96 protein-coding genes and 1 pseudogene (1 of these 97 only partly in view) are annotated in these 114,817 nt (G+C 70.0%); 46 read left to right on the forward strand and 51 right to left on the reverse strand.

The genetic code is table 11. The features are described from left to right. Window positions 1-116 precede the first annotated feature (116 nt). From ABD156_RS26940 to ctaD, 4 genes are all read left to right on the forward strand, one after another. Window positions 117-881, forward strand: a complete 765-nt coding sequence (locus ABD156_RS26940) for an acetate uptake transporter family protein (protein WP_344279458.1) — start codon at window positions 117-119, stop codon at window positions 879-881. A 22-nt stretch (window positions 882-903) separates the two neighbouring features. Continuing rightward, window positions 904-1,329 (forward strand): SPW repeat domain-containing protein, encoded by a 426-nt coding sequence (locus ABD156_RS26945; RefSeq protein WP_344279461.1) that lies wholly within the window; start codon window positions 904-906, stop codon window positions 1,327-1,329. A gap of 4 nt (window positions 1,330-1,333) precedes the next feature. Next, the gene (locus ABD156_RS26950; RefSeq protein ID WP_344279463.1) at window positions 1,334-1,576 is read left to right on the forward strand and encodes a hypothetical protein; all 243 of its coding nucleotides are present in this window, start codon (window positions 1,334-1,336) and stop codon (window positions 1,574-1,576) included. A 98-nt stretch (window positions 1,577-1,674) separates the two neighbouring features. Then, complete coding sequence (gene ctaD / locus ABD156_RS26955; protein ID WP_344279466.1) at window positions 1,675-3,381, forward strand: aa3-type cytochrome oxidase subunit I; 1,707 nt, start codon at window positions 1,675-1,677, stop codon at window positions 3,379-3,381. On the opposite strand, the gene ABD156_RS26960 is transcribed toward ctaD, so the two are convergent. From ABD156_RS26960 to ABD156_RS26970, 3 genes are all read right to left on the reverse strand, one after another. Beyond that, a complete protein-coding gene (locus tag ABD156_RS26960) occupies window positions 3,382-3,759 on the reverse strand; it encodes an RNA-binding S4 domain-containing protein (RefSeq protein WP_344279469.1) in 378 nt (125 codons plus the stop codon). It lies immediately after the preceding gene. A 7-nt stretch (window positions 3,760-3,766) separates the two neighbouring features. Continuing rightward, window positions 3,767-4,696, reverse strand: a complete 930-nt coding sequence (locus tag ABD156_RS26965) for a hypothetical protein (RefSeq protein WP_344279472.1) — start codon at window positions 4,694-4,696, stop codon at window positions 3,767-3,769. An 82-nt stretch (window positions 4,697-4,778) separates the two neighbouring features. Continuing rightward, complete coding sequence (locus ABD156_RS26970; protein ID WP_344279475.1) at window positions 4,779-5,606, reverse strand: MerR family transcriptional regulator; 828 nt, start codon at window positions 5,604-5,606, stop codon at window positions 4,779-4,781. Window positions 5,607-5,876: 270 nt separating this feature from the next. On the opposite strand from ABD156_RS26970, the gene ABD156_RS26975 reads away from it, so the two are divergent. The 5 genes from ABD156_RS26975 (at window position 5,877) to ABD156_RS26995 (ending at window position 10,109) form a co-directional block, all read left to right on the forward strand. Beyond that, entirely contained in the window at window positions 5,877-6,569 is a 693-nt protein-coding gene (locus ABD156_RS26975; RefSeq protein WP_344279478.1) for a helix-turn-helix transcriptional regulator, read from the forward strand. Window positions 6,570-6,633: 64 nt separating this feature from the next. Continuing rightward, a complete protein-coding gene (locus ABD156_RS26980) occupies window positions 6,634-7,218 on the forward strand; it encodes a nuclear transport factor 2 family protein (protein WP_344279481.1) in 585 nt (194 codons plus the stop codon). 30 nt (window positions 7,219-7,248) lie between these two features. Beyond that, complete coding sequence (locus ABD156_RS26985) at window positions 7,249-7,935, forward strand: response regulator transcription factor (RefSeq protein WP_344279483.1); 687 nt, start codon at window positions 7,249-7,251, stop codon at window positions 7,933-7,935. Beyond that, window positions 7,932-9,248, forward strand: a complete 1,317-nt coding sequence (locus ABD156_RS26990; RefSeq protein ID WP_344279486.1) for a HAMP domain-containing sensor histidine kinase — start codon at window positions 7,932-7,934, stop codon at window positions 9,246-9,248. The genes ABD156_RS26985 and ABD156_RS26990 overlap by 4 nt, the downstream gene beginning before the upstream one ends. An 81-nt stretch (window positions 9,249-9,329) precedes the next feature. After that, on the forward strand, window positions 9,330-10,109 hold the full coding sequence (locus ABD156_RS26995) for a hypothetical protein (RefSeq protein WP_344279489.1): 780 nt from the start codon (window positions 9,330-9,332) through the stop codon (window positions 10,107-10,109). A 135-nt stretch (window positions 10,110-10,244) separates the two neighbouring features. Here ABD156_RS26995 and mftD read toward each other — a convergent pair whose 3' ends face one another. From mftD to mftA, 7 genes are read right to left on the reverse strand one after another with little or no spacing between them, the layout of a single operon-like run. Then, window positions 10,245-11,417 carry a pre-mycofactocin synthase MftD gene (mftD, locus tag ABD156_RS27000; RefSeq protein WP_344279492.1) on the reverse strand — a complete coding sequence of 391 codons (1,173 nt, stop codon included), beginning with the start codon at window positions 11,415-11,417 and terminating at the stop codon, window positions 10,245-10,247. After that, window positions 11,414-12,841 carry a mycofactocin biosynthesis glycosyltransferase MftF gene (gene mftF, locus ABD156_RS27005; protein WP_344279495.1) on the reverse strand — a complete coding sequence of 476 codons (1,428 nt, stop codon included), beginning with the start codon at window positions 12,839-12,841 and terminating at the stop codon, window positions 11,414-11,416. The genes mftD and mftF overlap by 4 nt, the downstream gene beginning before the upstream one ends. Next, a complete protein-coding gene (locus ABD156_RS27010; RefSeq protein WP_344279498.1) occupies window positions 12,838-13,626 on the reverse strand; it encodes a mycofactocin-coupled SDR family oxidoreductase in 789 nt (262 codons plus the stop codon). Before ABD156_RS27010 ends, mftF begins: the two co-directional genes overlap by 4 nt. Then, complete coding sequence (gene mftE, locus ABD156_RS27015) at window positions 13,623-14,312, reverse strand: mycofactocin biosynthesis peptidyl-dipeptidase MftE (RefSeq protein WP_344279501.1); 690 nt, start codon at window positions 14,310-14,312, stop codon at window positions 13,623-13,625. Before mftE ends, ABD156_RS27010 begins: the two co-directional genes overlap by 4 nt. 1 nt (window position 14,313) lies before the next feature. Further along, complete coding sequence (mftC, locus tag ABD156_RS27020) at window positions 14,314-15,507, reverse strand: mycofactocin radical SAM maturase (protein ID WP_344279504.1); 1,194 nt, start codon at window positions 15,505-15,507, stop codon at window positions 14,314-14,316. Then, window positions 15,507-15,800 carry a mycofactocin biosynthesis chaperone MftB gene (gene mftB / locus ABD156_RS27025; protein ID WP_344279507.1) on the reverse strand — a complete coding sequence of 98 codons (294 nt, stop codon included), beginning with the start codon at window positions 15,798-15,800 and terminating at the stop codon, window positions 15,507-15,509. Before mftB ends, mftC begins: the two co-directional genes overlap by 1 nt. Beyond that, the gene (gene mftA, locus ABD156_RS27030) at window positions 15,790-15,894 is read right to left on the reverse strand and encodes a mycofactocin precursor MftA (RefSeq protein WP_344279510.1); all 105 of its coding nucleotides are present in this window, start codon (window positions 15,892-15,894) and stop codon (window positions 15,790-15,792) included. Before mftA ends, mftB begins: the two co-directional genes overlap by 11 nt. Before the next feature lie 190 nt (window positions 15,895-16,084). Between mftA and ABD156_RS27035 the strand changes: the two genes are divergently transcribed. Beyond that, window positions 16,085-17,425 (forward strand): PepSY-associated TM helix domain-containing protein, encoded by a 1,341-nt coding sequence (locus ABD156_RS27035; RefSeq protein WP_344279513.1) that lies wholly within the window; start codon window positions 16,085-16,087, stop codon window positions 17,423-17,425. Further along, window positions 17,422-18,030, forward strand: a complete 609-nt coding sequence (locus ABD156_RS27040) for a DUF5134 domain-containing protein (protein WP_344279516.1) — start codon at window positions 17,422-17,424, stop codon at window positions 18,028-18,030. Before ABD156_RS27035 ends, ABD156_RS27040 begins: the two co-directional genes overlap by 4 nt. A gap of 119 nt (window positions 18,031-18,149) precedes the next feature. Here the strand turns inward: ABD156_RS27040 and ABD156_RS27045 are convergent, their stop codons facing one another. Then, on the reverse strand, window positions 18,150-18,887 hold the full coding sequence (locus ABD156_RS27045; protein ID WP_344279519.1) for a zf-HC2 domain-containing protein: 738 nt from the start codon (window positions 18,885-18,887) through the stop codon (window positions 18,150-18,152). 101 nt (window positions 18,888-18,988) lie between these two features. Between ABD156_RS27045 and ABD156_RS27050 the strand changes: the two genes are divergently transcribed. Together ABD156_RS27050 and ABD156_RS27055 are read left to right on the forward strand one after the other, a co-directional pair. Further along, window positions 18,989-19,558 carry a sigma-70 family RNA polymerase sigma factor gene (locus tag ABD156_RS27050; protein ID WP_344279521.1) on the forward strand — a complete coding sequence of 190 codons (570 nt, stop codon included), beginning with the start codon at window positions 18,989-18,991 and terminating at the stop codon, window positions 19,556-19,558. A gap of 51 nt (window positions 19,559-19,609) precedes the next feature. After that, window positions 19,610-20,233: a TetR/AcrR family transcriptional regulator gene (locus ABD156_RS27055; protein WP_344279524.1), complete on the forward strand. Its 624-nt coding sequence runs from the start codon at window positions 19,610-19,612 to the stop codon at window positions 20,231-20,233. Between the two features lie 17 nt (window positions 20,234-20,250). On the opposite strand, the gene ABD156_RS27060 is transcribed toward ABD156_RS27055, so the two are convergent. The 5 genes from ABD156_RS27060 to ABD156_RS27080 are packed head-to-tail and all read right to left on the reverse strand — an operon-like array spanning window position 20,251 to window position 25,017. Continuing rightward, window positions 20,251-21,516 (reverse strand): acyl-CoA dehydrogenase family protein, encoded by a 1,266-nt coding sequence (locus ABD156_RS27060; protein WP_344279527.1) that lies wholly within the window; start codon window positions 21,514-21,516, stop codon window positions 20,251-20,253. Between the two features lie 24 nt (window positions 21,517-21,540). Further along, the gene (locus tag ABD156_RS27065) at window positions 21,541-22,422 is read right to left on the reverse strand and encodes an SDR family oxidoreductase (RefSeq protein ID WP_344279530.1); all 882 of its coding nucleotides are present in this window, start codon (window positions 22,420-22,422) and stop codon (window positions 21,541-21,543) included. 52 nt (window positions 22,423-22,474) lie between these two features. After that, complete coding sequence (locus tag ABD156_RS27070; protein ID WP_344279533.1) at window positions 22,475-23,338, reverse strand: MaoC/PaaZ C-terminal domain-containing protein; 864 nt, start codon at window positions 23,336-23,338, stop codon at window positions 22,475-22,477. A gap of 1 nt (window position 23,339) precedes the next feature. Further along, window positions 23,340-23,771, reverse strand: a complete 432-nt coding sequence (locus ABD156_RS27075; protein WP_344279536.1) for a type II toxin-antitoxin system Rv0910 family toxin — start codon at window positions 23,769-23,771, stop codon at window positions 23,340-23,342. Window positions 23,772-23,811: 40 nt separating this feature from the next. Further along, the gene (locus ABD156_RS27080) at window positions 23,812-25,017 is read right to left on the reverse strand and encodes a lipid-transfer protein (RefSeq protein ID WP_344279539.1); all 1,206 of its coding nucleotides are present in this window, start codon (window positions 25,015-25,017) and stop codon (window positions 23,812-23,814) included. Between the two features lie 157 nt (window positions 25,018-25,174). On the opposite strand from ABD156_RS27080, the gene ABD156_RS27085 reads away from it, so the two are divergent. Continuing rightward, window positions 25,175-26,176 carry an AraC family transcriptional regulator gene (locus ABD156_RS27085; RefSeq protein ID WP_344279542.1) on the forward strand — a complete coding sequence of 334 codons (1,002 nt, stop codon included), beginning with the start codon at window positions 25,175-25,177 and terminating at the stop codon, window positions 26,174-26,176. A 12-nt stretch (window positions 26,177-26,188) separates the two neighbouring features. On the opposite strand, the gene ABD156_RS27090 is transcribed toward ABD156_RS27085, so the two are convergent. From ABD156_RS27090 to ABD156_RS27105, 4 genes are read right to left on the reverse strand one after another with little or no spacing between them, the layout of a single operon-like run. Then, a complete protein-coding gene (locus tag ABD156_RS27090; protein ID WP_344279545.1) occupies window positions 26,189-27,871 on the reverse strand; it encodes an FAD-dependent oxidoreductase in 1,683 nt (560 codons plus the stop codon). Between the two features lie 16 nt (window positions 27,872-27,887). Beyond that, window positions 27,888-28,709: an SDR family NAD(P)-dependent oxidoreductase gene (locus tag ABD156_RS27095; protein WP_344279548.1), complete on the reverse strand. Its 822-nt coding sequence runs from the start codon at window positions 28,707-28,709 to the stop codon at window positions 27,888-27,890. After that, window positions 28,702-30,537, reverse strand: a complete 1,836-nt coding sequence (locus ABD156_RS27100; protein ID WP_344279551.1) for an NAD(P)-binding domain-containing protein — start codon at window positions 30,535-30,537, stop codon at window positions 28,702-28,704. Before ABD156_RS27100 ends, ABD156_RS27095 begins: the two co-directional genes overlap by 8 nt. Next, window positions 30,534-31,433 carry an AurF N-oxygenase family protein gene (locus ABD156_RS27105; RefSeq protein ID WP_344279554.1) on the reverse strand — a complete coding sequence of 300 codons (900 nt, stop codon included), beginning with the start codon at window positions 31,431-31,433 and terminating at the stop codon, window positions 30,534-30,536. Before ABD156_RS27105 ends, ABD156_RS27100 begins: the two co-directional genes overlap by 4 nt. Window positions 31,434-31,646: 213 nt before the next feature. Between ABD156_RS27105 and ABD156_RS27110 the strand changes: the two genes are divergently transcribed. After that, a complete protein-coding gene (locus ABD156_RS27110; protein WP_344279557.1) occupies window positions 31,647-33,362 on the forward strand; it encodes a GMC family oxidoreductase N-terminal domain-containing protein in 1,716 nt (571 codons plus the stop codon). Window positions 33,363-34,071: 709 nt separating this feature from the next. After that, the gene (locus ABD156_RS27115) at window positions 34,072-36,012 is read left to right on the forward strand and encodes a bifunctional copper resistance protein CopD/cytochrome c oxidase assembly protein (RefSeq protein ID WP_344279560.1); all 1,941 of its coding nucleotides are present in this window, start codon (window positions 34,072-34,074) and stop codon (window positions 36,010-36,012) included. Window positions 36,013-36,167: 155 nt separating this feature from the next. Here ABD156_RS27115 and ABD156_RS27120 read toward each other — a convergent pair whose 3' ends face one another. Then, the gene (locus tag ABD156_RS27120) at window positions 36,168-36,401 is read right to left on the reverse strand and encodes a hypothetical protein (protein WP_116199915.1); all 234 of its coding nucleotides are present in this window, start codon (window positions 36,399-36,401) and stop codon (window positions 36,168-36,170) included. Window positions 36,402-36,590: 189 nt separating this feature from the next. On the opposite strand from ABD156_RS27120, the gene ABD156_RS27125 reads away from it, so the two are divergent. The 15 genes and pseudogenes from ABD156_RS27125 to ABD156_RS27195 all read left to right on the forward strand — a co-directional run bounded on the left by ABD156_RS27125 (window position 36,591) and on the right by ABD156_RS27195 (window position 61,210). Further along, a complete protein-coding gene (locus ABD156_RS27125; RefSeq protein WP_344279566.1) occupies window positions 36,591-38,828 on the forward strand; it encodes a heavy metal translocating P-type ATPase in 2,238 nt (745 codons plus the stop codon). A gap of 89 nt (window positions 38,829-38,917) precedes the next feature. Continuing rightward, window positions 38,918-39,064 (forward strand): annotated as a pseudogene (locus ABD156_RS27130) (SDR family NAD(P)-dependent oxidoreductase); the annotation flags it as partial. 234 nt (window positions 39,065-39,298) lie between these two features. Further along, on the forward strand, window positions 39,299-40,057 hold the full coding sequence (locus ABD156_RS27135; protein WP_344279829.1) for a 2,3-dihydro-2,3-dihydroxybenzoate dehydrogenase: 759 nt from the start codon (window positions 39,299-39,301) through the stop codon (window positions 40,055-40,057). 167 nt (window positions 40,058-40,224) lie between these two features. Next, window positions 40,225-41,718: an isochorismate synthase gene (locus ABD156_RS27140; RefSeq protein WP_344279569.1), complete on the forward strand. Its 1,494-nt coding sequence runs from the start codon at window positions 40,225-40,227 to the stop codon at window positions 41,716-41,718. Further along, window positions 41,715-43,310, forward strand: coding sequence for a (2,3-dihydroxybenzoyl)adenylate synthase (locus ABD156_RS27145; protein WP_344279572.1), 1,596 nt, complete (start codon window positions 41,715-41,717; stop codon window positions 43,308-43,310). The genes ABD156_RS27140 and ABD156_RS27145 overlap by 4 nt, the downstream gene beginning before the upstream one ends. 3 nt (window positions 43,311-43,313) lie before the next feature. Beyond that, the gene (locus ABD156_RS27150; protein ID WP_344279575.1) at window positions 43,314-43,976 is read left to right on the forward strand and encodes an isochorismatase family protein; all 663 of its coding nucleotides are present in this window, start codon (window positions 43,314-43,316) and stop codon (window positions 43,974-43,976) included. Continuing rightward, the gene (locus ABD156_RS27155) at window positions 43,973-44,215 is read left to right on the forward strand and encodes a phosphopantetheine-binding protein (RefSeq protein ID WP_116199911.1); all 243 of its coding nucleotides are present in this window, start codon (window positions 43,973-43,975) and stop codon (window positions 44,213-44,215) included. Before ABD156_RS27150 ends, ABD156_RS27155 begins: the two co-directional genes overlap by 4 nt. Continuing rightward, on the forward strand, window positions 44,212-45,069 hold the full coding sequence (locus tag ABD156_RS27160) for a siderophore-interacting protein (RefSeq protein WP_344279580.1): 858 nt from the start codon (window positions 44,212-44,214) through the stop codon (window positions 45,067-45,069). The genes ABD156_RS27155 and ABD156_RS27160 overlap by 4 nt, the downstream gene beginning before the upstream one ends. Before the next feature lie 82 nt (window positions 45,070-45,151). Beyond that, entirely contained in the window at window positions 45,152-46,150 is a 999-nt protein-coding gene (locus ABD156_RS27165) for an ABC transporter substrate-binding protein (protein WP_344279583.1), read from the forward strand. Continuing rightward, window positions 46,147-47,130, forward strand: coding sequence for a FecCD family ABC transporter permease (locus tag ABD156_RS27170; RefSeq protein WP_344279586.1), 984 nt, complete (start codon window positions 46,147-46,149; stop codon window positions 47,128-47,130). The genes ABD156_RS27165 and ABD156_RS27170 overlap by 4 nt, the downstream gene beginning before the upstream one ends. Then, the gene (locus tag ABD156_RS27175; RefSeq protein ID WP_116199907.1) at window positions 47,127-48,149 is read left to right on the forward strand and encodes a FecCD family ABC transporter permease; all 1,023 of its coding nucleotides are present in this window, start codon (window positions 47,127-47,129) and stop codon (window positions 48,147-48,149) included. The genes ABD156_RS27170 and ABD156_RS27175 overlap by 4 nt, the downstream gene beginning before the upstream one ends. After that, the gene (locus ABD156_RS27180) at window positions 48,146-48,922 is read left to right on the forward strand and encodes an ABC transporter ATP-binding protein (protein WP_344279590.1); all 777 of its coding nucleotides are present in this window, start codon (window positions 48,146-48,148) and stop codon (window positions 48,920-48,922) included. The genes ABD156_RS27175 and ABD156_RS27180 overlap by 4 nt, the downstream gene beginning before the upstream one ends. 16 nt (window positions 48,923-48,938) lie before the next feature. Further along, window positions 48,939-58,802: an amino acid adenylation domain-containing protein gene (locus tag ABD156_RS27185; protein WP_344279593.1), complete on the forward strand. Its 9,864-nt coding sequence runs from the start codon at window positions 48,939-48,941 to the stop codon at window positions 58,800-58,802. Window positions 58,803-58,843: 41 nt separating this feature from the next. After that, window positions 58,844-60,154: an MDR family MFS transporter gene (locus ABD156_RS27190; RefSeq protein WP_377926641.1), complete on the forward strand. Its 1,311-nt coding sequence runs from the start codon at window positions 58,844-58,846 to the stop codon at window positions 60,152-60,154. Then, window positions 60,155-61,210 carry a 3-deoxy-7-phosphoheptulonate synthase gene (locus ABD156_RS27195; protein WP_344279597.1) on the forward strand — a complete coding sequence of 352 codons (1,056 nt, stop codon included), beginning with the start codon at window positions 60,155-60,157 and terminating at the stop codon, window positions 61,208-61,210. It begins immediately after the preceding gene. Here the strand turns inward: ABD156_RS27195 and ABD156_RS27200 are convergent. After that, the gene (locus ABD156_RS27200) at window positions 61,207-62,052 is read right to left on the reverse strand and encodes a LuxR C-terminal-related transcriptional regulator (protein WP_344279600.1); all 846 of its coding nucleotides are present in this window, start codon (window positions 62,050-62,052) and stop codon (window positions 61,207-61,209) included. The genes ABD156_RS27195 and ABD156_RS27200 overlap by 4 nt on opposite strands. Window positions 62,053-62,143: 91 nt before the next feature. On the opposite strand from ABD156_RS27200, the gene ABD156_RS27205 reads away from it, so the two are divergent. Continuing rightward, on the forward strand, window positions 62,144-63,772 hold the full coding sequence (locus tag ABD156_RS27205; RefSeq protein WP_344279603.1) for an AMP-binding protein: 1,629 nt from the start codon (window positions 62,144-62,146) through the stop codon (window positions 63,770-63,772). A gap of 31 nt (window positions 63,773-63,803) precedes the next feature. Then, complete coding sequence (locus ABD156_RS27210; protein ID WP_344279605.1) at window positions 63,804-64,685, forward strand: SDR family oxidoreductase; 882 nt, start codon at window positions 63,804-63,806, stop codon at window positions 64,683-64,685. Between the two features lie 2 nt (window positions 64,686-64,687). On the opposite strand, the gene ABD156_RS27215 is transcribed toward ABD156_RS27210, so the two are convergent. Beyond that, complete coding sequence (locus ABD156_RS27215) at window positions 64,688-65,266, reverse strand: PadR family transcriptional regulator (protein ID WP_344279608.1); 579 nt, start codon at window positions 65,264-65,266, stop codon at window positions 64,688-64,690. Window positions 65,267-65,312: 46 nt separating this feature from the next. Between ABD156_RS27215 and ABD156_RS27220 the strand changes: the two genes are divergently transcribed. Continuing rightward, a complete protein-coding gene (locus ABD156_RS27220; protein ID WP_344279611.1) occupies window positions 65,313-65,957 on the forward strand; it encodes a VC0807 family protein in 645 nt (214 codons plus the stop codon). A 14-nt stretch (window positions 65,958-65,971) separates the two neighbouring features. Here the strand turns inward: ABD156_RS27220 and ABD156_RS27225 are convergent, their stop codons facing one another. From ABD156_RS27225 to ABD156_RS27260, 8 genes are all read right to left on the reverse strand, one after another. Continuing rightward, window positions 65,972-66,556 (reverse strand): SMI1/KNR4 family protein, encoded by a 585-nt coding sequence (locus tag ABD156_RS27225; RefSeq protein ID WP_344279614.1) that lies wholly within the window; start codon window positions 66,554-66,556, stop codon window positions 65,972-65,974. Window positions 66,557-66,609: 53 nt separating this feature from the next. Then, the gene (locus tag ABD156_RS27230; RefSeq protein WP_344279617.1) at window positions 66,610-67,572 is read right to left on the reverse strand and encodes an NAD(P)H-dependent flavin oxidoreductase; all 963 of its coding nucleotides are present in this window, start codon (window positions 67,570-67,572) and stop codon (window positions 66,610-66,612) included. Further along, window positions 67,569-69,140, reverse strand: coding sequence for an AMP-binding protein (locus ABD156_RS27235; protein WP_344279620.1), 1,572 nt, complete (start codon window positions 69,138-69,140; stop codon window positions 67,569-67,571). Before ABD156_RS27235 ends, ABD156_RS27230 begins: the two co-directional genes overlap by 4 nt. After that, on the reverse strand, window positions 69,137-69,877 hold the full coding sequence (locus ABD156_RS27240) for an enoyl-CoA hydratase/isomerase family protein (RefSeq protein ID WP_344279623.1): 741 nt from the start codon (window positions 69,875-69,877) through the stop codon (window positions 69,137-69,139). Before ABD156_RS27240 ends, ABD156_RS27235 begins: the two co-directional genes overlap by 4 nt. Beyond that, on the reverse strand, window positions 69,877-71,067 hold the full coding sequence (locus ABD156_RS27245) for a CaiB/BaiF CoA transferase family protein (RefSeq protein ID WP_344279626.1): 1,191 nt from the start codon (window positions 71,065-71,067) through the stop codon (window positions 69,877-69,879). The genes ABD156_RS27240 and ABD156_RS27245 overlap by 1 nt, the downstream gene beginning before the upstream one ends. After that, window positions 71,064-71,780 (reverse strand): enoyl-CoA hydratase/isomerase family protein, encoded by a 717-nt coding sequence (locus ABD156_RS27250; protein ID WP_344279630.1) that lies wholly within the window; start codon window positions 71,778-71,780, stop codon window positions 71,064-71,066. Before ABD156_RS27250 ends, ABD156_RS27245 begins: the two co-directional genes overlap by 4 nt. Before the next feature lie 22 nt (window positions 71,781-71,802). Further along, complete coding sequence (locus tag ABD156_RS27255; RefSeq protein ID WP_344279633.1) at window positions 71,803-72,723, reverse strand: hydroxymethylglutaryl-CoA lyase; 921 nt, start codon at window positions 72,721-72,723, stop codon at window positions 71,803-71,805. Window positions 72,724-72,784: 61 nt separating this feature from the next. Further along, window positions 72,785-73,270 (reverse strand): MarR family winged helix-turn-helix transcriptional regulator, encoded by a 486-nt coding sequence (locus tag ABD156_RS27260; protein WP_344279636.1) that lies wholly within the window; start codon window positions 73,268-73,270, stop codon window positions 72,785-72,787. A 97-nt stretch (window positions 73,271-73,367) separates the two neighbouring features. On the opposite strand from ABD156_RS27260, the gene ABD156_RS27265 reads away from it, so the two are divergent. From ABD156_RS27265 to ABD156_RS27275, 3 genes are all read left to right on the forward strand, one after another. Continuing rightward, the gene (locus tag ABD156_RS27265) at window positions 73,368-74,705 is read left to right on the forward strand and encodes an MFS transporter (RefSeq protein WP_344279639.1); all 1,338 of its coding nucleotides are present in this window, start codon (window positions 73,368-73,370) and stop codon (window positions 74,703-74,705) included. Window positions 74,706-74,839: 134 nt separating this feature from the next. Continuing rightward, window positions 74,840-76,273 (forward strand): LCP family protein, encoded by a 1,434-nt coding sequence (locus tag ABD156_RS27270; protein WP_344279642.1) that lies wholly within the window; start codon window positions 74,840-74,842, stop codon window positions 76,271-76,273. 271 nt (window positions 76,274-76,544) lie between these two features. Further along, window positions 76,545-80,429, forward strand: a complete 3,885-nt coding sequence (locus ABD156_RS27275) for a Pls/PosA family non-ribosomal peptide synthetase (protein ID WP_344279645.1) — start codon at window positions 76,545-76,547, stop codon at window positions 80,427-80,429. A gap of 157 nt (window positions 80,430-80,586) precedes the next feature. Here the strand turns inward: ABD156_RS27275 and ABD156_RS27280 are convergent, their stop codons facing one another. Next, on the reverse strand, window positions 80,587-81,789 hold the full coding sequence (locus tag ABD156_RS27280) for a CaiB/BaiF CoA transferase family protein (RefSeq protein WP_344279648.1): 1,203 nt from the start codon (window positions 81,787-81,789) through the stop codon (window positions 80,587-80,589). Further along, a complete protein-coding gene (locus tag ABD156_RS27285; RefSeq protein ID WP_344279651.1) occupies window positions 81,789-82,979 on the reverse strand; it encodes an acyl-CoA dehydrogenase family protein in 1,191 nt (396 codons plus the stop codon). The genes ABD156_RS27280 and ABD156_RS27285 overlap by 1 nt, the downstream gene beginning before the upstream one ends. 118 nt (window positions 82,980-83,097) lie before the next feature. On the opposite strand from ABD156_RS27285, the gene ABD156_RS27290 reads away from it, so the two are divergent. Next, window positions 83,098-83,838, forward strand: a complete 741-nt coding sequence (locus ABD156_RS27290) for an IclR family transcriptional regulator (protein ID WP_344279654.1) — start codon at window positions 83,098-83,100, stop codon at window positions 83,836-83,838. A gap of 145 nt (window positions 83,839-83,983) precedes the next feature. Then, a complete protein-coding gene (locus tag ABD156_RS27295; RefSeq protein ID WP_344279657.1) occupies window positions 83,984-85,300 on the forward strand; it encodes an MFS transporter in 1,317 nt (438 codons plus the stop codon). Here the strand turns inward: ABD156_RS27295 and ABD156_RS27300 are convergent. Together ABD156_RS27300 and ABD156_RS27305 are read right to left on the reverse strand one after the other, a co-directional pair. After that, on the reverse strand, window positions 85,293-86,465 hold the full coding sequence (locus ABD156_RS27300) for a polysaccharide pyruvyl transferase family protein (RefSeq protein WP_344279660.1): 1,173 nt from the start codon (window positions 86,463-86,465) through the stop codon (window positions 85,293-85,295). The genes ABD156_RS27295 and ABD156_RS27300 overlap by 8 nt on opposite strands. Further along, the gene (locus ABD156_RS27305; protein WP_344279663.1) at window positions 86,462-87,016 is read right to left on the reverse strand and encodes an OmpA family protein; all 555 of its coding nucleotides are present in this window, start codon (window positions 87,014-87,016) and stop codon (window positions 86,462-86,464) included. The genes ABD156_RS27300 and ABD156_RS27305 overlap by 4 nt, the downstream gene beginning before the upstream one ends. Window positions 87,017-87,422: 406 nt before the next feature. Between ABD156_RS27305 and ABD156_RS27310 the strand changes: the two genes are divergently transcribed. Both ABD156_RS27310 and ABD156_RS27315 read left to right on the forward strand, forming a co-directional pair. Next, a complete protein-coding gene (locus tag ABD156_RS27310; protein WP_344279666.1) occupies window positions 87,423-88,043 on the forward strand; it encodes a DUF998 domain-containing protein in 621 nt (206 codons plus the stop codon). Continuing rightward, window positions 88,040-90,055 carry a glycosyltransferase gene (locus ABD156_RS27315; protein ID WP_344279669.1) on the forward strand — a complete coding sequence of 672 codons (2,016 nt, stop codon included), beginning with the start codon at window positions 88,040-88,042 and terminating at the stop codon, window positions 90,053-90,055. Before ABD156_RS27310 ends, ABD156_RS27315 begins: the two co-directional genes overlap by 4 nt. Before the next feature lie 74 nt (window positions 90,056-90,129). Here ABD156_RS27315 and ABD156_RS27320 read toward each other — a convergent pair whose 3' ends face one another. The 4 genes from ABD156_RS27320 to ABD156_RS27335 all read right to left on the reverse strand — a co-directional run bounded on the left by ABD156_RS27320 (window position 90,130) and on the right by ABD156_RS27335 (window position 96,330). After that, entirely contained in the window at window positions 90,130-93,402 is a 3,273-nt protein-coding gene (locus ABD156_RS27320) for a GH92 family glycosyl hydrolase (protein WP_344279672.1), read from the reverse strand. Window positions 93,403-93,917: 515 nt separating this feature from the next. Further along, window positions 93,918-95,120: a sensor histidine kinase gene (locus ABD156_RS27325; protein ID WP_344279675.1), complete on the reverse strand. Its 1,203-nt coding sequence runs from the start codon at window positions 95,118-95,120 to the stop codon at window positions 93,918-93,920. Next, complete coding sequence (gene cseB / locus ABD156_RS27330) at window positions 95,117-95,788, reverse strand: two-component system response regulator CseB (protein WP_344279678.1); 672 nt, start codon at window positions 95,786-95,788, stop codon at window positions 95,117-95,119. Before cseB ends, ABD156_RS27325 begins: the two co-directional genes overlap by 4 nt. Window positions 95,789-95,796: 8 nt before the next feature. After that, the gene (locus ABD156_RS27335) at window positions 95,797-96,330 is read right to left on the reverse strand and encodes a hypothetical protein (protein ID WP_344279680.1); all 534 of its coding nucleotides are present in this window, start codon (window positions 96,328-96,330) and stop codon (window positions 95,797-95,799) included. Window positions 96,331-96,483: 153 nt separating this feature from the next. Here ABD156_RS27335 and ABD156_RS27340 point away from each other — a divergent pair, with 153 nt between their 5' ends. Continuing rightward, window positions 96,484-97,641: a DUF418 domain-containing protein gene (locus ABD156_RS27340; protein WP_344279683.1), complete on the forward strand. Its 1,158-nt coding sequence runs from the start codon at window positions 96,484-96,486 to the stop codon at window positions 97,639-97,641. Between the two features lie 3 nt (window positions 97,642-97,644). Here the strand turns inward: ABD156_RS27340 and ABD156_RS27345 are convergent, their stop codons facing one another. Genes ABD156_RS27345 through iolC form a run of 5 tightly spaced genes read right to left on the reverse strand, consistent with a single transcriptional unit; the run spans window position 97,645 to window position 103,501 of the window. Further along, entirely contained in the window at window positions 97,645-98,988 is a 1,344-nt protein-coding gene (locus ABD156_RS27345; protein ID WP_344279686.1) for an MFS transporter, read from the reverse strand. Window positions 98,989-99,031: 43 nt separating this feature from the next. Then, window positions 99,032-100,891: a 3D-(3,5/4)-trihydroxycyclohexane-1,2-dione acylhydrolase (decyclizing) gene (gene iolD / locus ABD156_RS27350; protein WP_344279689.1), complete on the reverse strand. Its 1,860-nt coding sequence runs from the start codon at window positions 100,889-100,891 to the stop codon at window positions 99,032-99,034. Further along, a complete protein-coding gene (gene iolB / locus ABD156_RS27355; RefSeq protein WP_344279692.1) occupies window positions 100,888-101,694 on the reverse strand; it encodes a 5-deoxy-glucuronate isomerase in 807 nt (268 codons plus the stop codon). The genes iolD and iolB overlap by 4 nt, the downstream gene beginning before the upstream one ends. After that, on the reverse strand, window positions 101,691-102,557 hold the full coding sequence (locus ABD156_RS27360; protein ID WP_344279695.1) for a Cgl0159 family (beta/alpha)8-fold protein: 867 nt from the start codon (window positions 102,555-102,557) through the stop codon (window positions 101,691-101,693). The genes iolB and ABD156_RS27360 overlap by 4 nt, the downstream gene beginning before the upstream one ends. Then, window positions 102,554-103,501, reverse strand: a complete 948-nt coding sequence (gene iolC / locus ABD156_RS27365; RefSeq protein WP_344279697.1) for a 5-dehydro-2-deoxygluconokinase — start codon at window positions 103,499-103,501, stop codon at window positions 102,554-102,556. Before iolC ends, ABD156_RS27360 begins: the two co-directional genes overlap by 4 nt. Window positions 103,502-103,591: 90 nt before the next feature. Here iolC and ABD156_RS27370 point away from each other — a divergent pair, with 90 nt between their 5' ends. Then, window positions 103,592-104,356, forward strand: coding sequence for a GntR family transcriptional regulator (locus tag ABD156_RS27370; RefSeq protein ID WP_344279700.1), 765 nt, complete (start codon window positions 103,592-103,594; stop codon window positions 104,354-104,356). 32 nt (window positions 104,357-104,388) lie between these two features. Here ABD156_RS27370 and ABD156_RS27375 read toward each other — a convergent pair whose 3' ends face one another. After that, entirely contained in the window at window positions 104,389-105,207 is an 819-nt protein-coding gene (locus tag ABD156_RS27375) for an enoyl-CoA hydratase/isomerase family protein (protein ID WP_344279703.1), read from the reverse strand. A gap of 66 nt (window positions 105,208-105,273) precedes the next feature. Beyond that, window positions 105,274-106,149 carry an HTD2 family dehydratase gene (locus tag ABD156_RS27380; RefSeq protein WP_344279705.1) on the reverse strand — a complete coding sequence of 292 codons (876 nt, stop codon included), beginning with the start codon at window positions 106,147-106,149 and terminating at the stop codon, window positions 105,274-105,276. Between the two features lie 231 nt (window positions 106,150-106,380). On the opposite strand from ABD156_RS27380, the gene ABD156_RS27385 reads away from it, so the two are divergent. Next, window positions 106,381-107,058 (forward strand): GntR family transcriptional regulator, encoded by a 678-nt coding sequence (locus ABD156_RS27385; RefSeq protein WP_344279708.1) that lies wholly within the window; start codon window positions 106,381-106,383, stop codon window positions 107,056-107,058. A gap of 9 nt (window positions 107,059-107,067) precedes the next feature. Here the strand turns inward: ABD156_RS27385 and ABD156_RS27390 are convergent, their stop codons facing one another. Beyond that, complete coding sequence (locus ABD156_RS27390) at window positions 107,068-109,851, reverse strand: FAD-binding and (Fe-S)-binding domain-containing protein (protein ID WP_344279711.1); 2,784 nt, start codon at window positions 109,849-109,851, stop codon at window positions 107,068-107,070. 54 nt (window positions 109,852-109,905) lie between these two features. Here ABD156_RS27390 and ABD156_RS27395 point away from each other — a divergent pair, with 54 nt between their 5' ends. Both ABD156_RS27395 and ABD156_RS27400 read left to right on the forward strand, forming a co-directional pair. Then, on the forward strand, window positions 109,906-110,694 hold the full coding sequence (locus ABD156_RS27395) for a FadR/GntR family transcriptional regulator (RefSeq protein WP_344279714.1): 789 nt from the start codon (window positions 109,906-109,908) through the stop codon (window positions 110,692-110,694). A 5-nt stretch (window positions 110,695-110,699) separates the two neighbouring features. Then, window positions 110,700-111,038, forward strand: a complete 339-nt coding sequence (locus ABD156_RS27400) for a DUF3140 domain-containing protein (RefSeq protein ID WP_377926579.1) — start codon at window positions 110,700-110,702, stop codon at window positions 111,036-111,038. A gap of 956 nt (window positions 111,039-111,994) precedes the next feature. Here ABD156_RS27400 and ABD156_RS27405 read toward each other — a convergent pair. From ABD156_RS27405 to ABD156_RS27420, 4 genes are all read right to left on the reverse strand, one after another. Further along, window positions 111,995-112,300: a MoaD/ThiS family protein gene (locus ABD156_RS27405; RefSeq protein WP_275291770.1), complete on the reverse strand. Its 306-nt coding sequence runs from the start codon at window positions 112,298-112,300 to the stop codon at window positions 111,995-111,997. Continuing rightward, entirely contained in the window at window positions 112,297-113,412 is a 1,116-nt protein-coding gene (locus ABD156_RS27410) for a WD40/YVTN/BNR-like repeat-containing protein (protein WP_344279721.1), read from the reverse strand. The genes ABD156_RS27405 and ABD156_RS27410 overlap by 4 nt, the downstream gene beginning before the upstream one ends. Before the next feature lie 32 nt (window positions 113,413-113,444). Beyond that, window positions 113,445-114,242 (reverse strand): helix-turn-helix domain-containing protein, encoded by a 798-nt coding sequence (locus ABD156_RS27415; protein ID WP_344279724.1) that lies wholly within the window; start codon window positions 114,240-114,242, stop codon window positions 113,445-113,447. A 127-nt stretch (window positions 114,243-114,369) separates the two neighbouring features. Then, on the reverse strand, window positions 114,370-114,817 hold the 3' portion of the coding sequence (locus tag ABD156_RS27420; protein WP_344279726.1) for a 2Fe-2S iron-sulfur cluster-binding protein. Its footprint extends 1,670 nt past the window's final position; only the last 448 of its 2,118 coding nucleotides appear in the window; the start codon falls outside the window, past its right edge — the gene reads right to left on this strand; it ends in the stop codon at window positions 114,370-114,372.

The raw sequence follows: 114,817 nt of genomic DNA on the forward strand, positions 1-114,817 counted from the left end.
GGTCGCGCGGCCCGGCGCGAAATTCACTCGTTCGGCGTAGCACCTGCAGGGTTCCGCAGGTCGGCGGCGGGGTACGCGCGGCGCACAGGGGTGGTCGGCGCGGAAAGGAGCCGGAGATGACCCGCGAAATGAAGATGGCCGACCGCGCGATGCCGGCAGGCGGCGACGGCGCGGAGTATTCGTTCTGGCGCGAGCACACGCACATCAACCTGAGTCCGGTGGCCGCACCGTCGATCCTGGGACTCGCCGGGTTCGCGGTGTCGACGTTCATGGTGGCGGCCAACCTGGCCGGCTGGTTCGGCGACAGCACGTCGACGCCTCTGCTGCTGGCCCCGTTCGCGTTCGCTTTCGGCGGCGTCGCGCAGTTCCTCGCCGGGATGTGGTCCTACCGGGCCCGCGACGCGCTCGCCACGGTCGTGCACGGCGCGTGGGGCGCGTTCTGGCTCGGCTACGGGGTCTACCAGCTGTTCGTCGGCCTCGGCGGACTGCCCTCGACGACGGCGAGCCCGGTCGCGGCGGCCGCGATCGGCTTCTGGTTCATCGGGCTCGCGGCGATCACCTGGACCGGCGCGCTCGCCGCGCTGGCGGAAAGCCTGGTGCTCTGCACGCTGCTCGCGGTCCTCGCCGCCGGGGCCACGCTGCTGGCGATCGGACTGGTCGGCGACGTCGGCGTGGTGCGCACGATCGCCGCGTACTTCCTGCTCGCGTCCGCGGTCCTGGCCTGGTACGCGTGCAGCGCGATGGTGCTCGAAGCGGCGCACCACCGGGTGATCCTGCCGATGGGCGTGCGCGCGCCCCGGCCTGCCCGGACCACGACGGTGCCGTTGCACCAGGCGATCCAGTTCGACCACGGAGAGCCGGGAATCAAGGCCGGGCAGTAGCCCGGCGAGGAGGTGACCACGGATGAAGATGAGCATGGCGCTCACCGCGTTGACGCCGCAGGACCGGAAGCTGCGGGAAAGCAGGCTTCCGCTCACCGCCGAGTTCCTGGCCGGGGCGTGGCTGGTGTTCGCGGCTTTCGCGTACAGCTACTCGTTCACGCTGTCCGCGACGGCCGGGTTCTGGAACAGCCTGGCGTGCGGGATCGCCGTGGCGGCGGTCGCGCTGGTCCGGTTCGGCCTGCCGGAACGGGCGCGCTGGCTGGGACTGGTCAACGTCGCGATCGGGTTCTGGCTCATCGCCGCGCCCTTCGCGTTCGGCTACCCGGTCGACGGGCATCGCGACGCGATCCGCACGAATTCGCTGATCGTCGGCGTGCTGCTGGCGATTTTCGCCGTCATCTCGGTGACTGTCGCCTACCGCAGGCACAGCGGCGAGTTCCGGGAGTGAGGAGATGTACTGGCCAGTGCTGACGGTGCTGGCGATCGGCGTGCTCGCCTTGGGCGGCGCGGGATTGCGCGTGCTCAAGGCGGCGCCGCCGGTCCGGAAGGAGGCACTCGTCGGCGCCTGGCTGGTGGCCGCTTCGGGCGTGGTGTGGTGGGCGTCCGCCCCCGCGGCCGGGGCGGTGTTCCTGGTGATCGGCGCGGCGGTCGTGTTCGGCGCGGCGCTGGCGAACGGGCAATTGCCGTCCCGCTGAAAAAAGGGGTTTGCCGCGGGCGGCGGCCGGTTACCCGGCCCGCGTGAGGCCGGGCTGCTTTCGGCTGCCCGGCGATCGCCGGGTGCGGGAGGTCGGTCATGACGCAGCTGAAGCCGCGGCCAGTGGTGATCGCCGAGGCGCGCCCGCGAGGCAAAAAGGGCTCGGTGCTGCTGGGCATCCTGCGCACCACCGACCACAAGCAGATCGGGCTGCTCTACCTCGGCACGTCGTTCGCCTTCTTCCTCGTCGGCGGCGCGATGGCGCTGCTGATGCGCGGCGAACTGGCCCAGCCGGGGCTGCAATTCCTGTCGCAGGAGCAGTACAACCAGCTGTTCACCATGCACGGCACGATCATGCTGCTGCTGTACGCGACGCCGAACGTGTTCGGATTCGCCAATTTCGTGCTTCCGCTGCAGATCGGTTCGCCGGACGTGGCGTTCCCCCGGTTGAACGCGTTTTCCTACTGGCTGTACCTTTTCGGCGGATTGATCGTGCTGAGCGCGTTCCTCACGCCGGCCGGCGCCCCGGATTTCGGCTGGACCGCCTACACGCCGCTGTCGGACGCCGTGCACAGTCCCGGCACCGGCGGGGACCTGTGGATCATGGGCCTCATCGTGTCCGGTCTCGGCACCATTCTCGGCGCGGTCAACATGACCACCACGATCCTGTGCCTGCGCGCGCCGGGAATGACCATGTTCCGGATGCCGCTTTTCACCTGGAACATCCTGTTCACCGGGATTCTCGTGCTGATCGCGTTCCCGATCCTCACCGCCGCGCTGTTCGCGCTGGAGGCCGACCGGAGGCTCGGCGCGCACGTTTTCGATCCCGCCAACGGCGGCGCGATCCTCTGGCAGCACCTGTTCTGGTTCTTCGGCCATCCCGAGGTGTACATCGTCGCGCTGCCGTATTTCGGGATCGTCACCGAGATCATTCCGGTGTTCAGCCGGAAACCGCTTTACGGCTACCGGCTGATGGTGTTCGCGACGATCGGCATCACCGGGCTGTCCGCGACGGTCTGGGCGCACCACATGTACGCGACCGGATCGGTGCTGCTGCCGTTCTTCTCGATCATGACGTTCCTGATCGCGGTGCCGACCGGGCTGAAGTTCTTCAACTGGATCGGCACGATGTGGAAAGGCACGCTGTCGTTCGAATCGCCGATGCTGTGGTCGGTCGGATTCCTGGTCACGTTCCTGCTCGGCGGGCTGACCGGCGTGCTGCTGGCCGCGCCCGCGCTGGACTTCCACATCACCGACACCTATTTCGTGGTCGCGCACTTCCACTACGTGCTGTTCGGCACGATCGTGTTCGCCACGTTCGCCGGGATCTACTTCTGGTTCCCGAAGATGACCGGGCGGATGCTCGACGAATCGCTCGCGAAATGGCACTTCTGGACCACGTTCATCGGCTTCCACACGACGTTCCTGGTGCAGCACTGGCTCGGCGCGGAAGGGATGCCGCGGCGGTACGCGGACTACCTGCGCAGTGACGGATTCACCTTGCTGAACACCATTTCCACGATCGGCGCGTTCATTCTCGGCGCCTCGGTGCTGCCGTTCATCTGGAATGTGGTGAAGAGCTACCGGTACGGCGAGCGGGTCGACGTGGACGATCCGTGGGGCTTCGGCAATTCCCTGGAATGGGCCACTTCATGCCCGCCGCCGCGGCACAATTTCACCGAACTGCCCCGGATCCGCTCCGAACGGCCTGCTTTCGAACTGCACTATCCGGAGGCAGTGGAGCGGATCCGGGACGAACAGCACATCCACTGGGGACGAGGGTCGCGGGAGAAATCCGACGCCTGATCAGGGCGCTTCCGAGCCCTGCTGACGGCGGAATTCGTCCAGCACCCGGCGTTCCCGCTTCGTCGGCCGTCCCGCGCCGCGCTCGCGCCGGGCGACCGGGATCGCGGCTTCCGGCGGCGGCTTCGGCGTGCGGTCGATCAGGCAGGTGGCCGCGACCGCGGCGCCGACGCGCTTCTGGATCACTTCCACGACCTCGACCACGCGGGTCGTCGTCCCGATCCGGGCGCGCACCTCGTCGCCGGGAACCACCGTCGTCGCGGGTTTCGCCGGGCGGTCGTTCACGCGCACGTGCCCGCCGCGGCAGGCAGCGGCGGCGTCGGCGCGCGTCTTGGTCAGCCGGACCGCCCAGAGCCAGCGGTCGATCCGCGTCGATTCCATGCGTCCATCATGGCGCGTCCCAGTGCCAGCGCAGGCCGAGGATCCCCGGAGTGACCGCGGCGGACACGACGTGCGCGGGAAGGCCCTGGGTGATCGGCAGTTCGGCGACCGTCGTCTCCGGCCCGGCGGGGGAGTCGAGCCGGTAGGCGTGGCAGGCCCGCGGTTCGAAACCGGGCGCGAAATGCAGTTCCAGCACGTGCTCGTGCACGGCGTTGCGGAACCGGCGCTCGTAGGAGAAGTCCGGGCGGTCGTCGGTGAACTCGAACTCGTACTCGGCGATCGCGGTCTCGCCCCGGTCCAGTCCGCGGCCGAGGACGAGTTCGGCCACCGTGAACCCCTCCTCGTCGAGGGTTTCCGTGCGCCCGGGCGAGCAGTAGCGGGTGCGCACCAGCTTCGGCGGGCTGCCGGGGCCGACGCCGTGCGCGGTGACCAGCCGGATGTGCGTGTCGTCCTCCGTCGCGCGCAGCACCTCGCGCACTTCCAGCCGGTGCAGCCGCCGGTCCGGGCCCACGTGCACGGCCTCGTGGAGGCTGACGACCACCAGCGACGTCCGGTATGCCGTCTCGAACGAGTTCAGCACCCGCAGCACCGCGTTCCGCCGTCCCCACAGCCGTTCCCAGCGTACGACGGGAACCGGCGGCGGCTCCGGATCGCGCTCGATCAGCCCGGTCAGCGAGCCCGGCGGCAGTTCGAGTACGCCCTCGAGGATCCGCACCGCGACGCGCGAGCGGGCGCGGGCGGGCACGGTGCGGCCGGTCCGCCAGTAGCTGAGCGTCGTGGTGCTGACCGCCGCGCCCGCCGCGGCGAGCCGGTCGCGCAGCCGGTCGAGACCGAGCCCGCTGCGGTCGATGGCCAGCGTCAGGGCGCGGCTGAACGGCCCGTCCGCCAGCGCGTCGGCGAGCCGGTCCGGCTGGGTGCCGGGACCTGTCGAGAACACCTGCGTCCTCCTCGGGTCGTCCCCACCCATTCGCCTCTTCAGCGGGCGGCGGCGCAACCGTCGAAGGTCGGGTCTTGGCCGGTCAGCGCGGTTGCTCGACGAAGGGCTCGCGCAGTTCGGTGACCCATTCGCGTTCGTCGCCGGAGGTGTGCAGGTAGACCTCGCACGGGAAGCCGTCCGCGCGGAAGCCGTGCTCGTCGGTCCACCGGGCGAGCTGCTGGTAACCGGAGAGGAATCCGCTCGCCGGGCCGCGGTGGACGAGCGTCGCGGCGCGGGCGGCGGGCAGTTCGGCCACCTCGAGGCCGTTCGGCGCGGCGACCGCACCGGAGATCGGCAGCGCGGCGTGGACGACGACCGGGTCGTCCTCGCTGGCGGGCTTTTCGTAGTAGCAGGTCAGCGGTCCGGCCGGGGCGGCGTCGGATCCTTCGAGCCGCTGGCCGAGTTCCGCGCACAGCGGGCGCAGGACCGGGCTGATGGCCTCGGGGGAGAAGCTTTCGACGGTCGCGGTGAGCCGCACGACGCGCGTCGCGGGGATGTCTTTGACGATGATCTCGGTGTCCGGCATGGTGTGCTCGCTTTCCAGCGCGCGGAGTCTCGCCTCGACCTCGGCCAGCCGGAGCCGGTCGGCGGCGACCCGTTCGGCCAGCTCGGCCCGGCGCAGCGTCAGCATTCCGAGGACCTGCTCGGGCGTGACCTGCTCGGCCAGCAGCGCGGCGACCTCGCCGAGCCCGAAACCGAGGTCTTTGAGCGCGACGATCCGGTTCAGCGCGGCGAGCTGCCCGGCGGTGTAGCGCCGGTAGCCGGTGTGCGGGTTTACCTCGGCGGGCCGGAGCAGGCCGAGCGTGTCGTAATGGCGCAGCATGCGGACCGAAACCCGGCCGTGGCGGGCGAATTCTCCGATGGTGAACATGACCTCCTCAGCACACGCTCTGACACGGTGTGAGAGTCAAGTGTCCCCGCCGGACCGGGAACGGGCCGGCCCCCTGCGCCGACCCGCTCCCGGTGGCCCCCTCGTCCCCCGACGAACGAGGGGACCGCGCCAGTCCGCCGCCCTCCACAGCACGGACCGGAGCCGGTTGCGGCTCCCGCGAACGGAACAGCGGAGGTGCTCCCTCGTGACGGCGGTCGCCCGCAAAGCCACCCGATCGGGTGAGGAAGCGCTGGTCCGTAGGCTGGCCGGGTGAATCGCACGGACCGGCTGTACGCGCTTGTCGAGGAGCTCCGGGCGGTCGCGCCGCGCACCCGGACCGCGGCGTGGCTCGCGGCCCGGTTCGAGGTCAGCGTGCGCACGATCGAGCGCGACCTCGGTGCGCTGCGCGAGACCGGCGTGCCGATCTGGACCGAGACCGGGCGGACCGGCGGTTACGGTCTCGACCGCGAGCGGACCCTGCCGCCGCTCACCCTCACCCCGGAGGAAGCCATCGCGATCACCGTCGCGCTGCGCTCCGCCGCTGGTTCGCCGTTCGCGGGCGCGGCGGAGTCGGCGGCCCGCAAGGTGCTCGCGCGGCTGCCCTCCGACGTCCGCGACGCCGAACAGCACCTCGCCGCGCGGCTGCACCGGGTCGGCGAGCCCGAACCGCCTGCCGTCCATAGCGGACTGATCCTCACCGCGCTCGCTGCCCGGCGCGTCCTTCGGCTGTCCTATGTGGACGCAAAAGGCCAGGAGACGGAACGCGACGTCGAGCCGCTGGGGCTGTTGTGGGGCCCGGCGGGCTGGTATGTGCTCGGCTGGTGCCGCCTGCGCGACGCGGTCCGCGGTTTCCTGCTGGACCGGATCCGTGCCATCGAGCTCACCGGCGACCGCGTCGTGCGCCGCGAGGTCGACCTCGACGCCGAACTCGCGCGGATCTCCGCCCGTCCGCTCGGCGAGTGACCTGCGCCACGCGGCGCGGAAACACCGACATGACGGTGTCGCCGTGGCCCGCGATCGTCGTCGCATGCCGAAAGAACTGAACCCCGAAGAAATCCCCGCCCTCTGGTGTCGCATGTGGAACGAGGACGCCTCGCTCGCGCACCGGCTGCTCACCGCCGACGGCCGCCAATGGTCCGGCACGAAACCCGGCCTCGACCCGCTGATCGGCCCCGCGGACGCCGAGGCGTTCATCGCGAAGTACCAGCGCGACGTCGGGAATGTGTTCGTCCCGCGCACTTTCGTGATCGACGGAACCGAACGGCTCGCCTTCACCTGGGACGTCACCCGCCGCGACGGCGTGGTCATCACCGGAGCCGACCTGTGTGTCCTCTCCGGCGGGAAAGTCGCGCGGAACTGGACAATTCCCTCGCCGGACGGCCGGTCGTCGCTGCCGGACGGACCGGGCAAAGGCGACCTGGACCGCGACGGATTGCGTGCCCTGGCAACGGATGCGCACCCGTGGCACGGCGAACTGGTGCTCGATCCGGTGCGGCAAACCGTCGCCGGCACCTGGTCGGACGGCGCGCGCGGCGGACTCGCGGTGCTGGTCGCGGTCGACGGGCGGGTGGACCGCGAATGGGTGGTGCCGGGGACGCGTCCGCTCCCGTGACCGCGGGCGCCCGGGAGGCATGATGGCGGCATGGCGAACCGCGTTCTGCTGGCCGACGACGACCGGGCGATCCGGGAATCGCTGGTCCGCGCGCTCGAATTGGAGGGCTACCGGGTCAGCGAGGTCGCCGACGGCGTCGAGGCGCTCGCGATCGCGCGGAGCGAGGAGTTCGACGTCCTGATCGTCGACGTGATGATGCCCGGCGTCGACGGCCTCGGCGTGTGCCGCGTGCTGCGCGCGGGCGGCGACCGCACCCCGGTGCTCATGCTGACCGCGCGGGTCGAGACCGCCGACCGGGTCGCCGGATTGGACGCGGGGGCTGACGACTACCTGCCGAAACCGTTCGAACTGGACGAACTGCTCGCCCGGTTGCGCGCACTGCTGCGGCGGAGCGCGGATCCGGGCGAGCAGGCCCAGCGCGTCGTGCGGCTGGGCGGGCTGGCGGTCGACGCCGGCGCGCGCCGGGTGTGGTGGCAGGACACCGAGGTGGCGTTGTCCAAGACCGAATTCGACCTGCTGGAGCTGCTGGTGCGCAATGCCGGGATCGTGCTCGGCCGCGACACGATCCACCAGCGGATCTGGGGGTACGAATTCGGTCCGGAGTCGAAGAATCTGGCGGTCTACATCGGATACCTGCGGCGGAAACTGGAGAGCGCCGGGGCGGACGAGCTGATCCACACCGTGCGCGGCGTCGGTTATGTGGTGCGGCCGGCATGAATCTGCGCGGGAAGCTGGCGATCGCGTTCGCCGCGGTCGGCGGCGGCGCGGCGATTCTCGTGGGCGTGCTGGGCTATCACACGGCTTCCCAGCGGATCAGCGCGGAACTCGACCGTTCGCTGTTGAGCACGGCGTCGCAGGTGTCGGCGGGCGCGGTGCAGCTGCTCGCGCCGAGCACTCTCACGCGCGGTCCGGGGGACGACGACCACGACGAAGCTCAGCCGATGGTCGCGCAGTCGATCGCGCCGGACGGGACTGTGCGTCGGGTCGGCGGACGGCCGGTCGCGCTGCCGGTCACTGCCGCTGATCGGGAGCTTGTTGTCGGCACTCGCTATGCGGACGCGACTGTAGGTCCGGACGACTACCGTGTGCTCACTGTCGCGCTCGGCTCCGGGCGCGGGTCGCTGCAGCTCGGCATCGACGTGGACGAAACCCGGCACGTCCTCGGCGACCTCGCCGAACGGATGACCTGGGTCAGCCTCGCGGTGCTGGCCGGGGCGGCGCTCGCGGGCTGGCTGCTGGCGCGGCAGATCACCCGGCGCCTCGTCCGGCTCACCCGGCTGACCGAGGAGGTGAGCGCGGGAAGCAGGCCAGGGCTCGGCGTCCCGGACGGCGGTCGCGACGAGGTCGGCCGGCTGTCCGCCTCGTTCGCCGGTATGCTCGGCCGGCTCGCCCGTGCCCGCGATGATCAGGAACGGCTGGTCCAGGACGCCGCGCACGAGCTGCGTACTCCGTTGACCAGCCTGCGCACCAACGCGAGCGTGTTGCGGCGGTTCGAGGAATTGTCGCCGGACGCGCGGAACCGGCTGCTCGCGGACGTCGACGGCGAGACGCGCGAGCTGACGCACCTGGTCACGGAGCTGGTGGAATTGGCGACCGGACAGTACGACGACGAGCCGCTGCAGACGGTCGAACTGCGCGAGCCGGCGGAGCGGGCTGCCGCACGAGTGCGTCGGCGGTCCGGTCGGGCGATTGCTGTGGACGCCGATGGCACGACGGTCCCCGGCCGGGCGAAGGCGTTGGAGCGGGCGATGGCGAACCTGCTGGAGAACGCGGTGAAATTCAGCTCCGGACCGGTGGAGCTGCGCGTGCGGGACGGACGGGTCGAGGTGCTGGACCGCGGGCCGGGGATCGAGGACGCCGACCGGGTTTTCGACCGGTTCTACCGAGCGGCGGGCGCGCGGTCCCTGCCCGGGTCGGGGCTGGGGCTGTCGATCGTGCGGGAAGTCGCGCTCTCGCACGGCGGCGAGGCGTTCGCCGGACCGCGCGACGGGGGCGGTGCGGTGGTCGGCTTCACGGTGGCTCTTACCTGATTCACACCTTGATCTTGCCCGGGGCTAACGGGACTCGGCCAGAGTTGTGGCCGATTGTGGTTCGGTGATGGGAAAGGCTGCATGACGACGGTCAACGGGTTGCCCGCTCATATTCTGCTCGTGCACGCGATTGTCGTGCTGCTGCCGTTGTCGGCGCTGGTGCTGGTGCTGACCGCTTGCCTGCCTTCGGTGCGGAGGCGGCTGGCCGGCGCGAACGCGATTTTGTCGGTGCTGGTGGTTATTCTGGTGCCGATAACGACGAATGCGGGCGAGTGGCTGGAACGGCGCGTGGCGCGGACGCCGCTGGTCCGGGCGCACACGGAAATCGGCGACACGGCGATCTGGGCGGCGATCCCGGTGGCGGTGCTGGCTTTGGCGCTGTGGTGGCGACAGCGAGAGGCTGGTGCTGCGGCGGCGGACGCGGGTGCTGCGGTGGCGGGCGGCGCCGCCGCTGCGGGCGCGCCCGGCGTGGGCGCTGCTGCTGCGGGAGCGGCCGGCGAGGGCGGCGCGACATCGGCGCGCGGTGATGTCGGTGTGCCTGGGAGTGCCGGGGCGGACGCTGATGCTGCAGTGTCTAGCGGTTCCGTGGTGGCGTCGCCCGAGGCCGCTGCGTCTGGCACGGCTGCGGCTGGTGCGCGTCAGGCGGCCCCCGCCGTGCGTGGCGGCAGCGCGAGCGCGGCTGCGGCGAACCGCCGAGTGTTTCTTGCGCCTGCCTCGAAGGCAGTCAGCGTGACGTTGATCGTGCTGTCGATCCTGGCTGCCGGGGCAGCGGTTTACGACATCGTGCGGATCGGCGACACCGGTGCCCAAGCCAGCTGGCAGGGGCAGTTCCAGCAGAACCCGGCACCGCGCGGCCGATAGCGAAAGTCTCTGCGGCGTAAGGGCTTCACGCCCAACGCCGCGCCGCGATGAAGGCGAGTTGCGCCCGAAGACTGTCCGTGAGGGGAACCCTGAGGGAATCAGAGTCCCTCAAGGTTCCCCTCACGGACAAACCGATCAACCGCCGATCCGGCGTTCGAAGCCCTCCGGGACGATCAGGTCGTCCCGGCTCAGGTCGTGCACGCTGCGATGCCCCAACGCGAGCAGTGTCGAGTCGATGCCGTTGCGCAGCACGTCCAGCACGTTCTCCACCCCGGCCTGCCCGCCCGCCGCGAGGCCCCACAGGTATGCCCGCCCGATCAGGACCGCGCGCGCCCCTAGGGCGAGCGCCTTTACGACATCGCTGCCGCGGCGGATTCCGCCGTCCAGCAGCACTTCCACTTCGCTTCCCACCGCTTCCGCGACCGCGGGCAGCGCGCGGATCGTGGCGGGAGTGCCGTCGAGGTTGTTGCCGCCGTGGTTGGACACCGAGATCGCGCTGACCCCGGCGTCCACCGCGCGGCGCGCCTCGTCGACGCGGTACACGCCCTTCAGCAGGAACGGCCCGTCCCACTGTTTCCGCAGCCAGCTCACGTCTTCCCAGCTCGGCGGCGCGGTCTGCATCCACTGGCCGTACGCGCCGAAGAACGACGGCACCGGCGTCCCGGGCTCGGCCATGTTCGGGACGCTGAGGTCGGGCAGTTTCTTGGTCCGTGCGTAGGCGAGCAGCCACCGCGGATGCATCATGCCCTCGGGCGCGAACCGGATCAGTTCGCGCAGCGTCAGCTTGTCCGGGATGTGCGGGCTGCCCCAATCGCGGCTGTGCGAGAACGACCAGTCGAGCGTCAGGATGATCCCGACCGCCCCCGCGGAACGAGCCCGGTCCAGCCGGCGGAGGATGTCGTCGCGGCTGCCGGTCCAGTACACCTGGAAGTACGTATTGGGGTTGGCCGCCACCACTTCCTCGACCGGCTTGCTGGCGAAGGACGACAGCCCCATCGACGTCCCGCGCGCGGCGGCGGCGCGGGCGACCGCGACCTCGCCGTCGGGATGCACTGCCTGCACTCCGGTGGGCGAAATCAGCACCGGCAGCGCGACGTCCCGGCCGAGGACGTTCGTGCTCAGGTCGCGTTCGCCGGGCAGTCCGGCGGTGCGCGGGGCGAAGCGCAGTTCGTCGTACGCGGCCAGATTGTCTTGCAGCGTCAGCCCTTTTTCCGAACCGGCGATCAGCGCCGAGTAGACGGATGCGGGCAGGCGCTTCTTCGCCCGCCGCTGTGCTTCGGCGACGGATTCGAACCAGGTGGTGCTCATCGTTTTCCCTTCGGGTCGACGCGCAGAGGGCGCCAGGTGATGCGCGGCCGCAGCGGGACCGCGGTCCGGTTGTCGAGACAGCCCGCCCACACCCCGGCGCCGTACGCGAGGTCGTCGGCGATCGCGCCGGTGGTGTAGCGGAGCGGGTCTAGGTCGGGTCGTTGCCGCAGCCAGGCGGTCAGCGGCGGTCCGGCGAGCAGCGACGCGATCGCAGCCCGTCGTCCCCAGCGCTTTCGACCGCCAGGCACCAAAAGCGCGGCGAGCAGGGGAGCGGTGAATTGCGTGCTGTAGCGGCCTAAGCCGAGCCAGGTTTGACCGACCGCTGTGCCCATCGCGCGCACGACACCGCCTGTCGGCACGTCGCTGCGGCGTAGTACGCGGGCCATAGTCAGCACGGCGCCCGCGAAGGCGGCGGCAGCCGGAAGCGGACGGCGGGCCAGAAGCGCGGCGACGGTCAGCGTCGGCCACGGGTGCAGGACGAGCGGGGCCATCGCGGCCGGGCGACGCAGAGCTAACGGCGCGGCGGAAGTGCCGTAACTGGCGCGACGGCGGAGCAACGTACGCCAGGCGGTCGGCTCGTGGTGGTCGACGTGCGCGGACGGGTCGTAGCGGATCCGGAAGCCAGCGTCGTGGAGTCGCCAGCCGAGGTCGACGTCTTCGCCGACGCGCATCGCCGGGTCGAAAACCGCACCGTCGAGGGCGACGGATTCCACTGCGGACCGGCGAACCAGCAGCGCGGCAGTGGGCACATAGGACAGTCGTGTGCCAGGTGCGACGCGGGCGGCAGCAGCGCCCAGGTCGAGGCTGCTGGCGGCGCGGGTGTAGCGGCCAGCCCACGTGTCGGGAGCGAGCGGACGTACGCGCGGCGCGACAGCGGCGACGAGCGGGTCGGCGAAATGCCCGGCCAGCTGGTCGATCCAGTCCGGCGAGGGGACGCAATCGCTGTCCAGGAAGGCGATCAGGTCGGTGGAAACGTGCTCCAGCGCGGTGTTTCGTGCTGCTCCAGGGCCGCCGTTGACGTCGCGGCGGACGAGTTTCGCGCCGTGCGCGGAGGCTGCCGCGGCGATGGCGGCGGGATCGGCGGATCCGTCGTCGACGACCAGCGCGGGGTATCGGCCATCGAGTCCGGAGAGGCAGCGGCCGAGCAGTTCGGCGCGGTCGCGCACCGGAATGACGACGGTGACCTCGGCGGTTTTGGCCGGTGGCAACGGGTGAGCGAACCCGGCGTCGGTGAGCAGCCGGGCTAGGACGCCTTCCGCGGCAGTCTCGACGGGGTGGCCCGCCAGGCGAGCCCACGCGGTTCGTCCGGCTTTGGTCAGGCGCAATACGCGGGCGGGGGAGCCGCCGAAGAGGAGGCTGTCGGAGAGCTGTTTGACGCTCGGGTCGACGGCGAGGCGAAATCCGGCGGGCAGCGGAGTGGTCACAGCGCCAGCCCTCCGTCCACCGGGACGACCGCGCCGGTCATCGCGCTGCTTTCCGGCCCGGCGAGGAAGGCCAGGACAGCGGCGACTTCGGCGGGATCGAGCAGCCGCTGCTGAGGTTGTTGCGCGGCAAACGTTTGCGCCGTCGGAAGGTCGTACAGCCGGGCGCTCTCGGCGAGGATCGGCGTGTCGGTCGATCCCGGGCTGACGGCGTTCGCGGTGACGCCGGAGTCGCCCAATTCCGTGCCCAGCGCGCGGATCAACCCGGCGACTCCGGCTTTCGCCGCGCAGTACGCGGCGAGCGTCGGCAGCCCGCGTGTCGCGGCGGCGGACGCGACGGCCAGGAACCGTCCGGAGCGCGGTTTCGGACGGCGCAGCATAGCGGGAATCGCCGTGTGGGCAAGGTTGAGGACACCGCGAAGGTTGACGTCGAGGACGGCGTCTTCCTGCTCCGGCGGCATTTCCCACAGCGGTACGCCGCCTGCGATCACTCCTGCTGCCGCGATAGCCGCATCGAGTCCGCCCCAACGTTGTTCTGCTTCCGCGACGGCTGCGGCCAGTCGAGCGCGGTCGCGGACGTCTGCGCGAAATTCCTCCGCCGTACCGCCGTTTTCCCGGATCGTGTCGACCACTGTGGACAGTTCTTCGGCGGTGCCCATCGGGTAGGGGAGGGCGGGGTTGTCTTCGGCGGCGTCGACCGCGAGCACTGCCCAGCCCTGTTCGGCCAGCTTCACCGCGGTCGCCGCGCCGATGCCGCGCGCCGCGCCGGTCACGAGGGCGACTTTCACGGCGTCACCACGGAAGTCCAGTCGCGCACGTGTGCGCGCAATTGCGCGGTGAGGACGTCGAGGAGGTCCCGGCCTTCGTCCGCGGTGGCTCCGGTGGGATCGCCGAGGATTCCGGTGTCGGTCACCACTCGCACGCCGCCCTTGCGCAGCACTGGAAGCAACTCGCCCAGCGGACGACTGTCGCCCGGTACTGCTTTCTCCATCTGCACTGCCTCCGGCCGAAGTGCCAGCTGCAGAGCGGTTTCCGGCCGCCCGGCATGCGGGTCGCCTTGCCAGCGCGGCTCGAACATCGAGACATCCCGCGACTCGGTGCGCAGAGTCGCGACCGCGCGGGTCACCGAGGCCGCGTTTCCTCCGTGCGCGGACACGAAAAGCAGCCGCCGGAACGTTTCGCAGGCTGAGCGGCCCAGTTCGATGAGCAGGAGTTCCGTGGCCGCCTGCCCGATCGACAGCGTTCCGGCGAACCCGGCGTGCTCGCCGCTCGACCCGTACGGCACCGCGGGCGCGACCAGCACGTCCGGACGTTCCTCCGCGAGCCGGTCGCACAAGGCCGTCGCGATGTCGGTGTCCGTGCTCAACGGCAGGTGCGGGCCGTGCTGCTCGGTGGCCCCGAGCGGCACGGCGAGGATCGCGCCGGACGCCGCCTGTTCGGCGACGTCCGGCGACGACAGGTCGGCCAGGCGCATCTCAGCGACCCGGCCCCGGTGCGAAGCCGGCGAGCGGATTTTCGTCGCAGGCCCGATCCGGCGGACGGCGCATGCCGATGGTCACCGGCACGGGTTCGCGCTTGCGTGTGCGGTGCGAGTGGTCCAGCGACGGTTTCGGCGCGCTGCCCGCGGCGACTCCGGCCAGCGCGCGTTCGCCGTGGCCGCGCACGCATTCCGGGTCCGGGCCGTCGAGCGGCAGCCCGGTGAAGAACTTCGCCGCCATGCACCCGCCGCGGCAGGCGTCGAACGCCGAACACGACGTGCAGGCCCCGCCGCTCTGCGGGCTGCGCAGCTCGGCGAACAGCTCGGATTCCCGCCACACGCCGGTGAATCCGCCCTCGCCCCGGATGTTCCCGGCGAGGAAGGTGTCGTGGATGGCGAACGGGCACGCGTAGACGTCGCCGACCGGGTCGACCAGGCACACCACCCGGCCCGCCCCGCACAGGTTGAGCCCGGGCAGGCCGCCGTCGCCGTAGCCCGCCAGGTGGAAGAACGAATCGCCGGTGAGCACGTTTTCGCCGTACTCGACCAGCCACTCGTACAGCTCCCGTTGCTGCTGCGCGGTGGGGTGCAGCTCGTCCCAGACGTCCGCGCCGCGGCCGGACGGGCGGAGCCGGGTGAGCCGCAGCTGGGCGCCGTAGCGGTCGGCAATCGCTTTGAAGTCGTCGAGCTGCCCCGCATTCTGCCGGGTCACCACGACAGAAATCTTGAAGTTCCCGAACCCCGCGGCGGAAAGGTTCTCCATCGCCCGGACGGCGGTGCGGTAGGAGCCGGGGCCGCGGACGTGGTCGTTGACCTCCTCGGTGGCGCCGTCGAGGGAGATCTGGACGTCGACGTAATCGCTGCCGGCGAGCCGTTTCGCGACGTCCTCGGTGATCTTGATGCCGTTGGTGGAGAACTTGACGCCGACGTGGTGCTCGGTCGCGTAGTCGACCAGCTCCCAGAAATCGGGCCGGACGGTCGGTTCGCCGCCGCCGATGTTCACGTAGAACACCTGCATGCGCTCGAATTCGTCGATCAGCGCCTTGCATTCGGCGGTGCTCAGCTCGCGCGGGTCGCGGCGGCCGGACGAGGAAAGGCAGTGCACGCAGGAAAGGTTGCAGGCGTAGGTGAGTTCCCAGGTGAGGCAGATCGGCGCGTCGAGCCCGAACTGGAATTCGTCGACAAGCGGCATCACACGCTCCTCGGATGGATCATGTCCGACGCCGCGAGCGCGGCGAGGGCGGCGCGGTAGCGGGGCAGTTCCGCCTGCGCGACCCCGGCCTGCGCACACGCCGCGCGGGCGGAGGGGTGGTCGGTCAGCGCCTGCACCGCGGCGAGCATGGTGCGGCTCTTGAGAAAGGACAGCCGGCGGGTGCCGAAGTGGTACAGCAGCGCGCCGAACCGCTCCGGCCGGATGGAGACCCGGCTGTCCAGTTCCCAAGCACCGTCCAGATCGAACGCCGCGGCGTCGCGGTCAGTAGACACCGCACATTCCGTCGATCGAGACCTCCTCGACGAGCAATTCGTCGGCTACGACCTCTTCGGCCTGCGTCTCGGCTGCGGCTGTCGTCTCGCTCATCGTGACTCCCTTGTCCCGCTCGGCGATATTTGACACTTGGTGTCGAATGTGACGGCGAGATTACTGTCACCCAGTGCCAGAAGCAATGGCCGGTCCGCGCGGGACACCCGAATGGGTGTTCGCGGACGCCGGGAACCGACTGCCCCGCTCGCCCGACTCCTCAGGAGGCGGACCACGCGAAGGGAGCAGGATGGCCATCGGCACAGACGACGCGCCACGCATCGAACGAGAACCGGCGACCGGATGGGCGGCGCTGCGTCCGCTGGTGTTGCGGCTGCACTTCTACGCGGGAGTGTTCGTCGGCCCGTTCCTGCTGGTCGCCGCGCTGACCGGGATCGCGTACGCGTGGACGCCGCAGCTGGAGCAGGCTGTCTACTCGCAGGAGTTGCATGTCCCGGCCGCCGCTGGCGCGGTGTCGCTGGACCAGCAGGTTCTTGTCGCACGCGGTCAGGTGCCGGACGGGAAGGTGATCGGCGTCCGCCCGGCGCCGTCCGCGACCGACTCCACCCAGGTGATCTTCGACCGTCCGGGCCTGGCTCCGAGCTATCGGTACACAGTGTTCGTCAACCCGCACGACGGCGAGGTCCGGGGCGCGCTGGAGACCTACGGTTCGGGCCAGGCGATGCCGGTCCGCGGCTGGATCGACACCCTGCACCGCAACCTTCATCTCGGCGATTTCGGCCGGTTGTACAGCGAGCTCGCGGCGAGTTGGTTGTGGGTGATCACCCTTGCCGGGCTGGCTTTGTGGCTTGGCCGGCGTCGGCGCTTGCGGGCCGTGCTGCTGCCTTCCGGCGGCAAGCCCGGACGGCGGCGGCTGCGTTCCTGGCACGGCTCGGCGGGGCTGTGGATCGCCGCGGGGCTGCTGTTTCTTTCCGCCACTGGGCTGACGTGGTCGCTGCACGCGGGCGCGAACATCACCGATCTGCGGTCCTCTTTGGACTGGACGACCCCGTCGGTTTCGTCGGCTGCCTCCAGGACTCCGGGAGACGTCGGCTGGCAGGCCGTCCGTGACGCGACCGTGCGGGCCGGATTGTCCGACCCGGTGGAGATCCGGCCGCCTTCCGGGAGCGGCTACGTGGTGCAGCAGACCGGGCGGGGCTGGCCGTCCAAACAGGACTCGATGGCGGTCGATCCCGGTACCGGCGCGATCACGGGGACGCTGAGATTCGCCGACTATCCGCTCGCCGCGAAGCTGAGCCGGTGGGGGATCGACGCGCACATGGGGCTGCTGTTCGGGGTCGCGAACCAGGTGGTGCTGACGGTGCTGGGGGCGGCGCTGGTTTGTGTTGTGGCTTGGGGGTACCGGATGTGGTGGCTGCGGGGCCGCTCCGGGCGATCGGCGGGCGGCGAGGGCCGGTTCGGCCGGTTGCCGATGCGCGGGGCGTGGCGGCGAATCCCCGGACGAGTGCTGGCTCCGGTGCTGGTCGTGGCGGCGGTCGTGGGGTGGTTCCTGCCGGTGTTCGGAGTGTCGCTGCTGGGGTTCCTGGCCGTGGACTGCCTGCTGGGCTTGCGCCGGGAGGTCGCGCGATGATCGCCGAAGCGGGTCTGCGGTGGATCCTCACGCTGCTGTTCGCGGCGGCCGGGGCGTTCTGCCTGTACCGCTGCGCGCGGCGGCCTGGCGTCAGCGGGCGAGTGGCGGACGCGCTGCACGCGGCGATGTGCGCCGGGATGGTCACGATGGCTTGGCCGGCGACGATGACCTTCGCGCGGATGCCACAGGTCGTGTTGTTCGCGACGGCGGCCGGATGGTTCGCGGTGAGCGCGGCGCTCGGCATCGGGCACGGACGGCTGCCGGGAGCGCACCACGCGCTGATGATGGCCGGGATGGCGTGGATGGCGTTCGTGATGCCGTCGGCGATGGCGGGCATGACGATGTCCTCGACGGCGATGGGCGGCGAGCACGCCGGAATGGACATGGGCGACGCGGGCATGACGATGACCGGGAATGCGCCCGCGCACGTGGTGGTGGTCGCGGCTGTGCTGGCGGTGGTCTTTCTGGTCGCCGGGGTCGCGTGGCTGGCCCGGGCGATCGATCACGCCCGGACGGTCGCCCGGCCTGGACGGCGGGAGGCCGGGCTGGCGATGGAGGGCGTGATGAGTTTGGGCATGGCGGTGATGGCGGTCGCGATGATCTGAGCCGCGTGCTGCGGATGAGCAGTGCGTGGCGTGCGATTCGCGGCGCTGCGAGACCCCGTGCTCGCGCGTGTCCGGCCGGGTGAGCTGCTTGGCCGGATACGCGCGAGCGGGGACGGACGTCAGGCGGCGCGGTGCCGTCCGGTCGGGCGTTGGGAGTCGCGGCCGCGCTTCGGGTGCGGGCGGACCAGGGCGAGCGCGCCGTGCGTCGTCACGGTGGTCTGGTCCGGATCGTCGGCGGTGTCGGCGAGGTCCGGGCCAGGCTGGTGCCGCAGCCGGTGCTGGCGGTGGACCGCGTAGAGCAGCGCCAGCCCGACGACGAGGAAGACGTGCGACAGCACCCGGGCGACGGTCACCCGGTCGCCGATCAGGTCGCTGGTCGTCAGCACGGCGAGGACGATCACGAACCCGGTGATCATCGGCAGCTGCCCGGCCGCCGCCCGGGTGCGCAGCGCGGCCCACAGCAGCCCGACGCCGACCGCGAGGTTCCAGGCCGCGCTTTCGTTGATGAGGTGGCCTTCCATGAAACCGCCGCCGTGGGCGTGGTCCATGCCGAGCAGTTGCGCGAACGCGAGCCCGCACTGGACCAGCCCGACCAGCCCCAGCGCGACCCGCAGCCCCCACTTTTCCCGCGGCGGGGCCGGGGTTTGGGCGAGGATCCGGTCGGTGAGGTCGGGCACTTCGGGCGCGCTGCGGACCAGCAGGGTGCGCCGCAGCGCCGCGCTTCGCTCGTACCAGCTCCGGCACGACGCGCAGGTCTCGAGGTGCTGGTCGACCTGCGGTTCGGGCAGCGGACCCGCTTCGCCGTCGAGTCGCGCGGACAGCGCTTCGCGGAAGATTTCACAGCTCACGTCTGTCATAGTCGCTCGGATGCCCGCCCGAGTTCCCGGCGGGTTCGGCGATTTTTCCCGGTACCTGGTCGTGGAACCGCCGCCGATCGGCATGGACTACCGTGACGTCCGTGTCCACCGGCCGCGACAACGACGACGAGCGGATCACCGCGCTGGCCCTCGCCGCAGGCCGCGGTGACCAGGCCGCCTTGGAAGCCTGGGTCCGCGCGACGCAAGCCGACGCGTGGCGCTTCCTGGCCCACCGCACCAGCCCGGCCGACGCGGACGACCTCACCCAGGAAACCTACCTGCGCGCGTTCGGCTCGCTGCCGCGCTTCGCGGGCCGGTCGTCGTCGCGGACGTGGCTGCTGTCCATCGCCCGCCGGGTCGTCGTCGACCGCATCCGCGCGCGCTCGGTCCGCCCCCGCGAATCCACGACGGCCGACTGGCAGCGCGCCGCCGAAGAACAATCGGCCCGGACGCGCACAGCGGGCTTCGAAGATCTGATCGAACTGGGCCTGCTGCTCGACACCCTGGACGAGGATCGCCGGGAAGCCCTGGTGCTGACCCAATTCCTGGGCCTGTCGTACGCGGAGGCGGCCGAGGTCTGCGGCTGCCCGGTCGGCACGGTGCGTTCCCGGGTGTCCCGCGCCCGCGACGATCTCCTGCGGGCGCAGGAGGAGAACGACACCGCGATGTGACGCCGGGTTCTGCCGCGTCTCGCGGGCGGCGGCGAGGTTAGGATGTGCCGGATGAGACCGCGTCCGAAGACTCCGAGTGGCTCCGCCGGATCAGGAACCCGTCAGCGGATCCTCGACGCGGCGGTCGACATGGCGGCCAGGACTGGGCTCCGCAAATTGTCGATGGACGAGATCGCCCGCACCGCGAAGGTCGGGCGAGCCACGCTGTACCTGCATTTCTCCGGTCGCGAAAATCTCGTTTCGGCGATGATCGAGGACCAGCTGGCCCAGTTTCTCGGCGACGTCCGGGAAGTGCTCGAACGCTACGACGACCTCGAGGACCGGCTGATTTTCGGGTTCGCCCACGCTTTCCGGCTGTTGCGCGCCAACCGGGCGCTGCGCACCGTCCTCGAGATCAACCCGCAGATCCTGCATCCCGCGATTCTCGGGGACAGCCACGCGCTGCGGCTGGGCCGGACCCTGGTCGAGTCCACGATGGGCGCCGAGGACCTGCCCGCCGAGACCCGCTCGCTGTTCGCCGAGCACGTCGCGCGGATGTTCCACACCTACATCCTGATCCCGAGCACGCTGGCCGACCTGGACGCGCCCGGCGGGGCGGAGGACTTCGCGCGGCAGTTCCTGGTCCCGGTGCGCAATCATCTGCTCGGGAACGCCCCGGAGGCGGTTGCCCGCTGACCGCCGGGACGCGACGGTCAGCGAGCGCTCAGCAGGCCCTTGGCGACGTGGGTCACCTGGATCTCGTTGCTGCCGGCGTAGATCATCAGCGACTTGGCGTCCCGGGCCAGCTGTTCGACCCGGTACTCGGCCATGTAACCGTTGCCGCCGAACAACTGCACCGCTTCCATGGCGACGTCGGTGGCCGCTCTGGTCGAATACAGCTTCATCGCCGACGCCTGCGCCAGCGTCGGCATCTTGCCCGCCGCGAAACTCTCCAGTGCGGTGAAGACCATGTTCTCGACGTTGAGCCGGGCCACTTCCATTTCGGCCAGCTTCAGCTGAACCAGCTGGAAACGGCCGATCTCCTGGCCCCACAGCGTGCGCGACTTGGCGTAGTCGACGCATAAGCGGTGGCACTCGTTGATGATGCCCATCGACAGAATCGCACAGCCGACTCGCTCGACGGTGAAGCTCGACCGGGCGCTTTCGCGGCCGTCGCCGCCGGTGTGGTTCTCGGTCTCGCCGAGCAGCCGATCTTTGCTCAGGCGCACATTGTCGAAGAACAGTTCGCCGGTGGGCGAGGAGTGCATGCCCATCTTTTTGAATGGCTTGCCTTGGGTGAGGCCTTCCATTCCCTTGTCGAGCACGAAGGTCAGCACCTTGCGTTCGCGCTTGTCGGCACCGTCGCCTTCGTCGAGTTTGGCGTAGACGACGATTGTGTCGGCGAACGGCCCGTTGGTGATGAACGTCTTCTGCCCGTTGAGGAGGTAGCCGTCGCCGTCCCGCTTGACGTAGGTCTTCATGCCGCCGAAGGCGTCCGAGCCGGAGTCGGGCTCGGTGATCGCCCACGCCGCGATCTTCCGCAGCGTGACGATGTCTTTGAGCCAGCGCTGTTTCTGCGCCAGCGTGCCGCGCGAGGCGATGGTCGCCGCGCCGAGGCCGAGGCTGACCCCGACGGCCGCGACGCTGCCCAGCGTCACCCCGGTCAGCTCGCTGACCACGACCGCGGCCATGCTGCCCTGCGCCGCGAGCGGATTGGCTCCGGCCTTCTTGCCCGGCTTCTCCGGCGCCGGTTCGCCCGCGGCGACGCGGTCGGCTTGCGCTTGCTGTTTGGCCAGCATCTTGTCCACGGCTTCGCCGGCCATGGCATCGATGCCGAACTGGCTGAACAGCTTCCGCATGATGTCGTAGGGCGGCAGGTCGCCGTGTTCCAGCTCGTCGAGATGGGGACGGATCTCTTTCTCGATGAATGCGCGGACCGATTCGCGGATCATTTCGTCGGTCTCGGACCATTCGAACATCGTCGTTACTCCGGAATTCGCGGTTCAGGGGAGCCGGGCGGCGATGTCGTCGATCGCCCACGCCTCGTCGGTTTCGATGGTCTTCACGTCGTGCCAGCCGGCGAGTTCGCTGATCGCTCCGCCCTGCACCGCGAACACCTTGCCGGTGATCGGGCACTTCTCCGTCGCCAGGTAGGCGACCAGCGGCGAGATGTTGGCCGGGTTGAACGCGTCGAAGCCGCCTTCGGCCTCGGCTTCGGCGGCCTCGGCCGCCATCAGCGCGCCCATGCCCGGGGTGGCCAGGGTCAGCCGGGTCCGGGCGATCGGGGCGATCGCGTTGGCCCGCACCCCGTAGCGCTGCAGTTCGTCGGCCGCGACCTGGGTCAGCGCGGCGATCGCCGCCTTGGCCGCGCCGTAGTTGGCCTGGCCCGCGTTCGGGACGGTGAGGCCGGACGCCGAGGCGGTGTTGACGACGGCCGCGTTCGGCTGCCGGCCGGCCTTGGATTCGGCCTTCCAGTACGCCGAGGCGTGGTGGAGGACCGCGAAGTGGCCCTTGAGGTGCACTCCGACCACTGCGTCCCAGTCGGACTCGGACAGGGTGGGGATGAAGCCGTCGCGCAGGATGCCCGCGTTGTTGACCACGATGTCCAGCCCGCCGAACTCCGAGATCGCCTGCGCGACCAGAGCTTCCGCGCCCGCCCAAGCGGCGACGTTGTCGGTGTTGGCGACCGCGCGGCCGCCGGCGGCGGCGATCTCGTTCACCACTTCCTGCGCCGGTCCGGCGTCGGTCCCGTCGCCGCTGTTGCTGCCGCCGAGGTCGTTCACCACGACCGCGGCGCCCTCCCGCGCGAACAGCAGCGCGTGCTCACGGCCGATTCCGCGCCCGGCACCGGTGATGACGGCGACCCGGCCTTCCAAAGTACCCATGCGTACTCCTTCGTTGTCTTGGCCGCCGCGGCGGCGGAATCGAGGACTGTCCTCAGTCCGCGATCTCGGCGATGCCGTTGCTGAGAACCACATCGGTTCCGCGCACGGTCTCGAACGCATAAGCGGTGACGCCGTTTTCGGTGCCCGCCTTCCAGATGCGGGTCTCCAAATCGTCGCCGGGGAACACGAACTTCGAGAACCGGACGGCGAATCGCTTGACGCGCGCCACCTCGGAGTCCGCGACCTCGGCGAGCACCCCCCACCCGGCCATCGCCATCGTGCACAGGCCGTGGGCGATGATCCCGGGCAGCCCGGCGTCCTTGGCGACCTCCTCGTCCAGGTGGATCGGCACCGGATCCCCGGAGGCGGGCGCGTATCGGAAGGTCTGGTCGTCGTCGACGTGGTGGGCGGCCTTCGCCAGCGGCGCGGTCTGCTTGATCTCGGCGTGGGGCGCGATCGCCGGAATCGCGTCCCCCACCTTCTCGCCTGCGTCGACATTCCGGAAAAAGCCGGACAGGTACTGCTCGTTGACCAGTTCGCCGGAGCCCTCGTCGCGGCAGACGAGGTGGATGTACACGAGCGAGCCGGTCGATTTGGTCTCCCAGCCGATGACCCGGCCCTGGGAGACCAGCACGTCGCCGGGCTTGATCGCGCGGTGGAAGCGGAAGTCCTGCTCGCCGTGGGCGATCCGGCCGAAGATGTCCATCGGCACCACGTCGACCGCGGGCGCCATCAGGGCGTCGAAGGCCGGGACGACGGCGAACACCGGCGAGCCGACGTCGCCCGCGCGGTGCGCCGGGATCGGGTCGTTGGTGGCGGCGGCGTACTCGGCCAGCCGTTCGCGGGTGACCTCGAAGCGTTCCTGGTCCGACCACAGGTTCAGCCCGTCGCGGTCGAATTCGTACGTGTCGGCCATGTCAGGCTCCGGCGAGGGCGGCGAGCTTGTCCAGCGAGGCCTGCAGCTGTTTGGCGCCGTCCTTCTCGACCGCCTTGCCCAGCGCACCCTTGATCAGCGCGCCCTCGAACTCGCCCGAGACCTGCACGTCGGTGGAGTCGCCGGCCGGGGTCAGCCCGAAGGAGAACGTCGCCTTCACTCCCGCCATGCCGGTGCCGGACAGGACCACCCTGGTGTCGGAGACCTCCTGGACGACCCATTCGATTTTGTTGGCCATGCCCAGCATGAAGATCTTGGCGGTCAGGGCGGCCCCGGCGGTCAGCGCGGCGGGCGGCTCCACCATCCAGCGCTCGTGAATGGTGAACCAGTCGCCCCACGTGGCCGGGTCGGTGATGACGCCCATCAGCTTCTCGGCGGGCGCGGCGAGGGTGGCGGACTTTTCGATGTGCCCCATGCTCGTTCTCCTGGAATTCGGTGCTGTTCAGGGAAAAGGGTCAGCGGTCGGCGCGCTGGTAGGCGGTCACGACCGCAGCGCCGCCGAGGCCGATGTTGTGCTGCAGCGCGGCGGTCACGTTGTCGACCTGGCGCTTGCCTGCGGTGCCGCGCAGCTGCCAGGTGAGCTCGGAGCACTGCGCCAGCCCGGTGGCGCCGAGCGGATGGCCTTTCGAGATCAGGCCGCCGGACGGGTTGACGACCCACTTGCCGCCGTAGGTGGTCTGGTTGTCGTCGAGCAGACGGCCGGCCTCGCCGGGCGCGCACATCCCCAGTGCCTCGTACAGCAGCAACTCGTTGGCGGAGAAGCAATCGTGCAGTTCGATGACCTGGAAGTCCTCCGCGCCCAGCCCCGCCTGCGCGTAGACCTGCCGGGCCGCTTGGACATTCATGTCGTAGCCGATGATGTTCTTGGCCGTGCCGTCGAACGTGGACCGGAAGTCGGTGGTCATCGCCTGGCCGACGATCTCGACCGCCTGGCCGGCGAGACCGTGCTGGTCCACGAAGTCCTCGCTCGCCACGATCGCCGCACCGGAGCCGTCCGAGGTCGGCGAGCACTGCAGTTTGGTGAGCGGGTCGTAGATCATCCGCGAGCCGAGGATCTCGTCCATGGTGTACTCGTCGCGGAATTGCGAGTACGGGTTGTTGACCGAGTGCTGGTGGTTTTTGAACCCGATCCGCGCGAAATGCTCGGGCGTGGTCCCGTGCTCCTTCATGTGCTCGCGACCGGCCGCGCCGAACATCCACGGCGCGGGCGGGAACAGCACCTCGGAGATTTCGGCCAGCGCCTGCATGTGGTTGGCCATCGGCTGCTCGCGGTCGTCGAAAGTGGAGCCGAGCGAACCCGGCTGCATCTTCTCGAAACCGAGCGCCAGCGCGCACTCCGCCGAGCCGCCGCGGATCGCCTGCGCCGCCAGGTACAGGGCGGTCGAGCCGGTCGAGCAGTTGTTGTTCACGTTGACGACCGGGATGCCGGTCATCCCGAGTTCGTAGACGGCGCGCTGCCCGGAGGTGGACTCGCCGTAGACGTATCCGACGTAGGCCTGCTGCACCTGGTCGTAGCCGATGCCCGCGTCGGCGAGGGCGTTGGAGCCGGATTCGCGGGCCATGTCCGGGTAGTCCCACACGCTGCCGTCGTCGTTCAGCCTGCGGCCCGGCTTCTCGAATTTCGTCATGCCGACGCCGATGACGAATACGCGACGTGTCACGGGCAGTTCCTCTCTGTCGGCCGCCGTTCCAGCGGCGGTTTCGACGCTAGGAGCCCGGGCGGCTCGAACCGAGGACCGCGACGGGCTTCTTGGGGGACCGAAACGATCCTCGGCGCAGGTACAGTTCGGTCCGAACCTCCGACGCTGAAGGAGCCAGGTGGCGTACACGATTCCGATGCGGTTTTTCCGGGCGACGGTCGAGTCGCTGGTGAAGCGCGGCATCGATGTACAGCACGCGCTGCGCAGTGCGGGCCTGGACTGGCAGCTGTACGCCGAGGACCGGGCGCGGATGACCCCGGAGCAGGCGACCCGCGTGGTGCGGGCCTTGTGGGCGGACACCGACGACGAATTGCTCGGCCTGGGGCCGCGGCCGATGCCTCGCGGGACATTGCGGCTGGCCGGCCTGACGATCATCCACACCCGCGATCTGCGCACCGCGCTGGCTCGCATGCTGGAGCTGTCCACGGTGAGCACGGGCATCGCGTGGACGCTGCGAACCGACGACGCCGGCGTCGTCACCCTCAGCAGCGACCTGCCCCCGGGCGCCCGCATCGATCCGTTCGTGGCGTTTTCGATGGTCGGTGGCATGCAACGGTTCGCGGGCTGGTTGATCGGAGCGCCGATCACGCTGCGGTCCCTCGAATTCCCGTTCGACGCGGAGCACCTTGGCACCGAGTACGCGCTGATCTTCGGTGCGCAGCCGACGTTCCGCGCGGCGCGGATCGCCGCGTCCTTCGACGCTTCACTGCTGCCCGCTCCGGTGATCCGGGACGAGGCCGATCTCAAGCAGCTCCTGCGCGACGCCCCGGGCGCGCTGTTCTACACGCAGGAACAATTGGCGACCGCCACGGCACGTGTCCGCACGATCCTGGAGCGAAACCCGGACGGGCCGTGGCTCGCCGCGGACGAACTGGCCCGGCGGCTGTCGATCAGCGCCCCGCACATGCGACGCCTGCTGCGCGCCGAAGGCACCGCACAGCGCCGGATCCAGGAGGAGATCCTTCGCGACCGCGCGGTCACTGCTCTGGTCCACGGCTCCGAGCCGATCGCGGACATCGCCGCGCGCCTGGGCTATTCCGAGCCCAGCGCGTTCCGCCGGGCGTTTCACCGATGGACCGGCAGCGCGCCGATCGACTACCGCACCGGCCGGGCTGAGTGACTCGCGCGGCGGTCAGCGAGAGCGGGGCAGCAGCCTGAGGCGGCGCGGGCGGGCCGCGGAGAGCATCGAGGAACGGTCGACCAGTTTGCGGCGCGGACGGCCGACCGCCGCGGCCGCGCGTTCCGCGGCGTCGATCTCCGCCCAGCCTCGGCTGTCGACGACCTCGGGCTGCCGTCCGCGAACCAGGCGCGCCAGTTCTTTCTCCCCGGCCTGAGGCGCGGTCAGCCGGTCCGCGACGAAGTCCTCCAGCAGATTCGCGACCGTCTCCTGTGCACATAAGCGATTCGTGCCGATGACACCCGAGGGGCCGCGCTTGATCCAGCCGCTGGCGTACACGCCGGGCAGCGCGCTCGTTCCGTCGAAGACCCGGCCCGCCCGGTTGGGCACCGTGCCGGTGGCCGCGTCGAAGGGAACGCCGGGCAATTCGGTGCCCTGGAACCCGATCGAACGGATGACCAGACCGGTCTCCAGGGTCTCGGTGCGGTCGCTGGCGACGGCGCGACGAGTTCCGTCGGCGTCGACGCGGACCTCGGTCGCGGCGACCACGACACCCTCGACGCGCTCGTCACCGACGATCTCCACCGGAACAGTGTTGAAACGAAACACAATCCGCTTGCGTCCCGGTTCACGCGGCTGCTGGGCGGAAGGTAAACCGGCCAGCAGCTTCAGCTTCTGCCGCGTGGGTTCGTCGTCGGCGGCGATTTCCCCGAGCGGCTGCGGCGAGTCGACGACGACGTCCACACCGCGCAGCTGGGTCAACGCGAGCAGCTCAGGCGTCGTGAACGCGGCATCGGCGGCGCCGCGGCGGCCGAGGATCACTACCTCGTCGATAGTGCTGCGCCGTAACGTTTCCAGCGCGTGGTCGGCCATGTCAGTGGTCGCCAGCTGGTCCGGGTCGGTCAACAGCAACCGGGCCATGTCGAGTGCGATGTTGCCGTTGCCGACGATCACCGCGCGCCGTCCCGTCAGGTCCGGATCGAGCGACGAGTGGTCAGGATGCCCGTTGTACCAGGCGACGAAGCGCGTCGCGGCCACCGAACCGGGCAGCTCCTCGCCGGCGATGCCCAACCGGCGGTCGGCTGAGGCTCCGTAGGCGTAGACGACCGCGTGGTGATGGCGCATCAGTTCGGCGTGGCTCACCTGCGTGCCGACCTCGACGTTGAGGAACAGCGCGAACCGCTCGGATTGCTCGCGGTCGAACCGGAACTGGCCGACCACCTGTTTCGTCGCCGGATGATCGGGCGCGACGCCGTGCCGGACGAGCCCGAACGGGGTCGGCAGCCGATCGAACATCGCGACGCGGACGTCCGGCTGGGCAAGCAGTTCCTTCGCGCAGTACCACGCGGCCGGACCGGCCCCGACGATCGCGACCCGCAGTGGCTCCCGGCCGAGGGTGACGTACGGCGGCGGAACCTGGTATCGCCAGCCCGGTTCGACCGGGTTGTCGGCGTAATAAGCCGCGTTCATCTCCGCGTAGGGCGCTTGCTCCGGGCTCAGCGCGGTGTCGGCTTTGATCGCGTCGACCGGACACCGGTCTGCGCAGGCACCGCAGTCGATGCACGTGTCCGGATCGATGTAGAGCATTTCCGCGGTCGCGAATCCCGGCTCGCCGGGGGCGGGGTGGATGCAGCCGATCGGACAAGCCGCCAGGCAGGACGCGTCGTTGCAGCAGTTCTGGGTGATGACGTAGGCCATGTCCATCCTTGGGGAGTCACACCGAGAGCAGGCGAGCGGCTTTCTCGACAGCGAAGGAATAACGCGCGCCGAGCAGCCGGGGCAGGGCCGCGATCGCCCAGGCGTCGGGTCCGACGAGAATGCGGGCCCGGTCGCGCCGCAGCCCGGCGATGATGGTGCGCGCGGCGGAATCGGGCGTGGTGAGGGCGACCCGGTCGAACAACGCCGCCACCGCCGCCTGGTCGTCGCCGTCGCCGACTCGCGCGGTGCGGGCGATCGCGGTTTTGATCCCGCCGGGGTGGACGCAGCTGACGGACACGGGCTGCCGTTCGATCCGCAGTTCCTGCCGGAGTGACTCGGTGAATCCCCGGACCGCGAACTTGGACGCGTTGTACGCCGAGTCCTTCGGCGCCGAGATCAGCCCGAACACCGACGACACGTTCGCCACCTGTCCCGAGCCGGACGCGATCAGGTGCGGCAGGAACGCGCGGGTTCCGTGCACCACGCCCCAGAAGTTGATGTCCATGATCCAGGCCATGTCCTCGTCGGTCATCGCCCGCACCCCGGCGTGCACTGCCACGCCGGCGTTGTTGATCACCAGATGCACCGCGCCGAGGCGGTCGGCGACGGCGTCGGCGTGCGCGTAGACCGCGTCTCGATCGGACACGTCGAGCGCGAAGTGCTCGACGTCGGCCGCGCGGCGGAGCTGGCATTCCCGCGCGGTCGCGGCGACCGCGTCGGCGTTGATGTCGGACAGGGCCAGCCGGGCGCCCTGGTAAGCCAGCCGGCAGGCCAGCGACCGGCCGATGCCGCTGCCAGCACCCGTGATGGCGACGACGCGGCCACGATAATCACGCATCAGGGTCTCCGTGCTCGGCGGGGCTGGGAAGGCTGAACAGCAGGTCGAGTTCGGCGTCCATCGGCGGCGGATACGGGTACGCCCCGCGCCCGTGGATCCGCGAGCCGCCCCACGGATCGACGTCGACGAGCAGGCCGTCGACCGGCTCGTTGTCCTCGATGCGCAGCTGGACCGGCAAGTTGTTGCGCACGTGCAGCTCCGTCAGCCGCGGCGACGGCGCGACCCGGCCGTACCAGCGGATCGTGTTCTCCACCGGTTCGTAAGTCGCCTGCACGTGGATCTGCACCGGGTGGCGGGTTCCGTCCTGGGCGATCAGCTCGGCCGGGCCGGAGTAGTCCTCGTCTTCTTCCCGGTCGCCGAGCCGGCTGAATTCGAAGTCGCCGAGGTTGGCGGTGCGGGTGCGTTTCCAGTAAGCCAGCGTGGTCTCCGGCCAGATCGCCCGGTTGACGCCGTTGGCGTCCAGATACCAGCTGCTGCACCCGCCTGCCGTCCAGACCGTGCCTTCGGACTTGCGTTGCAGCTGCCGGTTGAACTGCGCCTGCACGTGCGCCTTGACCTCGACCCGGGTGTGCTCGCGGCGGTTCATCGCGGCGAGCAGCTGCACGATGTAGCGGACCTGGGCCTCGATGATGAAGACGATCGACTGGTTGCCGACGCCGGTATTCGGTCCGACCAGGGTGAAGTAGTTCGGCAGCCCATGGGCGGCGACTCCCAGATAGCCTTCGGGCCCGTCCGCCCACAGGTCCTGGATGGTGCGCCCGTTCCGGCCGGTCAGCACCAGGTCGGCGGCCGCGTCGGTCACCTTGAATCCGGTGCCGTACACGATCGCGTCGACCGGATGACGTGATCCGTCCGCGGTGATGACCCCGTCTTCGGCGACCTCCCGGATCGGCTCGGTCACCAGGTCCACATTGTCCCGCTGCAGCGCCGGAAAATAGCCGTTGTCCATGACGGTGCGCTTGCAGCCCATCTCGTAGTCGGGCCGCAGCTTGGCGCGCAACGCCGGGTCGGGGACCTGGCGGTCCAGATGCCACTGCGCGACCCGGCGCAGGATCGGCATGTACTTCGGGTTCAGGAACGCCGCGGTCGCCGCCTCGTGACTGAAATAGATTCCGGCGCGGACCAGGCGGCGCAGGCCGGGAATCGCCCGGTAAGCCGTCCGCTCGGCCAGCCCGATGGAGCGGTCGAATTTGGGCAGGCACCAGTTGGGGGTGCGCTGGAACACCGACAAATGCCCGGCCTGCTTGGCGACCTCGGGGATGAACTGCACCGCGCTGGCGCCGGTGCCGATGACGGCGACCCGCTTGCCCGCGAAGTCGAATTCGTGGTCCCACTGCGAGGAATGGAAGGCGGTGCCCGCGAAACGCTCGACGCCCGGCAGGTCGGGCACGCTGGGAATGTGAAGCGGTCCGGTGCCCGAAATGATCGACCGGGCGGTGAACGTGCCGCGGCTGGCGGTCCGCACCGTCCAGGTGTCGGTGTCGTCGTCGAAAATCTGCGAGACCACCTCAGCGCCGAAGACGATGCTGCGGCGCAGATCGTACGCATCGGCGACGCCGCGCAGGTAGCCGAGAATCTCGGGCTGCTGGGCGTATCCCCGTGTCCAGTGCGGATTCGGCGCGAACGAGAACGAGTACATCAACGACATCACGTCGCAGGCCGCACCGGGATAGGTGTTTTCGCGCCAGGTCCCGCCCACGTCGTCGGCCTTCTCAAGCACCACGAAATTGTCGATGCCCGCCTCGCGAAGTTTCACGGCGGCGCAGAGGCCGCCGAACCCGGTGCCGATGACCAGGACTTCGAAGACGAGCGCTTCCGGCGCGCTCACGCGAGGAATCCGTATCGGCGCCACGCGGCCCGGGACACGACGTTGAGCAGGTTGTTGTCCTCCAGGAATTCGCGGAAGTCGGCGAACGCGGCCCGGCGGCCGGCCCGGTTGTACTCGTTGGCCTTGGCCTGGCGAACCGCTTCCCTGACCGGCAGCCCGCAGCGTTCGTACGCGCGCTTGTCATTGAACATCTTGTCGAGGATGAAGGCGGCGGCGCCGTTCGCGGTCGCGCAGAAGGTCCGTGACCACCAGGGCGCGGTCTGCATGCGCCGGCGCACGCCTTCGCGGGCGAAGCGGATGTGGCGGGCTTCCTCGGCGATGTGAATGCGCATGGTCTGAGCCACGATCGGCTGCAGTCCCGGGTGGGCGAGGTATTTGCGCTGCACGTCGTCGATGACTTCCTCGCCGCACAGCGCCGCGACGTAGAGCATCAAGCCGCGATACAGGAACGGCATCGCCTGGACGGCCAGGACTTGCAGGCGGGACAACCGGTAGGGCTCGGCGCCGATCGCGCTCACCATCTTGCCGAACATCACCATGTGCCGGGTCTCGTCGCCCAGTTCGGTCAGGGCGTAGTGCACGTGCGGCGAGGTGGGGTCCTGATACAGCATCGTCCGCAGCAGGCCCTGGTTGAGCGTGTTCTCGAACCACACCGCGCGGCTGAAGGTGTTGGCGACCTCCTGCCGCGAGAGCTCCACCCGCTCGCGATGGGACATCTTCTCCCACAGCGGCGTTCCGTAGAGGCTGATCGTCTCCGGCGGCATGTAGAAGAGGTCGGGATCCTGGGGCGCGTCCCAGTCGATCTCGACCAGCGAGTTGTGCGATCGCCGGATCGAACCGCCGAGCAAGCGCGCGGCGACTTGATCGCGAGTTGTCCGGCGTGACGGCGTCGTCATGTCGTCCTCCTGACCCGGGCTGGGGAGCTCGGCTTTCCACCGGCACCGGACTAGAAGACTAGACACTTTTTGCTTATTCGTCCATCATCGTGTCCTTCGGATCCGGCCGCTCGTTTCGGTCCCCCCGGACGCTCGGGCCGGTCCTGGGCGCGGCCGTTCTCCGGCCCTACCGTCACCTCGTCCGCGGACGCCTGCCGAGCACAGGAGACCTCGATGACCGACTTCGACGTCCTGATCATCGGGTCCGGTTTCGGCGGCAGCGTCACCGCGCTGCGCCTCGCGGAGAAGGGCTATTCGGTGGGCGTCGTCGAAGCCGGCCGTCGTTTCGCCGACGAGGAGCTTCCTGCGACGAATTGGCGGCTGCGCACCTTTCTGTGGGCTCCCAAGCTCGGCTGTTACGGCATCCAGCGCATCCACCTGATCCGCGACGCGCTCGTTGCCGGCGGCGCGGGCGTCGGCGGGGGTTCGCTGAACTACGCCAACACTCTTTACGTGCCGCCGGAACCGTTCTTTCGGGACCCGCAGTGGCGCGACATCACCGATTGGCAGGCCGAACTAGCGCCCTTTTACCGGCAGGCGCAGAAGATGCTCGGCGTGGTCCAGAACCCCCGTGTTACTCCCGCCGACGAGGTTTTCCGCCGGGTCGCCGACACCCTGGGCTTCGGCGACACCTTCGTGCGGACCCCGGTCGGCGTCTATTTCGGCGAGCCAGGCGAAACCGTCGCCGATCCCTACTTCGGCGGAGCCGGCCCCGACCGCACCGGCTGCACCGAATGCGGCGACTGCATGGCCGGCTGCAAGGTCGGTGCCAAGAACACCCTGGTCAAAAACTATCTGTACCTGGCCGAAAAAGCCGGCGCGCAAGTCCTGCCGATGACCACGGTCACCGAATTCCGGCAACTGCCCGACAGCACCTGGTCGGTCACCACCGAACGCAGCGGCGCCTGGACACGCAAGCACCGCACGACCCTCACCGCGCGGCACGTCGTGCTCGCCGCCGGCACGATGGGTACGCAGAAACTGTTGCACGCCATGCGTGATCGAGGCGTGCTGCCGAACCTGTCGGACCGGCTGGGCGAACTCACCCGCACCAACTCGGAAGCCGTCGTCGCCGCAGTCGGCAAGAAGATCGACCCAACCCGCGACCTGTGCCGAGGCGTGGCGATCACCTCGTCCTTGCACCCGACCCCCGACACCCACCTGGAACCGGTCCGGTTCGGCAAGGGTTCGAACTTCCTGGGCCTGCTGCAAACCGTGATGGTCGACGGCGGCGGCGCGCTCCCGCGCTGGCTGAAATTCCTGCTCACGGTGCTGATCCGGCCGATGCAGCTGGTGCGCGCGCTGAACGTGCGCCGGATGAGCGAACGTTCCATCGTCACCCTGGTGATGCAACATCGCGACAACTCGCTCACTACGTACACCAGACGCACCCTGTTCGGCGGCCGCAGAATGACCTCCAGACAGGGCCACGGCGAACCGAATCCGACCTGGATTCCGGAAGGCAACGACTTCACCCGCCGCGTAGCCACCGAACTCGACGGCGACGCCCGGGGTTCCTGGGGCGAACTGGTCAACATCCCCACCACCGCGCACTTCCTAGGCGGCGCGACCATCGGCGCGGACCGCGAGCACGGCGTGATCGACGCCTACCACCGCGTGTTCGGCTACCCGACCCTCAGCGTGGTCGACGGTGCCGCTGTCTCCGCCAACCTCGGCGTCAACCCGTCGCTCACGATCACCGCCCAAGCCGAGCGCGCCGCCGCCCTCTGGCCGAACAAGGGCGACACCGACCCGAGACCAGACCAGGGCAGCGGCTACGTCCGGATCGCACCCGTGGCACCGAAAACTCCCGCCGTCCCCGCCGACGCACCGGCGGCGCTGACGCTGCTGCCGATCCACACCGTGTCCGGACCAGACGACGGCGGCTGAACCGGTGTCGCCCGCCGCTGGACGCGAGGCCATCGCCGTCCGTCGCCTGTTGTTGCCTTCCGCCGTCGTACAGACGGACAGCGAGCCAGCCGGTGGCAACCAGCGGCTCAAGGCCTCGATAGGCGTAGAGCCACGTCAGCGCCGAGGGGCAGGCCGAGCACAGGTGCTTCCCGGACCAGGGAATGCAGGATCTCCTGGCTGGTCGGGTGTCACACGGCCAGCCCCCTCCGGCTGGCGGCTGGGGTGGACTGTCGGCAAAGGTCCTTTGCCGACAGTCCGCGGCGCGTACGCCTTGACCGGGGGAGAGCTCAGTGTGGTCTGAGCTTGGGGTGTTGTTCGTGTAGTCCGTTGGTGTCTGGTGGCGTGCTTCAACGCGGCCTGAAGGGGTGTCGTTCCAGTAGCCCGTCGGTGCCTGGCGGAATGCTCCAATGTGGTCTCAAACAGGGGCTGTCGTTCGCGCAGTCCGCTGGCGCCTGGTGCGCTGCTTCAGCGCGGTCTGAACGAGGGCTGTCGTTCCCGTAGTCCGCTGGCGCCTAGTGGAGTGCTTCAGCTCGGTCTGAGCCTGGGGCGTCGTTCGCGCAGTCCGATGGTGCCTGACGGAATGCTCCAGTGCGGACTGAACCAGCCGCAGCCCGCTGGCGACCGCCGGGATCTCGACCGTGATCCAGATCGCGGGAACTCCCGGTCGTCTCCGCCCGACCATTCTGCTGTGCGCACTATTCCGGCCCCGCACCGGCGGGGTTTGCTTGCCGCCGCGGGGTTCGCCGCGGTCGTCGTCGTGGCGGTGGTCGCCGCGGCGGGCGATGTCTATGCCGCTGTCGGCAACCCGGCTCCCGGCCCGTTGACGTCCTTTGGCACCTCCTTGCTCCGGTTGATCGCCGACGCGGCCGGTGTGGCCTGCGTCGGCGGGCTTGCGTTCGCGGCGTTCCTGAGCCCGCCAGGCGAATCGGGACGGCTCTCCCCAGACGGCTACGCGGCGACCCGCACCGCAGCGGGTGCCGCGGTCGTCTGGGCGCTCGCTGCCGCGGTGCTGGTGCCGTTCGACGCTGCGGACGCGTCCGGGCGGCCAGTTTTCGAGGCCTGGCACCTGGCGGACCTCGCCGTCCTCGTGGACGCCATGGAGGAACCCAAAGCCTGGCTCTGCGTCCTGGCAGTGGCGACGACCGTAGCGATCGGCGTCTGGTGCACGCTGACCTGGCGCACCACGGTGTGGTGGCTGGGCCTCGCCGTCGTCGGGCTGCTGCCGCGGGCGATCGCCGGGCACGTTTCCATCGGCGCGTGGCACGACCTGGCCACGAATGCCTTGGTGTGGCACGTGATCGCGGCAGCACTGTGGACTGGCTCGCTGGTTGCGCTGCTGCTCCACGTCCGCGGTTCGGGCTCGGCACGAGAAGTCGCGCTGCGTCGGTACCGACGGTTGGCGACCTGCTGTCTCGTTGTCCTAGCCGCCTCCGGAATAGTCGACGGTCTCGCACTTGCCCGTCCGGCTGGATTGTCTACTGGCTATGGCTTTCTCCTCGGGGTGAAGGTCGTGATCACGGTCGTGTTGGCGGTGCTGATCGCCGCCACACGCCGGCGGTGGGGCGGCGGGAAAGCGGCTCTCGTGGTTGAGGTCGTAGTGCTGGCTGGGGCTATGGGTGTCTCTGCTGGGCTGGCGCACCTGGTGCCGCCGGCGTTCGTGGACGATCCGGCGACCGTCGGCGAGACCGTGCTCGGCTACGACCTGCCTGACCCTCCGACGTTCGCCCGGCTCTTCCTCGATTGGCGTCCGGACTTGCTGCTCGGTGTCGTGGCAGTGCTCGCCGTCGCGGCCTACGCGGTCGGGGCACGTCGTCTCCGCATTCGCGGCGACGACTGGCCGCGCGGCCGGTTCTGGGCGTGGACCTGCGGCTGGGCGACGGTGCTGATCGCGACGTCGTCCGGCCTGGGCAAGTACTCGTCCGGAACCTTCAGCCTGCACATGGTCATCCACATGACGCTGGCCATGCTCGCTCCGCTCCTGCTCGTGCTCGGCGGCCCGGTGACCCTTGCGCTACGCGCCTTGCCAGTGGCGGGCAAGCGACCGGACGGTCCGCGCGAGTGGCTGGTGGCGCTGCTGCACTCGCGGTTCACGCGCCTGGTGGCGCACCCGCTGGTGGCGTCGGTCGTGTTCGTCGGCTCGTACTACGCGCTGTACTTCTCGGGCCTGTTCGGCGAGGCGATGCGCTACCACTGGGCGCACCAGCTGATGAACCTCCATTTCCTCGTGTCCGGCTATGTTTTCTTCTGGCTGGTGATCGGCGTCGACCGCCCGCCGCGCTCGCTGCCGCATCTCGCGCGGCTCGGCATGATGTTCGCGGTGATGCCGTTCCACGCCTTCTTCGGCGTCATCCTGATGAACAAGCAGACGGTGATCGCCGAGACGTTCTACCGCTACCTGTCCCTTCCGTGGATGCCCGACCTCCTCTCTGATCAACGCCTTGGCGGCGGCATCGCCTGGGCCACCGGGGAAATCCCGATGATCGTGGTCGTCGTGGCGCTGCTGGTGCAGTGGGGCCGCCACGACGATCGCGAAGCCGCACGTCTGGACCGGCGCTTCGACCAAGGCGACGACGACGATTTCGCCGCCTACAACGCGATGCTCGCCAACCTGGCGGCCAGAAGGCAGTAGCTGCGGCCGATGACTGCCTAGGCGAATCAGGTTCGGTCACTCCTGAGTTCCGCTCGACCGGCATCGGCTCGCCGCTCGCTGAAATCTGGTAGCCCGCAGATCACGCGTCCCACCTTGGGAAGCCGCGATCTCGGTGCATCGCAACGATTCCGTCGCTAAACCACGGCTGTCACCACCTTGTCCAAGGCTCCGTCCTTGACGTCCGCGACGAGAACTTTCAGCTGTGCCAAGCTCATCTGCACACGCTGCCCGAAGTCGTCGGTCAGGACGACACGACGTTCCGGCGGGGCGGCGTCGTCGAGGAACAGTTCCGGGCAGCCGCAGTCGCAGTTGCCGCAGAACGTGGTCACATGCCGCAGATCTCCTGATGCGGCAAAGGTTTCGGACATCTTCGCTCCTGTCTGATCGGGGTCGGGTCGGGCACTGCCACCATCTGGATAGTCGTCGGGGAGGGCCGAAAGGTTCCCAAGTCACCCGAAGGAGTGGCGACGGAAAACCAGGCGTACTATGGAAATCAGTCCGCCTTCCGGCGTCGGCACTGCCACCGCCTTAGTGCCCGTTCTGGAATCCGGAGAACCATGTCTACGCACACCGCCGCCCCCGCGGCGACCCCGACCCGTCACCTCGATCTTGCCGTCGGCGGGATGACCTGTGCCGCTTGCGCGGCGCGCGTCGAGCGTTCCCTCGGCAAGCTCGACGGCGTCCGCGCCACGGTGAACTATGCGACCGAACGCGCGACCGTCCACTATCCGCCTGACCTTGACCCCGCCTCGCTGATCGCGACGATCGAGCGGGCGGGCTACACCGCGACTGTCCGCGGCGAAACGACTCCGGAAAACCGCGACGCGCGGGTGCGCGATCTGCGCCGCCGGCTGATCGTGGCCGCGGTGCTGGCGGTCCCGCTGGGAAACCTGTCGATCACGCTCGCGCTCGTGCCGTCGTTGCGCTTCCCGTTGTGGGAGCTGGTGTGCCTGCTGCTCGCGACGCCGGTGGTGTTCTGGTCGGCGGCACCGTTCCACCGTGCCGCACTGCGCAATCTGCGGCATCGATCGTCCAGTATGGACACTCTCGTTTCTCTGGGAGTGCTGGCTTCTTACCTGTGGTCGGCGGCTTCGGTGCTGGTCGGATCGGGCACCGAGGCGGGGTACTGGATCGGATTCGGCGCGACGGCGCCGGGCGCGGATTCGGTGTACCTCGATGTCGCCGCAGGCGTGACGACGTTCCTGCTCGCTGGCAGGTACTTCGAGGCGCGGTCTCGGCGAGGTGCGGCGGACCTGCTCGGCGCACTGGACGCGCTGGCGGCGAAGGACGTGCGGATTCTACGCGTGGACAGCGAAGTACTGGTCGGAATCGGCGAACTGGTGGTCGGCGACCGGTTCGTGGTGCGGCCGGGGGAGAAGGTCGCCGCTGACGGAACTGTCGACAGCGGTCTGTCCACAGTGGATGTCAGCGCCATCACGGGAGAACCGGTTCCGGCGGAGGTCGGACCGGGAAACCGGGTGATCGGCGGGAGCGTCAACCTGAACGGCCGGCTGGTAGTGCGTGCGGAGGCAGTCGGGGCACGGTCGCAGCTGGCGCAGATGAGCGCGCTGGCCGAGCGGGCGCAGGAGCGGAAGGCGGCGGTGCAGCGGCTGGCCGACCGGGTGTGCGCGGTGTTCGTCCCGGTGGTCTCGGCGCTCGCGGTGCTCACGCTGGCGGGGTGGCTGCTCACCGGGAACCCGGTGCGGGACGCGTTCGGGGCGGCGGTGTCCGTGCTGATCATCGCGTGCCCGTGTGCGCTGGGGCTGGCGACCCCGACGGCGTTGATGGTCGGCGTCGGGCGGGGTGCGCAGCTCGGGATTCTGGTGAAGGGGCCGGATGCGCTCGAGGCGAGTCGCACCGTCGACACCGTCGTGCTGGACAAGACCGGCACGGTGACTCAAGGACGGATGACTCTCGCCGAGGCCAGGGCGTTCGGATCGTACTCGTCGGCGGACGTGCTGCGTCTCGCCGCCGCGGTGGAAGCATCGTCGGAACACCCGATTGCAGCAGCGATTGTCGCCGGTGGGCCGGAGGTTCTTCCGGTCGCCGCTGAGTTCGAGGCCTTGCCGGGGCTGGGTGCGCGCGGCGTGGTGGAGGGTGCGGCGGTAGTGGTCGGAAGGCCGAGGTTGCTGGTCGGCGAAGGGGTTTCGGTTGGCCCGGAGGTCGAGGCTGAAGTGGCGTCGGCGGAGGCTGGCGGGGCGACGGTCGTGCTTGTGGCGAAAGCCGGCGAGGTCGCGGGCATGCTCGTAGTCCGGGACGAGGTGAAGCCGTCGGCGCAGGCGGCGGTCGCGCAGTTGCATCGGCTGGGGTTGAAGACGGTGCTGCTGACCGGCGATAACGAGGCGACGGCGCAGGCGGTCGCGGCGGAGGTCGGGATTCCCGAGGTGCTCGCCGGGGTTTTGCCGAGCGAGAAGGCGGCGGCGGTGTCGGCGTTGCAGCGCAAGGGACATCGGGTAGCGATGGTCGGCGACGGAGTGAACGACGCTCCGGCGCTGGCGACCGCTGATCTCGGGCTGGCCGTCGCGGAGGGTACCGATTTGGCTTTGCGTTCGGCCGACATCATCCTGGTCCGTGACGATCTGTCGGTGCTGCCGGACGCGATCCGTCTCGCTCAGCGGACGTTGCGCACGATCCGCGGCAATCTGGTCTGGGCGTTCGGGTACAACGTGGCCGCGTTGCCGCTCGCCGCGTGCGGACTGCTGAATCCGCTGATCGCGGGGGCCGCGATGTCGCTGTCGTCGGTGCTGGTGGTGGCCAACAGCTTGCGGCTGCGGAATTTCGCGCCCGGCCGCTGAACCGGAGGTGGGCGGGATCACCCTGGCCGTCGCTCACTTGATTAGGTTAGGTTTGCCTAATCAGTCGGCGACGGAGGGTGAGGTGCGCGGTGACGCGGGACGCGGAAGCCGGGATCGAGGGGCGGGTCGCGCTGGTCACCGGCGGTGCGCGCGGGATCGGGGCGGCCGTCGTGGAGGCGCTCGCCCGCGCCGGTGCTGTGGTGGCCGCAGTCGACATTGACGAGGAGGGGTTGCGGGAGGTCGCCGCGCGGGACTACGGCGCGGAGCCGGCTCGGGCTGACACCTGGGGCGATTCGGGTGGCGGGGCCACGTCGAGCTTGGCGGCGGAGCCGAGTGGGGCTGGTGCCGGGAGCGTCTCGGACAGTGGGGCGCTTGACGGTGTGGCGTCGGGCTTCGTGGCGGAGCCGGGTAGGACTGGTGCCGGGGGCGTCTCGGATCGTGGGGCGTTCGGCGGCGTCGCGTCGGGCATCGTGGCGGAGTCGAGTGGGGTTGATGCCGGGAGTGTCTCGGACGGTGGGGCGCTTGGCGGCGTCGCGTTGGGCCTCGGGGCGGAGTCGGGTCGGGTAGACGTCGGCGCTGCTTCGGATGGCAGGGCGCGTGGCGGCGGAGTCGGGCGGGTGGTGCCGTTCGTGGCGAACGTCGGGGATCCGCAGGCGGTCGCGCGGGTCGTGGCGGACGTTGAACGGGAGCTGGGCCCGATCGGGATCGGTGTGTCTGTCGCGGGGGTGTTGCGGCCCGGGACGGTCGGCGAGACCACAGACGCGGACTGGGCGGCGACCTTCGCGGTCAACTCGACCGGCGTTTTCACTGTGCTGCGCGAGATCTCCCGGCGGATGCAGCCGCGGGGGAGCGGGGCGCTCGTGACTGTGGGGTCGAATGCGGCTGGTGTCCCGCGGACCGGGATGGCTGCTTATGCGGCTTCGAAGGCGGCGGCGACCATGCTCACCCGCTGTCTCGGGCTGGAACTCGCCGGGTCGGGGATTCGGTGCAATATCGTCTCGCCGGGGTCGACGGACACCGACATGCAACGTCTACTGTGGACGGACGACTCCGGCGAAGCTCGCGTGATCGCGGGAAATCCGGGGGAATTCCGCGTCGGGATTCCGCTCGGGCGGATCGCCGACCCGGCCGATATCGCGGACGCGGTGCTCTTCCTCGCGTGCGACCGGGCGCGGCACATCACCATGCAGAACCTCTACGTCGACGGCGGGGCCACGCTTCGCGCGTGACCCGGGTCGACCCTCCGGGCGGCTTTTCCTTTTCGTCCGGATACGTTAGTGTCCATTAGGTTAGGCTAACCGAACAGTCAAGGTCTGGACCTTGCGCAAAGAACCTTGCTCAAGGAACGGACGGGGTGGCTCGGCCGCCTGCGCGTGTGCGAAAGGGAATTCACCTCGTGTCCTCACCTGCTCCGGCCCGTCCGCGGCCGGTCCACCGGGCGGCGGATCTCCTGGCCGCGTACCTGCCGGGGTCGTTCTACTACTCGTCGGCCCGCGGGGTGCTGCTCGCCGACGGGGTGCACTCGTGTGTCCGAGGCACGCCGGGCAACCGGGCCGCGGCGGCTGCTGAGGCGTTGGAAGCCGCTGTGCTGGCGGGGGTTGCCGATCCGGTTGTGGTGGGAGCGATCGGGTTTCGGCCGGATTCCGGGAGCAGCCTGATCGTGCCCGCGGTGGTGCGCCGGGCCGCGGCGCCGGGCGACTCGGCGGGCGGGGTTTCAGGTGTGGCCGGTCGTGCGGAGCTGGCTGGTGAGGTTTCAGGTGTGGCCGGTCGCGCGGGGCAGGCTGGTGAGGTTTCGGGCGTGGCCGGTACCACGGAGTCGGTTGGCGCGGATCCAGGCGTGGGCGGTCGTGCGGAGCTCGCTGGTGAGGTTTCAGGCGTAGGTGGTTGTGCGGAGCAGGCTGGTGGGGTTTCGGGCGTGGCTGGTCGCGCGGAGCAGGCTGGTGGGGTTTCGGGCGTGGCTGGTCGCGCGGAGCTGGCTGCCGGAGTCTCCGCTGAGGGAGATCGCCGGGAGTCGAGCGTGTTCTCGGCTCAAACCCCCTGGACCGTTATCCCCCAACCAACCCCCGAGGTCTACGCCGAAAGTGTCCGCCGGGCAGTCGATCTCATCGGGGACGGGGAACTCGAGAAGGTCGTCCTCGCCCGAGCGCTGGATCTCGTTGGCGAGCAAGGCGTTTCCGTCCAGCGACTGCTCCGCAACCTCGTCGTGGCGGACCCTGCGGCGCACGCCTTCGCCGTCGACGTGAGCGCACCGGGGGATCCGGCGCCGCGGACGCTTGTCGGGGCTAGTCCGGAGTTGCTGGTGTCTCGCAAGGGCGACGTCGTGACCGCGAATCCGCTTGCCGGGTCGCGGCGGCGGACGGGGGACCCGGTGCAGGACGCGCAGGCGATTGCCGAGCTGCGAGTGTCCGAAAAGGACCTCAACGAGCACGCTCTCGTCGCCGCGCAAGTCGCGGAGGTGCTGGGGCGTTACTGCACCGAGCTGGAAGTTCCGGAAGAGCCGGAAGTGATTGGCACGCCTACGATGTGGCACCTTTCGACCCGGATCACCGGACGAGTGGGGCCGGGCGGGCCGTCGTCGTTGGAGTTGGCTGAAGCACTGCATCCGACGCCTGCGGTGTGCGGCGTGCCGGTCGGGCTGGCGCGCGACACGATCGCGCAACTCGAACCGGAGGATCGCGGGTACTACGCGGGGCTGGTCGGGTGGACCGACCTCGCGGGGGACGGCGAATGGGTGGTCACGATCCGGTGTGCCGAGGTGTCCGACAAGACGGCGCGGCTGTTCGCGGGGGCGGGTGTCGTCGCTGGGTCTGATCCGGCGGCGGAACTGGCCGAGACCAGCGCGAAGTTCGGGACGCTGCTGCGTGCGCTGGGTGCGGAGGGGGTCGCGTGAGCCTGTGGCCGGAGGAAACCGCGGCGAGGTATCGGGCCAGCGGGTATTGGCGGGGGCAGACGTTCGGGGCGTTGCTGACCTCGCTCAAGGACGCGTACGCGGACCGGACGGCGGTGGTCGGCGAGGATCAGCGGTGGCCGTTCGCCGAACTGGACGAGCGGGCGCATCGGTTGGCGGCTGGGTTTGCCGCGAACGGGATCAAGCAGGGCGACCGGGTGGTCGTGCAGTTGCCGAACATTCCGGAGTTCGTGTCTGTCGTTTTCGGGCTGTGGCGGGCCGGGGCGGTGCCGGTGTTCGCGTTGCCCGCGCATCGGGACAGCGAGTTGCGGCACTTCGTGGAGCAGAGCGAAGCAACGGCGATCATCACCGTCGGAGAGCACGCTGGGCACGATCACGCGAAGATGGCGCGGGAGGTCGCCGAGGGAAGAGTCTTCGTCGTCGGGGAACCGGAATTCGCGGAGCTGGCGGAGACCGAACCGTGCGAGCTTCCGGACCCGGATCCGGAGGGGATGGCGTTTCTGCAGCTGTCCGGCGGAAGCACGGGGTTGCCGAAGCTGATTCCGCGTACTCACGACGATTACCTCTACAGCGTCAGGGAAAGTGCGCGGATCTGCGGGCTCAAAAAGGAAAGCGTGTACCTCGCGGCCCTGCCGGTCGCGCACAACTTCCCGCTCAGCTCGCCGGGGCTGCTCGGCGCGTTGCACGCGGGCGCGGCCACGGTGCTGGCGCCGCGGCCGGACGCCGATACCGCGTTCCGGTTGATCGAGGCCGAAGGAGTCACGATCAGCGGAGTGGTTCCGCCGCTGGCGGCGGCTTGGGTGCAGGCGGCGGCGCGCACCGCACGGGATCTGTCCTCTTTGGACGTTCTGCTCGTCGGCGGCGCGAAATGCGGCCGGGAGCTCGCCGAACGCATCGGGCCGGCGCTGGGGTGCCAGTTGCAGCAGGTGTTCGGCATGGCCGAGGGGCTGGTCTGCTACACCCGGCTGGACGATCCGGAAGACCTCGTCCTGAGCACCCAGGGGAGGCCGATCTCGCCGGACGACGAGGTGCGCGTCGTGAATCCGGACGATCCGCTGGCGGAGTCGGACCACGTCGTCGAGCCGGGCGAAATCGGCGCGCTGCTCACGCGCGGGCCGTACACGATCCGCGGGTACTACAACGCGGCCGAGCACAACAAGACGGCGTTCACCGATGACGGGTTTTACCGCACTGGCGATTTGGTGCGACGACGCGAATCCGGGCATCTCGAGGTCGTCGGGCGGGCGAAGGAGCAGATCAACCGCGGCGGCGAGAAGGTCGCGGCGGAAGAAGTCGAGAACCACCTGATGGCGCATCCGGGCGTGCTCGACGCGGCCGTCGTCGCGGTGCCCGACGAGTATCTCGGCGAGCGCACCTGCGCGTATGTCGTTCCGGTGGACGGAAGCCAGCCGAGCGCGGCGGAACTGCGCCGGTTCGTGCGCGAGCGCGGCGTGGCCGCGTTCAAGGTGCCGGATCTGGTGGAGGTGGTCGGGGAGTTCCCGGTCACCGGCGTGGGCAAGACCAGCAAACGCGAACTGCGGGCGGCGCTGGCCGCCCTGGCGAAGGAGAGGTGAAGCGTGTCCCTGCCGAGAATCCGGGCGTACCCGCTGCCGACGGCGGCGGACCTGCCCGAGGGGCGGGTCGACTGGCGGCCCGACCCGGCGCGGTCGGCCCTGCTCGTGCACGACGTCCAGCGGTATTTCCTTGCCCCGTATGAAGGTTCGCCGATTCCGGAGATGGTCGCGAACATCGCGGAGCTCGCCGAGAAGGCGCGCAGCTACGGCATTCCGGTGTTCTACACCGCGCAGCCGGGCAAGCAGCCGGCCGCCGATCGCGGGCTGCTCACCGAATTCTGGGGAGACGGCATCGGCGCGGTGATCGACGACGACCCGCGCGCCGCGGACATTGTCGACGAGCTGGCCCCGCGACCGGGCGACACCGTGCTGGACAAATGGCGCTACAGCGCCTTCCAGCGCAGCACTTTCCGCGAGCAGCTCGGCGACCGCGACCAGCTGCTGATCACCGGCGTCTACGCGCACATCGGCTGCCAGACCACGGCGGTCGAGGCGTTCATGCGCGACGTCCGGCCGTTCCTGATCAGCGACGCGGTCGCGGACTTCGACCGCTCCCGGCACGACCAGGCGTGCGAGTACGTCGCGCAACGCTGCGGCGTCGTCACCACCACCGCCGACGCGCTCGCCGCGCTCTCGGCGCCGATTCCCGCAGGAGCACCTCGATGAGCACCCCCGGACTCACTGCCGGCCAGGTCAACGCGGACGTCGCCGAACTGCTCGGCTGCGGCCTCGACGAGCTGACCCCGGACACCGACCTCGCCGACCTCGGCCTCGATTCGATGCGGATCATGAGCCTGGTCGAGAAGTGGCGCGGCGCGGGCGCGGCGCAGCTGGAATTCGCCGACCTCGCCGAAGACCCGCGCCTCGGGCACTGGACGAAGCTGCTCACCGGCGGCGCGCAGTGAGCCGGGACGAGCACCGGCACCGCCACACCGCCCGGATCGCGGAGGTCCGCGCGGGCCGCCAAGCCGAGAAAGTGCCGTACCCCATCCGGATCCGGCGCGCGGAGGTCGTGCGGACCAGCGCGGTCGGCGCCGGGCTGCTGCGCGTCACGCTCGGCGGGCCGGGCACGGCGGGGTTCGAGGCGCATTCGCCGGACGAGCACGTGAAGATCCTCTTCCCGGACGTCGACGGCGAGCTGCGGCTGCCCGAAGCGAACGGTGACATGCTCCGCTGGCCGAAGCCTTCGCCGGTTTCGCGCGAGTACACCGTCCGCCGCTACGACCCGGCGTCCGGCGAGCTGGACCTCGACGTCGCCCTGCACGACGGCGGTCTCGGCGCGGACTGGGCGCGCGCGGTGCGGCCGGGCGAGGCCGTGCACGTCGCCGGTCCGCCGGGCGGGCTGATCGTGCCGCATAACTACGACCGCTACCTGCTCGCCGGCGACATCACGGCGCTGCCCGCACTCGCGCGCTGGCTGGAGGAACTGCCGCGGACTGCGGTCGGCTGGGCGTTCGCCGAGGTCGCCGACGCGAGCGAGCAGATCGACCTCGACGCTCCGGAAGGCGTCGAAGTCCACTGGCTGCATCGCGGCCCAGGCCAACCGCCCGGCAGCGTCGAGCTTCTCGCCGACGCCGTGCGCGAAGTCAAGGTGCCCGAAGGCGAACGGCTTTACGCGTGGATCGCCGGGGAGGCGGGCGCGATCAAGCCGTTGCGCCGCTGGCTGCGCGACGACCTCGGGCTCGCCCGCGAGGACTACGACGTGACCGGCTACTGGAAACGCGGCGTCGCGGACTTCGACGACGAGCACGACCACTGACGCCTCGTGAGTGTTTATCCCGGTTCTAACCGGCACGAACACTCACAACCCCTACTGATCCGCACTACCTGAGGACCCTCGCATGACCGTCACCAGAAAGACCCGTCTCGCCGCCGCTGCCCTCGCGGTCGCCCTCACCGTCGTCGCCGGCTGCGGCTCCGGTGACGCACAAAGCGGCGGGAGCGACGCCCCGACCCGCGCGTTCGCCGCCGACAACGGCGAGATCAAGATCCCGGTCAAGCCGAAGCGCGTGATCGCGACCGGCTACGCCGTCCCGGCGCTGCTCGAGGCGAAGGCTCCGCTTGTCGGGATTTCGACGTGGAAGCGCGGCCTGCCGATGATGACGACCGAGGACCGCAAGAAGTACGACGAGCTGCCGAAGGTCGCGGGCGAGCAGGCCGCCGAGACGAACTACGAGGCCATCGCGCAGGCCGATCCGGACCTGATCGTGATCGGCGTGCCGAAGCCGGTGCTCGCGGACATCGACGTCAAGCGGCTGCAGGAGATCGCGCCGGTCGTGGCGATCGGGCCGTCGGTGCCGTCGGCGTGGCGGGAGCTTTCGCGCAAGCAGTCCGACGCGGCGGGCGCGCTGGCCGGGTTCGACGCCGCGCGCCAGGAGTACGAGGCGAAGGCCAAGCAGCTCGCGGACAAGTACAAAGCCGTGCTGCCGCAGCTGAAACTCGGTCACGTCGGCGCGTACGGCGAGGTCGCGAAGGGCAACTTCCAGCGCGAGTTCAAGGATTCCTGGGGCACCAACATCGCACAGGACCTCGGCGCGAACTACTACGGCCAGGTGAAGGTCAAGGGCGGCGGCTCGAAGGACGTCAGCGAGTACCCGTCGATCGAGGAGCTGCCGACCGCGTTCGCGCAGGCGGACGCGATCACCTACTCGGTCAAGCCGGACGGCTCGGTGCCGCCCGCGGTGAAGTACGTGCTCGATTCGCCGCTGTGGAAGGAACTTCCCGCGGTGAAGGCGGGCAAGACGTTCGCCTTCCGCTACACCGAGGCGGCCACCTACCGGGCGGCGATGAAGACGCTGGACGCGGTGGACCAGGCGTTCGCGCCGCTGCTGAAGAAGTGACCGCGCGCAGCCGGACCGCGCTGCTGGCCGCCGCCGTCGTCCTGCTGGCGGCGGTGGCCGTGATCAGCGTGGGCGTCGGGGCGCACGGCATCGCGCCGGCGGAGGTGCTCCAGGCGATTTTCGGGCACGGCGACCCGGCCGATCAGGCGGTGGTGCGCGACGTCCGGGCGCCGCGCGCGCTGCTGGCGGTCGGCGTCGGCGCGGCGCTCGCGGTGGCCGGGGTGCTCGTCCAGGTGCTGTCGCGCAACCCGCTGGCCGAACCCGGCGTGCTCGGCGTGACGGCCGGGGCCGGGTTCGCCATCACGATCGGTTCCGCGCTCGGCATCGCCGTTTCCGAGTCAGGGGAGCTGCTGTTCGCCGTGCTCGGCGCGGTGCTGGCGACGCTGCTGGTGTACGCGGTCGGCCGGCGGTCGCCGTTGCGGATGGTGCTGACCGGCACCGCGCTGACCTTCGTGCTCAGCGGTGTTTCGCTCGGGCTGCGGCTGCTGCTGCCGGACACCTTCGACCGGTACCGGTTCTGGGCGGTCGGTTCGCTGGCCGGCCGGGAGCAGGCTCCGCTGACCGTGCCGCTGATCGTGATCGCGGTGAGCGTGCTTGCCGCGTTCCTGTTGAGCCGTCAGCTGAACGCGCTCGCGCTGGGCGACACCGTCGCGCACACGCTCGGTGCGCGCGTGGCCCGAATCCGCGCGGTGACGCTGTTGCTGATCACGTTGCTGGCCGGCGCGGCGACCGCGGTGGCCGGGCCGATTCTGTTCGTCGGCCTGATCGTGCCGCATCTCGCGCGGCGCGCGGCGGGCGCTTCGGTGCCGTGGCTGACCGCGTTCGCGGTGGTGCTGGGCCCGATTCTGCTGCTGGTGTCGGACATCGGTTCGCGCGTGCTGCTGCCGACCGGCGAGGTGCCGGTCGCGATCGTGACGGCGTTCGTCGGCGGTCCGGTGCTGATCTGGGCGGTCCGCAAGTACGGGACGGCCGCGCTGTGACCGCGTTCGTGTTCCGCCGGGGGCGGGTTTCGCTGCGGGTCGAGCGCCGCACGGTCGTCCTCGTCGCCGTGCTGGGCGTCGTTCTCGCCGGGCTTGCGTTGCTGGGGCTTTGCTACGGCGCGGCCTGGGCGAGCCCGGCGCGGGTGTTCGCCGCACTCGGCGGATCCGGCGGCGGACCGGGCGTGGTGATCCGCGAATGGCGGCTGCCGCGGGTGGCGGCCGGGCTGGTGTTCGGCGCGGCGCTCGGGTTGGCCGGGGCGATTTTCCAGAACGTCACCAGGAATCCGCTCGGCAGCCCGGACGTGATCGGCCTCGATTCCGGGGCCTACACCGGTGCGCTGATCGCGATGACCGTGCTGTCCGGGTCGCCGGCGCAGCTGACGTTCGCGTCGGTGCTCGGCGGGCTGGTCACCGCGGCCGCGGTCTACCTGCTTTCGATGGGCGGCAGCCGGTCCGGGTTGCGGCTGATCGTCATCGGGATCGCGATCAACGCGATGCTGACCGCGTTGAACTCCTGGATCGTGCTGCGCGCCGACCTGGAAGTCGCGATCGCGGCGGTCGGCTGGAGCGCCGGTTCGCTCAACGGCATCGGCTGGAGCGACGTCGCGGTGCCGTTCGGGGTGCTGGCGGTGCTGTTCGCGGTGCTGCTGACCCGCGCGCCCGCGCTGCACCAGGCGGCGCTCGGCACGGAACTCGCGGTGACGACCGGCGTCCGGCACGAATCCCTGCGGCTGCAACTGGTCGTGATCGGAGTCGCCTGCACGGCGACGGTCACCGCGGTGGCCGGGCCGATCGCGTTCGTCGCGCTCGCCGCCCCACAGATCGGCCGCAGGCTCGCCCGCGCGCCCGGCATTCCGCTGCTGCCCGCCGCGCTGACCGGCGCGGTGCTGCTCGCCGGCGCGGACCTCGCAGCGCAGATGCTGCTCGCGCCGGTGTCGCTGCCGGTCGGCGTGGTCAGCACGGCGATCGGCGGCTGCTACCTGATCTGGCTGCTCACCAAGGAGGTGCGGCGGAAGTGACCGCCCGCTTGACCGCGCGGGATCTCACCCTGCGCTACGGCGACCGCGTCGTGTCGACGCAGTTGCAGCTCGACGTTCCCGACCGCGCGTTCACCGCGGTGGTCGGCCCGAACGCGTGCGGCAAATCGACATTGCTGCGCGCGTTCGTCCGGCTGCTCCGTCCGTCCGACGGCGGCGTGACCTTCGACGGCCGTGAGGTCGGGGCGTATCCGGCCAAGGCGCTGGCGCGGGAACTCGGCTTCCTGCCGCAGGATCCGTCCGCGCCTGAGGACGTCCGCGTCCGGCAGCTGGTCGCGCGCGGCCGGTTCCCGCACCAGTCGCTGCTGTCGTCGTGGTCGGAGGAGGACGAGACGGCGGTGGTCAGCGCGATGACCGCGGCCGGGGTCGCCGGGCTCGCCGACCGTCCGGTGCAGGAGCTGTCCGGCGGGCAGCGGCAGCGGGTGTGGATCGCGGTGGTGCTCGCGCAGCGCACGCCGTACCTGCTGCTCGACGAGCCGACGTCGTTCCTCGACATCGCGCACCAGTACCAGGTGCTGGAGTTGCTGAAGCGGCTGCGCGACGAGGGCCGCACGGTGATCGCGGTGCTGCATGACATCAACCAGGCCTGCCGCTACGCCGACCACGTGGTCGCGATGCGCGACGGCCGGGTCGTCGCCGAGGGCGCGCCCGGCGACGTCGTGGACGCCGACCTGATCAAGGAAGTCTTCGACCTGCCGAGCGTCGTGGTGCCCGATCCGGTCACCGGGACGCCGATGGTCGTGCCGTCGCTCTGACCCCAGGAGACACCTGTTGAGCACCGCACTTGCCACCCTCGAGCTGACCAGCGCCCAGCTGGGCATCTGGAACGCGCAGCGGCTGGAACCGGATTCGCCTTACTACCTCGTCGGCGATGTCATCGAGATCTCCGGCGCACCGGTCGATGTCGCGGCGCTGGCCGAGGCGATCCGGGCGACCGCCGAGGAGGCCGAAAGCCTTCGCCTGCGGGTGCTCGACACTCCGGACGGCCCGCGGCAAACCGTGTCCGCCGAGCCGGTTCCGTTGCCGGAGATCGTTGACCTGCAAGGGGAATCGGACCCGCTGGCGGCCGCACACGCACGGGTCGCGGCGGAGCGGCAGCGGGTGGCCGAGGCGTGTCGCGGCATGCTGGACCGGGCGTTGTTCTCGCACCTGATCCTCCGGCTTTCCGACACTGAAGTGTGGTTTACCCAGCTCGGCCACCATTTGGTGTTCGACGGGTACACCGCGGCGATGCTTGCCCGCCGCACGGCCGCCCGGTACACCGCCGCGGTGCGGGGCGAAGAGGTGCCGCCGTCGACGTTCGGCCGGTTCGCCGACCTGGTGGACGCCGACCGTGCGTACCGGATGAGCGAGCGGTTCACGAAGGACCGCGCGTACTGGTGCGATCGGTTCACGCCGATGCCGGAGCTGGCCGAGGACGCGAGCGCGGCCGGACTGCCGGAAGCGACATTCACAGCGCGCGCCGAACTCACCGCGGACGAGGTCGCCGGTCTTGCCGAGCTGGGGAAGCGCGCCGGGACGACCTGGGGTGACGCGCTGATCGCGTCTTACGCGGCGTTCCTGCACCGGGTGCTCGGGACGGCGGACGTCGTGTTCGCGGTGCCGTTGATGTGCCGGGTGGGGGCGGCGTTGCGCACTCCGGCGATGGCGGTCAACGTGCTGCCGCTGCGGGTCCGCGTGCAGCCGGGCGACCGGCCGGAGGAGCTGACCGCGCGGGTCGCGGAGGCGCTGCGGGAAATGCGTGCGCACCAGCGGTATCGGGGCGAGAATCTGCCGCAGGATCTGGCGGTGCCCGGCGCGGGAGCGTTGCTGCACGGACGCGGGATCAACCTCAAGGCGTTCGACCTGGAGCTGGCGTTCGGCGAAGCGCGCGGGACGATGCGGAACGTCGCGGGCGGGCCGCCCGAGGACATGGGGCTCAGCGTGCTGCCGACGACCGGCGGCGGGCTGCTGCTCGGGTTCGAGGTCGATGCCCGGTCGCAGGATCAGGCTGGCGTTGACGCGCAGCTCACGGCGTTGAAGGCGTTGATCTCCGCGTTCACTGGGGCGGACGCGCCGGTGGTCGGCGGGGTGGACCTGGTTCCGGACGTCGATGCGTTGCTCGCCGAGTGGTCGACGCCTGCCATTGCCGCGCCGGAGGTCCGTGAAGGGCTCCTTGAGGGAATCAGATTCCCTCAAGGAGCCCTTCACGGACAGACCGCGCTGGTCTGCGGCGACGAGCGGCTCACCGGCGACGAGGTGCTGGACCGGGTGCACCGGCTAGCGCGGGCGTTGCGGGCGCGGGGCGTCGGGGCGGACGACGTGGTGGCGCTGGCGTTGCCCCGGTCGGTCGATCTGGTCGTGGCGCTGCTGGCGGTTCTCGACGCCGGTGCGGCGTTCCTGCCGCTGGACCTGGCGCATCCGGCGGAACGGTTGCGCTCGCTGGTCGCCGAGGTGACCCCGAAGCTCGCCATCACGGACTCCGATCTGCTGCCGGGAGTGCCGCAGCTTCGGTTGGACGAGCCGTTGGTACAGACCGAGATCGACGGGTATTCGGCGGCGGAGCTGTCCGATGTGGACCGCCATCCGGAACATCTCGCGTACGTCATCTTCACCTCGGGCTCCACGGGACAGCCCAAAGGGGTGCTGGTCCGGTCCGGCGGGCTGGAGACGTTGCTGCGGAACCATCGAGCGACCACGGTCGCCGAGACCGCGCAGGGGTGGCGGCTTCGCGTTGCGCACACGTATTCGTTCGCCTTCGACTCGGCGATCGAGCAGCTGCTGTGGATGCTGTGCGGGCACGAATTGCACGTCTACGACACGGAAACCGCACGCGACGTCGACGCGTTGCACGCCGCTTTCCTGCGCGACCGGATCGACGTCATCGACACGACGCCGTCGATGGCCGCGCCGTTGTTGGACGCGGGTTCGCTCGATCCGGCGTTGCTGGTGCTCGGCGGCGAGGCGACGCCGCCAGCGTTGTGGCAGCGGGTCGCGTCGTCCGGCATCCGGGCGCGCAACATCTACGGCCCGACCGAGGCCACTGTGGACGGTGCCAGTGCACCGATCACCGGAGCCGAACCGGTGATCGGGTTCGCGGTGCCGGGCACGAGGGCGTACGTGCTCGACGCCGCGCTGCGCCCGGTGCTGCCGGGCAGTCGCGGGGAGTTGTACCTCGCCGGGCCGCATCTGGCTCGCGGTTACGTCGGCCGTCCGGGCGGGACGGCGGAGCGGTTCGTCGCCGATCCGTTCGGGCCGCCGGGGGAGCGGATGTACCGCACCGGCGACGTCGTGCGCTGGCTGCCGGGGCGCGGTCTGGAGTACCTGGGGCGGCGTGACGGGCAGGTCAAGATTCGCGGCCACCGCGTGGAATTGGGCGAGGTCGAGGGCGCGCTGGGCGCGGTGCCGGGCGTGCGGGCTGCTGCGGCGGCGGTACGCGGGCCGCGGTTGATCGGGTACGTCGTCGGTGCTGGGCTCGTAGCGGAGGACGTTCGCGCGACGCTCGCGCAGCGGTTGCCGGAAGCGATGGTCCCGGCGGCGGTCGTGGTGCTGGACGAACTTCCGGTGACCGGCAACGGAAAACTCGACCGGGCCGCGCTGCCTGCCCCGGCAGCGGCAGACGGCGGACGCGAGCCGCAAACCGAGCGGGAACGGTTGCTGTGCGCGGCGATCGCCGAGGTGATCGGTGTTGAGCGGGTCGCGGTCGACGATGACTTCTTCGCTCTCGGCGGCGATAGCATCACGGCGATCAGCGTGAGCAGCCGATTGCGGGCGCACGGGCTCGACCTCCGGCCGCGGGATTTGCTGGCGCGGCGCAGTTTCGCGGCCTTGGCGGCGGCGAGCCGGGATCTGTCCGAACCGGACAGTGAGCCGGACGAGCCGATCGGCGAGGTTCCGGCGCCGCCGATCGTGCGGACGTTGTTCGACCTGAATCCGGATCTGGACGCGATTGTCGGCTATGCACAGTGGACAGTGCTCCGGGTGGACGGTCCCGTGCCCGGGCTGTGCGAAGGCGTTCAGGCGATTCTGGATCACCACGACGTGCTGCGGCTTCGCGTCGAATCCGATGGCTCGTTGGTGATCCGGCCGCGGGGCGCAGTCGCGGCGTCGGTCCGCGAGGAGACGGGGAATCCGGCTGAAGCGGCGGAGCGGCTGGCGTCCGAATTGGACCCGCGCGCCGGGGAGATGCTGCGGGTCGCGCTGGTGGGGGACCAGTTGGTGATCGTCGTGCACCACCTGGCGATCGACGGGGTTTCGTGGCGGATTCTGCTGCCTGATCTGCAGACCGCGTGCGAGGGCGGAGTTCTGGAGCCCGTGCGCACTTCCTGGCGACGTCATGCGCTGGCGCTCGCCGAACAGGGCGCGAGCGGTGCGCGGCGCGGGGAGCTGGAGTACTGGCGGTCGGCGCAGAAGAGCAAGCTCGACCCGAGGCGCGACACCGTTGCCACCGCGCATCGTTCGGTCACCGTCGCGAGCGAAGAGGAAAGCACGGCGATCCTCACGACGCTGCCCGCGGCCTATCGCGCAGGAGTCGACGAGGTGCTGCTCGCCGCGCTCGTGCTAACGCTGCGCGGCGACGAAGACGCGTTGACCGTCACGATGGAGGGCCACGGCCGCGAAGGCTTGGATCTCGCGCGCACCGTCGGCTGGTTCACCGCCGAGTACCCGGTCCACATTGAACTGTCGGGTGTGGACACACTCGATCGGTTGCTGCGCGCGGTCAAGGAAGCGCGTCGAGCAGTGCCGGACGGCGGGGTCGGGTTCGGCGTCCTCCGATACCTGGATCCCGGTGCTGAGTTCACGCCGGAAATGCCGGACGTTCTGCTCAATTACCTCGGCCGGTTCACCCCGCTGTCCGGCGGCTGGCAGCTGCCGGACGAGGATCCGTTCGCCGTGATCGAACCGCCCGCGAAGGCGTTGGAGCAGGTCCTCGCGCTGAACTGCTTCGTCCGTGAGGACAGCGTGCCGCGGATCGCCGTCGAATGGACCGCCGCCAGCCGGGTCCTGCCGCCGGAAGAGGTCGAACGCCTCCAGGAAGCATGGGACGCGGCACTCGCCGCGCTCGCCAAGCATGCGCGGGAGACCGCCGGCGGCCTCACGCCGTCGGACCTTCCGCTGGTCAAGCTGACTCAGGACGACATCGACGCCCTCGAACAGCAGGGCCCGCTCGCTGACGTCTTGCCCGCGACGCCGTTGCAGGCCGGGCTTTCGTTCCACACGCTGACGCGCGGCGGTCCGGACGTCTACACCGTGCAGGCGGTCACCCGGCTCGAAGGGCAGCTCGATCCGGACCGGATGCGAGCCGCCGCCGGGGAACTGCTGCGGCGGCACCCGGCGCTGCGCGTCCACCTGCACACGACGGCGGCGGGCGAGGTCGTGCAGGTCGTGCCTGCCGAAGTGCACCTGGACTGGCGGCACGTCGAGCACCCGGAGAATGCCGGCGGCGAATGCGCGGCCGAGCTGACCCGGCCGTTCGACCCGGCGGTGCCGCCGCTGATCCGGTTCCTGCTGCTCACCCTCGGCCCGGCCGAACACCGGCTGGTCCTGACGATCCATCACGCGCTGCTCGACGGCTGGTCGATGCCGCTCGTCGGCCGCGCCCTGCTGGCCACCTACGCCGAGCTGGGCGGCGGACCGGCCGCTCCGGTCGCGCCGTCTCTCACGGAGTACCACCGGGTGCTGGCCGCTCGCGACCACGACGCGGCCGTCGAGGCCTGGCAGACCGCATTGGCTGGCCTGGAAGAAGGAACTCGCCTCGCGCCGGCGACCACGGAGTCCACTTCAGACCGTCCACAGCGGATCTGGGTGGGGCTTGGCGCGGAGTTCAGCGAACAGCTGCGCGTCTTCGCCCGCGAGCGCGGGGTGACGTCGACGGCGGTGTTCCAGACCGCGTGGGGCGTTCTGCTGGCGCGGCTCACCGGACGTCAAGACGTGGTGTTCGGCTGCCCGGTGTCGGGCCGTCCGTCCGACGTTCCCGGTGTAGAGGCGATGATCGGCCAGCTCGGTACGACCATCCCGGTGCGCGTGACGTTCGCGCCGTCCGATCCGGCCGCGGAGTTGCTGGCGCGGGTGCAGGACGAGAACGCGCGGCTCACCGACCACCATCACCTCGGCCTGCCGGACATCCAGCGCGCGGCGGGCGTCGGCGATCTATTCGACACGATGCTGGTGATGGAGAACTTCCCGCTCTCCAGCCGGGAACGCGAGCCGCTCGCGCCTGGGCTGGACCTCGCGGGCGTCGACATCACCGACGCGACGCATTACCCGCTGACCGTGATCGTGCTGCCCGGCGACGAGATCGCGATCGGCCTCGGCTATCAGCCGAACTCCTTCGACGAGCCGACGGTGGAGGCATACGGCCGCTGGCTGACGACGCTGCTGCACGAGATCGTGGCCGACCCGCACCAACCGATCGCGCGGCTGCGTTCTCTTGGCACGGAAGAGGAAACAGCTCTGCTCCAGCGAGGAACCGGCCCGGAACCAGAGCGAGAAGCCGGTACCTGTCTGGAGGAATTCGCTCGCTGGGTAAGGGAAACTCCGGACGCCGAAGCCGTGGTGTGCCGGGATCGCCGCCTGACCTACGCGGAACTGGACCGGAAAGCGAACCAGCTCGCGCACGCGTTGCACGCGGCCGGGGTGCGGGAACAGGACCCGGTCGCGGTGCTGCTGGAGCGGGACATCGAGCTGGTCGTCGCGCTGTTCGGCGTGCTCAAGGCCGGTGCGGTGCATGTGCCGATGGACCCCGCGTATCCCGCGGAACGCCTGGCGCATCTGGTAAAAGACAGCGCGCCTGCCGCCGTGGTGTCCACTTCGGATCCTGGCTTCGGCATTCCGGTGATTGACCCGGTTGTCCTGAATGGACCGTCCACTTGGGACGAGGCGGTCCCGTCGCCGGATTCGCTGGCGTACGTGATCTACACCTCCGGTACCACCGGAAAACCCAAGGGCGTCGCGATCACCCACCGCGGCCTTCCGAGCCTGGTCGCGCTGCAGGAGGACATCGTCGGCATCCGGCACGGCGAGCGGTACCTGCACTTCGCGTCCACGAGTTTCGACGTGTCGTACTGGCAGTTCTTCCTCCCGCTGCTGTCCGGCGGCACCTCGGTGATCGCGCCGGAGGAGGTCCGCGGGTCCGGCGACGACCTGCTCGCCTACGCCGCCCAACACCGCGTCACCGGGCTGAACCTGCTGCCGTCGTTCCTGTCCGCGATTCCGGACGACGCGACGGTGGACCAGGAGGTGTTCTTCGTGGTCGGCGCCGAACGGCTCGACCCGGAGCTGGCGCACCGCTGGGGCGGCCGGCGGGCGCTGTTCAACGCCTACGGCCCGACCGAGGTCACGATCAACTCCGTCACCTGGGTGTACTCCGCCGACGATCCCGGGCCGCTGCCGATCGGCAGGCCGGACCCGCAGGTGCGGGCGTATGTGCTGGACGCGGGGCTGCGGCCGGTCGGGACCGGCGTCACCGGCGAGCTGTATCTGGCCGGGCCGAAGCTCGCGCGCGGCTACGTGAACCGGCCGGGGCAGACCGCGGAGCGGTTCGTGGCCGACCCGTTCGGCGCGCCCGGCGACCGGATGTACCGCACCGGCGACCTCGTGCGCTGGCGGCCGGACGGGCAGCTGGTGTTCCTCGGCCGCGCGGACCACCAGGTCAAACTGCGCGGGTTCCGGATCGAACCGGGCGAGATCGAATCGGCGCTGGCGCGGCATCCGGACGTGCGGGCCGCGGTCGTGCTCGTGCGCGAGGACCGGCCGGGGGACCGGCGGCTGGTCGGCTACGTCGTGCCGGTCGACGGCGCGGACCCGGATCCGGCCGCGCTGCGCGAGTACCTGGCCGCTGAGCTGCCCGCGCACATGGTGCCGTCGGCGGTGCTTTCGCTGGAGCGGTTGCCGCTCGGGCCCAGCGGAAAGCTTGACCGGGCCGCGCTGCCCGCGCCTGGACCGCGCAATGTCGCTGCGGCTCGGCAACCGGCGACCGAGGCGGAAACTGTGCTGCTGCAGGTGGTTCGGGAGCTGCTCGGCCCGGACATCACGATCGACGACGGGTTCCTCGACGCCGGCGGCGACAGCATCGCGTCGCTTCGGCTGGTCGCGCGTGCCCGGCGGGAGGGCCTGCACCTGACCGCGCGGGACGTCTTCGAAGGCGGCACGATCGCCGGGATCGCGGCCCGCTGCGGCGACAAGACCGGCGTGGTGTCGCCGGATCTCACTCCTGCAGTCGGGGACGCGCCGCTGACGCCCGTCATGCGTGAACTGCTGGAACGCGCTGGTTCGGACGCGGACGGGTTCTGCCAGTGGGTCGAGGTCTGCGTGCCGTCCGGTGGCGATGTGCCGAAGTGGCGGGCGGCGCTGGACGCGGTGCTCGAACGGCACGATGTGCTGCGTTCGCACTTGGCCGGCGAGGTGCTGCGCGTTCCGGAACCGGGCACGGTGACCGGCGCGGACGTGCTGATGGTCGTCCCGGCGGGCGAGGACGCGGATCTGCGGGCGTTGCTGGACGACCAGATCGCGGCTGTCCGGTCCACAATGGACCCGCGGACCGGGCCGATGCTGCGTGCGGTGTGGGTGGATGCCGGACCGGCGCGTCCGGGGCGGCTTGCGCTGGTCGCGCATCACCTCGTCGTGGACGCGGTGTCGTGGCGGATTCTTCTCGACGACCTTGAGCAGGCGTACCTCGGCCACCAACTGGCGGATCGCGGGCCGTCGTTCCTCGGCTGGGCGCGCGCGTTGGTCGCGGCCAAGTCCGCTCGGGAGGTGGAAAGCCCGCACTGGCAACGGGTTTCGGCTTCCGCCCGGGCAGTGAGCGGATCTGCGCGGCACCACGAGATCGAGATGTCCGCGGAAGTCACGCAGGCGGTGCTGACGACGTTGCCAGGCGCGTACCGGACCGGTCCGGACACCGTGCTGCTCACTGCGTTCGCGCGGGCTTACCAGGCCTGGCGCGGTTCGGAATTGCTCGTCGCGCTGGAGAGCCACGGCCGTCCGGACCACACGCCGGACTTCGCCGGAGCGGTCGACCTGTCCCGGACGGTCGGCTGGTTCACCGCGATGTACCCGGCGCGGATCACCCCGCCAGCGGGGGAGACGGCGATTGCCGCGGTCCGCGATCAACTCCGCGCCGCCGGCGACGGGCTCGGGTTCGGAATCCTCGGCGGAACGTCGACCGGCGCGGACGTCAGCTGGAACTACCTCGGCCGATTCGAGGCGGCACCGCAGGCGGAGACGCCGTGGCAGCGTCCGCCGGACGCCGATCCGCTCGGTTCCGCCGGCGGACCGCTCGGGCACGCGTTGATGGTGAACGCGATGGTGCGCGACGACCGCCTGGCCGTGCGGTTCACCTGGCCGTCCTCGGAGTTCAGCGCGGACGAGGTCGCGGCTTTGGGCGCGGCGTTCCAGCAGGAACTCGCGGCGCTGGCCGCTGCGGTACCCGCTGGCGAGCTGCTGCCGCTGACGCCGCTGCAGGAGCTGATCCTGCGTGAATCGCGGGCGGCTGACGAGGATCCTTACCCGGTGCAGGCGGCGTTCTCGCTGGCCGGAGCACTGGACGTACCCGCGTTGGAGGCGGCGGCGAACGCGCTGGTGCGGCGGCATCCGAACCTGGGCGCGGTTTTCCCGGCCGGGCACGAGGTGCAGGTGCTGCCGACGGAACCGCGGGTCGGCTTCCGGGTGCGCTCGGTCGCGGATGACGTCGAGCGGTTGCTCGCCGAAGATCTCGCCGAGCCGTTCGATCTCGCTGGTGGGCCGTTGCTGCGGGTCACCGTGCTCCGGCGCGGCCCGGATCGGCACGAACTCGTGGTGACCAGCCATCACCTGCTGTCGGACGGCTGGTCGGCGCCGCGGATTCTGGCTGAGTTGTTCGCCGGGTATTCGGGCGAGTCGCTGCCGGAGGCGGTGCCGGTGTCGCGGTACACGCGGTGGCTCGCGGCGCGGGACCATGCGGTCAGCGGGCACGCGTGGCGAGCGGAACTGGCGGGTCTGCCGCCGCGGGAACTCCTGAGTGGACGGTCTGCGGCGGCCGAGCCGGAACTGTTCACTGTGGACGCCGAGCTGGTCTCCGCCTTGACTCGGGCCGGTGCCGAACACGGGGTCACCGCGGGGACTTTGCTGCAGGGTGCGTGGGCAGCCGTGCTCGCCGCGCGCGCTGGGGTGGCCGATGTCGCGTTCGGGGCGATGGTGTCCGGCCGGACGTCCGAAGTGGACAGTGTCGAGGAGATCCTCGGACTGCTCGCCAACACCGTGCCAGTACGAGTTCGGTTCACCGGCACGGTGGCGGAGACCCTCGCGAAAACCCAATCCCGGCAACAGGAATTGCTGGCGCATCAGCACGTCGGCCTGGCGGAGCTGTGCGCGCTGACTGGCCAGGACCGGTTATTCGACAGCCTCGTCGTGTTCGAGAACTACCCGGTGGACCCGGCGAAATTGCGCGAACCGGCACCTGGACTGACGATCACCGGGACCCGCTTCCGCGAACGCACGCACTATCCGATGACGGTGACCGTCGTTCCCGAACTCGCGGGTGGCTGGTCCGGCGTATTCGGTTACCAGGCCGGGATTCTGTCGGCCGCCGAAGCCCGGTCGCTGGTAGCGGACCTGCTGCGCTTCCTGGCCGAGCTTCCCTCGCGGCTGGACGAGGACGCGGGCGAGTGGCTGCGGTGAACCTGTGGCGGACCGCGTTCGTGCTCGTGCTGGGCACGTTCATGGCTACCCTCGACAGCACGATCGTCTCGGTCGGCGTCGAGACGCTGGCGCAGCGGTTCGACGCGTCCGTCACTGAGGTCCAGTGGGTCACCACGGCGTATCTACTGGCGGTGGTGGCTGCGGTTCCCGCGTCCGGCTGGCTTGCGGCGCGGTTCGGCGGGAGGCGGACGTGGCTGACCGCTGTGGTCGTGTTCGTGCTCGCGTCGCTGTTGTGCGGGCTCGCGAGTTCGCTGCCGATGCTGGTGGCGTTCCGGGTGCTGCAAGGGCTGGCCGGTGGTCTGCTGCCGCCGACCGGGCAGGCGTTGCTGGCGCGCGCGGCCGGGCCGGAGCGGATCGGACGGCTGATCAGCGTCGTCGGGGTGGTGCCGTTGCTGTCGCCGGTGCTGGGTCCGCTGGCGAGCGGGGCGATCCTCAACGTCGCGGACTGGCCGTGGCTGTTCTACGTCAACCTGCCGGTCGGAGTCGTCGCGGTGCTGCTCGGGCTCCGGTACGTCGCCGCGGATGCGCCGACTGATCCGCGCGAGCCGTTCGATTTCCGCGGCGCGGCTTTGCTTTCCCCCGGACTGGCTGCGGTCGTGTTCGGTCTGACCGGGTTCTCCGACGGATATCCGAAGCTGCTTTCCTCCGCGGCGGTCGTGGTGGGGTTGCTGATGCTGGCGGCGTTTGTCCGGCACGGATTGCGGGTGCGAGCGCCGTTGCTGGATCCGCGATTGTTCACCCGGCCGCCGTTCGGCGCTGCCGCGTTGGCGTTGGTCGTGCTGGGTGCGTCGGTGTTCGGGACGATGTTCCTGCTCCCGTTGTATTTGCGACGCGGTGCCGGGCTGGGCGCGTGGGACACCGGATTGCTGCTGGTGCCGCAGGGAATCGGCGCAGCCGCGGGTTCGGTTCTGGTGCAACGCATTGTGGACCGGGCGGCTCCGCGGACGCTGGTGTTGTCCGGGATCGGCCTGGTCGCGCTGGGCACGGCGGCGTTCACTCAGCTGGGTCCGGAACTTCCGGATGTTGTGTTGGTCATTTCTTTGTTGCTGCGCGGATTCGGAGCGGCGATGATCAGTGCGCCGGTGCTCGCGTTGGTGTACCGCAGTCTTGAGAAGACGCACCTGCCGAAAGCGGCTGGTGCGCTGAATCTGCTGAACACATTGGGCGGTTCGGTCGGGACCGCTGTTCTCGCGCTGGTGTTGCAAAACCGTTTGGCCGCACGAGGTGTCGACGTCGCGGCGGCCTTCGCGGACACGTTCTGGTGGGTGCTCGGACTGGTCGTGGTGGCGGCTGCCGGGGCGGCGAAGCTGCCTAAGGAAAGGAGCCGGTAGATGCAGGACACATTGCCCAGCCCGGTGGAGGTGACCGCCGGGGTCGCGCCGGACATCGCGCGGCACCGCGAAACGGTCTCGGCGGTGCTGGCCCGGCGCGATCCGCGGTTGCTGGTGATCGTGGGCCCGTGCTCGGTGCACGATCCGGAGGCAGCGCTGGAATACGCCGGGTTGCTGGCCGGCGCGGCGGCCCGGTATGCGGACGACCTCGTGGTGGTTTTGCGGGCATACTTGGAGAAACCGCGGTCCGTGACCGGCTGGACCGGGTTCCTCCCGGACCCGACCCTGGACGGCAAAGGCGATCTCGCCGCCGGCGTCCGGCTGGGCCGGCAGTTCCTGCTCGACGCGGCGGCGACCGGGCTGCCGCTGGCGTACGAGTTCGTGGATCCGGTGCTGGCGCCGTATGTCGCGGACACGGTGAGCTGGGGTGCGATCGGGGCGCGGACGGTGGCCAGCCAGCCGCACCGGCAGCTGGCGTCGTGGCTGCCGATGCCGGTGGGGATGAAGAACTGCGTGTCCGGACGGCTGGGGCCCGCGGTGGACGCGATTCGCGCGGCCGGGGCGGCGCACGCGTTTCCGGGGCTGGGCGTGGACGGGCGGATGAAAACCTTGCGCAGCAGCGGGAATCCGGACGCGCACCTGGTGCTGCGCGGTGGTCCGGCGCCGAATTACGACGCGGCGTCGGTCGCCGAGGCGATGGCGGTCTTGGGAGAGGCCGGGCTGCCGCGAAGAACCGTGGTCGATGCCGCGCACGGGAACAGCGGGAAGGACCACAACCGGCAGCCAGGCGTGGTCGCCGACGTGGCGGGGCAGATTCGCGACGGGGCGGCGATCGCCGGGGTGATGATCGAGTCGTATCTGCGGGACGGGGCCCAGGATCCGGAGCGAGTGCCCGCTGATCCGGCGGTGAGCCGGACGGATCCTTGCCTCGGGTGGGAGCGGACTGTTCCGTTGCTGGAGTCGCTGGCTCTCGCCAGCCGAGCGCGTCGTGAGAAGGTCGTGAGGGGAACCCTGAGGGACTCAGAGTCCCTGAAGGTGGCCCTCACGGACGGCTAAGGCAGCAGGTTGGCGCGGCGCGCGGCGTTGACCGCTTGGAGGCGGGTCTTCGCGTCCAGCTTCCGCATCGCGTTGCGCAGATAGCTCTTCACCGTTTCCGCGCCCAACCCGAGCGCCTCGGCGATGTCCGCGTTCGTTTGCCCGGCCGCGGCTCCGGCCAGGACGTCCAGCTCGCGCGCCGACAGCGTCGGTTGCGGGCCTTCCGGCGCACCGCCGGCGAGCGAGCGGCAGACGGCGTCGAGACGATCGCGCAACTCCGGATCGTCGAGGGAAGCGGCGATGCGACGGAGCTCGGCATGGCTGTCCCGGACCGTTTCGCGATCGGCCGGTTCGCCGGACCCGACGTCCGGGACGGGGGCGAGCAGTTCCAGCCGGCGCCGCACCTCGGCGCGGATCGCCAGCTCCTGCTCCAGGTCACGGGCCACTTCGACCATCGCGGTGACCGAGCGGTCGCCGAAGCGGACGTGTTCGCGGACCGCTCCGTAGAGGACCGCTCGGACGGTGCGGGACACGATCACCGGCACCGCCATTACCGAGCGCACGCCCTCGGCCTGCACGGCGCGGTCGAAGTGGTGGCTGATCGCTTCGCTGGTGTAGTAGTCCGGCAGCACCACCGGTTTCCGCACGCCGATCGCGCGCCCGCCCAGGCCCTTGCCCTCCGCGACGACCAGGCCGAGCAGCGACGTCGTCGAGTTCCCGACCAGCTCGGTCATCCGCAGCCGTCGACCGTCGGCGACCACGCCGCCGAAGGACAGCGGGACCTGCGCGGCTGCGCGCAGCCGCACCAGCGCGCGACGGACCTCCGCGACGTCCTCGGCCGGGCCGGGATCGGTGACGGGCATCGGGGCGTCACCCCTTTTCGGGGGTAGTGGGCCTGCTGACGTGCGGTGATAGTACCGCCGACACCGGCCAACGACGACCGTGGAGCACGCTGTGAGCCCTGAGCGGACCACCTTCGACCTGCTGCAGACCTACGCCGCGCCGGACGCGGACGCGACCCGTTTGCTGTGCGGACGCCATCCCGCCGACGCCGTCGCGTTCACCCTCGTCGAGGACGACCTCAGCAGCCGCGACCTCACGTACGGCCAGCTCGAGGCCGCTTCCGCCCGGTTCGCCGCCGCGCTGGCCGCGCACGGCGTGCGTCCCGGCGACCGGGTCGCGACGCTCATGGGCAAGTCCGCCGAACTGGTCACCGCGCTGCTCGCGATCTGGCGGCTCGGCGCGGTCCATGTGCCGTTGTTCACCGCTTTCGCGCCGCCCGCGATCGCCCAGCGGATCGTCGGCAACGGAACCCGCGTGGTCGTCGTCGACGCAGGTCAGCGCGCCAAGCTCGACCCCGGCGAGGACCTGCCCGCCGACCCGTCGCGGATCGTCGTGACGACCGGCGAGGCGTCCGGCGGCGATCTGTCCTTCGCCGCGCTGCTGGACGAGCCGCACCCGCTGCCCGACCCGGTCGCGGTCGGCGGCGACGGCACGCTGGTCGAGATCTTCACCTCCGGCACGACCGGCACCCCGAAGGCCGTGCCGGTGCCGCTGCGCGGGCTCGCCGGAATCCACTCCTACCAGCAGTTCTGCCTCGACCAGACGGACGAGGACGTCTTCTGGAACGCCGCCGACCCGGGCTGGGCGTACGGGCTGTACTTCGCCTTGCTCGGCCCGCTCGCGACCGGACGGCGCAGCCTGCTGCTGCACGCCGGCTTCACCCCCGAACTGACCTGGCAGGTGCTCGAACGCTTCGGCGTCACCAACTTCACCGCCGGCCCCACGGTGTACCGCGCGCTGCGCAGCTCGGGCCTGCCGGTGCCGGCCGGGCTGCGGCTGCGGCACTGCTCGTCGGCGGGGGAGCCGCTGACGCCGGACGTCGTGACCTGGGCCGAGGAGGCGCTCGGCTGCCCCGTGCGCGACCACTACGGCCAGACCGAAACCGGCATGGTCGTCGGCAACGCTTGGCATCCGGCCCTGATCGCGCCGGTCAAGACCGGGTCGATGGGACGGCCGCTGCCCGGGTTCGCCGTCGAGGTGCTGAAGGCGGGCAGCGACGAGATCGCGGAGGCAGGCGAAACCGGCCGCGTCGCGATCGACGTGTCCGCCAGCCCGCTGATGCCGTTCTCCGGCTACCGCGACGCCCCCGAGCGGACCGCGGAACGCTTCAGCGCCGACGGCCGCTGGTACTACACCGGCGACATCGCCGCCCGCGACCGCGACGGCTACCTGACCTTCGGTTCCCGCGACGACGACGTCATTCTCATGGCGGGCTACCGGATCGGCCCGTTCGAGGTGGAAAGCGCGCTGACGCAGCACGAGGCCGTCGCGGAGGCCGCGGTGATCGGCGCGCCGGACGAATTGCGCGGCGAGCTGGTGGTGGCCTACGTCGTGCTGAACCCGGGCGTCGACGGGTCGGACGAGCTGGTCGACGAGCTGAAGCAGACGGTCAAAACCCGTCTGGCCGCACACGTTTACCCGCGGCGGATCCATTTCGTGGCGGAACTGCCGAAGACGCCGAGCGGCAAGATCCAGCGTTTCGCGTTGCGGGGCCGGGAGCTGAGCACGGTTTCGAGCTGAGTTTTCGGCCCGCTGGTGCCACACTGGCCCGATGCCGCCTGATCTGCACGGCCGGGTCGCCCTCGTCGCGGGGGCGACCCGCGGTGCCGGGCGGGGCATCGCCGCCGCGCTCGGCGAGGCCGGGGCGACCGTGATCTGCACTGGGCGCAGCAGCCGTCTCGGACTCCGGCGTTCGGACTACAACCGGCCGGAGACGGTCGAGGAGACCGCTTCGCTGGTCTCCCGGCTCGGCGGGGTCGGCGTTCCGGTCGTCGCGGATCATCTGGACCACGACGATGTCCGCCGGCTGGCCTCGTTCGTCTCGTCCGAATACGGTCGGCTTCACTTGCTGGTCAACGATATCTGGGGCGCCGAGCGGCTCAAGGGCGGTCCGGCGGACTGGAATACGCCGGTGTGGGAACACGACCTCGACGCGGGGTTGCGGATTCTGCGGCTCGGTGTGGAGACACATCTGGTCACGTCGCATTTCCTGCTGCCGCTGCTGATCCGCGAGCCTGGCGGGTTGGTGGTCGAGGTTACCGACGGGACCTTGGCGCACAATGCTTCGCGCTATCGGATTTCGGTGTTTTACGACCTGGCCAAGGCTTCGGTGAATCGGCTGGCGTTTTCGCAGGGGCACGAGCTTGCTGCTTACGGTGCCGCGGCGGTCGCGGTGACGCCGGGGTGGCTGCGGTCGGAGATGATGCTCGACGCTTACGGGGTCACAGAGGAGAACTGGCGCTCGGCCTTGGAGGCTGGGGCTCCGCCCGGGTTTGCCGAGTCGGAATCGCCGCGGTACGTGGGCCGCGGGGTGGCCGCGATGGCGGCGGACCCGGGGCGGGATCGGTGGAATCAGCGGTCGGTGAGTTCGGCGGAGCTGGCGCGGGAGTACGGGGTGACGGACTTGGACGGGCGGCAGCCGGACAGCTGGTGAGGTCAGGTGTATTGCTGCCAGCTGAGGTCACCGGTCTCCAGGTCTGCGCACACTTCGCGAAGCCACGTCAGTTCCGCTGTGACAACGGCCGTGCGGTGTTCGTGCTCCAGCAGATGCAGCCGCGGGACATAGGCCTCACGCGAGGCGCGGAGCACTGCTTCGGTGGTGTCGAGCCGTTCCTGCAGTGCCTCGATCCGCTGCCGCAGCTGAGCCAGGGCGTCTTCCGGGGTGAGCAGGTGCAGAAAAGACACCGCCGCCGGGAAGAGCGGGAACTCCGCAGCCGGGGTCGCGACGCCAGACCGGACCGCGCTCAGCAACGTTTCCCGCCCGGCCGGAGTGATCTCGTAAAGCGTGCGCTCGGGTCGCCCTTCCGCGCGTTCGACAGCGTGCACGCGGACTAGTCCGTCGCGCACGAGCCGCTCCAGCGCGGTATGCAAACCCGACCGGGTGCGGACATTCACGACCAGGTCGACGCCGCGTTCCTTGATCAGCTGCTGCATCCCGTAGGCGTGTCGCGGTTCCTCCGCCAGGAGCGCGAGAACCGCTAGAACGACCGGCGACAGGTTCCCTCTAGGTGCCATAGTCTGTATCGTACTAGTCTGTAACAGGCTATGAGGGGAGGGGCTGATGGAGGGCCGGAGTCTTGGTACGGCACTGCTCGAGGTCGCGGTCTCCGTCGGGGGCTATTACGTGCTGCGTGCCTGCGGGGTGGGTGTCTTCTGGTCGTTGACCGGACCGGCGCTGGCAGTCGCGGCGCTCGCCGTGGCTGCGACGATCCGCCGTCGCCGGCTCGACCTGGTCGGGCTGCTGGTCCTGGTCGAGCTGGCCACGACGCTCACCCTGACGCTGGTGACGCAGAACCCGCGAGTGGCCGCGTTGCGCGAGGCAGCTTACGTTCTGGCAGCCGGGATTTTCTGTTTGGCCACACTGTTTCGGCGGGCTCCGCTGACGCACGTTTTCGCTGCGTCGGCCGCGAGTTTCGGCGACCCGGCGCGGGAGCGGGCTTTCGCGTACGCGTGGGGTTCCGTGCCGCGGTATCGGCGGTGGCAGCGCGCGTTGACCGCGTCGATGGGCGCGATTCTGCTGGCCGCGGCAGTGGCGCGGGCAGTGATCCTGCTGAGTGCGCCGGAGGCAGGGCTCGCGCATGCGGTGGATGTGTCGAATACGGTGACGCTGTCCATGCTCGGTGCGCTCGGCGTGGCGAGCGGGGTGCTGATCCAGGTGCCGCGGCGGATCATCGAGCGCCTCGCGTCAGCGGAGACAGACGGCTGATTTTCCGTGCTCGGTCAGCGGTATTCCTTGTGGGGCAGCCATTCGCCGTCTCCCAGGTGGGTTGACGGGACTCGGAAGATCGGTTTTTCGTAGCCGAGATCCATGCGGAGGATGTTGTCCTCGCCGGTACGGGTGAGGACCTCCCAGACGACCTCGACCATTCCGCCGGGGTGCTCGTTCCACTCGGACATGCCGCGGTCCCAGAAGACCACCGGCCAGTGGTTCGGGTTTTCGGAGCTGGTCCGCCAGAAGAACACGCCGCCGCAGGTGTCGTCGGCCCAGGGGAGGAGGCCGCCGGGTTCGGGGAACAGTCGGTAGTCTGTGCCTTCGAGTTTGTTGTTCCATGTGCCGGAGAAGGACTCGAGCACGCCGTGGATGTCTTCACGGACGAACTCGGCCAGGTCGATGCGCGCGTCGATGGGATTGCTGAAGTTCACGGCGCCGCGGAAGCAGCCTGACGGGAACTTGGCCATCAGCGCCTTGTAGTCGTCGGGGACGCGGATGCCGACGGCCTGTTCAACGTCAGCCCAGTCGCGGCCTCGGCGGATTCCTCCGGTCCATCCGGTGATTTCGACGATCTCCTCGATCGGTTGGCTCACCGGCGCATCCTACCGAAATTCGATCATCAGCAGGATTGCACCGAACGGAGCAATCAACCCTCAAACTGAGGCAAACGACGCACCGCCGCCGCGTATTCCTCCGTAATCCGCGAGACGATCTCCGCTGCCGGAAGGATTTCGCTAATCAGCCCAGCCGACTGACCGGCCTCCACCTTTCCCGCGGCGACATCACCGTGCAGAGCGGCGTCCTTCAGCGACGAAGCCTGGAAAACCTTCCGCCGCAAAGACTCCTCGGCACCCGAGGCCTCCAGCTCCGCCATCTGCGCGGTGAAATCGTTCGACAGCGCGCGGATCACGCCCAAACCTCGGCCCACCGTGCGGGTGTCGTCGACGCCGGCGGCCAGCACTGCCTCCTGATAAGACCGATGCACAGTCGCCTCGGAGCTCGCCAGGAATCGGGTCCCGAACTGGGCCGCGCCCGCGCCCAGGGCCAGCATCGCGGCCAATCCGGCGCCGTCGGCGACCCCGCCGGAGGCGATTACCGGGATCGACGGCGCTGCGGAAACCACGGCACGCACCAGAACCTGCGTGGTGACCATCCCGGGCGGCGGATGTCCGCCGGCCTCGGCTCCGACTACCACCAAACCGTCGACGCCGGCGGCGGAAGCCTTCAAAGCGTGCGAGACTCCGGCGACGACGTGCAGGCACCGGGTCCCGACGGCGTGGAACCGGTCCAAATACCGTCGCGGCCCGCCTTGGGAGGCGATCAGCACGGGAGGGCGGCGCGCGAGCAGAAGGTCGATGACCTCGTCCGCGCCAGCACGGTAGAGGGGCAGGTTCACGGCCCACGGGCGGTCGGTCCCGGCGGCCATGTCGTCCAGAACCCGGGTCAGGTCGGGCAGGCGCATCGGGCCTGCGGCGACCACGCCGAGGCCGCCGGAATTGCTGACGGCCAACGGCAAAGCCGAGGAAGACGAAGCCCACGACATTCCGGCTTGGATGATCGGCAGGTCCAGGCCCAGCAAGTCGGTGACCGAGGTGCGCAGCCGCGTCATGAGTTCTCCAGCAAAGCTCGGGCGTAGCGAGCCAGTTGGTTCTTTTGCACCTTGGCGCTGGCGGTCATGCCGATGGCCTCGAAACCGTCCACAATGCGCAGATGTCGGGGGACTTTGAACCCAGCCAACCGTTCTTTCGCCCACAAGAGCAGGTCTTCTTCCGAAATGCCCGGCGATGTCAGGACGACAAAGGCGAACGGCACTTCGATCAAGCGCTCGTCGGGGACTCCGACGACAGCGGCCTGGCGGACGGCGGGGTGGCGGTGCAGCACGTCTTCGACATCGGCGGGGGCCACGTTTTCCCCGCCGACCCGGATGATTTCCTTGGTGCGGCCGGTGAAATGGAACCGGCCGGAATCGTCGAGCAGGCCGACGTCCCCGGTGGACAGCCAACCCTCGGCGTCGACGGTCTCGGCGGTGCGGACGGGGTCGTCCAGGTAGCCTTGCATGACGTTCCAGCCGCGCACCAGTACCGAGCCGGGTTCGCCGGGGGCGCAGTCGTGGGTGTCGTCCAGGGAACGGATGCGGATTTCCACGCCGGGTTCGGGCGCCATGGCGCCGGAGGCGCGGATTTCTTCGGGTTCCCACCAGGCGGATTGGGCGACGTTGGGGGAGGCTTCGGAAAGTCCGTACCCGGCAACGCATTCGCGGGCGCCGAGTTCGTCAATGACCCGGCGCACGACGGTCGGCGACGCGGCGACCCACGCGCCGCGCAGGGAAAGGCGGCGGTGCGGACGATCGGGGTGGTTGAGCAGGAGCAGCGCGATCGTGTCGTTTCCGGAGAAGTGCGTGCAGCGCTCAGCTTCCAACAGCCGCAACGCTTCTGCTGGTTCGAACTTCGGCATCGTCACCAAGGTGGTGGCGTGTTGCAGGGAGGACAGCACAGACAGCGTGCTTCCGGCGACGTGGAAGAACGGGCGCGCCGAGTGGAATCGGTCGCCGGGGCGCAAACCCAGGCGGGCGCCGGAAAAGAAGGCGTCGGCGCACATGCTTCGGTGGGTCAGGAGGACGCCCTTGGGACGCGACGTCGTGCCGGAGGTGTATTGCACGAGAAGGAGATCGTCCGGGGTGGCAACGGGTTCGGCGGGAGAACCGGCGGCCAGGAAATCGGTCCAGCTGTCTTGGCCCAGGATGATGATCCGCTTCAAAGAAGGCAGGGTCGCGCAGCCGGGTTCAATGCCTGCGTCGCCAAAAAGCTGAGGAAAGTCGACGTTCAAGACACGCTCGGCGGCGAACAAAGTGCTGACGCCGGCGTGGGCGAGCGTGTAGTGCACCTCGTCCGCGGTGAACCGAGTGTTGACGGGCACGACCAGCGCGCCAAGAGAACCCAAAGCCAGAAACAGCGTGACCCACTCGGGCGTGTTGCCCAGGCAGAGTCCGACCCGGGAGCCGCGGCCGATGCCCGAGGCCGCCAGAGCACCGCGCACCCGGTCCACTTCAAGAGCCAGTTCCCAGTAGGTGATCCGGGCGTCGGCGGTGACGACGGCTTCGACGTCGGGAGCCAGCAGGGCAGCCCGGGCAAGGGCGTCCTGGACGGTGAGCGGGCAGGCGGTGCGCAGGTCGGTCATCGGGTCTCTCCAGTGAACCGGGCGACGCCGTCGCGCCAGCTGCCGTCGGCGAGGTTCTGTTCGATGGCGGACATTTCGATCCGGATGCCGCGGTCCAGATCGGTTTCCGCGCCCAGGTCGACGGCGCGTTTGGTCAGGGCGATCGCGCCGGGCGGGGCGGCGGCGACGGCGGTGGCGACCTCGGTTCCGGCGGCGGCCAGGTCGGGGACGACGCGGTTCACGAGACCGAGCGAGGCAGCGTCCACAGCGGACAGCGGCGTGTTGGTGAACAACAGTTCCTTGGCGCGGCGTTTCCCGATGGCCCGCTGAAGGCGTTGGGTCGCGCCGACGGTGCCCCAATGCGGTTCCGGGAACCGAAAGACAGTGCCCGCCGCGGCGAGAGCGAAGTCGGCGGCGAGGGTGATCTCCCCGCCGGAGCCGACAACGGTGCCGTGCACCAGCGCGACAACGGGACAGCGGCAGGCCTCGATCGCCGCGTAGGCCGCGAAGGAGGCGACTCGGCGGCGGCGGACCCAGGCGGCGTCCTTGCCGGTCCGTTCCTTCAAATCGGCACCGGCGCAGAAGACCGGACCGGCGCCGCTGAGCAGGACGACCCGGGCCGCTGAGACGTCAACTGCGTCGAAGGCTTCCTTCAGCGCGTGGCACATCGCGAGGTCCACGGCATTGCGCGCCGACGGCCGGGCCAGTTCGACACGGGCGATTCCGTCGGTGACGTCCAGCGTCACGCGTTCGTTCATCAGATCACTCCCGCGGCCCGCAGGCCCTCGATCTCGCCGTCCGACAGTCCCGCCAAGTCGCGCAGCACGACGTCAGTGTCCGCGCCGAGCACCGGCGGCGTGCCCGGTGCCGGGGCGTCTCCGGCAGTCTCGCGCAACGGCGTGCGCAGCGCCGGGAACGAACCTTCGACGGGATGCGTGAACTCGCCGACGACGCCGCGCGCGACGGCATGCGGATCGGCCAGCGCCTCGCGGACCGAACGCACCGCGCCAGCGGGGACCTCGGCCGCCAGCAGTTCTTTGACCAGCTGGTCCCGGTCGTGCTGGGCGATCGCGCCGCGCAGTGCCTTCATCACGCGCGCGCGGTGCTCGACGCGGCCCGCGTTGTGCTGCAGCGAAGGATCAGCGGCCAACGCGGACAACCCGAGCACGGTGCACAGCGGCCCCCAATGCTGGTCGCTGCCGCTGATGTGCAGCCATTCGCCGTCCCCGGCCTGGAACGCCGCCGACGGCACCCGCCCCGGATGTTCGGTCCCGGTGCGGACGGGGTCCTCGCCGAGCGCGAACAGCCGGGCGGCGTTCAGCGCGTGCAGGCTGAGCTGGACGTCCATCATCGCCACGTCGAGGTGGCGGCCATGACCATCCGCGGACCGCCCGGCGAGCCCGGTCAGCACCGCGATCACCACCCACAGCCCGGACGTCAGGTCCGCCACCGGCACGCCGGTTTTCGCGGGCGGACCCGCGGGATCGCCGGTCATCGCCATCACCCCGGACAGCGCCTGGAACACCGTGTCGTAGCCCTTGCGGTGCGCGTCCGGTCCGGTCTGGCCGAAGCCGGTCGCGGACACCAGGACGAGGCCGGGGTTTTCCGCGGACAGTTCGGCGTAGCCGAGGCCGAGCCGGTCGAGCGTGCCGGCCAGGAAGTTCTCCACGACGACGTCGGCGCGCGCGGCCAGCTTTCGCACGACATCGCGGCCGCGCGGGTCCTTCAAGTCCACAGTCACCGATTGCTTGCCGCGGTTGAACGCGAAGAAATACGCGCTCTCACCGTGCGGCAGCCGGGGTTCGAAGCCGCGCGTTTCGTCGCCGGTGCCGGGGCGTTCGACCTTGATCACGGTCGCGCCCAGTTCGGCGAGGATCTGGGTGGCCAGCGGCGCGGCGAGGACTCGGGAAAGGTCCAGCACGGTGACCCCGGCGAGCGGCCCGGTCATGAGCGGAACCCGCGCATCAGCGCGTTGACGTCCTGGCCCGCCCGCATCGCGGCGTCCGTCGGGAGGTCGGCGACGCGGTAGAAGAGGTCCTTGGCCGCGGCGAGCGCGCGGGGTTCGACCGAGGCCCAGCGCTGCGCGATGGCGAGCGCGGCGGGCACGATCTCGGCAGGTTCGACCACCTGGTTCACCAGCCCGTACGACGCGGCTTCCGCGGCGGTGAGCAGCCGACCGGTGCTGACCAGCTCGAACGCGAGCTTGCGGCCCAGGTGCCGGACCAGCCCGGTCATCACCAGCGCGGGCACGATCGAATGCTTGAGCTCGGGATATCCGAACTTCAAATCCGACCCGGCGACCACCAGGTCCGCCCCGATCGCCAGCCCGGCACCCCCGCCGACAGCCGCCCCGCGCACCGCGCTGACGACCGGGACCGGCAGCTGCTGCATGCGCGTCTGCAGCCGGGCGGTGAGCGCGGCGCGTTCGAGAACAGCTTCCGGCTGATCAGGGGTGAGCGACGAGAACTCGTTCAAATCAGCACCGGCGCAAAAGCCGCGCCCAGCCCCCGTCAGAACGACCGCGCGGACGCTCGGGTCCCTCCCAGCTTCGTCCAAAGCAGCGTCGAGCGCGCGAGTGAGCGCGGTGTCGAGCGCGTTGAGTTTGTCCGGCCGATTCAACGTAAGAACGCGGACGGCGTCGTGATTTTCGGTCAGCAGCACAGGTTTCTCCCCACAAGAAAGGTCAGGCGGACGCGAAGCCGGCGCGGGCGACCATGCTGTACAGCGGCCGGCCGAGCGCTTCCTCGCAGGCCGCGGACGCCGCGGCGAGCTGGTCGAGATCGAGGCCGGTGTCGACGCCCATCGCGGCGAACAGGCTGGCCAAATCCTCGGTGCACACGTTGCCGGTGAGCCCGGCCCCGTAGCCGATCTTCGCCGGATGCCCGCCGACGCCGCCCATCGCGGAATCGAAATGCCGGCACCCGGCTTCCAGCGCGGCGACGGCGTTCGCGATCCCGGTACCGCGCGTGTTGTGCAGGTGCGCGACCAGCGGCAGCTCCGGGTTTTCCCGCGACAGCCGCGTGTACAGCGCGCGCACCGAGCCCGGGGTCGCGACGCCAGTGGTGTCGCCGAGGGTCACCAGACTCGCGCCGAGGTCGGCGAACCGCGCGACATCCTCGGCCACCCGGCCCGGGTCGACCTTGCCCTCGAACGGACAGCCGAACGCCACCGAAACCACGCCGACCAAGCGAAACCGCCCGTCGGCGAGCTTGACCATCTCGGTCACGCGTTCCCACTGCCCGGCGCGCGTGGTGCGCAGGTTCCGCTCGGTGTGCGCCTCGGTCGCCGACACCAGCAGGCTCAGTTCCTCGGCGCCGTGCCCGGCTTCGAGGTCGGCGAGCGCGCGTTCGACGGCACGCGGATTCGGGCAGGTCGCCTTGAACGCGACACCCGGGCTCCGGTCGATCCCGGCGAGCACCTCGGAGGCGTCGGAGAACCCGGGCACCCGCGCGGGATGGCTGTAGCTGGTCGCCTCGATCCGGCGGAAACCGGTGCGCGCGAAGGAGTTCAGCAGCGCGATCTTCGTCGCGGTCGGCACGGGCTCCGGCTCGTGCTGCAGCCCGTCGCGGGCGAAGCACTCGCAGATCGTGACGGCGTCGGACATCCTGGGCCCACCTCCTCGTCGGTGGTTCCAGAACTACGCGAGGGTGTTGATAAAGTCAACACTACTCGGCGGCCGGGTGAGCCCGCTCACTCTCCTCGACGGCCAGCGCGTGCTCGGCGAGCTTGTCCAGCGCGCGGTCCAGCACCCGGGCCTCCTCGCCGGTGAGGACGGCGAGGAAGTCCGCGTCGCGCTCGTTGGCGGCGGTGATCAGGCCGCGGTAGGCCCGGGTGCCCTCGGCGGTCAGCGCCAGCTGCGACGTGCGCCCGGATCCGGCGGTGCGGTTCACCAGCCCGCGCTCGGTCAGCCGGCTGACCACGCGGCTCATCTGCGCTTTGTCGAGTCCGGCGCGGCGCGCGAGCCGGTTGAGCGTGAGCGTCGGGTCGGCCGCGATGAGCGCGATCGCGCGCCATTCGCCGAGGCTCACGCCGAAGTCCCGCCGGTAGCGCACCGCGGCGCTGCGCGACATCGCCGACGACGTGCGCGAGAGCCGGTAGGACAGCAGTCCGGAGATGGGGACCAGGTCGTGTCCGTCTGCGCGTTCGGCCATGGCCGGACATCGTAGCCGTTACCCGGTAGGTGTTGACAAACTCAACACTCGATGCGGAGACTGCCACTCGCCCGATCCGGACGAAGGAGTCTCAGCCGTGGCCGAACCATCCGCAGTCACCGGCGCTCCGGCGACCGCCGCTGTCGACCGCAAAGCGACCTATCGCACGATCGCCCGGCGCGTCATGCCGCTGCTGGTGCTGTGTTACGTCGTGAGCTACATCGACCGCACCAACATCGGGATCGCGCAGCAGGGCCTCAAACGGGACCTCGGCTTCGGCCCGGCGGTCTACGGGCTCGGCGTCACGCTGTTCTTCGTCGGCTTCATCCTCTTCGAAGTCCCGAGCAACGCGCTGCTCGCCCGCATCGGCGCGCGCAAGACGCTCGCGCGGATCATGGCCACCTGGGGCGTGATGACCGTGGTGACCCTGTTCGTGCACAACGAGATCATGTTCTACGCCGCGCGCTTCCTGCTCGGCGTCGCCGAAGCCGGGTTCTTTCCCGGCGCGCTGTATCTGCTGTCGCTGTGGTTCCCGTCGTCGCGGCGGACGCGGATGACGGCCGTGTTCTTCATCGGCATTCCGGTGTCCGGCGCGCTCGGCTCGGTGATGTCCGGCTGGATCATGCACTCGCTCGGCGGCGTCGGCGGGCTCGCGGACTGGCAGTGGCTGTTCCTGATCGAGGGCATTCCGCCGATCCTGCTGGCCGGGCTCGTGCTGCTCTTCGTCACCGACGGTCCGGAGCAGGCGAAGTGGCTCACCCCGGAACAGAAGGCGGCCGTGCGCGCCGACCTCGAAGCGGACCGCCGAGACAAAGGCCCGGCGACGGAGAAACACAGCGGCCTGCTGCTCGCCTTGCGCGACCCGAAGGTCTGGATTCTCGGGCTCTGCGCGTGCGGCGCGTATACGCTGGCGAACGCCGTTTCGTATTGGACGCCTCGGATCATCGCTAACGCCGGCGTCGGCAACGTCCTGAACCTCGGCTTCTTCTCGGCGATCCCGCCGCTGCTCGGCATCGTGGTGATGCTGCTGGTCGGCAGGCACTCCGACCGCACCCTCGAGCGGCGCTGGCACGCGGCGACGAGCTGGATCGTGGCGGCGTTCGCGATGCTGGCGATCTCGGTGTCCGGCGGCAACGTCGTGGTGGTCATCCTGCTGCTCGCGGTGATGGCGGCCGCGCACTACTCGGGGCTGACGGTGTTCTATTCGATCCCGTCGATCTACCTGAACGACCGGGCGGCGGCCACCGGGATCGCGGTGGTGACGTCGATGGGTTCGTTCGCGGCCGCCGCCTCGCCGTCGCTGCTCGGGTTCATCGAATCCGCGACCGGGAGCCTGTCGCTCGGGCTGCAGATCAGCGCGGGCATCGTCCTGCTCGCCGTCGTGGTGCTGCTCGTCGGCGTCCGGCCCGGCGATCTTCGCGAACGGCGGCGCTGACCCTCCAAAGTGTGCTGTTCGGCACCGAGTCGCCCGTTTGACCTCGGCTGATTGCCCGGCCGGCCTTCTCTCTCATCGCTCTCACAGGGAACCCGTAGTAGACCGGGTGCCGCCGGAGGGAGGGGCGGTGAGCGATGGAGCGCGCGAACGGGCACTGGGCCGAGCGGATCGGCGTGGTCGCCCTCGTCGCCGTCCTGCTGGGCGGGGCCGCCTACGGGTGGGCCGAACTGCGCGCGCTGCTGTCCGGCGTCACCACGTCCACCGCGCTCGACGGGCAGGCCCGGCCCGGCGGGGACACGAACATCCTCGTCATGGGACTCGATTCGCGGCTCGACGAGCGGGGCGAACCGCTGCCCGCCGAACTGTACGAACAATTGCACGCGGGGGACCAGAACGTCGGCGGGTACAACACCGACGTCCTGATGCTGCTGCACGTCCCGGCCGACGGCGGGCATCCGACGGTCATCTCGATCCCGCGCGACGACTACACCGACCTCGCCGGCTGTCCGGACGGGGTGTGCAAGGGCAAGATCAAGGAGGCTTACGGGTACGCGTTCGCCGCGGAGTCCAAACTTCTCGCCGCGCAAGGCGTCACCGAGAAGGCGGCTCGCGAACAGAGGTCCCGGGACGCCGGCCGCGCGGCAGAAGTCGCGACGGTCCGCCAGTTCCTCGGAGGGGTCGCGGTGGACCATTTCGTCGAAGTCACCCTGGTCGCGTTCTTCCAGTTGGCTCAGGTCGTGCAGCCGATCACGGTGTGCTTGGCCGACAGTACGCGCGACAGCTATTCCGGCGCGGATTTCCCGGCCGGTCAGCAGCAGATTTCCGCGGCGCAGGCACTCGCGTTCGTGCGGCAGGGCCACGATCCGCGGCACGAGTTCACCGACCTGGACCGGGAACGGCGCCAGCAAGCGTTTCTCGTTTCGCTGGCGCACCAGCTGAAAGAAGGACGGGTGTTCGGCGATCCGGTGAAACTCGGCCAGCTGGTTTCGGTCGCGAAACAGAACATCGCGATCGATTCCGGGCTTGACCTGAACGCACTGGCCCGGCAGGCGGAAACATTCGCCGGCGGGGATCTGACCCTGGCGTCGCTTCCGGTCGAAAGGTTCGAAAAAGACGCACGGGGCGAAGACGTCAACATTGTCGATCCGGTGAAAATCCGTGCCGCCGCGGCCCGGCTGCTCGGCCGGACGGTCCCGCCGCCGCCTGCCGCGACGGCCGGTCCCGCGGTCGACGTGGTGAACGCGAGCGGCCGGGAGGGCGCGGCCGCCCGGGTGCTGAAGGCGCTCCCGTCGCGGGGATACCGCGCGGGGCGTACGTCCAGCGCGCGGCACACGCACCGCACCGTGGTCCGCTACGGGCGCGGGGATTCCGCGTCGGCGGCGAAGCTCGTGGCCGCGCTCGGCGGCGGGTACAGCGTGGGCTACGACGGCGCGCTGGCCGCGGGGGAACTGAAACTGGTGCTCGGCACCGATTTCCGGGAAAAGGCGGACCAGGTGGACCCGGTTCCGGTCTCCCCGGTTTCGCCCGCCGACGAATTGTCCGGAGGCGGGGTGCCGTGCGTGCGGTGAACGGGAGAAGCACAACGATCCTGTGAACCCGTTGAGAACGAATTCCGAAATTAACTCTCCCGAGTGACATCGACGGTGATGTGCCCGCTAATGTCCGGGATCGGGTGACGAGCCGCACAGCAGCGGCAGGGGGATTGCCCGAAATCTGATCTTGTTCCGATTTCAGTGCCTGGGAACGGCACTGCTGCTTCAGCCCGGCCTCACGCCGCCCATTGTTGAGTGGCGAACAGCCGGTTTCGTGAGTCCTGTTCTTCTGGAAAGAGGTTTTCCTGTGACGCTGGACGCGGATCGGGCGCGCACAGTCGCGCCCGAGAGGCTCGCCGAAGAGGCGACGGCGGTTTACCGGGCGGGTCCGACGCCTGCCGCGCGCACGCTTTACGACATTTTCGCCGAAACAGTGCGCCGGCACCCGGACGCGCTCGCGCTGGACGACGGCTCCATGCGGGCGACATACCGCGAATTCGCCGCACAGGTCGAAGAACTCGCCGGACGCCTCCGGACCGCTGGGGTCATGCCGGGCGACCGGGTCGGCATCCGGATGACGTCCGGCACGGCGGCGTTGTACCGCAGCATTCTCGCCGTTCTCGCCACCGGCGCGGCCTACGTTCCGGTCGACGCCGACGATCCGGCCGACCGCGCCGAGACAGTGTGGACCGAAGCCCAGGTGGGCCTCGTCCTGAGCGACGCGGGATTGCCGTCCTCTCGCGGACCGCAGTGGCCGCGAGTCCGTCCGCAGCCGGAGGACGACGCCTGGATCATCTTCACCTCCGGTTCCACCGGCAAACCGAAGGGCGTCGCGGTCACGCATCGCGCCGCCGCGGCCTTTGTGGACGCTGAGGCCCGGTTGTTCTGCCGGGCACGGCCGTTCGGTCCGGGCGACCGTGTCCTCGCCGGGCTGAGTGTCGCTTTTGACGCGTCGTGCGAGGAAATGTGGCTGGCGTGGCGGCACGGCGCGTGCCTGGTTCCGGCTCCGCGCTCGCTCGTCCGCGCGGGAGCGGACCTCGGGCCGTGGCTGGTCGAACGCGGCGTGACGGTGGTGTCGACGGTGCCGACGCTCGCCGCACTGTGGCCAGTGGACACTCTGGCCGGCGTAAGGCTGCTCATCCTCGGCGGCGAAGCGTGCCCGCCGGAGGTGGTGACGCGCTTCGACGACGGCACCCGGGAGATCTGGAACACTTACGGCCCAACGGAAACCACGGTCGTCGCGTGTGCGCAGCGGCTGCGCGCGGGCGAACCGGTGCGGATCGGGCTGCCGCTCGACGGCTGGGAACTCGCGGTCGTCGACCCGGAGGACCCGGCGGGCATCCCGGTGCCGTGGGGCCGCAGCGGCGAGCTGGTGATCGGCGGCGTCGGCCTCGCCCGGTACCTCGACGCGGCGAAGGACGCGCAGAAGTTCGTGCCGCTGCCGGGGCTCGGCTGGAGCCGCGCTTACCGCAGCGGCGACCTCGTGCGCGCGGTGCCGGAGGGCTTGGAGTTCGTCGGCCGTGCGGACGGTCAGGTCAAGATCGGCGGACGGCGCGTCGAACTGGGCGAGATCGACGCCGCGCTGCGTGCCCTGCCGGGTGTCGCCGCGGCGGCAACGGTGGTGCGTCGCACGGACAGCGGCGCGCAGGTGCTGGTCGGGTACGTGGTGCCGGAAGGCGAGAGCCTCGATCGCACTGCCGCGCGCAGCCTTCTGCGGGACCGGCTCCCGGCGGCTTTGGTGCCACGGCTGGCGTTGGTGCCGGATCTGCCGGTGCGCGCGTCGGGCAAGCTCGACCGCGACGCGTTGCCGTGGCCGCTGGAGGAACCGACCGCTGCGCCCGTGGTGCCGTCTGATCCGAAGCTGGCGTGGCTGCTGCAGGTGTGGAGCGAACACCTCGGGACCGCCGCCGGGCCGGACGACGACTTCTTCGACCTCGGCGGCTCGAGCGTGACGGCCGCGCGGCTCGTTTCCGTGCTGCGCGAACGGTATCCGACGGCGGCAGTGTCCGATGTGTACTCCTGCCCGACGCCGCGCGAGCTGTACGAACGTCTCGCCGGGGAGCCGGTCGAAACTGTCGAGGCGGAAGAGCCGCAGGTTCCCGCCGTTCGAGGCAGCGGCTGGTGGCAGGCCGGGGTGCAGCTGGTTTTGCTGGCTTTGTCCGGAATGCGGTGGCTGCTTTCGGTGTCGCTGCTCGGCTCGCTGGTCGCGCTGGTGCTGCCGTTGCAGTGGCTGCCGCGGATGTCGTGGTGGGTCCTCATCCCGGCGTGGCTGGTGCTGCTGAGCCCGCCGGGACGGATGCTGTTCGCCGCGGGCGGCGTGCGGTTGCTGCGCGGAAAGCTCGCGCCAGGGGAGTACCGGCGCGGCGGCATCGTCCACATGCGACTGTGGACCGCCGAACGGTTCGCCGCCGTGGTCGGCCCGCCGGGAGTCGCCGGAACGCCGCTTGCCGCGCCCTATGCCCGGTTGCTCGGCAACCGCGTCGGCCGGGGCGTCGATCTGCACTCGCCGCCGCCGGTAGGCGGCCTCGCGGACTTCGGCGACGGATGCGCGATCGAGCCCGAGGCGGACCTGGCCGGGTGGTGGCTGGACGGTTCGGTGCTCCGGATCGGCCGCGTCCGAATCGGTGCCGGTGCCCGGGTCGGCGGTCGCAGCACGCTGCTGCCGGGCACGGACCTCGGCGCCGGATCGGTACTGCTGCCCGGTTCAACACTCGACACCCGCGTGCCGGACGGCGCGGTCTGGGGCGGCTCCCCGGCCGGACCGTCGGGCGAGCGTCCGTCGCGGCCGACCGCCGTGGCACCGCGGGCGAAGCGGTACTCGCTGGCGTTCGCTTTGGGTGGCACCCTGCGGTCGCTGTTCATGTTCGTCACCGCGATCCCGCTGATCGTGGTCGCGCTCCTGCTGATTCCGGCAGCGGACGATCCGCGCACCGCCGCGCTGGCGATCCTGCCGTGGACGCCGCTGCTCGTCTTCGCCGGAATCGTCTTGTACGCCTTGACGATCGTCCTGCTCGTGCGGTTGGCCAGCCTGGCCGTGCGGCCGGGAACCCATCCGGTGCTGAGCCGCGCGGGCTGGGCAGCCTGGTTCGTGCACGAACTGCTGGAAATCGCCCGGCGGCAACTGTTCCCGCTCTACGCCGCGCTGGCGACCCCGGTCTGGCTGCGATTGTTGGGTGCGCGGATCGGCCGCGGCGTCGAACTGTCCACTGTGCTCAGTCTGCCGTCGCTGCTTCGGGTGCGAGACGGCGCTTTCCTCGCCGACGACGTCCTCGCCGCACCGTACGAACTCGACCGCGGCTGGGTCCGGCTGGGCGTTTCCGAGGTCGGGGAGCGCGCGTTCGTCGGCAACTCCGCGGTCGTCGGCCCGGACCGGACGCTCGGCTCAGGCTCGCTGGTCGGAGTCCTGTCCGACACTCCGGCAGAGGTCCCCGACGGCACGTCCTGGCTCGGCCGGCCCGCGTTGGAGCTGCGGCGCACTGCGGACGCGGTCGACCCCGCCCGCACTTTCGCGCCCCCGCGCCGGTTGAAGCTGGCCCGCGCGTTGGTCGAGTCCTGCCGGATCGCGCCGCTGCTCATCGCAGGCCTGCTCGGACTCGCCGTGTCCACGGTGCTGGCCGGAGTGGACGTCGCGGACGGCTTCTGGGTGGCCGCTGCCATCGCACCCGCGGTGTTCGTCTCGGCCGGTCTCTTCGCCGCGCTGCTGACGACGCTGATGAAATGGATGCTGGTCGGCCGATTCCGCCCGGGACGGCATCCATTGTGGAGCGCGTTCGTGTGGCGGAACGAGCTGTACGACACATTCGTGGAGACGCTCGCGGTCCCGTGGTTCGCCGGTTCGTTCCTCGGTACGCCGGTGCTGAACTGGTGGCTGCGGACCCTCGGCGCCCGCATCGGCCGAGGCGTCTGGTGCGAGAGCTACTGGCTGCCGGAAACGGACCTCATCCACCTCGGCGACGGCGCCGTGGTGAACCGCGGCTGCGTGCTGCAGACGCACCTGTTCCACGACCGCGTCATGCGCCTGGACCCGGTCCGCCTCGGCCCCGGAGCGACGCTCGGCCCGCGCGCGTTCCAACTGCCGGGCAGCGGCGTTTCCGACGGCGCGACGGTCGGTTCGGGTTCGCTGGTGATGGCGGGGGAGACGGTTCCGCCGCGCACCCGGTGGCGCGGCACGCCGGTCCGTCCCTGGCGGTGAAGCCCCGGTGGGCGGTTCTGCCGAGCAGAACCGCCCACTATCCTGGGGGAGCCATGGACTAGCGTCGGCGGCGACAACCCCGGGGGACAGCGGCGATCTTCGACGAATACCTGACCTGGCTCAAAGCCCAGTCCTGGTATCGCCGGTGAGCCCGAACTCAACCAGACGCCTGCGGCCGGGGAAGCCGTGTATGCGCCGCCCCACTGGCGAGCGCGTCCTCGACTTCTTCTGCGGCAAGCCCCGCCGCGGCAAGCACTTCCCGGGTGTCCGCCCCCGGCGGCCGCGGCGATTCGGCAGCACAGCCGGGTGTCCGGCCGAGCTTCACCGGCACCCCGACCCCGCGATACCCGTCCCGCTCCACCACCATTTCTCGATGCCGCACTTGCGGAGCGTTCATCGCCTCAGCGATATCGTGCACCGGAGACGCCGGAACTCCCTTAGCCAGCAGCAACTCGGCCAAAGAATCCCGTTTGTACTGTCCGATCAGGATCGTCAACTCCTCCCGCAACACTCCCACATTGCGAACCCGATCCGCATTGGAAGCAAACCGCGGATCGGCAGCCAGCCCTGGCGCACCAAGCACCTCGACCAGCGCCGAGAACTGCCGATCATTCCCCGCCCCGACAAAGAACAGCCCGTCCTCCGTCGGAAAAGTCTCGTAAGGCGCGATCGACGGATGCGCCGAACCAGTCCGCCGCGGCACCGCGCCGTCAGCGAGCCACGCCGCCGAATGCGGATGCAGCAGGCTGATCACCGTGTCCAGCAACGAACAATCCACCAGCTGCCCGATCCCGGACCGTTCCCGCTCGTGCAGCGCCAGCAGGATCCCGGAAAGACCGAGCACCCCGGTCACCACATCGACAACCGGCACCCCGATCCGCAGCGGCGGCCCGTCGGCCTCGCCGTTCACGCTCATCAACCCGCCATACGCCTGCAGCACCGCGTCGTACCCAGGCAGTCCGCCGAGCGGTCCGTCGGTGCCGAAACCCGTGATGCGGCAATGGATCAGCGCCGGATACTCGGACCGGATCGTCTCGTCCGGCCAGCCCCACCGCGCGAGCGTGCCCGCCTTGAAGTTCTCCACCACCACGTCCGCGCCCGCGAGCAGGGTGCCGAGCAGCGAACGACCGTCCGGACCGGACAGATCGAGCACGATGTTCTTCTTGCCCCGGTTGAGATTCGCGTAGTAGGCGCTGGTCCCTTCGGCGAGAAACGGCGGACCCCAGCCCCGCGTCTCGTCCCCGGCGGGCGATTCGACCTTGATCACCTCGGCGCCGTGGTCAGCCAGCATCTGCGTGCAGTACGGCCCGGCCAGCACCCGCGACAGGTCCAGCACCCGCAGCCCGTCGAGCGCGCCCATCAGTACGACCTCGGCAGCCCGAGCACGTGCTGGGACACGTAGTTCAGCACCATTTCCTGGCTGATCGGCGCGAGCCGCAGCAGCCGCGCCTCCCGGAAGTAGCGCTCCACGTGGTACTCCCGCGCGTAGCCCATCCCGCCGTGGGTCTGGATCGCCTGGTCGGCGGCCTGGAACCCGGCGTCCGCGCACAGCCATTTCGCCATGTTCGCCTCCTTGCCGGCCGGCAGGCCGTGGTCGTAGCGCCAGGCGGCGTTGCGCGCCATCAGCTCCGCCGCGTCGAGCCGGGTCGCGGCCTCGGCCAGCGGGAACGCCAGCCCTTGGTTCTGCCCGATCGGCCTCCCGAACACGTGCCGTTCCCCGGCGTACCGGACCGCGCGCCGCAACGCCGCGCGGCCGATGCCGAGCGCCTCGTGCGCGAGCAGGATGCGTTCCGGGTTGAGGCCGTCGAGGAGGTACCGGAAGCCCTTGCCCTCCTCGCCGACGCGCGCTGATTCCGGCACCCGCAGGCCGTCGATCAACACTTCGTAGGACGAGACCGCGTTGCGGCCGAGCTTGGGAATCGCGCGCAGCTGCACCGCGTCGGACTCGATGTCCACGACGAACAGCGACATGCCGTCGGTCGGTTTCTCCACCTCGTCGCGCGGCGTGGTGCGGGCGATCAGCACCATTTTCTGCGACTGGCCCGCCTTGGTGATCCAGACCTTCCGGCCGTGCACGACGTAGGAATCGCCGTCGCGGCGGGCGAAAGTGGAGATGCGCGTGGTGTCGGTGCCCGCGTCCGGTTCGGTCACGCCGAAGCAGACGTGCAGTGAACCGTCGACCGCGCCGGGCAGGATCTCCTGGCGCATCTGCTCGCTGCCGTGCTTGACGATCGTGTTCAGCCCGAAGATCGTCAGGTGCATCGTGCTGCACCCGTTCATCCCGGCCCCGGACGCGGCCACTTCTTCCAGCAGCAGCGCGGCTTCGAGGATGCCGAGCCCGCCGCCGCCGTACTGCTCCGGGATCGCCATGCCGAGCCAGCCCGCGGAGGCGAACGCGTCGTAGAACTCGCGCGGGAACTCGGCGCGCTCGTCGCGTTCCGCCCAGTATTCGTCGGGGAACCGGGCGGCCAGCTCGCGCACGGCGCGCCGGATGTCCTCCTGGTCTCGGGTCAGCTGGAAGTCCACAGTGCTGCTCTCCATTGTGCGCATATAAGAACGCTGAGTTCGGATATACGGCCAACGTAAGGCGACGCGCGCTTCGGGTCAAGCTCCGTCCAGGGTGGATGTCGCGATAGGGTTCGTATGTACGAACGCAGGGGAGTCCGTCATGACCGAGTCGACCGCCAAGGCCCACCGGACGGTCGGGCGCGTCACCAGCATCCTGGAGTGCGTCGCGCGGCAGCCCGGAATGCGGCTGCACGAGCTTTCGGTCGCGCTCGACGCACCGAAATCCTCAGTGTTCGGCCTGGTCAAAGGGCTGGTCTCGACCGGCTACCTGATCGAGGCCGACGGTGCCTATCAGCTCGGCCCCGCGCTCGGGAACCTGCTCACCGGCGGCCTGCCCGGCATCGCGACCGCGGCCCGGCCCGCGCTGGAGGAGTTGCGGCGGCGGTTCGGCGAGACGGTGATGCTCGGCGCCGCGGTCGGGGATTCGCTGATCTACGTGGACGCGGTCGAGTCCGAGCAGCCAATCCGCTACTCCGCGCCGTTGCGCACGCGACGGCCGTTGTACCCGCCGAGCGCGGGCAAGATCTTCCTCGCGCACTGGTCGGCGCGACGGCGCGAGGCGTATCTGCAGTCGGTGCTCCCGGATGCGGAGCGAGTGCGGGCGGCGATGGACGAACTCGACACCGTCCGCGCCAAGGGCGTCGCGCTCAATCGCGGCGAAACGCTGCCCGACGTGAGTGCGGCGGCGCGGCCGATCCTGGTCGACGGAGAGGTCGTCGCGGCCATCGCGGTCGCGGGCCCGACCACGCGGATTTCCGAACGCCTGCCCGAGATCGGCGACGCGCTGGGAGACATCACCGCTGCGGTCGTGAAGCGCTGGGAAGCCGCGCGCCAGGGCTGAGCCCGAATTCCCGAAGGCCCTTGACCGGTGTGTTCGCGGTCTCTTAGCATCCGGATATACGCATCAAGCGTTCTCAAATACGCACGCAACGGCGCGCGCCGGCTGGCTTCCGCTCGCCTGTGCCCCAGTTCCGGAGAGCAGGACCATGCCCAGTGTTGTGCACGACAGCGTCGGAACGACCCGGAAAGCCCCGCGCGGAGTCGGGGTCGCGGTGGTCGTCGGCTCCGCGCTCGAATGGTTCGATTTCTACCTCTACGCGTCGATGGCCGCGCTGGTGTTCGGCCATGTCTTCTTCCCGCCCGGCAACGACGCCGCCGCGACCATGGCCTCGGTCGCGACCTTCGCCGTCGGGTTCCTGGCCCGCCCGATCGGCGGCATCGTGTTCGGCGCGCTCGGCGACCGGATCGGCCGCAAGAAGGTGCTGTCGTGGACGTTTGTGCTGATGGGCGTTTCCTCGGCAGGGATTGGGCTATTGCCCAGTTACGCGAGCGCCGGACTTCTCGCGCCGGTGCTGCTCGTCGTGCTGCGGCTGTTGCAAGGACTGGGCGCCGGGGCGGAATTCGGCGGCGCGATCGCGGTCGCGTACGAGCACGCTGATCCGCGCAAACGCGGGCGGCAAGGTTCGTGGCCGGCGCTGGGCGTGAACGTCGGGCTGCTCGTCTCCTCGCTCGCCGTCGCCGGACTGACCACTTTGGACAAGGAGTTCCTGCACGGCTTCGGCTGGCGGATCCCGTTCCTGGCCAGCTTCCTGCTCGTCGGCGTCGGGCTGTGGGTGCGCCGCCGGGTGCCGGAGACGCCGGAGTTCGAGAACCTGGTGCGGAGCAAGAAAAACCGGCCGCGCGGCTGGGCGAACCGGCCGCTGGTGAAGCTGTTCCGCAGCGACTGGCGCGCCTTGGCGGTGGTCATGGTGATCACCATCGGCTACAACGGCGTCAGCTATGTGTTCAAGACCTTCTCGCTCGCCTACCTGACGAATTTCCGTGGCGTGCCAGCGAATATCGGCGCGCTGGGGATCAGCATCGCGAGCGCCGCGGCGATCGTGACCGTGCCGATCGCCGGATGGATCAGCGACCGCGTCGGCGCGAAGAAGGTCGTGGTCGCCGGCGCGGTGGCGACGGGCTTGCTGGCGTTCCCGTTCTTCTGGCTGCTCGACACCGGCGCCAGCTGGCTGATCTGGCTCGGTCTCGTGCTGGCGACCGGCGTCGTGGTCCCGGCGATGCTTTCGGCGCAGGGTGCGTTCCTGGCCAAGCAGTTCCCGGCCGAGGTCCGCTCGACCGGCCTCGGCACCGGGCGCGAGGTCGGGGGAGCGGTGTCCGGCGGGCTCGCGCCGCTGGCCGCGCTGGCGATCGTGGAAGCGTCCGCGACGCACGCGACCTGGGGTGTTTCGCTGCTGTTCGTCGCGGGTGCGTTGTGCATCGGGCTGGGTGCGCTGGCCGATCAGAGTCGCGGTGCGCTCAACTGAGCCGCGGCCACCGGGTGCGGGTCTTGGGCAGCTCGGGGCCGTAGACGGCTTCGGCGACTGAGCGCTTCAGGTTCGCGCAGTGGTGCAGCACGTGCGCCGGAAACCCAGTGCCGGAAGGGCGTTCCGGCGGCTTCTCGGCCCCGGCGGGCGTGAGCGTCCAGCCGGAGCCGAGGTCGATCAGGCTGCGGTGTTTGGTGGTGTAGTACTCCGGCGAAACGTCGATCGCCACGCCGGTGGCACCCGCCGCGGCGGCGACCAGGTGCAGGTGGAAGCGGCTGGAAATCCACGTCTGCCCTGGCGCGAGCGGAAGGCCGCGGTGCCACACGTCGCGGAACGGGTGGAACTCCGCGTCGGGAAGTTCGTGTTCCAGCAACGCGAAAACCTCTCGGTCGACGCGAGGAATCCCTTCCACCACAGCGAGTTCGCCCGGCGGAAGCCGCCACGCGCGCACCAGGTCGAGCACCTGCGCCGCGAGCACGGACGGCCGCTCGGCGCCGATGTCCGACTGCACGCACAGGACGAACTCCCGCGACGTGGGCGTCGTCGGCGGACGCGGGTCGAGGAAGACGTCGTCGCAGGTCCGCTCCACGCCCGCGACCCCGTGCAGGAGTTCGGCGGACGGATCGTCGCGGACGTCGACGACGTCGAACCGTTCGGCGAGCGCGCGCAGCAACCCGGCAGCGCCCGGGGAAAACGGGACGAAGCCCTGTCCGGTCATCGCTGAGCGAGCGTGCGAACGCTGTGCCGCGGCCGCGGCCCCGGCGACCAGTCCGAGGTGCCGGGGCCACAGCGCGTTGACGTAACCGCCGCCGATCAGATGCACGACGTCGAGCCGGCCCAGCAGTTCGATCCCCGCGTCCCAGCGCGGTGCCCGACCGGGGTCGTGCACCGCGGCTTGTACCCAGGACGCGACTTCCCACGGATCGTCCGACGGCGCTTCGCCGCACAGCCGCCACAAGGTGTCCGTGCAGCGCAAACGCGGATGCAGGTCGCCGAACAAATGCTGGGCCGGCCCCGGCGAATGCGTGTCGAGCCAGACTTCGGCGTCCGGTTCGGTGCGGGCCAAGCGGCGGATCCAGGCAGCGGCGATCAGCTCGTCGCCGAAATTCGGATATCCGCTCGGCCCGACCAGGTAATGCCGGCGGGGGGACGGGGCTCGGGTCACGAAGCGACAGTAAGCTGCGTGTCCAACGCCTGCTCGCCCTGGGCCTTTTCGCTTCCGGTCGGCTCCGCCTGCACGCGGTCCTTGGCGACGCCGTCGCCCTCAAGCGCGGTCGAGATCGCCTGCGCGCGCTCTTCGGAAAGCTTCTTCGCCTTTTCCGCGTCCGGGTAACCGGCGTGGGTTTCGACCTTCAGCTTGACATCGTTGCCCTGCATGGCTTTCGCGATCGCGGTGAGGCCTTCCTTGGCCTGGCTGGTGAGTTCGGCCTTCTCCGGCTCGAACTTGATCGGCGAGGCCTGCGAGGCCTGCTGGATCGCGGCGGTGACCGCCTGCGCGGCCGGGCCGTTCTGCCCGGCGGCTCCGTTCTGGCCCGGCGCGCCGTTCTGGCCGGACGCGCCTGCCTCGCCGGACTGGGCGGCTCCGCTGGACTGGGCGGTGTTCTGCCCGGACGCTCCGGATCCGGACGAGTCGTTCGATCCGCCCGATCCGCACGCGCTGACCAGCGCGACGACGGCTGCGGCCCCGACGACCGCCTTGACGAGTGCCCTCTGCATGAGAATTGCGCTCCTTCGGCTGGGTTCGCCGGGATCTGAACACGGGGTCAAGGCAGCGGCAACCGCGGCGCGCCCGGCGAACGCGGCGAGGCGCTGTGCGGTTTCGCGCTGTCAGCAGGGCGGGGGCGGCTGCCCGCCGCCTCACCCGGCAAGGTCGACATCCACCCGGGTGAGGGACCCGGATAGTCCACAAAGGACAGTCAACCGGGCGGTGCTCCGGCTGGTGTATAACGTCCTATTCAGCTCGCGGTGCGGCATTTCGCCCGGCCGCGCCGACGGCGAACCGGAGGCGCGCGTCCGGTCCGCACCGGCTCTGCGGAGACCAGGACCGGCTACGGATTCCAGGGGTGCATCTCAGGGTGTTCCCCGATGCCGAGCCGTCAGAGCCGCCAGCATGCTGATCGATGTGACCCTCATAACGCGGAAGGCCAGGGCGACGGCGCCCGTCATCGCCGCTGCGGCCCTGGCTTTTTCGCTGGTGCCGATCCTCCTGCTGCACGTGGTGGCGGCGGGCTCGATCGACCCGGTCCGCGACGTCATCAGCGACTACGTCTTCCCGCCCGGCGGGGCGGTGCTCCTGGCGGCGGCCTCGCTCGGGCTGGCCGGCGCCTCGCTGGCGGTCCGGCACGCGCTGCTCAGGCAGGGGTTGCCGAAACGCAGCCTGGAGTCGGTGCTGATCGCGTTGTGGGCGGCCGGATTGGTCATCGCGACCTTCTTCCCGACCGATCCGTCCGGCGTCGAAACGTCGTTTTCCGGTGCGGTGCACCGGTATGCCGGTGCGGCGATGTTCGTCTGCCTGCCGCTGGCGGGATGGTTGCTGGCGCGCCGGCGGCCGGAAGCGAAGGCGGTGCGCTGGCTTTCGCTGGCGTCCGGTGCCGCTTCGCTCGCCTTTCTGCTGGCCCACGCGCCGTTGCTGGAGCAGTCCGTGCCCGAGTTCCTGGGGCTGTTCGAACGCGTGCTGTACGCCCTGCTCTACGCACAACTCTTCGCCGTCACCGCGATGGCCCGAGCCGAGGTGGCCGCATGACGATCCTCGCTATCGCACTCGCCGTGCTCGGTGCGGTTTTCTTTTCCACCGGCGCACTTCTGCAGCACGGGGTGGTCACCGGGCTGTCCGGCCGGCCGCGGATCGGCGAGCTGATCCGGGCGCCGCGCTGGCTCGGCGGGCTCGCTCTGCTCGGTTCGGGGGCGGGCGTGCACGCGGTCGCGCTGGGGATGGCTCCGCTGACCGTCGTGCAGCCGGTCGGGGTGATTGCCGTTGCGATTACTGCGATTCTCGACCGGCGGCGGCGGGATCTGCCCGCGGTCGCGGTCACCATGCTCGGCGTCGGGACGTTCGTCACCGTCGCCGCGGACAGCACCACGAGCACCGCGGTCGGCGCCGACGCGCAGACGCGCGCGGCATTGCTGGTGCTGGGGGCCGTGGCGTTGCTGACTTTGATCGGCGCGATTTCTTCCCGTCCGTCGATCCGCGGGCTGTGTTTCGGCGCGGCCGGTGGCGCCGCCTACGGCTTCGTCTCGGTGTTGATGCGAGCGGTTTCCCTCGAAGTCCAAGAGGGCACGGTCGATTTCAGCACCGCGGTGTCGGTCGCCGCGATGGTGACGGCGCTGCTGGCCGGCGGCTGGCTCGTGCAGCTGTCCTACCGGTGCGGTCCGCCGCATCTCGCCGTCGCGTGCCTGACCGTCGTGGATCCGCTGGTCGCGGTGGGTCTAGGCGCCGGAGTGCTCGGCGAAGCCACCCACCTAGACGCCACGGCGACTGCGGTCGCGCTGACCGCCGCGGTACTGGCCGTCGGCGGCGTCGCGGTGCTGAGCCGCAGCAGTTCTTCTCCTGTCCATTCCACCAGATCGGAGCACCCTGTGAACGACGACCGGGCTTTGCGCATCGTGGTCGCCGCCGAAACCTATCCGCCGGACGTCAACGGCGCGGCGCAGTTCGCGTACCGGCTGTCCGCCGGACTCGCCGGCCGGGGGCACGAGGTCCACGTGATCAGCGTCGACCCGGACGGCCCGGCGAGCACCGAAAGAGACGGCGACGTCGTGGTGCACCGGGTCCGGTCGCATCGCACCCCGTTCCACCGGACCTTCCGGATCGGCCTGCCCTGGGAGGTGAGCAAGGACGTGGCTGCGCTGCTGGAGGAGTTGCAGCCGGACCTTGTGCACGTCCAGGCGCATTTCGTGGTCGGCCGGTACGTCCTGAAGCACGCCGCGTCCAGGGGGATCCCGGCGGTCGCGACGAACCACTTCATGCCGGAGAACCTGTTCGGCCACGTGCGGGTGCCGATGTGGCTGCGCGGCGCGGCTTCGCGGTGGGCATGGCGTGACCTGACGCGAGTGTTCTCGTCGGCTCGCGTGGTGACTGCGCCGACGCCGCGCGCGGTGGAACTGTTGCACGACAACGGTTTCCCGGAGCGTGCCGTCCCGGTGTCGTGTGGCATCGACATCGACCGTTACCGGTCGCGGAAGGTTTCGCGGACGTCCGACGATCCGACGGTGCTGTTCGTCGGACGGCTGGACGAAGAGAAGCGCGTCGACCAGCTGTTGCGCGCGGTCGCGCTGCTGCCCGGACTGCGTGCGGAGATCGTCGGCGACGGTTCGTGCCGGGCGGACTGGGAAAAGCTGGCGGGCGAGCTCGGGATCGCCGACCGGGTGCGCTTCCGCGGGTTTGTGTCCGAAGAGGACTTGCTGGACGCCTACGCGGCCGCGGATCTCTTCTGCATGCCGGGCATCGCCGAACTGCAGAGCCTCGCGACGATGGAGGCGATGGCGGCCGGGAAGCCGGTGGTGGTCGCGGACGCGATGGCGTTGCCGCACCTGTGCCGTCCGGGATACAACGGCTGGCTGTTCGAGCCGGGCAACGTGGGGGAGCTGGCCGAGCGGCTGCACGCGGTCGTCGCCGACCCGGCGACGCTGGCGCGGATGGGGGCGGCGAGCGGCAAGATGATCGCCGGGCACGCGCTGGAGTCCTCTTTGGACTCCTTCGAGGCCTGCTACGCCGAGGCGATGGGCCGGGTCGCGGCGGTGCCCGCGGCCGCCTGAAGCCATCGGGGGGAACTGGGGGATGGCCGGGTTCGCCGGACGAAGGGGAGGGATCCGGCGAACCCGGCCGGACTCTACGCGAGAGTGATCGCGTAGAGCTGGACCCGCGGGTCGTTCGGCAGGCTCACCGACTGGACGGTCTTGGCTCCGTCCACTGTGGAGGAAATGCCGAAGAGCCGCACCGGCGGTCCGTCGACGCCGCTGCCCGCCTTGATCCGGTGCGGCATGTCGAGCACGACTGTCGTGCCGGACGGCGTCGACCCGGCCCAGTCGCCGAACGTCACCGGGAGATCCGCGCTGGATCCGTCGCTGTAGTGCACGGTCAGCGAAGTGGACACCGGGCCGTTGTGCGACGAGCCGATCAGCTGGACCGCCTGGTGCTTTCCGGCGGGCAGCAGCAGCGATTGCCCGCGTGCTTCCACGAAATTCGCGGCGGTGCCGGTCGGATCGGGCGCAGCGTAGGTAACTCCATTGTGGACAAAGGGACCAGCTGGCGGCATCAGATCGGCGTCGTAGCTCCAGCCGCTGCCGTCGAAGTTGCCCTCTGTGGACGCCGCGACGGTCGCGGTCCCGTCATGGTTGCGGTCGTGACTGAGATCGACCGCGCACTGGGTTCCGGACGCCGTCGCGCACACTGTCGGTTCGCGGACCTCGATGCTCGCGGTGCGGGTGACGGTGTTCGCGCCCGGACCGGATGCCTTGAGCTGCACCGAATAGGTGCCGACTGGCGTGTTCGCCGGAACGGTCACCGAGACCGGCGCGGTCTTCTGGGTCGGCAGCCGGAAGGACCACAAGAGCTGCAGCGGATCGGTCTGCACCCGCCAGCCGGACGGTGCCGACGACGTCACGAAGACCGGTTGCGCTCCGGGGTTCTGGCCGAGCACGTCGAGGTTCAAGTGGACAGTCTGCGCCGAGGATTGCTGCGGCAGCACCACGGAACTCGGCCGCAAGGTCGCGTCAACGTGCCGACGCGGATCGCCGGTGGCCTTGTTGACCGACGGCGGTTCCGTTCCCGGCTGTGTGCCCCAGTTCGACGGCTTCGCGCCGACCTGGTAGGCGAGCTGGCCGCCGTGTGAGACCGCGGACCAGTCAAGCCAGGTCTGTCGGACGTCCCGGCCGTTGAGCGAAACGCTTTGCACGTAACGGTTCGCGTCGCTCGCGCCGGGCGCGGTGACGGTCAGCGTGCCGCCTTGCTTGCCCTTGTACTGTCCGATCTGGACAGTCGCCGATTCGAACTGCGGACTGGACACGGCGAGGAAGTTCGCGCCGCTCATCGTCGGGTACAGGCCGAGCGAGGAGAAGACGTACCAGGCGGACATCGTGCCGAGGTCGTCGTTGCCGGTCATGCCGTCTGGGCCGGTGGTGAACAACGTCATCGCCGCACGGACGACGGTCGCCGTTTTCGCCGGCGCGCCGACCCAGTTGTACATGTACGGGGAGAGGAGGTCGGGTTCGTTGTTGGGGTTGTAGGTGGCCTTGGCGTAGTAGTCGTACGGGCTGGCGATCCAGTCCTTGCGCGCGGTGCCCGCGGGGTCCTTGAGCAGGTTGTCGTAGGCGAAGAAGGAGTCGAGCCGCTTTTCGGTCGCCTGCTTGCCGCCCATCAACGCGGTCAGCCCGGCCGGATCCTGCGGGACGAGCCATTGGTACTGGTAGGCGCCGCCTTCGTGGAACTGGTGGTCGGCGTCGACCGGGTTGTACGGCGTGAGCCAGGTGCCGTCCGTGGTGCGCGGGCGGAACTGCTTGTCGGCGGCGTTCCAGACGTTGCGGTACCACTGGCCGCGGTCGGCGAACATGCGCGCGTCGGCTTGGTGGCCCAATCCCTTGGCCATCAACGCGAGCGCGGCATCGGCGGCGGAATACTCCATGGTCGCCGAGGTCGGGTGCTCGCAGTCGTTGTCGCCGCCCTTGGCCGCGCAGTCCTTGCCGAGGGTGAGCCCGCTCGGAATGTAGCCGCGGTCGTTGTAGTAATTCACGCCGGAGCGCCCGTTGTACGGCGAATCGGCTGGTGGCGTGCTGGTCGCGTTCTTCTTGAGCAGCCCGTACGCCTCGTCTTCATGACCGGCCAGCAAGCCCTTCGACCAGGCTTCGACGAGGAACGGCGTTACCGGGTCGCCGGTCATGATGTTCGTTTCGCTGCCCGCCAGCGCCCATCTCGGCAACCAGCCGCCGTCGCGGCCGATCGACAGCACGGACAGCGCGACATCGCGGGCTACCTGCGGTTCCAGCATTTCGAGCAGCTGGTTCTGCGGGCGATAAGTGTCCCAAAGGGAGAAGTTCTGATACGGCGTGTAGCCGTTCGCGCGGTGGACCTTGCCGTCGAACCCGGCGTAGTCGCCGCTGATGTCGCCCGCCAGGTTCGGGTGCAGCTGTGCGTGATAAAGCGAGGTGTAGAAGGCGGTCTGCCGTTCGGCGGTGCCGCCGCTGATCTTGATCGCGCCGAGCCGGTCCGCCCACTGCTTGCGCAATGCGGTGCGGGTGGCGTCGAAGTCGTAGCTGTCGCTGGTTTCTTTCGCGAGGTTGTCCCGCGCGCCCGCGAGACCGGTGTAGGAGAGCCCCACCTTGAGGACGACATCGTGGTCAGTGGCCGCGTCGAAGCTGACCCACGCGCCATTGCCGCCGGTACCCGCGGCGTCGCGGCTGCCCGCGGTGCGGGTGGTGCCGCGCCAGGTGCCGTAGGAGGCGAACGGGCGGTCGAAGGTCGCGGTGAAGTAGACGGTGTGCTCGTCGTGCCCGGCGCAGAAGCCGCCCGCGCGCACGCGACCCTCGAGGGTCCGGTCGCCGACGACGTGGATCTCGGAATCCTTCACGGACTGGTTCGCCTGGCCGGTGTTGAACAGCACGTTGGCCTGGCCGGTCGACGGGAAGGTGTAGCGCTGCCAGCCGGTGCGCGGGGTGGCGGTGAGCTCGGCGTTGACGCCGTACTTCTTCAGCCCGACGCGGTAGTAGCCGGGCTCGGCCTTCTCGTCGTCGTGGCTGTACTCGGATTTGTAGGCGTTCTTGTCGACGGAATCGACGGCGCCGGTGGTCGGCATGACCGGCAGCTCGCCCATGACGCCGCAGCCGACGCCGGAGAGGTGGGTTTGGCTGAAGCCGTAGATCGAGTTCTGCTGGTAGTCGTAGCCGCCCTGGCCGCCGGTGTCGGGGCTGACCTGGACCATGCCGAAGGGGGCGCTGGGGCCGGGGAAGGTGTTGCCGAAGTTTTGGGTGCCTACGAATGGGTTGACCAGGGAGACCGGATCCGCGGCGCTGGTGGCTGCGGTGGCTGCGGTGGTCGTTCCGGACACCAGCCCGGCCACGACGAAGCCCGCTGCCGCGAGAGCGGCCACCCGTCTCTTCTGCGACCACATGGACGCGTTACCTCCAGGGCTGACAACGTTGTCATCGTGCGAACCGGTGCGGAGGCGACCGGCTGGTGAGCAGCTTGTCATCCTGGACGGGGTTTGAGAAGGGCGACAACGGGACAGCTTCCGGGTCCGCGTTCCAGGGGCCCTCGCTGACTTTGATTCCGCCGCGGTTGTCTTCCCGGTCAACCATGGTTCGTGAGGGTTCCCCTCACGGCCCGCCGGTTCCGGCAATCGCGGCACTTCCCGTGCTCCGCCTTCCGGAGGGTTCGCTTCCCGCTCAGCCTCGGTTCGTGAGGGTTCGCCTCACGTAACCGGGGTGCGGTGGGGCCCCGCACCCCGAAGCTTGATTGTGCTGACGGTCTGGGGGTGCTTGTCAAGGCGGGAAAGATGCCTTGACAAGCACCCCCAGACCGCAGGGACGCTTCGTATCGGGGTGCAGGGCGGGGGCCGGGTGCCTCGATGGTTGGGTGCACCGGAGTCTGTGGGGATCGTGGTTCGTGAGGGTTCCCCTCACGGATTCAGAGTCCCTCAGGGTTCCCCTCACGGACCGGTAGCTCCGGCAAACGCAGCACTGCCTGTGCGCCGCCGTCGGGCAGGTTTTCGAACTTCAGTTCCGCCCCTAGCACTCGCGCTTGCGCGACTGCGATCGTCAATCCCAGCCCGTGTCCGCCGCTGCGGGCGTCTGTGCCGGTTCGGAATCGTGCGGGTCCTTCCCGGAGCAGGACTTCCGGATATCCGGGGCCTCGGTCGCTGACCACTACGCATCGGCCATCGACCTCGACCGTCACTGGCGCGGATCCGTGTTTGGCGGCGTTCGAGAGCAGGTTCGCCAGGATTCGTTCCAGCCGCCGGGGATCCGTCCGCACCTGGACCGCGCGAGGAGCCACCGCGTCTGGTACTCGGCGCCGCACGAATTCCGCCAGGTCGATCTCCGCCAGGTCTGCGCGCTCGGCGGCGGTGTCCAAGCGGGCCACCTCCAGTACGTCCTCCACCAGCGATCGTAGTGCGGCGACTCGGTCGCGGACTAGCTCGGCCGGGCGTCCGGGTGGCAGCAGTTCGGCGGCGGTTACCAGGCCGGTCACTGGGGTTCGCAGTTCGTGTGCGATGTCTGCGGTGACCCGTTGTTCCGCGGCCAAGCGCGCTTGCAGCGCGTCCGCCATCGCGTCGACAGCTTGGGCGAGATCGGCCGTTTCGTCTCGCGGACGCGGGCCGATTGCGTCGCGCACCCTCGCTGGCGCGCCGTTCGCGACGTCTCGGGCGGCGTCGGCGGCCCGTCGGAGCCGGCGTGCCATTCCGGCGCCGAGCACGACACCCAGCAGGGCACCGGCGACGGTCACGACTGCGGAACCGGCCAGCAGCTCCTGGTCCAAAGTGGCCAGTGCCTGAGTTTGCGACGCGTAGCTGGTTCGCACCGAGACGACGTGTCCGCCGGTTTCGGCGGCAGCCCACAGAACCGGACCGTCCAAATAGGTCGCTCGGTTGCCGCCGCGGACGGCGTCGCGCAGGGGAGCGGGCAGGGTCGGATCGTCGAATTGGCCGTCGACACCGGGGTTGCGCAGAAGCAGCTGGATCCATTCGTCCTGCGCATGACGCGCCTGCTCGGCTTGGGTGCGCGCGAATTGCTGGTGCACCAATAGACTCAACGTCACTGCTACCGCGGCCGACACGAGGGTCACCGCTGCGGTCAGCCGCCACCGCAGCGTGGCGGGGAAGAGTTTCACGGCTCGGCGCGGAGCTTGTATCCGAAGCCCCGCACAGTCTGCAGCCGTTCCTGGCCGATCTTCACGCGCAGCCGCTGCACGTGGACGTCGACCACTCGCGTATCGCCGCCCCAAGCGTAATCCCAGACGCTGGCCAGCAGCGTGTCCCGGCTGAGCACGATGCCGGGCGACTCGGCGAAACGCAGCAGCAGCCGCAGTTCCGTGGGGGTCAGGTCCACCGGCTGACCGGCCCGGCGCACGTCGAGCCCCGCGCGGTCGATTTCGAGGTCACCGAAGCGGACGAACGCGTCCTCCTCGGGCCCGGACCAGCCGCTTCGCCGCAGCACCGCCTGGATCCGGGCGATCAGCACCGCGGTGTCGAACGGCTTGGTGACGTAATCGTCGGCGCCGGCTTCGAGGCCGAGCACGACGTCGACCGCATCGTCGCGGGCGGAGACCATCAGCACCGGCGTCCGGCTTTCCTCGCGGATCCGCCGGCACAGGCTGACGCCGTTGAGCCCGGGCAACATGACGTCGAGCAACGCCACGTCCGGCGGCCGCGCGCGGAACTGGTCGAGCCCGGCGAGCCCGTCCGCGGCCGTCGAGACCCGGAACCCGGCGCGTTCGAGCGCGAGCTGCGTCGCCTCGCGGATCACGTCGTCGTCCTCGACGAGCAGTACCTGCGTCATGTCCCCTCTCACTCCGGCGAGAAACCGGTGCCGGTCCAGCGGTAGCGGGCCACCCCGTTGTTCGGCCCGGTCGCCGACATCGTGGCCAGCTGCCCGTCGAGCACGGTCAGCATGGCGCCGGAGTTCTCCAGCCTGAACAGCTGTTTCCCGCCGATGGTGTAGACGTAGCCGCCGAGGTACGCGCCGACCGGCACACCTGTCGCGCCGCTGCTGCCGGTGCCCGGGGCGCCGACCGCGCCGCACGGATAGACGTTCACCACGACGTCGACCTCGCCGGTCAGCTCGTGGTAGGCGGTGCTGACGGGATACGACCCGGCGGTCGGACCGTACGGACACGGCCGCAGCGCCGCCTTCGTCCTGGCGCTGACCGTCGGATCCGCGCGCAGCAGAGCGACCGCGTCGACGGTCGGGCCGCGCGGGTTGTTCGCCGGTGCCGGGGCTGCCTCCGCCGGTGGAGCCGGCCCGGCGACGCGCACACCGTCCACATCGGAGCAAGCGGTGAGCGACAACAGCGCAATCGCCGCGACCGCCGTCCTCCGCATGCTTCGCACAGTAGCCATTTTGCCTTCCGCACGCTGCTCGGGGAGCGCTGTTACAAAACCGATGGGTTTCCTCCGGCCGGCTGCGACGCGATTCCCGGCGGCCGGTGATCCGCCGTTCCTACCTTGGCGGGGAATCGACCAGGGAGGAGTCCGATGAGGACGGAAACGGTGCGGGACCCGGCGGAAACGCGGGTGCCGAAGGGACGGTTGCTGGGCGTGGACGCGGTCCGGGCGCTGGCGATCGTCGGGGTGTTCATCGAGCATTTCTTCGCGAGCGGCTGGCTCCACGGCGGACCGCCCCAGGCGGCCCCGGGGTTCCTGACCTGGCTGAACGTGCAGACGTCGTCCCGGGCGATGAGCCTGTTCGTGCTGCTGTTCGGGCTGTCCGCGGCGTTGATGACCGGCGGCGCGACCCCGGATGAGGGGAACGAGAAGTGGCGCGCCCGCGGCCGGCTCGCGGTCCGGGCGGTGGTGTTGTTCCTGCTCAGCCTGGCGATCGACGAGTACGGCATGTCGGTGATCGAGTACTACGCGGTGCTCCTGCTGCTTCTGCTGCCGCTTACCCGGCTGCGCGCGCGGACGTTGTTCGTTCTCTCCGGAATCGCCGTGCCCGCGATGACGCTTTACGCGTTCTGGGTGTTCAACGCCCATTCCGACTGGATGATGTCCGGGTCCGAAACGGCGAGCGGCCTCGCGATCTTCGGGCATCCCGAACAATGGGGCGAGTTCTTCAAGGGGATGGTGTTGTTCGGCGGCGGTTTCCAGGTCGCCTACGGCCTGCCTTTGGCATTGGCGGGAATGGCGATCGGCCGCCTCGACCTGCGCGCGCACCAGGTCCGGATCCGGTTGCTGTACACCGGGTTCGTGCTTGCCGCCGCGTCGATCCTCGGTTCGTGGATCGCCACCTATCCGCTGGGCGGAGCCGAAGCGATCGCGACGACCCCGCCGCCTGGGATGCCGTGGCAGGTGCTGCTGGCGATGCCGCCGGACGGATCGCTGTACGCCACCAGCCCGCTCGGCATCGTGCTCATGATCGGCGTCGCGATGGTGCTGCTCGGCGGGCTGCTGATCGCCTTGGACCGGCCGCTGGGCCGTCGTGCGCTGTGGCCGCTCGCCGCGGCCGGCGGAATGGCTTTTACCTGGTATGCGGCCCATTTCGCGGTCCTGAAGCTGGTGCCGAAGCCGTATTCGTTCGTGTTCCTGGTGACGGTGGTCGCGGTGATGCTGGCCGCGTCGGTGGCGTGGCGGCATTGGCGGCGGCGCGGTCCGCTGGAATGGCTGGTGCACCGGGCGACGCTGCTCGTGCCCTGAGGTTCAGCGGGCAGCGGCCAGTTCCCGGCGCCGGGTGGCCAGCAAAGTGCAGCCGACCGCCGCCGCGTAGCCGAGGGCGACCACCGTCAGAGGGACGCTCAGCGACATCGTCGAGCCCGCGGTGAGCAGGCTGCCGAGCACCGCGGTGCCCAACGCGCCTCCGGTCTGGCGAGCGGTGTTCAGGACGCCGCTCGCCAGCCCGGTGTGCTCCTCAGGCGGCGTCGACATCGCGACCGACGTCATCGCCGGCATCGCGATCGAGCAGCAGCACAGCACCACTCCGCCCGCCACCACCAGCGGCACCGAATCGGCCGTGGCCAGCAGGACCGCGCCGAGGCCGGCGAGGCTGAACCCGGTCAGCATCGGGACCCGGGGGCCGAACCGCGCGGTGAGCCGTCCGCTGGCAGTGGCCCCGATGCCGATCGCGATGGTGAGCGGCAGCGTCAGCATGCCGGTCGCGTAGGCGGACTGGTGGAGCGGGCCTTGGAGGAACAGCGACAGGCAGAGCAGGGTGCCGTAGAGGCAGAAATTGAAGAGCAGCCCGGCGGTGCTCGCGGCGGAGAACGGGCGCGACGAGAAGATCGCCAGCGGCAGCATCGGATCGCGGCGGCGTCGTTCGACCAGGAGGAACGCGAGCCCGGTCAGCAGGCCGGCGGCGATCAGCGGGACAGCCCAGCTCGACCGGCCGACCTGGATCAGCCCGCCGGCGAGCGCGGACAGCGCGACGGTGCCGAGGACCAGGCCGTACGGATCGAGGCGACGGTTCCGCTGCGGTGACTCGACGACATAACGGCAGGTCAGCGCGATAGCGAGCGCGGCGACCGGGAGGTTGACCCAGAAGATCGCCCGCCAGTCGGCCAGCGCGATGAGCACGCCGCCGGCCACCGGGCCGGTCGCGAGGCCGATGGCCGCGATGCCGCCCCACAGGCCGAGCGCGTGCGCCCGCGCTCGCGGTTCGGGGAACTGCCGCACGATCAGCGCGAGCGAGCATGGCAACAAGGCGGCCGCACCGACACCCTGCAGCGTGCGCGCGACGATCAGCACCGAGATGGTCGGTGCCAGCGAACACAGCGCGGACCCGACCCCGAACACGACGGTCCCCAGGACGCACACCCGCCGCGAGCCGTAGCGGTCGCCGAGCGAGCCCGCGGTGAGCATGCCCGCGGCCAGCGCGATGGTGTAGCTCGCGATCACCCATTGCTCACCGCCCAGCCCGCCGCCGAGGTCGCGCCGGATCGCTTCGACGGCGACGTTCACCACGGTCGCGTCGAGCTGGACGATGAAAAACGGCAGGCAGAGCGCGATCAGTGCCAGTCGTTGCCTGCGTGCGGAGTTCGTTGCGGTCACGGGACAAGGGTGACCCGGGAATGGTTCGGTGCGGGCCGAAGCGTCAGAGGTAGTGCCGTTGGTTCCGCTTCTCTTCGGCGTAAGTCTCGTAAGCCGCGCTCGTCGAGTCCAAATCGGACACTTCGCTCACCGGAACCTCCCACCACGCCGACCCGGGCGGATTGGGCGCGAGCGGATCCGTCTCCACGTGCACCACTGTCGTCACTGGATTCGCCTTGGCCTGCTTCACAGCCGCCCGGAACTCGTCCACAGTGGACGCGCGCAGCACAGTCGCGCCGAGGCTCGCCGCATTGGCCGCGAGGTCGACCGGAAGCACGTCGCCCTCCAGCAAACCGTTCTCGGCGCGATACCGGTAAGACGTGCCGAACCGTTGCGAGCCCAATGATTCCGAGAGCGACCCGATCGAGGCGAACCCGTGATTCTGCACCAGCACGATGATCACCTTGAGCCGTTCGGCGATCAGCGTGACGATCTCCTGCGCCATCATCAGATACGAACCGTCGCCGACGAGCACGACGACTTCCCGCTCCGGCGCGGCCAGCTTCACTCCGACGCCCGCGGCGATCTCGTATCCCATGCAGGAGTAGGCGTATTCCACGTGGTACGCCTTGGGGTCTCTGGCCCGCCACAGCATCTGCAGATCGCCGGGCATGGAACCGGCGGCGTTGAGCACGACGTCGCTGTCGTCGAGCGTGCGGTTGAGCGCGCCGAGGATCTCGCTTTGCGCGGGCAGGGGAGCGTGACCGAGGTCGAAACAGGCGTCGGCGGTGCGGTTCCAGTCGTCGGCGAGTTGCCGGGTCCGCGCGCGGCGGGCGTCGGGGACCTGCCAGCCGGACAGCGCGGTCGACAAGGCTTCCAGGCCGCGCCGGGCGTCGGCGACCACCATCTCGGCGGAGTGTTTCGCGGCGTCGAACCGGGCGACGTTGAGGTTCACGAACCGCACGTCCGGGTTGCCGAAGATGGTGTGCGAGGCGGTGGTGAAATCGCTGTAACGAGTGCCGATTCCCAGGACGACATCGGCTTCCGCGGCCAGCGCGTTCGCGGCGGAAGTGCCGGTGGAGCCGAGACCGCCGACCGCGCACCGGTGGTCCCACGGCACCGCGCCCTTGCCCGCGTGGGTGTCCGCCACGGGGATCCCGGTCGCGGAGGCGAACGCGCGCAGCTCCGGCCAGGCTTCGGAGTACACGACACCGCCGCCCGCGACGATCAGCGGTGCTTTCGCGGAACGCAGCAGTTCAGCGGCGCGGGCCAAGGCTTCTGGTGCGGGAACCGGGCGGTCGATGTGCCAGACGCGGCGGCGGAAGAAGTCCTCCGGCCAGTCGTAGGCCTCCGCCTGGACGTCTTGCGGCAGCGCAAGCGTGACGGCGCCGGTCTCCACCGGATCGGTCAGCACGCGCATCGCGGCGAGCGCGGCCGGCATCAGCTGTTCGGGCCGGGTGATCCGGTCGAAGTACTTGGAGACCGGACGGAAGGTGTCGTTCACCGAGACGTCGCCGTAGCGTGCGTCTTCCAATTGCTGCAGCACGGGATCCGGGCCCCGGCCGGCGAAAACGTCGCTCGGCAGCAACAGCACGGGAAGCCGGTTCGTGGTGGCGAGCGCGGCGCCGGTGATCATGTTCGTGGACCCGGGGCCGGTGGACGCGGTGCAGGCGAACGCCTGGAGCCGGTTGCGCATTTTCGCGAACGCGGTCGCGGCGTGCACCTGGCCTTGTTCGTTGCGCGCGAGGTAGTAGGGGAGGTCGCCGGTGTGCGCGGCCTGCAGCAGGGCCTGGCCGAGCCCGGCGACGTTGCCGTGGCCGAAAATCCCGAAGCAGCCCGGGATCAGCCGGTGTTCGACGCCGTCGCGTTCGGAATACTGGTTGGCGAGGAAGCGCACCAGGGCTTGTGCGGTGGTCAGCCTCATCGTGCGCCTCCGAACGGCAGCCGCGGGTCGACGGCCTGGGATTCCCAGGTCTGGCGCACCCAGGCGTGGGCGGGGTCGTCGCAGATCAGCCACGCTCGTTCGGGTCCGGGACCGGCCATCACGTTCAGGTAGTAGAGGTCGTAGCCGGGGGCGGCCATGGACGGCCCGTGCCAGCCGTGCGGAATCAGCACGACGTCGCCGCTGCGGACCTCTTCCAGGACGTCGATCGGGCGCTCGTCAGTGCCGTAAACGCGCTGGTAGCCCATGCCGCCGCCGGCGACCTCGAAGTAGTAGATCTCCTCGAGTTCGCTTTCGCCCTCGCGTGCCTCGTCGTGCTTGTGCGGCGGGTAGGACGACCAGTTTCCGCCCGGCGTAAGCACTTCGCAGACGAGCAACTGGTCGGCGTCGAAGGTGTGCGGGAGGCAGTAGTTGTTGACCTGGCGACTGCAGTTTCCCGCGCCGCGCAGCTCAGTAGGCACGTCCTTAGCCGGGCCGTATCGGGCGGGCAGCCGCTTCGAGGTTTTCGCCGACGGCAGGGCGAATCGACCTCGGCCGGTCACCGTTGCTTCGGCATCCCTTGGCAGGTACGCGAAATCGGCGACCGCGTCGAATACGCCGGTGCGACCGGTCAGCTCGAACTTCGCACCGTCGACCGACACCGTGCAACTGCCGGACAACGGAAGCACGAGCGTTTCCGCGTCGCCGGTGGAGAAAGTTTCGGTGCCGTCGAGTTCCAGCACGCGCAGACCGGAGTAACCCCATCCGGCTGATTCGGGAGTGATGACAAGGCTGAACTGGCTCACAACAACCCCACCGCCGTATCGACCGCCTTGGCCACGTCGCCGTCGTGCGGATAGAGCAGCGACCGCCCGACCACCAAACCCTGCACCGTCGGCAACGCCAGCGCCTCCTGCCAGGAAGCGAACGCCGCGTCCGGATCGGTCACCTCGCCGCCGAGCAGCACAGCGGGCAGCGTCGAGGCGGCCAGCACCCGCTCCATCTCGGCGACTACCGGCAGCTTCAGCCAGGTGTAGGCCGACGTGCGGCCGAGCCCGGACGCGATCGTGATGGACCGGATCACCGCCTCGGGGGAGAGGTCGTTCTTGATCTTCCCGTCGATCCAGCCGGACAGGAACGGTTCGACCATCGCGAGCAGCTTCCGCTCTGCGAGCGAGTCGATGGCCTTCGCGGTGTTCTCCAGGACGCTCGGCGTCGCCGGGTCCTCAAGGCAGATCCGGGTGAGCATCTTGCCGCCGTCGAACCGCATCCGGGCGATGGTTTCCGCGTCGTAGCAGGCGAACCGGTCGTCGATCTCGAAACTCGACCCGGCCAGCCCGGTGCGGTTCATCGACCCGAGCACGGTCTTGCCGTCCAGCACGCCGAGGAGCAGCAGGTCGTCGATCACGTCCGACGTCGCGAGCACGCCGGTGACGCCCGGGCGTTCCAGCGCGAGACACAGCCGCTCCAGCAACTCGCCGCGATCGGCCATCGCCAGCGGATCAGCGCCGACCGCGTTCGCGCCTCGGGCAGGATGATCGGCCGCGATGATCAGCGCCGCGCCCTTGTCGTTGAACGGCGATTTCGCCCGCAACCGCGCGGCGGCCGCCTCGGCGATCGCGTCCGGATCGTGCACGCGTTTGGCGACGATCCTTTCGACGGTGTTCATTCGGTGCCTCCGAGCCTGCGCAGTACCTGGTCTTCCGTCGGCATCGCGTCCGAGCAGGCGAGTTCCCCGGCGACGTGCGCGCCCGCGGCGTTCGCGAACCGCATGATCCGCTCGATGCCCCAGCCGGACAACAGCCCGTGCACCAACGCGCCACCGAACGCGTCACCCGCGCCGAGGCCGTTGACGACCTCCACCGGCACCGGCGGCACCTCCACCTCGCCGGTGTCGTCCACCGCGAGCACGCCCTTCGGTCCCTGCTTCACCACTGCTAGCGAGATACCGTTGTCCCGTAACGCTTTCGCTGCTTCCCTCGGCTCACGCACAGCCACCGCGGTATCGCATTCGTCGAGATTGCCGACCGCGACCGTCGCGTGTCCCAGCGCCTTGCCGGCCCATTCGCGCGCCTGCTCGCGGGACTCCCAGAACATCGGCCGGTAGTCGAGGTCGAGGACGGTGATTCCCTTGCGGCCACGGGCTTCCAGCGCGGCGAGCGTGGCCGAGCGGCTCGGTTCCTGCGACAGCCCGGTCACCGTCGCCCAGAAGACTGTCGCCGAACGGATCGCGTCGAAATCCAGGTCGCCGACCGAGATGTCGAGGTCCGGCGCCTTCGGGAAACGGTAGAAGTAGAGCGGGAAATCGTCTGGCGGGAAGACCTCGCAGAACGTGACCGGTGTCGGCAGCCGCGGCGAGGCGCCGACGAACCGGGCGTCCACGCCGTATCCGGCGAGCGCGCGGCGCAGGAACCGGCCGAACGGATCGTCGCCGGTTTTCGTGATCACCGCGCTGCGACGGCCGTACCGGGCGGCGGCGACCGCGACGTTGGTCGCGCTGCCGCCGAGGTATTTGCCGAACGAGGTGACGTCCTCCAAGCCGACGCCGGTCTGGAGCGGGTAGAGGTCCACCCCGATCCGGCCCATCGTGACGAGGTCGAACCCCGTGGTCATCGCGTCCTCCTCGCAGGCTGTGCTCCGACCGTGCCCCGCGCCCGAGGACTTTGTCAAGACATATGGACATACGCGGGGTAGGCTGCGGCGATGAGCACCAGTCCGGCCTGGGACCCGGTCCGCGGGATCGCGGTGGACCCGGCGAGCCCCGAGCCGCTGTACTTCCAGGTCGCGCGCCAATTGCACGCCGCGATCGACGACGGCCGCCTCCCCGCGGGCTCCCGGCTGGCGAACGAACTCGACCTCGCGGCGGGGCTGCGGCTGTCGAGGCCGACGGTGCGGCAGGCGATCCAGTCGCTGGTCAACCAGGGTCTACTGGTGCGCAAACGCGGCGTCGGCACCCAGGTGGTGCGCACGAAGGTCGCCCGGCCGCTGCGCCTGAGCAGCCTCTTCGACGACCTCGCCGGACTGGGCGAGACGCCGTCGTCGCGGGTGCTGGTCAACCGCGTCGAACCGGCCGACGCCGAGACCGCCGCTGTGCTGGAGGCTCCCGAGCTGAAGCAAGTGCGCCGGTTGAAGCGGATCCGCTGCACGGGAGGCGAACCGCTGGCGGTCATGAACAATTGCCTCCCGGACGGCATTCTCGACGTCGATGACGACGAATTGCGTTCGCAGGGGCTCTATCAGCTGCTACGGCAGGCGGGGATCCGGCTGCATTCGGCGCAGCAGAGCATCGGCGCGCGGCTGGCGACCGAGGAAGACGCGGCGCAGTTGGAAGAATCGCCCGGTGCGGCGTTGTTGACGATGCAGCGCACGACATACGACGAAACGGGCCGGGTGGTCGAATACGGCTGGCACGTTTACCGGGCGTCGCGGTATTCGTTCAATCTGCCGCTGACGCACGGTCCGCAGTAGAAGGTTCCCCGCGGACCGCCTCGTCTGCTTGGTCAGTCTGCCTGGTCGTGCACGCGGGTGAAGTCCGGCTTCCGCCGTTCGCGGTGCGAGGCGAGCCCTTCGCGGACCTCCGGACCGGCGAAACCGTAGAACTCCAGCGCCAGCGAGGAGTCGAAGATCGCCCCGGCGAGCTGCCGGTACCAGAGGTTGAGGCTCTGCTTCGTCCAGCGGATCGCGTTCGGCGCGCCATTCGCGAGTTCGTGCGCGATCTCCCGTGCGGTCGGCAGCAGCCCGGCCTCCTCCTCGACGCACAGCGACACGAGCCCGATCCGCTCGGCCTCCGCGCCGGTCATCGGACGGCAGGTCATCAAGTAGTACTTGGCTTTCGCCATCCCGCACAGCAGTGGCCAGCACACCGCCGCGTGGTCGCCTGCCGCCACGCCGAGCCGGGTGTGGCCGTCGATGATCTTGGCGTTCGCGGCGGCCACCGAGATGTCCGACAGCAGCCCGGCGACCAGGCCCGCGCCAACCGCCGGGCCGTGGATCGCGGAGACGGTCGGCTTCGAGCAGTCGATGACGTTGTAGACCAGGTCGCGGGCCTCGCGCATGGTCCGCGAACGGGCCTCGAAGTCGTTCGCCAGCTTCTCGACCAGGTCGAACGACCCGCCCGCGGAGAAACCCTTGCCCTCGCCGCGCAGCAGGACCGCTTTGACGTCGGGGTCGCGGTCGAATTCGCGCCAGATGTCGGCGAGTTCGCCGTGCGCGTCCTCGCTGACCGCGTTGAGATGCGGCGCGTCGAGGACGAGTTCGATGACGCCGTCCTCGTCCGGTCCGTCGACCCGCAGGTTCTCGAACTGCGCGTAGCGGCTCATTCAGCTTCCCTCCGTCGTCCGGAACACCTGCGCCACCTTGCCATCGCTGCGGACACGGCCGCCAGATCACGTGCCTTCTTCGGACAGTTCGACGGCGAGGCTGGTGCTCGGGCCGGAGGGGCCGAGCAGGTCGAGCGCGACCGAACGGGCACCGGGGCTCGCCCGCAGTTGCGCGGGCTGTCCGCAGAACAGCGGGGCCTGGTTGCGGTGGCTGATCCGGCGCACCCGGGAGGCGGGGGAGTCGAGCCGCAGCACCTCGGCCAGCGCCAGCGACATCAACGGGCCGTGCACGACCAGGCCGGGATAGCCCTCGACCCGGGTGGCGTACGGCCAGTCGTAGTGGATGCGGTGCGCGTTCGCGGTGGCCGCGGAGAACCGCATCAGCAGCGTCGGATCGGTGACGAATTCCCAGCTCTGCCCGTCGGTGCGGCGGAACGGCGACCCCACTGGCTCGAGTGCGGCGGCGGTTTCCGGGACCGCTGGCGCGGCGGGCGGCCCGGCCTCGCGGTAGAGCAGGTCCTGGCGCTCCTCGACGTACGGCGTTCCGTCCATTCCGGACAGTTCCGTGCGCACCTGGACGACCACCAGTTTCCCGGAACGGCCGGGCTTTTCGGTGACCGAGTCCACAATGGATCTTCGGCGGACGGTCTCGCCGACCTTCGGCGCGCGGTGCGCCACGACCTCGCCGCCGGCGAACATCCGCCGCGGCAGGTCGACCGGCGGCAGGAAACCGCCGCGCACCGGATGGCCGTCGAGGCCGAGCCGCGACGACACCGGCCAGCGCGCGAGCGCGACCCAATGCCACAGCGGCGGCAGGTCGTCGCCTGTTTCCGGCGCGGGAAGCCCGTTGTCGAACAACGCCGCCAGCGCGGCGACCGGGCCGGGTTCGAGCACTTCTTCGCTGGTGACGGCGTACGGTTCCCAGGCTTCCGGTGCGGACATGGGTTCCTCGGGTCTCGTTTCAGGGCGAGGCAGTCGGGCTGAATACTTTATCAGGACTGATCCGGTATTTCGCTCGGTTCGGTGCGGGCGCGAGGCACGGTCCGTTCGGGTTCATGCAGCATCTGGCCACTTTTGACCGGCCAGGTCGGGATGGTCGGTGGTGGGCTTGAGCAGAGCGGCTTATGTAATACTTTATCTGGACAACCATCCGCCAGAGGGGAGGCCGGGGCGATGCCCGAAACCACGGGCGCGGGACTGCGCCGCAGCGGTCCGGCGAACCTGAAAGCGCTGGCCGCGCACGAGATCCGGCGACGGGTCTTCTCCGGCCAATTGCGCGCCGGGGCGAAGATCGACCAGGAGGCGCTGGCGGACGAACTCGGGATCAGCAAGCTGCCCGTCCGGGAAGCGTTGATCACGCTCGACCACGAGGGCGTGGTGGAGCACATCGCCCGCCGCGGCGCGTTCGTGGCGCGGATGACGCGCGACGACATCCGGGATCACTACCGGGTGTTCGGCCTCGTTTCCGGTCTGGCGGCGGAGCGCGCGGCGAAGAACCTTTCGCCGGAAAGCCTGCAGGCATTGCACGATCTGGCGGACCGGATGGAGTCCGGAGTGGACCGCGGCGAGCAGGAACGGCTGAACTTCGAGTTCCACCGGAGGATCAACTACGCCGCCGATTCGCGCCGCCTGGTCTCGATCCTGGGCATCCTCGCGAAATCGGTGACGCACGGGTTCTACGAGGCACACGAGGACTGGCCGGAAAAGGCGCACGACGACCACCGGAAGATCCTGAACGCGCTCAGCGCCCGGTCGGCTTCGCGGGCTCGGTCCATTGTGGAGAAACACTTCTCGGACGGCGGCGAGCGCGCGGTCTCCTTGCTGGAGAAGCAGGGCTTCTGGGACAACTGATCCCTGGCGTCAGCGCCGCTTCAGCAACTGTGCCAAGTGGACACCGCGCACTCCGGCCAGCTGATCGGCTTGCGTCCGGCAGGAGAAACCGTCGGCGAGGAAGACCGCGTCCGGGTTGTCGCGCAGGGCCGGAAGCAACGCATTCTCCGCCACCGCGACGGAAACGTCGTAGTGCCCGCGTTCCATGCCGAAGTTTCCGGCCAGGCCGCAGCATCCGGCGAGAGTGTGCAGTTCCGCACCGGTAGCGGCGAGCAGGGCTTGGTCGGCCTCGAAGCCCATCACCGAATGATGGTGGCAATGCGGCTGCGCGACCACTTTGACGCCGGACAGGTCGGGTGCTTGCCAGCCGGGTGTCTTGGCGAGGAGTTCAGAGAGCGTCGTGACGGCGGCGGAGACCGATTTCGCGTCCGGATCGCCGGGGAACAGATCGAGCAGATCGGACCGCAGGACGGCGGTGCACGACGGCTCGACGCCGACGATCGGGAGCCCGGCCTGCACATAGGGGCGCAGCGTGTGCACGAGATCGCGGAGCTTCCGGCGGGCGGTGTCGAGCTGGCCGGTGGTGATCCAGGTGAGCCCGCAGCACGGCCGCCGCGGCGGGACGAGCACGCGGTACCCCGCGTCGGCGAGCACGGCCGCGACCGCTTCGGCGACCTCGGTGTCCATGCCGTCGGAGAAGGAATCCGCCCACAGCACGACTTCCGGCCCCTGCTCGCGAATCCTTCGCCGGGACCGGGTGAACGAGCGGCGGGCGAACCTCGGCGCTCGGCGACGAGTGTCCACTCCGGACAGTGCTAACAGGACCTTCTCGACCGGGCGGAGCGACATCAGGGCGTTGACGACGAGGGGGCCGAGCACCGGGATCCGGTGCAGCAGGCGGATCCAGTCCGGCAACCGGCCCAGGGTGTAATGCGAAACGGGGCGGATCTTGTGCCGGTATTTCCGGTGCAGTGCTTCGGATTTGTACTGTGCCAGGTCCACTCCGGCCGGACAGTCGCTGCCGCAGGCCTTGCAGGACAAGCAAAGATCGAGCGATTCGTGCACCGCGTCGTCCGACCATCCCGACACCAGCGAGCCGTTCGCGACCTCCTGCAGCACGCGGGCGCGTCCGCGAGTGCTGTCCTTCTCGTCGCGGGTGGCGAGATAGGACGGGCACATGAAGCCGCCGGCCGCCCGGTTGTCGGCGCGGCATTTCCCGACTCCGACGCAGCGGTGCACGGCGCGGGTGAAGTCGCCGCCGTCGTGGGAGAAGGAGAATCCGCCCGCGACGACCGGAAGCGGATGTGCTTGCGGGCGGCGAAGATCCGCGTCGAGCGGATGAGGCCGGACGACGATGCCCGGGTTGAGGAGGTCGTCGGGATCGAAGAGGTCTTTGACCGCGCTGAACAGTTCGATCGTCTCGGCCGAGTACATCTTCGGCAGCAGTTCGCCGCGTGCCCGGCCGTCGCCGTGCTCGCCGGAGAACGAGCCGCCGTAACCGACGACCAGATCCGCGGCGGCTGTCATGAACGCGCGGAACACAGACGCGTCCCGTTCGAGCGGCAGCCCGAGCCGGACGTGCACGCAGCCGTCGCCGAAGTGGCCGTACGGGAGTCCTTCGAGGCCGTATTCGTCCAGGAGAGCGTCGAAATCCCGCAGATACGCGCCGAGCCGTTCGGGCGGGACGGCGGCGTCCTCCCAGCCTGGCCACGCCTGCTCGCCGGTGGGAGTCCGGCCTGCGAGTCCGGCTCCGTCCTCGCGGATCCGCCACATCGCGGCGGCCTCGGCTCCTTGCGTCAGCACGACGTGATCGAGTGCTTGGGAGTCTTTGACGAGACGCTCGGCGTTGTAGCGGGCCTCGGTTTCGGTCTCGCCGCCGACTTCGATCATCAGCCAGCCGCCGCCGTCCGGAAGCGCGGGCACGTTGCCGCGATGGTGGCGCACGAGGTCGACCAGCCGTGCGTCGAGCCCTTCGACAGCCAGCGGCCGGTGCGGCAACAGCCCGGGCACGACGTCGCCAGCCGTCGCCATGTCCGGGTAGCCGAGCACGACCAGCAGCCGCGCGGGGGAGATGTCGACCAGGTCGACGGTCGCTTCCAGCGTGACCGCCAGGGTGCCTTCGGTTCCGACCAGCGCGCGGGCGAGGGAGCGGCCGTTCTCCGGCAGCAGGTGCTCGAGCGAGTAGCCGGAGACCTGCCGGCTGAACCGGCCGAATTCGGTGCGCAGCAAGCTGAGCCGGGTGTCGATCAGTTCGGCGAGGCCCGGCACCGCGCCGGACGGACCGGCGGTGAACTGCCGTCCGGTGCCGTCGACCACGCTCAGCTCGCGAACGTTGTCCGCGGTCCGGCCGTAGGCGATCGCGTGCGGCCCGCAGGCGTTGTTGCCGATCATGCCGCCGAGCGTCGCGCGGGCGTGCGTGGACGGGTCGGGACCGAAGCGCAGCCCGTGCGGCGCGGCGGCGCGCTGGAGGTCGGCGAGAACGACGCCGGGCTGGACGACCGCGGTCCGCGCCCTCGGGTCGAGGTCGACAATGCGGTGGAGATGCCGCGAAAAGTCGACGACCACGCCCGGCCCGATCGCGTTGCCCGCGACCGACGTGCCCCCGCCGCGGCTGGTCAGGGGAACGCCGTGGCGGCGGGCGATCTCGAGGGTCGCGAGAACGTCCTCGGTTTCCCTCGGCAGGATGACAACCTGCGGGACGACGCGGTAATTGGACGCGTCCGCGGCGTACTCGGCGCGACGGCGGACGTCGGCGTGGACCTCGCCGCGGAGGTTCGCGCGGAGGTCGGCGAGCAGATCGGTTTCGGTGGGCATCCCGGCCTGAATTTAGGTGTTTGAAACAGTGCCGTCAATCCGTACGCTGGCGCGATGACCTCGGGACGGAGGGGACCGCCGCCGGAACTGGCCCGGGTGCGGCGGGTGAGCGTGGTGGATTCGCTGGTCGAAGAGATGACCCGCAAAATCCTCGGCGGCGAATGGCCTCCCGGGACCGCGCTCCCGTCGCTGCGGCACTTCGCGGCGTCGGCCGGGGTGTCGATGCTGACCGTCCGAGAGGCAGTCCGGACGCTGCAGGCGCGCGGCTGGGTCGAGACGCGCCAGGGCGTCGGAACGTTCGTGCTGGAACCCTCGGCGACCCGGTTCGTCCCGTGGCAGCTGGGCGCTTCGGACGCGGCGGAGTATCGCGAGCTGGTCGAGGCCAGGGAAGCGATCGAATCGACCATCATCGCCCTGGCCGCCCGCCGCCGGACCGCCGCCGAGCTGGCGGTCTTGACGGATTTGGTCGACCGGATGGCTGTGGTTCTGACCGACCGGGACCGTTTCCTGGAGGCGGACGCGGCTTTCCACGTCGCGCTGGCCGAAGCCGCGCACAACCGGATCCTGCTGCGCAGCATGCTCGCGATCCGGGTCCCGCTGCGCCGCCTGATGGCCGACCGGCTCCTCGAAGAACTCACCGAACACGGCGACCTTTCCCGGTCGTGGGAGGACCACCGGGCAATCGCGTCGGCGGTCCGGGCCGGGGTTCCGGAGCCAGGATGCGCCGCACTGGCGCGCATCGCCGCGCGGGCCCGGTCCTATGTGTCCTATGTGGACTCGACACTGCCGGGTTTGCCCTCGCGCGGTCCGGGTAACCGGGCCACCGACGACTCCGGGAGGTGATCGAGGTGGCCGCGCACGTGGACGACGACCTGTGGACGGAATTCCACCGGGTGGTGAACATGACCTCGCGGGAGCTGGCGGACTGGCTGCGCACCCGCGAGGCTGGCCCGGAAACCGAACCGCTCCCGGACCAGGCGGGGCCTGCTACCGGCCGTCAGGTGCTGTCGATCCTGGGCAAACGCCGGTCGGATGTGAACGAGCGTGATGTCGAGGTGATGCGCGATGTGGTGGACCGGGTGCACGCCTCGCGCCGGGATGATCTGGAACCGGTGGCGGGGGACGCGGGCTGGCGGCAGGGGCTGATGTCGCTGGGGCACGACCCGGTGAAACCGGTGCGGGACTGATCCTGCCTGGGTTCGACGGGATGGCTGGCTGTGCGGGTCGGGTCTGGGTTGGTGGAGCGGGGACGGACCGTTCGGGCTGGGCGAGTTCCGTCGTGGTTGGGCGGCGTTGGTTCTTTCGGATCGCTTCGACGTTGCGTTCGGTGCGTGGGATGCACCGAACGCCGCATTGGGTACCTCAAGCCACAGTGGGCACCCTGACCAGCGAAACCTGTTGGCGCTCGGCGGGACGGGCTTGGCTCGGCCGGTCTGCTGGGCCGGGCCAGGATTTGCGGCAACCGGCCCTGGCGGCAGCGGGTCTGGCGCTAGGGGAGCTGGCGGGGTCTGGCTCTGGCAGCAGTGGGCTTTGGTGGCTGAGGGACCTGGCGGGATCCGGCCCTGGCAGGGGTGAGCTTTGTTGCCCGGGAGAGCTGGCGGGGTCCGGCTCGGGTGGGCACGCTCGGGCTCGGTGCGAGAGGCTTGAGCGCGTTAGGCCTGGCGCAAGGGGCCAGCCGTGCCCAATTCGGCGTCGATCGGTGACCGGCCTCGGCGGTAGCGGCTTTGGTGCCCGTGGGAGCTGGCGGGGGTCCGGCTCGGGTGGGCCGCTCGGGCTCGGTGCGAGGGGCTTGAGCGAGTTGGGCCTGGCGCGAGTGGCTAGCCGTGCCCGGCTGGGCGGCGACTGGCTTCGGCGGAAGCGGCTCCGGTGCCAGGGAACCCGGCAAGACCCGGCCCGACACGCGTAAACCCCCGGCCTTGGCGCGCCCCGGGACGCGCTCGGGCTCGGCGCGAGGGGCTTCAGTCCGCTGGGCTGGCGCGAGCGGTCAGCCGTGCCCAGTTCGGCGGCGACCGGCCTCGGCGGAAACAGCTCCGGTCCCAAGGAACCCGGCAGACCCGGCCCAACACGCGTAAGCCCGGGGCCTCGGTGCGCCCCCGGGACGCACCGAGGCTCGGGGTTCTTCCCCTCGGCCGGTGGTTCTTGGTCAGCCGCCCGCCATGGCTCCGATGATCAGGAACGGTTCGGCTCCGGACAGGACCGGGGCGGGCAGGGCGGTGTCCGGGGCGGTGTTCGACAGGTCTTCCTCGCAGGCGAAGAACCGGACGAACGCCCGGCGTTTTCCGGTGGTCGTGTCGCGGACTGTGCCGCGCAGCTGGGGGTAGGCGTGTTCCAGTGCGTCCAGCAGGGCGTCCCGCGTCGGCGGGTCCTCGACCGGCAGCTGGATCTCTCCCTCGACCTTCGCCAGGCGGCGCAGGTGCGTGGGCAGCTTGACGCGGACGACGGTGGTCATCGCAGGGTCTGCACCTCGACCGAGCACACCGCGGGCAGGTCGCGGACGATCGGGGCCCAGCTTTCGCCCGCGTCGTTCGACGCGTAGACCTGGCCGCCGGTGGTGCCGAAGTAGATGCCTGCATCGTCGAGGGAGTCGACGGCCATCGCGTCGCGCAGGATGTTCACGTAGCAGTTTTCTTGCGGCAGGCCGTGGGTGAGCGGTTCCCATTCGTCGCCGCCGGTGCGGCTGCGGTACACGCGCAGCTTGCCCTCCGGCGGATAGTGCTCCGAATCGCTGCGGATCGGGACCACGTACACCGTTTCCGGTTCGTGCGGGTGCACCGCGATCGGGAAACCGAAGTCGCTCGGCAGGTTGCCGCTGATCTCGCGCCAGCTGTCGCCCGCGTCGTCCGAGCGCATCACGTCCCAGTGCTTCTGCATGAACAGCACGTTGGGCCGCGACGGGTGCAAGGCGATGCGGTGCACGCAGTGGCCGACCTCGGCGTCCGGGTCCGGGATGCCCTCGGAGTGCAGGCCGCGGTTGATCGGCTGCCAGGTTTCGCCGCTGTCGTCGCTGCGGAACGCTCCCGCGGCGGAGATCGCGGTGAACATCCGCTTCGAGTTCCGCGGATCGAGGATGATCGTGTGCAGGCACAGCCCGCCCGCGCCCGGCTGCCAGCCCGGTCCGGACGTGTGCTTGCGCAGCCCGGTGAGCTCCCGCCAGCTCTTCCCGCCGTCGGTGCTGCGGTACAGCGCCGCGTCCTGCGCGCCCGCGTACACCGTGTCCGGGTCGGTCAGCGACGGCTCCAGGTGCCAGATCCGCGTGAACTCCCACGGCTTCGGCGTTCCGTCGTACCAGAGGTGCTCGCCCGCGCCGCCCTCGTAGACGAACTCGTGGTCGACCTGGTTCCAGGTCTTCCCGCCGTCGTCGGAGCGCTGGATCAGCTGCCCGAACCACGACGTGGACTGCGACGCGTACAGCCGGTCCGGGTCCGCGGGCGAGCCGGCGAGGTGGTAGACCTCCCAGCCGCCGAAGTGCGGGCCGTCGACCTCCCAGCGCGTGCGGCCCTCGTCCGAGGTGAGGATGAACGCGCCCTTGCGGGTGCCGACCAATACTCGAACTCCAGGCATGCTTTCTCCCTGACAACGGGCTGTGACCTGGTTCAACCTAATCTCGCCAGCCGGGAGCCGCCTCTCCATTCTTGCGCTCCCTCCGACGCCAGCGGCGGCAGCGCGACCAGGACCGGAGGCGACCACGCGGGCGCGACGTCCAGCCGGACGTCCTGGCGCAGCGGCACCGGCCCGGCCCGGATCCGCACCGGGCGCGCGGCCGACCCGACCGCCTGCACGCTCGGCGCGAGCTGCGCGCGCGGATCGCCCGCCGACGGCAGCGCGCAGGCCAGCAGCCGGTAGACGCCGGGCGGGACGTCGACGAGCGTGAACTCCAGGTCCGGCCCGAGCAGCGAGCCGCTGACCGGGACGCCGCGCGCCGACGACCCGGCGAACAGCCCGACGTACACCGCGGGCGCCCCGTCGAGCGCGGCGACCGCGGCCGGGCTCAGCAGCGCGCGGCCGGTGACCGCCCCGCCCGCGCAGTCCGGGCCCGCCACCCGCACCGGTTCCGGCGGGTGCTCGGCGAGGAGGCCGGGCAGCAGCCGGAACCGGTGCGGGCTCACCCCGACCGCCGCGGTGAAGCGCGTGGTGAAGGTGCCCGGCGCGGAGAACCCGACCTCGTGGCAGATGTCGACCACCTTCTCGCCGGTGTCCAGCAGCAGCTCCTTGGCGAGCTGGAACCGTTGCGCGGCAAGGAATTTCCCCGGCGGCAGGCCGATCTCCCGCTCGAACGCGCGCGCCAGGTGGAACGGGCTGTACCGGACGTGGTCGGCCACGTCCTCGAGCGTGAGCTGCCGGGTGCGTCCGGCGGCCAGGAACCTCGCCGCCTCGAGCACGGCGTCCCGCATGTGCACACCTCCTCGATGTGCGGTCATGGTAAATCGGGGGACCGACAATTCCGGGTGTTCGCCGCCTTCCAGGTCGATGACAACGGCGTGAGCGGTTGACGCGATCGAGCTGGCAGTCGTCGATGAGTTACCGCGGGTCGTCTTCGATTTCGATGACGACCGCCGAACGAGGGCAGCTGACGCAGGCGAGCACATAGCCGTCCGCCAGCTGTCGCGGCGTGAGGCAATTCGGCTGTTTCGTCGCGACCTCCCCGGAACGCAGCCGGACCAGGCATTCGCCGCAGTTTCCGACGGTGCACGAATACGGCATCGGCAGCCCGGCGGCGAGACCGGCGTCGAGCAGCGTGTCCCCAGGTTCGACCGTGGCCGAGCCGACGTTCTCGACCACCATCTCCTGCGGTTCGGTGCTCATGTCCGCCGGATCGACAGCACCGCTGGTGTACCGCTCTTCGTGGAATCGCCCCTCCGGCACACCCAGTCCGGCGACCACCCCGCGGGCCATGGCCATCAGCGGCTCGGGCCCGCAGACGCAGTACTCGACCGTCGGAGAAGCGTCGCCCAGCCAGCGGCGCAGC

The organism is Amycolatopsis albidoflavus (genome assembly GCF_039525725.1).
GTDB lineage: Bacteria > Actinomycetota > Actinomycetes > Mycobacteriales > Pseudonocardiaceae > Amycolatopsis > Amycolatopsis albidoflava.

What these genes read in the sequence shown, in the direction of transcription:
- ABD156_RS26940 (WP_344279458.1), top strand. Translation starts at nt 117, where the DNA reads ATGACCCGCGAAATGAAGATGGCCGACCGCGCGATGCCGGCAGGCGGC.
- ABD156_RS26945 (WP_344279461.1), top strand. Translation starts at nt 904, where the DNA reads ATGAAGATGAGCATGGCGCTCACCGCGTTGACGCCGCAGGACCGGAAG.
- ABD156_RS26950 (WP_344279463.1), top strand. Translation starts at nt 1,334, where the DNA reads ATGTACTGGCCAGTGCTGACGGTGCTGGCGATCGGCGTGCTCGCCTTG.
- ctaD (WP_344279466.1), top strand. Translation starts at nt 1,675, where the DNA reads ATGACGCAGCTGAAGCCGCGGCCAGTGGTGATCGCCGAGGCGCGCCCG.
- ABD156_RS26960 (WP_344279469.1), bottom strand. Translation starts at nt 3,759, where the DNA reads ATGGAATCGACGCGGATCGACCGCTGGCTCTGGGCGGTCCGGCTGACC.
- ABD156_RS26970 (WP_344279475.1), bottom strand. Translation starts at nt 5,606, where the DNA reads ATGTTCACCATCGGAGAATTCGCCCGCCACGGCCGGGTTTCGGTCCGC.
- ABD156_RS26980 (WP_344279481.1), top strand. Translation starts at nt 6,634, where the DNA reads ATGCCGAAAGAACTGAACCCCGAAGAAATCCCCGCCCTCTGGTGTCGC.
- ABD156_RS26985 (WP_344279483.1), top strand. Translation starts at nt 7,249, where the DNA reads ATGGCGAACCGCGTTCTGCTGGCCGACGACGACCGGGCGATCCGGGAA.
- ABD156_RS26990 (WP_344279486.1), top strand. Translation starts at nt 7,932, where the DNA reads ATGAATCTGCGCGGGAAGCTGGCGATCGCGTTCGCCGCGGTCGGCGGC.
- ABD156_RS26995 (WP_344279489.1), top strand. Translation starts at nt 9,330, where the DNA reads ATGACGACGGTCAACGGGTTGCCCGCTCATATTCTGCTCGTGCACGCG.
- mftD (WP_344279492.1), bottom strand. Translation starts at nt 11,417, where the DNA reads ATGAGCACCACCTGGTTCGAATCCGTCGCCGAAGCACAGCGGCGGGCG.
- mftE (WP_344279501.1), bottom strand. Translation starts at nt 14,312, where the DNA reads ATGCGCCTGGCCGACCTGTCGTCGCCGGACGTCGCCGAACAGGCGGCG.
- mftC (WP_344279504.1), bottom strand. Translation starts at nt 15,507, where the DNA reads ATGCCGCTTGTCGACGAATTCCAGTTCGGGCTCGACGCGCCGATCTGC.
- mftA (WP_344279510.1), bottom strand. Translation starts at nt 15,894, where the DNA reads ATGAGCGAGACGACAGCCGCAGCCGAGACGCAGGCCGAAGAGGTCGTA.
- ABD156_RS27035 (WP_344279513.1), top strand. Translation starts at nt 16,085, where the DNA reads ATGGCCATCGGCACAGACGACGCGCCACGCATCGAACGAGAACCGGCG.
- ABD156_RS27040 (WP_344279516.1), top strand. Translation starts at nt 17,422, where the DNA reads ATGATCGCCGAAGCGGGTCTGCGGTGGATCCTCACGCTGCTGTTCGCG.
- ABD156_RS27045 (WP_344279519.1), bottom strand. Translation starts at nt 18,887, where the DNA reads ATGACAGACGTGAGCTGTGAAATCTTCCGCGAAGCGCTGTCCGCGCGA.
- ABD156_RS27055 (WP_344279524.1), top strand. Translation starts at nt 19,610, where the DNA reads ATGAGACCGCGTCCGAAGACTCCGAGTGGCTCCGCCGGATCAGGAACC.
- ABD156_RS27060 (WP_344279527.1), bottom strand. Translation starts at nt 21,516, where the DNA reads ATGTTCGAATGGTCCGAGACCGACGAAATGATCCGCGAATCGGTCCGC.
- ABD156_RS27065 (WP_344279530.1), bottom strand. Translation starts at nt 22,422, where the DNA reads ATGGGTACTTTGGAAGGCCGGGTCGCCGTCATCACCGGTGCCGGGCGC.
- ABD156_RS27070 (WP_344279533.1), bottom strand. Translation starts at nt 23,338, where the DNA reads ATGGCCGACACGTACGAATTCGACCGCGACGGGCTGAACCTGTGGTCG.
- ABD156_RS27075 (WP_344279536.1), bottom strand. Translation starts at nt 23,771, where the DNA reads ATGGGGCACATCGAAAAGTCCGCCACCCTCGCCGCGCCCGCCGAGAAG.
- ABD156_RS27090 (WP_344279545.1), bottom strand. Translation starts at nt 27,871, where the DNA reads ATGGCCTACGTCATCACCCAGAACTGCTGCAACGACGCGTCCTGCCTG.
- ABD156_RS27095 (WP_344279548.1), bottom strand. Translation starts at nt 28,709, where the DNA reads ATGCGTGATTATCGTGGCCGCGTCGTCGCCATCACGGGTGCTGGCAGC.
- ABD156_RS27105 (WP_344279554.1), bottom strand. Translation starts at nt 31,433, where the DNA reads ATGACGACGCCGTCACGCCGGACAACTCGCGATCAAGTCGCCGCGCGC.
- ABD156_RS27110 (WP_344279557.1), top strand. Translation starts at nt 31,647, where the DNA reads ATGACCGACTTCGACGTCCTGATCATCGGGTCCGGTTTCGGCGGCAGC.
- ABD156_RS27120 (WP_116199915.1), bottom strand. Translation starts at nt 36,401, where the DNA reads ATGTCCGAAACCTTTGCCGCATCAGGAGATCTGCGGCATGTGACCACG.
- ABD156_RS27125 (WP_344279566.1), top strand. Translation starts at nt 36,591, where the DNA reads ATGTCTACGCACACCGCCGCCCCCGCGGCGACCCCGACCCGTCACCTC.
- ABD156_RS27155 (WP_116199911.1), top strand. Translation starts at nt 43,973, where the DNA reads ATGAGCACCCCCGGACTCACTGCCGGCCAGGTCAACGCGGACGTCGCC.
- ABD156_RS27165 (WP_344279583.1), top strand. Translation starts at nt 45,152, where the DNA reads ATGACCGTCACCAGAAAGACCCGTCTCGCCGCCGCTGCCCTCGCGGTC.
- ABD156_RS27190 (WP_377926641.1), top strand. Translation starts at nt 58,844, where the DNA reads ATGGCTACCCTCGACAGCACGATCGTCTCGGTCGGCGTCGAGACGCTG.
- ABD156_RS27195 (WP_344279597.1), top strand. Translation starts at nt 60,155, where the DNA reads ATGCAGGACACATTGCCCAGCCCGGTGGAGGTGACCGCCGGGGTCGCG.
- ABD156_RS27200 (WP_344279600.1), bottom strand. Translation starts at nt 62,052, where the DNA reads ATGCCCGTCACCGATCCCGGCCCGGCCGAGGACGTCGCGGAGGTCCGT.
- ABD156_RS27210 (WP_344279605.1), top strand. Translation starts at nt 63,804, where the DNA reads ATGCCGCCTGATCTGCACGGCCGGGTCGCCCTCGTCGCGGGGGCGACC.
- ABD156_RS27215 (WP_344279608.1), bottom strand. Translation starts at nt 65,266, where the DNA reads ATGGCACCTAGAGGGAACCTGTCGCCGGTCGTTCTAGCGGTTCTCGCG.
- ABD156_RS27220 (WP_344279611.1), top strand. Translation starts at nt 65,313, where the DNA reads ATGGAGGGCCGGAGTCTTGGTACGGCACTGCTCGAGGTCGCGGTCTCC.
- ABD156_RS27230 (WP_344279617.1), bottom strand. Translation starts at nt 67,572, where the DNA reads ATGACGCGGCTGCGCACCTCGGTCACCGACTTGCTGGGCCTGGACCTG.
- ABD156_RS27235 (WP_344279620.1), bottom strand. Translation starts at nt 69,140, where the DNA reads ATGACCGACCTGCGCACCGCCTGCCCGCTCACCGTCCAGGACGCCCTT.
- ABD156_RS27240 (WP_344279623.1), bottom strand. Translation starts at nt 69,877, where the DNA reads ATGAACGAACGCGTGACGCTGGACGTCACCGACGGAATCGCCCGTGTC.
- ABD156_RS27245 (WP_344279626.1), bottom strand. Translation starts at nt 71,067, where the DNA reads ATGACCGGGCCGCTCGCCGGGGTCACCGTGCTGGACCTTTCCCGAGTC.
- ABD156_RS27255 (WP_344279633.1), bottom strand. Translation starts at nt 72,723, where the DNA reads ATGTCCGACGCCGTCACGATCTGCGAGTGCTTCGCCCGCGACGGGCTG.
- ABD156_RS27260 (WP_344279636.1), bottom strand. Translation starts at nt 73,270, where the DNA reads ATGGCCGAACGCGCAGACGGACACGACCTGGTCCCCATCTCCGGACTG.
- ABD156_RS27270 (WP_344279642.1), top strand. Translation starts at nt 74,840, where the DNA reads ATGGAGCGCGCGAACGGGCACTGGGCCGAGCGGATCGGCGTGGTCGCC.
- ABD156_RS27280 (WP_344279648.1), bottom strand. Translation starts at nt 81,789, where the DNA reads ATGGGCGCGCTCGACGGGCTGCGGGTGCTGGACCTGTCGCGGGTGCTG.
- ABD156_RS27285 (WP_344279651.1), bottom strand. Translation starts at nt 82,979, where the DNA reads ATGCGCACAATGGAGAGCAGCACTGTGGACTTCCAGCTGACCCGAGAC.
- ABD156_RS27290 (WP_344279654.1), top strand. Translation starts at nt 83,098, where the DNA reads ATGACCGAGTCGACCGCCAAGGCCCACCGGACGGTCGGGCGCGTCACC.
- ABD156_RS27295 (WP_344279657.1), top strand. Translation starts at nt 83,984, where the DNA reads ATGCCCAGTGTTGTGCACGACAGCGTCGGAACGACCCGGAAAGCCCCG.
- ABD156_RS27305 (WP_344279663.1), bottom strand. Translation starts at nt 87,016, where the DNA reads ATGCAGAGGGCACTCGTCAAGGCGGTCGTCGGGGCCGCAGCCGTCGTC.
- ABD156_RS27315 (WP_344279669.1), top strand. Translation starts at nt 88,040, where the DNA reads ATGACGATCCTCGCTATCGCACTCGCCGTGCTCGGTGCGGTTTTCTTT.
- ABD156_RS27320 (WP_344279672.1), bottom strand. Translation starts at nt 93,402, where the DNA reads ATGTGGTCGCAGAAGAGACGGGTGGCCGCTCTCGCGGCAGCGGGCTTC.
- cseB (WP_344279678.1), bottom strand. Translation starts at nt 95,788, where the DNA reads ATGACGCAGGTACTGCTCGTCGAGGACGACGACGTGATCCGCGAGGCG.
- ABD156_RS27335 (WP_344279680.1), bottom strand. Translation starts at nt 96,330, where the DNA reads ATGCGGAGGACGGCGGTCGCGGCGATTGCGCTGTTGTCGCTCACCGCT.
- ABD156_RS27340 (WP_344279683.1), top strand. Translation starts at nt 96,484, where the DNA reads ATGAGGACGGAAACGGTGCGGGACCCGGCGGAAACGCGGGTGCCGAAG.
- iolD (WP_344279689.1), bottom strand. Translation starts at nt 100,891, where the DNA reads ATGAGGCTGACCACCGCACAAGCCCTGGTGCGCTTCCTCGCCAACCAG.
- ABD156_RS27360 (WP_344279695.1), bottom strand. Translation starts at nt 102,557, where the DNA reads ATGAACACCGTCGAAAGGATCGTCGCCAAACGCGTGCACGATCCGGAC.
- iolC (WP_344279697.1), bottom strand. Translation starts at nt 103,501, where the DNA reads ATGACCACGGGGTTCGACCTCGTCACGATGGGCCGGATCGGGGTGGAC.
- ABD156_RS27370 (WP_344279700.1), top strand. Translation starts at nt 103,592, where the DNA reads ATGAGCACCAGTCCGGCCTGGGACCCGGTCCGCGGGATCGCGGTGGAC.
- ABD156_RS27375 (WP_344279703.1), bottom strand. Translation starts at nt 105,207, where the DNA reads ATGAGCCGCTACGCGCAGTTCGAGAACCTGCGGGTCGACGGACCGGAC.
- ABD156_RS27380 (WP_344279705.1), bottom strand. Translation starts at nt 106,149, where the DNA reads ATGTCCGCACCGGAAGCCTGGGAACCGTACGCCGTCACCAGCGAAGAA.
- ABD156_RS27385 (WP_344279708.1), top strand. Translation starts at nt 106,381, where the DNA reads ATGCCCGAAACCACGGGCGCGGGACTGCGCCGCAGCGGTCCGGCGAAC.
- ABD156_RS27390 (WP_344279711.1), bottom strand. Translation starts at nt 109,851, where the DNA reads ATGCCCACCGAAACCGATCTGCTCGCCGACCTCCGCGCGAACCTCCGC.
- ABD156_RS27395 (WP_344279714.1), top strand. Translation starts at nt 109,906, where the DNA reads ATGACCTCGGGACGGAGGGGACCGCCGCCGGAACTGGCCCGGGTGCGG.
- ABD156_RS27405 (WP_275291770.1), bottom strand. Translation starts at nt 112,300, where the DNA reads ATGACCACCGTCGTCCGCGTCAAGCTGCCCACGCACCTGCGCCGCCTG.
- ABD156_RS27410 (WP_344279721.1), bottom strand. Translation starts at nt 113,412, where the DNA reads ATGCCTGGAGTTCGAGTATTGGTCGGCACCCGCAAGGGCGCGTTCATC.
- ABD156_RS27415 (WP_344279724.1), bottom strand. Translation starts at nt 114,242, where the DNA reads ATGCGGGACGCCGTGCTCGAGGCGGCGAGGTTCCTGGCCGCCGGACGC.